Below are 102082 nucleotides of genomic sequence, written 5' to 3' on the forward strand. Positions count from 1 at the left end.
AAAAATGCAATTGTTATAAATTAACAGTTTGAATTTAACCTAATACCTGCTACCCGATACCTGATACCTATTAAAATTTAACATAGAGTGCGTAACGTCAGTTATAATAAAATAAAACACAATGTATCACTAGGATAATGAAAAGTTCACAAAAATATATCTTACTTATTAGCATTCATGGTCTAATTAGAGGACAAGATTTAGAATTAGGAAGAGATGCGGATACTGGGGGGCAAACAAAGTATGTTTTGGAGTTAGCGGAAGCATTATCCCAACGGGAGGAAGTGGAAAAAGTCGATTTGATGACGAAATTGTTAATTGATACTCAGGTTAGTGATGATTATAGTCAACAACTTGAACCTATTAACGAAAAAGCGAATATTGTTCGTATTAGTGCAGGAAATGATGAGTATATACCCAAAGAGGATTTATGGGATTATCTGGATAATTTTGCCGATAATGCCATCGAATTTTTAAAGAATCAACCAAGATTACCCGATGTTATTCATACCCATTATGCCGATGCGGGTTATGTGGGAGTCAGATTATCTCATCAGTTGGGAATACCTTTGATACATACAGGACATTCTTTAGGCAGAAGTAAGCGTAAAAGACTGTTAGCTAGTGGTGTCAAAAAAGAAAAAATTGAGCAACGCTATAACATGATTCGCCGTATCAATGGGGAGGAAGAAACTTTAAGTTCGGCTCAAAGGGTTATTACTAGCACTTCTCAGGAGATAAATGAGCAGTATGCCCAATACGATTACTATGAACCACAACAAATGCGCGTCATTCCTCCGGGTACGGATGTAGAAAAATTCTATCCTCCAGAGGGTAACGAATGGGAGAGTAATATCTTTAAGTCGATCGAGCGATTTTTAACTAATCCCCGTAAGCCTATAATATTAGCACTTTCGAGGTTAGATCAACGGAAAAATATTCAAACTCTTATCGAAGCCTTTGGGCAAAATCCCCAATTACAAGAGGAGGCAAATTTAGTTATTTTTGCAGGTACAAGAAATGATGTCAAGGATTTAGAAAGTAGTCTGCAAGATATTTTTACAGATTTATTATTGACGATCGATCGATATGATTTATATGGTAAGGTAGCCTATCCTAAAACTATCACCTTAGATGACATTCAGATCATGTACCGTTTAGCGGCGCTATCGGGGGGAGTTTTCGTCAATCCAGCTTTAACCGAACCTTTTGGCTTAACCTTAATAGAATCTGCCGCCAGTGGTTTACCTATTGTAGCCACAAAAGATGGTGGTCCTATTGATATAATAAAAAATTGTCAGAATGGATATTTGATCGATCCTCTTAATCCTCAAGACATTGGTGATAAGATTTTAAAGGTACTCCGTGAAAAAGAGCAATGGCAGATTTTTGCGAACAATGGCGTTACTAAGGTTAAAGAATACTATACTTGGTCTTCCCATGTAGAAACCTATCTCAAAGTTATACAACCCATTATCGATAAGAGTGAGCGCTTAGTACGGATGCCTACCCAACGTAGAGCGATGATGTACCATAACGGTGCGATCGTATCCAGTATAGATCAAAACTTGCTCGGCGATCGAGAATCATTAGGGCAATTAATAGAGTTAATTCAAGCAAAACGCAAAAACATTAGTTTCTGTATCGCCACAGGAAGAAGACTCGACTCCGCCTTAAAAGTATTGCGAAAATACGATATTCCTCAACCTGATGTGTTAATAACCAGTATGGGTACAGAAATCTACTACTCTCAAGACTTAATTAGAGATACCGCTTGGACAACTCATATTAACTACCAATGGAATCGTCAAAGCATTGTTACCCTCTTATCAGAATTAGAAGGGTTAACTTTACAACCTAAAACCGAACAAAGTATTTACAAGATTAGTTACTTTTATGATAGTTCGATCGCACCAAAAATAGAAGATATTAAGAGAATACTGCTTCAAAACGAGCAAACCGTGAATGTTATCTTTTCTTTTGGGCAATTTTTGGACATTATACCCGTTAGAGCCTCAAAAGGCTACGCAGTCAGATGGTTTTCCAGTCAATGGGATATACCCTTAAACCGTATTCTCACTGCCGGAGGTTCGGGTGGTGACGAAGACATGATGCTAGGTAACACATTATCTGTGGTAGTGGCGAATCGTCATCAAGAAGAACTTTCTAACCTCAGTGAAATAGAACCGATATACTTTTCCCATCGACAATTTGCCGATGGAATTATTGATGGTTTGAATCACTACAACTTTTTTAATCTTTGTGAATCAACAGATTAACCTATTACCTATTACCTCCCCTCATCACAATACGATGAGGTAACTTCTAATTAATTATCGTCTATTCCAGAAACCACCGCCGTCTCCCCAGCCTCGGTTATTCCAAAAATTGCGAGGTTGGTTAATAAAACCGCCTCCTCCACGATTATTTAAGAAGCCTCCTCCACCTCGATTATTCCAAAAATTATTGGGGCGATTAACATTGACAAAAGTACCTTGACGCCCATTTCCCCAACCTAAACTAATTAAGATTTCTTCCGTTGAGGCTTTCAAGTCAGAATCTTCGGGTAATTCTTTCTCCCTTGCTTTCAAGGCTTCAGAGATACGATTTAAACGACTATCGACATTTTCTGTTGCTTTGTTGACTTCTGGATTAACCGCAAGGGTTTTTGTTGTCACCGAAAAGCTAGATAACGTCATTAATAAGCCTAACCATGTTAAATTTGTGATTTTCATAATTTACTAACTCTTTAATTAAAATATTTATTTCTATGGATTTTTTTCCTATCTTTCTTTGTCTTTCTTTGTCTTAACGGCGATTTAAGAAGCCTCCACCATCTCCCCAACCTCGATTGTTGAGAAAGCCACTACCTCCTCCAGTGTTGATAAAACCCCCTCCTCCTCGATTATTGAGAAAACCACCGCCGTTTCTCCAACCACTACCACCATTAATAAAACTTCTTGTCAAAATTTCTTCGGATAAAGAGTTTTTAATGTCTATAGGCAAGTTTCCTTCTCTAGCTTTTAAGGCTTCACCAATACGATTTAAACGGTTTTCTACATTTGCCATAACATCTGTTGATGTGACTTCAGGATTAACCGCAAGAGTTTTCGGAGTAAGACAAACGCTAGATAAAGTTATTAAAAAACCTAACCATGTTAGATTATTGATTTTCATGTTTTGATGAATTTAATTTTAGGTTTTGAGATTGCTTCGTTTCCTCGCAATGACTATCAAAGAGATTGCTTTATGCCTCGCAATGACAGAAATACAATTGTTAATTATTAATTATTAATTATTAATTATTTACCGAAAGGAATTTGTTCATGGTTATTAATGGTATTCTCGAAGAAACTTTTAATGGCTTCTGGCGAAACGATCGAAACTACACCATTTTCGCCCATCCATTTATTAACTAAAGCCGTCATTTCAGGATCATTCACTAAGTAACCTTCCATCATTCTAGCAATAGTAAAATTAGCAACGTCAAGGAAAGTAGAGTTATTGGGGGCAACAATACAACCTACTCCAAATCTAGCATAAGGAGTTTCGGAAAGAGGAGGATATTGCTCGAAACCATCGGGGTTTATCTGTTGACGTAACCCGTCTAACATCATGGTATCTCCTGCTAAAGCGTCAATAGTACCTTCTTTTAAAGCAGTACCACCATCATCAAAAGTAGCGACATCAACAAAAGTTGCATTAGGATGGGCTAATTTTACCGCATCACTGACAAAAGTTTGAGGAGGAATCCCAATTTTCATACCTGTCATAGAAGTATCGGCGGGGATTTTGCCTTTAGGAAACAAAAGTCTAATACCTGAAACTGTATATCTTAAGGTATAGTCAACATACCTGTCTCTTTGCCATGTAAATACAGTGTTGCATACCATATCAATCTCCCCTGTGAGTAATTTTGGTACACCGTCTCTAATGGATTCCACTTGCACAAAATCGAGTTTAATGTTTCTGTCTAATTCTTCTTCGAGTTGCTGATGAATTAACTTGACAAGATCGATCGAAAAACCGTCTAATTGATCCTCAGCGTTAATATAAGAATAAGGTACAGCATTCATGGGTACTCCTACCGTCATAAAACCACTACGAGCAACCTTTTCTATTACTGTACTAGCCATACTGGGTTTGATGCCTATAGTCAACAATACACCAGTAACAAAAGTGAATAAAATTTTTTTGAACATTAGTTTGAAAATTTTTGTTTATTAAAATTGATTATAGTGAGATTTTGTCATAATGATAAAATATACTGATAAATGTGAGTATAAAAAAAATAGTTATACTAAATATCAATCAAGCAAATTCCTCAAGGGTTGAATGATTCTAAGCTATTGCCTAAATCCTAACTGTTCTGAACCACAAAATCACCCCAGTGTTAAACATTGTCAGAGTTGTGGTGCTAATTTAATTTTGCATAATCGCTATCGATCGATCAAGAAAATTGGTAAAGGCGGATTTGGTGCGACTTTTTTAGGTATTGATTTATCTTTACCTGGTAATCCTTTTTGTGTGATAAAGCAATTAAGACCTACTTCAAAGGATCAAGAAACCTTTGACATGGCATTAGAATTATTTGAAAGGGAAGCCAAGACTTTAGGAAAAATTGATCATCCTCAAATACCGAGATTGTTAGACTACTTTGAAGAAGATAAACACTTCTATTTAGTACAAAGTTTGGTGAAGGGCAAAAATTTACAACAGGAAGTAAAACAAAACGGCGTATTCAATGAATCTCAGGTAAAGGCATTTTTAAAAGAAATACTCCCCGTTTTAAAATATATTCACTCTCTCAAAATGATCCATAGAGACATCAAACCTGCTAATATTCTTCGTAGAGAACAGGATGGGAAATTAGTACTCATTGACTTTGGTGCAGTAAAAGATCAAGTTAATACTCAATTAGCCAATCAAAATTACGGTCAAACAGCCTTTACTCAATTTGCAGTGGGTACAATGGGTTTTGCACCACCTGAGCAATTAGCAATGCGTCCTATCTATTCCAGTGATATTTATGCCATCGGTGCGACTTGTTTATATTTAATGACAGCAAAATCCCCCAAAGATATAGCGGCAGACGAGTTGACAGGGGAATTATTATGGGAAAAAGAAGTCCGTCTTAGTGCAGGTTTTGTCAAAATTCTTCGCAAAATGTTAGAAGTTGATGTGCGTAATCGTTACAAATCGATCGATGAAGTTTTAGTGGACTTAGATATAGTACCTTATGAACAACAACTAGAGCAAAATTTATTCACCCACAGTAAACCAGTCACTCCTCCTCCGAATTTAGAATCAGAAAGTAACGATAATACTTATGTTTCCGCTACATCTCGTTTAGCTATGGCAATCCGTGCCAGAAAATCCCGTCAAGGCAAGAGTAAATATGTTGCCCAAGTCACCCCTCAAAGTTTATTAAATGCCTATAGTCGTGGCAGAATCGATTTTAGTCAACAGGTATTTAATAAGTTTAATTTTGCCCACGCTAATATACCTAATATTAATTTTCGTAATTCTCAACTGATTCAAGCCAAATTTGAAGAAGCGAATTTAGAAGGTGCTAATTTTTATAGTGCTAACGCATCGGGCGCTAATTTTAACAAAGCCAATTTAAGAAAAGTTCACTTTTTCAAAGCTGAGTTAGAATCAGCAGATTTTAGGGGGGCAGATTTAGAAGGTGCTAATTTAGAAGGTGCTAATTTAGACAGTGCTAATTTATGCGGTGCTAACTTAACTAATAGTAATATTACCGAAGAACAAATACAACAAGCTCAAACAAATTGGGCGACTATTTTTCCTGATGGAAAACGTCATATTTGGTAAAAATTATGCTCTCGTAAGTTAATACCTTTTTATGCGCACCTAACTCATTACAAGTAACCATAAAATGAAACTCACGCTAAGATAGAGAAACTAAGCAATAAAACTTAAAGATAGTTAATGTTTATTCATATTTATCAAAAAACTCAAATCAAGCAATACATCGAAGATAAGCTATTATTCGGCAATAAACTCACCCCAGAATTATTCGCTATTCTGACTGTCTATTTTGTACAGGGAATTTTGGGATTGGCACGACTTGCCGTTAGTTTCTTTCTCAAAGATGACTTAATGTTATCTCCTGCTCAAGTTTCCGCCTTAATGGGTATAGCCGCCATTCCTTGGGTAACAAAACCTATCATCGGTTTTTTGAGTGATGGTAAACCTCTTTTTGGTTATCGTCGTCGTAGTTATTTAATCCTTTCGGGAGTTTTAGGTTCGATCGCATGGCTAAGTTTAGGTACAGTAGTAAATAATGCTTGGAGTGCGACTATTGCCATTTTATTAACTTCCCTCTCAGTTGCCATGAGTGATGTCATTGTGGATTCTGTAGTAGTAGAAAGGGCAAAAAATGAATCCCTCGTCAAATCTGGCTCTCTACAATCCCTTACATGGGGTATGTCAGCGCTAGGAGGCTTAATTACTGCTTATTTTAGCGGTGCATTGTTACAACAATTTAGTACCAATACTGTCTTTTTAATTACCGCTTGTTTTCCCTTATTAGTAGTGGGTATAGCAGGGTTAATCATGGAAAATCCTGTGGAAAAAGATGCTATATCTAATCCCTTGAAAGGGCAAATTAAGCAATTATGGCAAACCATTACCAAAAAATCTATTTTAGCACCAGTTATCTTTATCGCTCTATGGCAGGGTACACCTAGCGCTGATTCAGCTTTTTTCTTCTTCTCTACGAATGAGTTAGGATTTACCCCCGAATTTTTAGGCAGAATTAGACTTATTACCAGTTTAGCCTCCCTTATTGGTATCTTATGCTATCAAAATTGGCTCAAACAAATACCCTTTCGAGTCATGTTAGGTTGGAGTGTGGTGTTATCTTCCCTATTAGGCATGACAAGTTTAATCTTAGTTACCCATTTTAATCGTACTTTGGGCATTGATGATCATTGGTTTAGCTTGGGAGATAGCCTTATCTTAACCGTAATGGGGCAAATTGCCTTTATGCCTGTATTAGTTTTGTCAGCACGTCTTTGTCCTAAAGGTATCGAGGCGAGTTTTTTCGCTCTTTTGATGTCGATATGGAATTTAGCAGGATTGTTGTCTCATGAATTAGGGGCATTATTAACCCATTGGTTAGGAGTAACAGAAACCAATTTTGAGCATCTTTGGCTATTATTACTAATCACCAATTTATCGAGTTTATTACCTTTACCCTTACTAAAATTATTACCCAATGAAGACCCTAAATTGTTAGATTCTCTTGATAATTTACCAGTACCTGAAATTTACGAACATCATAGCACTGGGGCTACTTTTGGTCAAGATATGATGCCTGAAGTTATTTTTACTAATATCAAAGAGTTAGGGGTTGAAAAAATAACTAATCAAAATAAGGAATAACTAAATAGGGGGTGTTGAAAAAATATTTTGATAAGGATAGTGAATAATGAATAGTGAATAGTGAATAATGAATAGTGAATAATGAATAGTGAATAGTGAATAGTGAATAGTTTTAATAAATCAATAGGGTAATTAATTGTATATTGGAGAATAGTATCTTCCATATTTCTAATATTTAAAGATTTTTAGCACGGCTTTTTTTCAGTTTCCATTTATTCCATAATCTGATAATTGCGATCGAGATTAAACTAATTAAAAGAGTCAAATTTAAGAAAACTAAAAATAAATAAAAATTAGACATAAATGCTGGAGGATCAATAATTATCCTCAACATGGTATAGTTATTAAGATCATTAAAATCTACGGTAAATAATGACATTAATACATAACTAGAAATCGAAATTAAGTAAAATATTTGATTGAGTGAACTAGAAAAATTTGAGGAATTAATAAAAAGTTGTAAAAAAATAAAATAGCATATTCGATAAATAATTTCAGGGATTAAGAAGATGATCAAAAACCATCCCATGACAGTTACTCTAAAAATAATACCGAGAATGAAAGTCAAAATATGGATTATGGTTAAGTTTTTTTTGTTATTTAAAAACATATAAAAAATATGGAATTAATAGTTAGTTAACAATTCACTTACTCATCTTTTATCGTTATTTATCACTGATTATTTAAACAATTTCTTTCATCTTTTTCTTTAGTTGTAAATAATTCCAAAATCTTGCTACGATTATAGTTATTAAGCTAACTAAAAGAATCAGGTTTAATACCAATGAAAATAAATAAATAAAACCGATAAATGAAGACGGATTAACAATGAGATGTAACATTGTATAAGCTCCACCTGTATCTGCCATATCTATAGCAAATAATGACATTAGTAAATAATGACATTAGTAAATAACTAGCGATAGAAACTCTATACATTATTAAGTTAATACTCTTATCAAAATTCGATGAAATAATAAAAAGTTGTAAAAAAATAAAATAACACAGTCGATAAACAACTTCTGGTATAAAAAATATTATTAAATACCATCCCCATACATCTATCCTAAAAATGATACCGAGTATGAAAGTCAAAATATGAATTATAGTTAGAGTTATTTTCATATTTTAAAAAGCCTTATGGGGCATAATTATAATTATTTAATATTTACTAAAAAGTTAGAAAAAAGTATTTTTTCTTCAACAATATTCATTTTTTCATTGAGAGAAATTAAAGCAATATTCGTCACTTTTTCCTCCTCTAAAGTAACTAAAGAAAATTTATGTATCTTCTCTCCATTTATCTCTTGAATACGAGGTGTTGATGCACCATTCAAATATATAGTATCATAATTGTCTTGATTGACGATCGTTCGGAGTCTTTCTTTCGTATGTCTTAAGGTATGGTGCATATGCCCAAAGGTGACAAGAGAAACTTTTTTGCCTAATATACGACTAATTTCGATCGAACTCTGAAAATCGGGATCACCAAAATCACCGCCGAGGGGTTTCCAGTCTCTACCGCAGGTATCTTCGGGGTTGCTTCCCAAGCCAAAAGGTCCATTATGACCGATGAAGATGATATGATCAAAGGAGGTTTTCTTTACTCCCTCAACTATTTTCGCCGTTGACTCCTCAAAATTATTCACTCCGTAGCGTTGCCGATAGAAGTCTGGATATTTCCATTTTGAACCACCCCATGTGAAAGGACGACTACCAACCACCGATAATTGTAAGCTAGGAAAATCGAGACTTCCATAACCGACATGGGTTATGCCTAATAAGTCTAACTGTTTTTGTACCCTATCTTCTAAAGTTCGATCGTAAGGACATTTTTTTCTTCCCCATTCTGTCGCCGTAAACCATGCGTCATGGTTGCCTAAAACAACTGCTTTTTGTAAGTTTAAACTGGCAATATCTCCCACAACTTTGAGAGATTCATTACCCAAATCTCCCACAAATAAAGCTAAATCCACCTCTAAAAATTCTAAAGCTAAAGGGTCATATTCGTTCCAATTTTCGTGAACATCTCCAATTACTGCTATTTTTATTGTCTTTTTTTTCATGGAAGAATTATCGATTAAATTAATTTAACTTTTCTATAGTATTTATGATAAATTATAAGAACTAATTAATATACACTTATCTGTTTATGTCTAATATAATCATATCAAAAAAATAATTTTTAATGACAGTAAAAGATAAATTTCATAATATAGTTAAAACGGCTTTAATTAAAGATAATGGGAATATTACCCGTGATTTATTAATATTAAAGTGTGGAAAAGATGATCATTTTATGTCAAAATATGATTATTGAGGAAGTTATTAGTCAGTGGATAAATTAAGTAAATATCATCAAATAATTTGTGACTTTTTAAACCAACAAGCTAACATAATTCCTCTAGGAAAAACCATCGAATCTGAAACTATTTTTGATGAAAAGTTCGCGCTGCGAAGCAGTTCCCGTTGGTATCGATATTTATTATTATACTTAGATTGGGAGAGACAAAAAAGAATTTATACCGTATTATTGCACTTAGAAATTAGAGACAAAAAATCTGGATTCAAGAAAATAATACTGATATTTTAATAGCAGAAATGTTATTAGAAAAAGGAGTAAAAAGAGAGGATATTATTTTAGGATTAAAACCAGCTTTTGTAAGGCAATATATAGGTTTTGGAGTAGCTTAACTATTTTTAAGGCAATATTTACAGAATTAAAGTGATCGATCGAGGTTATGGTAAAATAAGATAATAACAAAATAATTATGACAAAGTTTTACATTTATGAACGAAAATTTACCAGTAATTTATGTTTCTATTTTATTAGGCTTATTAGGTATAGTAGCCATTGTTTTACTGAGACAAATTATTAAAACTCGCAAGACAGAATCCCGTTTTTCTAAACTACAAAATAAGTTAAAAAATCAAAAAGGTACAGCTCAAGAATATTATGAATTGGCTGGTATTTATTTAGACAAAAAACTCTTTGTTCAAGCGGTACAATTATTGCAAAGAGCCTTAAAAGCTGACGATGTTGAACCTGAAAATAAGGCATTAATTTATAATGCTTTAGGGTTTGCTTATTTCTCTCAAGAACAATATGATATTGCTATTAGAAACTATAAAGAAGCAATTAAATTATATCCTGAATATACCATCGCTCTCAACAATTTAGGCAATGTTTATGAGAAAAAAATCCTCGTTTCTCAAGCCTTAGAATGTTATCAAAAAACCCTCGAATTTGATCCCAAAAACTCGATCGCACTCAAACGTGTTGAATCCTTAGAAAAACGCCTTGTCAAAAACTAATAGAGAATGAAGAATGAAGAATGAAGAATTAAGAATTGACAATTAATAACTCTTGCCTCTTGCCTTTGCCCACTTTTTACTCATTACTTATCACTCATTACTCAGTAGAGTGTGATTATAAAACACCAAAATTGGTTAAACCAAGAATAACACCAGCGCCTAAAATATGTCCGAAGCTAGTAGCGGCTAAAACAGCAGGTAAGCCAAAACCACCGAAAAAACTAGGGCTAGGTAATTGAGGATCAGCACTAGGATATTTTACGGTAAACTTAGCGAAAGCGATGGCTATAATGTTGCAAATAATCATGGTGACAGCAATACTAGGACTCCATTCAACGGTAGCAGGTACACTAGCTAAGAAGGTATTGAGATATAACATTAAATTTTTTCCTTAAATAAACGTATTTGAAAAACTCATTTTAAAAGGTTAACGAAAAAAAAGAGCAAATTTGTTGCAATACTTTGCAATTTTGTAAATTTATGTAAAGAAATACCATGCGCATAATTTTTAAAAGTTACGCACTTGTACCAAAAATCAAGGGATTGAGATTCCTTCGCTACTCTCGGAATGACAGAATATCGTTAGAGGTGCGTAAGTCCTAATTTCGATAACTTAAGGTTATATCTTTTCAAAGATAGTTTATGATTGAAAGTACAACAGCTTATTTTTGAATAACATAATCATCGTGCCAGAAAATAAATATAGTCATTTAACAGCTATAGAAAGAGACACTATTTCATTTCCAGCAAAATATTTGTTAAAAAATCAACTGTTAAAAGGGGATATATTAGATTTTGGTTGTGGTTTCGGAAAAGATGTTGAAATTCTAGCACAAAAAGGGTATAAAATTCAGGGTTATGATCCTCATTATTTTCCTATTTACCCTCAAGAAAAATTTGATACTATCTGCTGTTTTTATGTCTTAAATGTTATTTTTAAACAGTCTCAAGAAGATGTTATTATGGCAGTATCTCAACTGTTAAAACGGAAAGGAAAGGCTTATTTTGCCGTAAGACGAGACTTAAAAACGGAAGGTTTTAGAAGACATTATATTCACAAAAAAAATACCTATCAATGTTTAGTAAATCTTCCTTTTCGATCGATCTATGTAGATGAATTTTGCGAAATTTATGAATATTGCCACTATAATCAAGAAAAGCATAATCACCATAGATGTATCTTTTGCAATCCTTATGCTAAACTAACTTTACTCACAGAATCAAGTCTAGCCTATGCCATTTTAGACGGTTATCCTCTTACCAAAGGACATAGTTTAATTATTCCTAAAATTCATGAAGAAAATTACTTTAATTTATCTTTTGAAATGCAAACTCATTGTTGGCAAATGGTAAATGAAGTGAAGAATATTGTCACTAAAAAATATAATCCTGATGGCTTTAATATTGGTTTTAATATTGATAAAGCAGGAGGGCAAAAAGTTAAACATACTCATATCCATTTAATTCCTCGTTATTTAGGAGATAATCAAGGAAAAAAACACGGTATTAGATGCGTTATTCCTTCTACTTAGAGGTTACTCAACAAACCACCATATAATCTAATAAGCATCTACAAAAATGAACAATTTTTTTACGGTATTTCGGGTTTCTAGTCAGAATCTGATCGAAGTCTAATTAAGAAATAAGAATGTGTTATGATACTAATTACTTACGATCGAGGTGAGAAATACGATAATGACTGCTTATACTATTAACTTTGATGTAATTTCTAAGATTGATGATGAAAAATTTTATCAACTTTGTCGTCATAATCCTGAACTAAAATTGGAACAAAATCAAAAAGGAGAATTAATTATTGTGCCACCAACAGGAGGAGAAACAGGAAGATTCAATTCAGAATTAAATCTTGAGTTTGGAATCTGGAATCGTCAAAAAAAACTAGGATATATCTTTGATTCTTCTACCTGTTTTAAACTACCAAAAGGCAGTAATCGCTCACCTGATGTGGCATATATTCAAAAAGAAAGATGGGATAATTTAACAGAAGAAGAAAGGATAAAATTTCCCCCCATTGCCCCTGATTTTGTTTTAGAATTAATGTCAAAAACTGACTCATTAAAAGACACTCAAGACAAAATGGCAGAATATATAGATAATGGAGTTAAGTTAGGATGGTTAATTAATCCCGATAAAAAAGAAGTAGAAATATATCGTCAAGGAAAAGAAAAAGAAGTAGTAAATAATCAAAAAGTTTTGTCAGGAGAAGATATTTTACCTGATTTTATCTTAGATTTAACTGAGATTTTTTAATTTTTATCACTGTCGGTAATAACACAAAAAAGATACTAAAATACTGTATAAAAGCTCAAGAATTTTCAGAAATAGAAAAAGCATTAGGTAGTTATCCTCATTTAATTGACTTAGCTTCAGATATTCGTGATGGCAAAATACAATTTGATACTGAGTTAAAAGGCTATAAAGAGATTAGAGAAACATTAACTATACTTAATAATATATTTCGTTTATATAATATTTTTCTCGTTAAAAATCTGTTAGAACTAGAACCTTTTTATAGTCCTCTGTACGAATTAAAGAATTGTCCAAAAATAAGAACACCTTTTGAAAATCAATTGACTGTATCAAACAAAACAGAATATATGGGCAATTTGGTCATAATTGATACTCCCGGTCCTAATGAAGCAACACAAGATTTCACCCTAGCACCCATCGTCAAAAAACAATTAACAGAAAATGCCAACTTAATCTTAATTGTTTTGGATTTTACTCAACTTAATACTGAGTCTGCTGAACAAATTAGAACAGAAGTAAACGAGATAATTAAACTAATTAATAAGGAAAATCTCTATATTATTGTTAATAAAATTGACCAAAGAAGAAAAAGCGATCCTCTTAATAATGAAAAATTAAATCAGTTTATTTTCTCACAATTTAATTTAGAAAATACCGAAAAAGCCAGAATATTTCCTATATCGGGCAGACAAGCATTATGTGCTAGTGCGTTTATTAATGAGTTGTCTCAAAATCCTGATAAAGAAGTGAAAGATTTAAAAACGGTGGAATCTTTTGCTGAGGAAGTCTATGGAATTGATTGGGAAGAAGAGTTAGCTGTGTCAACACCACAAATGTTAGAGAATAAAGTACAAAAATTATGGAATAAATCAGGTTTTAGTGATTTTACTGATAATGCAATTCAAGATATTTTAAAGACTATTTTGCCTAAGTTAATTAAAACATCTGTAAACTTGGGCGATAATATATTAAAACATGAAATAAAACCAGAATTAGACCTGAGATTAAAGACTCTCAATTCTGACAAAAATAAGATAGAAGATGAAATAAAAAATCTACAAGAAAATAAAAAAATAATTATACAACAACAAGAATGGCTAAAAGAAAAATTTGCAGAGCGAATCAGCTATTTTAGGAAAGACTTAAAAGATATAAAAGATGAAATGGAGTGTAAATCTTTTTCTGATATTTTAGAATCTCAAATTAGAAAACTTTTAAGGGAACAAAAAATAACAAACCGAAAATTTACGAATAAACAAGAAGCTGATAAATTTGGTGAGGAAATATATCAAAATGTTAGAAAATTCCTAGAAAATTGGTTTTCTCCATATAGAGATAGAATTGAAGGCACAATAATAGGACATAGAGAGCGTGTTAATGTTCATGTTGTTGACCTTAAAATAAAGGATATTTTTAAGGATGTGGAAAAACAATTAAAAACTCAATTTGACTTTGATATAAGTTATCAAATTTCTGATTTTGATAATTTTAGTACCCTTATTAATTCTCAAAAATATCAAGTAGATATAAATGCTGACGTACCTTTAGCTGGAAAAATTCACAATAATTTTGCCGTCAAATTAGGTAGTCTGGTTAAGCTAGAAATTCCTCGTGTCGAACATGAATACAAAGTTTATATTAATAGATACGTCAAACAAGTATCGAAAATAATTGAAGAGAACATTCAAGAATTAGCGAAACAAATTGAATATTTTGTTGATCAAGAGTCTGCACAATTTTCAAGGTATATAACGAACATAGAAAAGTTAATTAATAATTGTGTAAAAACACTGGAAGATTCTTTGGAAGATCAAAAATTATCTCAAGAGAATTTTGAAGCTAAGAATGAAAGATTGCAAGAATTATTACAAGAAACAAATAGTTTATTAAAAGAAACCGAAATTTTAGTGAATCAAATTGAGGAAATTAAATTGAGTTAATTTGATTGAACATAATAAAAAAGTCGATCGAGCCTACCGTACAGGAGAGAGGGGAGAGTTCGATCGAACTTTTATTTACCTTGAAGGGGGATACTGATTTAATTCTATCAATAATTTTCTTTCTAAAATTCTATCTTCCGTGTTAAATTGAAATATGCGAACAGTAACTTCACCAATATCTGTTAAAGGTTCAATACGACCATCATTGATACAAAAGTGATCTGACCATTTATCTCGTCTAGGATTAAAAAATCTTACTAATTCACCTGTTTTGGGATTAATTGAACCTAAATCAGTTCCTTTATTAAGATTACAGGGTAAACAAGCATAAGCGAGATTTTCAGAACTATTTTCGCCACCATGTTTTAAGCTAATAATATGATCTATGTGACAACCACTAGGGCGATATTTCTCCGCCATCAAACAATATTCACAGCCATAGTTAGCCCTTTTAGCGACTAACTTTTTTAACTCAAGAGGGAGATAAGGACGAGACATAATTAAACCTTTTGAAAAGAGGATTGTAGATATTGACAGGCTTTAGCTTTTGCCATTACAATTAAATGCTCAATCAAGACTAATTCCTCTAATTGTTGTTTTTCTTCTTTGGTAATTTCTGCATTTTTGGCACGATAAACTAAATCTTCTATTTCTTCTTTCACTTTGTCAGAAAATTGAAAATTAGTTAATTCTTCGGGAGTTGTTCCTTTCGCTATAAAATCAAGAAATTCATCATATATTTTCCGAGTTTTTACTATTGTCGTCATAATTATTGATTGAAATTTCAACTCTAAAACTAAATTTTATCATGGGTTGTGGGATTTTGGAGTTAAGAGTCTTAAAAGCCCTAGGAGAAATCGATCGATGTTTTTAATTTCTTATTTACGATAAACGATCGAGCCTACCGTACAGAGGAGAGAAGTTCGATCGAACTTTATTAAGTCTTTTGAGGCTTTTGCTATCATTAAACTGGACTAATTTTCGTCACGGAGTTGATTTTATGCCTTTCCTCAAAATTATGGTAAAGGAGGGGGAGCAAAAAATAAATCAAAATTTTTACTGATTAAACCTCGCTTTAATTTGTTATCTCCTGTCCATAATTTTCCTTATAATTCTAAAGTCAAAGCAACATGGATAACATCATTTACATCAATATCTTTACATAAATCATAGGCTAATTTTAAATTTTCTCCAGCGATTAAATCTTCTTTATAAAGATTAATTCTTTTCAAGAGAATATGGTAAAAGCTAATAATATCTTCTTCCGATAGTTTACTCAGTTTAAGTATTTTATCTTTATATTTAAACAACTCAACTAAAACTAACTCAGCAATATAAAATTTATAATCTCCTAGCCATAAAATAGAGGCAAAGTTAGAATTTTTATTTAGTAAAGCTGAAAATATAATGTTAGTATCAACAATAATAATAGACTGTGATTTCAAAGTTGATTATTCCTCTAAAATACGTTCTTTAATAGCATTCCATACGGTTGTGTCAATGTCATCTGCTAACTGTTTAGCTTGTTCTTCATTTAGTTTGCTAGAAGCACTAATATTTTCTAACATAAGATATTCTAAAAATTTAGTTAACTTTTCTTCAGTAAATATATCTTGATTTAATCTCACAATGATTTCTTGATTTTCTTTAGTTAAATTATAAGCTGATGTCATGATTATAAAAATTATTAATATTTATTGAGCAATAATTACAATATTAGCATTCTTTTTAATTTATTATTTACGATAAACGATCGAGCCTACCGTACAGGAGAGAGGGGAGAGTTCGATCGAGCTTTTTAGTTTATTATTATTTCAAATAGCAAAATTATTTTATTTTAAGCCAAGAAAATATTTGATTAACTGTTAATTCTAAATTCAAGGAATTAATAACTGGTAAAATTTCTTCATTTCGATAAATTTTTAGGGGTTTTTGTCTTTCAAATACCATAATTATTTTTTCTTCACTATCTATTAACCACCCTAATTGTGTGCCATTTTCTAAACAAAATAAAATATTATCTATTACTTTTGTGGGTTTTTGATTGGGAGATAAAATTTCTATACACCAATCAGGGGAAGAATTAAATTGATTGGCTATTTCTCCTTCCTCGTCTAAAGGTATTCTTTCCCAATAAAAAATAGCAATATCTGGTACGATCGATCTACTAGAAAAGGTACAACGCAATTCAGGTAAAGCATAAACTATTTTTTCTGGTTGGTTAAATTGATTAATAATTTCACAAATTTTGTATTGAATCTGACTATGTTTTCCTTGAGGCATAGGTTTTCTAATGACTTGATTATTGATGTATTCATAGGCAGGAGATTCTTCGATATAATCCTGTTGTAAAAATTCTTCAAGAGTTAATGTTGTCTTTTTGATAGGGGTAATAGTCATAAATTTTAATGATTTCCCAATTAGCTTTTTAAAATTAATTGTACTTTTTTCCTATGTTTATTTTAACGTGGCATCAGTAAATCTTTTAGCTAACAAATCAATACCTGTAATCGCCGTTCCCACAACCACCGCAAAACAGCCTAAATCAAGGGCTTTTCTCACTTCTTGGGGTGTTTTGACTCCGCCTTCACAAATAATCGGTTTATCAATAGTTTTAACCAGTTTCTCGATAAATTCAAAGCTAGGGGGAATGAGATTTTGTGTTGCTTCTGTATAAGCATAAAGAGTAGTGCCGATAAAATCTGCTCCAGCTTGACTCGCTTCGATCGAACTTTCAAAGGTATCAATATCTGCCATAATAGGCTTACCCAACTCCTGCTTAATCTTAGCGATAAGTTGGGGCATAGTTTCCCCGTTAGGGCGACTTCTGAGGGTGGCATCAATAGCGATAATATCTGCACCAGCCTCACTCACCGCCACCGCATCTTCAAAACGAGGAGTAATATAAACCGAAGAATCCAACCCCATTTGTTTCCATAAACCAATGACGGGAATATCTGGTAATAGTTTTTTGACGGCTTTAATGTGGCTTGGGCTATCAATTCTTAAACCCTTTGCCCCTTGATTAACACAGGCTAGTGCGATCGTACTAATGATGTCGGGATGATGTAAGGGTGAATCACTAGGCGCTTGACAGGAAATTATAAGGCTTGATTTTAAAGTTTCGATCATAAAAATCAATATAATGAAAAATATATTCTATAATAGTAAAAATTGCAAACGGAAAAACTCAGAGATGTTATTATTTTATTCAGAAAAAAACTTTTCTAAATCTCGATAACCATTAATAACTCTTGTAATAATAATTCCATTACTTTGGGGATAATAAAAAATAACATAATCATCCACTAAAAAACCTTTTAAATTCGGTTTAAGTTTATAATAATTCTTACCTAAATTTGGAAAATTAGCTATTAATTTACTTTTATTCCGAATAGCATCAAATAAGTTACTTGCATATTGAGGGTTTATTTTAGCTACAGAGTCACAAATTTCTTTCAAATCTTTAACGGCTTCTTCTGAAAAACTATAAGTCCCCATTATTCTACCCCATATTGTTGTTTTAATGAGGCTTTAATTTCTTGAAAAACCATTTCTCCATCTACTATCTTTCCTTCTTCAATTTGTTTTGTGCCGATGTCTATTTTTTCCTTCAAATCATTTAATCTTTTTTCACTTTCTTCATCTTCATCAGGTAAAATTATCACTTCTACTTTTTGCCCGGCATTAAACGGTAAATTTGATAATATCAATTCTTTAGAAGTACTAATTGTCAGATATTGCTTATAGGCATTCATCATAATATTTTTGGTGTTGAGTTAAAAATCTTGACTTTATTTTAGCTTATTCAAGACTTACTGATTTTTACCACAACTTACTGGAGATTACTGATAATATCTCATTTTATTACATATCAACCATAATAAACAAAATAAGGGTTGAATATTATTCAACCCCTACAATCACTTAAAAAACTTATTTGATTTTATCTTTTGTCTTGTTCAAAAGACTTTTTTAACACATCCTACCTAATACCGATAATCTTAATCGTTTAATTTAAGGTCTCTTAAAGCGTTAATATCCAATTCGATCGAAGGTCCCATAGAAGAAGATACAAACACAGTACGCCAATAACGACCTTTTGCACCAGAAGGACGCTGACGATCGACCGTCTCTTGTATTGCTTTTAAGTTAGATAATAAATCATCTGCCGAGAAAGATACTTTACCAAATAAGACGTGGACAATACCAGTTCGATCGGCACGAAACTCTAATTTACCTGCTTTAAATTCATTAATCGCCCCTGCTAAATCAGTGGTAACAGTACCGCCTTTAGGAGAAGGCATTAAGCCTTTAGGACCTAAAGCACGACCTAATTTAGCGATTTTAGGCATCATATCAGGGGTAGCAATTAAGACATCGAAATCCATCATTCCCTTTTGAATTTCGTCGATTAAATCCTCTTCCCCCACGATATCCGCACCAGCAGTTTTAGCTTCTTTCACTTGTTCCCCTCTGGTAATTACCGCAACTCTCACGGTTTGTCCTGTACCTTTGGGTAAGCTAACAGTAGTTCTTAACTGTTGATCGGTGTATTTAGGATCAATCCCTAAGCGGATATGAACTTCCGCCGTTTCATCAAATTTAGCGGTGGCGGTTTCTTTTAATAATTGCAACGCCTCCAGAGGTGCGTAGGCTTTGGCTTCTACCTTAGCTAACGCCTCTTTATATCTACGACTTACTTTTCTACTCATTTACGTTATGTGTCTCCTTGGGTAAACTAACGAAGTTTTAACACCTCTCCCCAAAATAAAATTACTTTTAATTTGAACGATCGGAATTTATGTTGATTTTTTATTCAACATCTATGCCTATTAATCAGCCTTGTTGAATTTTTAGTCAACAACGGTAACGCCCATATTACGAGCAGTTCCAGCGATAATTTTCATAGCCGCTTCAATGTCATTAGCATTCAAGTCAGGCATTTTTGTTTGGGCGATTTCTTTTAATTGAGCTTTGGTAATTTTAGCTACCTTGTTACGGTTGGGTTCTTTTGAACCACTTTTGATCCCAACGGCAGTTTTAATTAACTCAGAAGCAGGAGGGGTTTTGAGAATGAAGGTAAAACTACGATCCTCAAATACAGAAATCTCTACGGGAATAATCATCCCTACTTGATTAGACGTTTTGGCGTTATATTCTTTACAGAATGCCATGATGTTCACACCGTGTTGACCTAATGCAGGACCAACGGGAGGTGCTGGGTTTGCTTTCCCGGCGGGTAAAGCTAATTTGATTAATGCAACGACTTTTTTTGCCATTGTTTAAGTTTCCTTTTATCCTTGTTTTTCTACTTGATTAAATTCCAATTCTACGGGGGTGTCACGCCCGAAAATTGATAACAATGCCTTGAGTTTGCTTCTTTCGGTACTAACCTCAATTACTGCTCCAGCAAAGTCTTTGAATGGTCCTGATAATACTACAATTTGATCTCCTACCTGCATATCAATTTTGACCACAGGTTCAGCATCATCCATTTGTTTGAAGATTCGATCGACTTCCTTTGGGGATAATGGCATGGGTTTAACATGACCTCTACCTCTACCTACAGCTCGTCTCTGTTCTGCTCCTACAAAGTTGATGACATTAGGAGTATTTTTGACCATCTGCCAAGCGTCATCATCTAAGATCATTTCCACTAACACATAGCCGGGTAGTACTTTTTCCTCGCCACTATAGCGACTACCATCCTTACGGACTTTTACTGTGGGACTTTGAGGTATTCTCACTTGCAAGACTCGATCGGCAAGATCAAAACTATGAACTCGTTGTTCGATGTCAGTTTTAACCTTTTTTTCGCAACCTGCACCTACTTGTACTACATACCAACGGGGTTTTCCTACCGCTCTTTTAGGAGTAGATTCTCCTTCATTGTCGGGAGTAAAAGTCATTAAAACACCTTCCCAGCCGCCCAGCCAAATATTTTATCGACTAAATAAATCACAGTAGCTACTAATGTTACCATTAGAATAACAGCTACAGATTCACTCAGTAATTGTTGACGGGAAGGCCACACAACTTTAGCTAATTCTTGTTTTGTTTCCTCTACAAAATTGGCTTTGTCGGGGTTGTTATTTTCTGTCGGTGCAGTGCTAACATTTTTCGCCTTGACGGTTTCTTTATTTGTCACAATAGTTTCCCTCAATAACAGACTTTTTTCTGGGTCAATTAGACACCAAATGTATGCTCTCTATTATAGAGTCTATTAACCTTCTGTTTCTTTTTGATTAGACCAACACGCCCTAGAGGATTTGAACCCCTGACATTCGGTTTTGGAGACCGACGTTCTACCACTGAACTAAGGACGTATATGTAAATACTATAACGATTTTTGTTAAATTTTGTCAAGGGGTTGAGCAATTTAACTTTTTTTGATCGTTCGTTGGAGCTAAACAAGCAAGAAATTAAGTTAATATTATCAAGAGAGTAGGTAATTTTATGGATAAATAGTTATCAACAAAATTACTTTGTTAGCTTAACAATATTGAAATCAGACTATTTTTTGGTGACGTTATCCAATGGTCGATCGAAACGTTGTTTAATACGAGTAGCTTTACCGACTCTATCTCTGAGATAGTACAGTTTAGCACGTCTTACTTTACCACGACGAATAACTTGAATGTTGGCGACAATAGGAGAATGAATCATAAAGACTCTTTCTACGCCTACACCTTGAAATATGCGTCTCACGGTAATCGTTTCGTTAATTCCGCCATTACGCATGGCGATAATTGTACCCTCGAAGGGTTGTACTCTTTCTTTGCCTCCTTCTTGAATGCGGACACCTACTTTGACAGTATCGCCGACATTAAGGGAAGGTAATGTACTTTTGTCTTTCTGATATTCAGCCTCGATCGACTGAATAATCGCAGTTGCATTTATAGACATGGAGATTTATTGCTAGAAAACTCACAATTCTCTATCATAACTTTTATCTGATTTCTTTGTCAATAAAAAATTTTCTAAGCTAGGTCATCATCAGAGTTGATAAGCTAGAAAGAACGCATCTAAGTTTACTGATAAAGACAGGTTTTTACTATTTCATCTCATAATCTAACTTTATACATTTTGACGTGCGGAATGTGGGCTTAACTTAAAGGAATTTGATTTGATTCTAAAAATGTAGGGTGGGCAATGCCCACCATCTTAGAATTTTAAGATTAGATTTCAAGTATTGATATAAATACTATTTTTAAAGGCATCGTTTATGATTGAATAAGTAAAGCTAATACAAATTTCAACCAACATGGAAACCATAAAAATTAATCAACCACAACTTGATTTGCGTAAAATAATTGCAGAAATTAATCAAAAACATCAACCTATTTTGATCGAAGAAACAACAGATAAGGCAGTTTTAATTTCTGAGCAAAAATGGAAGGAAATCCAAGAAACTCTATATCTTCAATCTATACCCAAGATGGTAGATTCTATTCATCAAGAAGCGTCCACCCCTATAGAGGAATGTATTGATATTCAGGATATTGATTGGTAATGTGGCGAGTTATTCTAACAAAACAAGCTAATAAGGATGCTAAAAAATTATTTCACTTCTAGCTTGTTGATGGTGAATTTTAATAATATCTGTAACTGCTTCTTTGGTTTCTTCTTGGGCATTTGCACCCGGTATCTCCTCCACCCAACCAATCCACCAATCTCCATCTTTTGTAATAATAGCAGTATATTCAGCATTCATAATCAATATTTTTATGGTTTAGTTATTTCTGATTTATAATTATAATTTATTTATTCCGAAATTATAAAAGTTCTCAATTCGATCGAAATTATAACCAAAAAATATGTTAGAAGTTACATTATCAAAAGAATATCAAATTGTTATCCCTCCAGAAATTAGAGAGAGTTTACAGTTAAAAGCAGGACAAAAATTTTCCCTAGTCATCAAAAATGATTTAATATCCTTAATACCTCAAAAAACAACGATGGAATCCTTGAGAGGTATTTTAAAAGATGCAAATATTGATAATATTCGAGATCGTAATGAGAGAGTATGAAAGTTCTTGTTGATACTTGTGGATGGATTGAATGGCTAACAGACGGGATTTTAGCCGATAAATTTGCACCTTATTTAATTAATATAAATGATCTTATTGTGCCAACTTCCATACAATACGAATTACATAAGTGGATTTGTCGTGAAAAAAATGAGGAATTTGCAAAAGAAATTATTGCTTTAACCCAACAAGGTAAAGTTATTCCTTTAAGCGAATCTTTAGCTATTCTTACTTCACAAGTATCTCGCCAATTTAAGCTAAGTTTCGCCGATGCAATTATTTATGCTACTGCCGTACAAGAAAAAGTGCAAATTATTACGTCTGATGATCATTTTCTGAATTTACCAAATGTGCAATATTTTTCTAAAAAATCTGATATTAACAATTAAAAATCATAATCAAAAAAGGTTGACATTGCCTACTACTCTGACTTCTCGATCGAAATTAAACTATAGTTTTAATGGGTAAAAATTAAGAATATGAATTACAAAAAAAATATTAATTAAAGACATTTACAAATCATTTTGGATAATTAAATTAAAATAGAAATTCCTTTATTTTTAACAAGATTTAACAATTTTAAAGATGAGCCTTTAGGTTTTTTTTCTCCATTTTCCCATTGTAAAATTAAACGAGAAGAGACATTCAAATATTTGGCAAATACTTCTTGACTTAAATTTTGTTCTTGACGAATAGCTTTAATTTCTTCTGGTTTAAGAGATTGAATTGGACTTAAACATATCTCGTCAAATTCTTTCATTTTAGATTCACTTAACAAATCTAAGGAGTGTAAATCAGATGCTGTTTCATGAATAGATGCTAAAATATCACTTTGATAAACATTTTTATTGTTCATAACTTTTTCATGATAATAAAAGTTTATATTGATTTTATTTCCTGTTCAATTAAGTTTATAATCTGTAAAATATTTCTTGATTCACTAGGTTTTACGATCAATTCATCTTCAATATGAACATGATGAGGAAAATTTGGCAAATCGGGAAAATGCTCAACATTATCCCAACGTTTTCTTAATTTTTGCTTAGTTTCATTCATCCATTGATAACGATAACTTAATGTTACTAATCGACTATCAATTAACGTAAAAGATTGTGCAACTTCGAGAAAATCTTGATTAATTAAGGTAATTCTTGCCCGAAAATAACCCCGTTTAAATAAAATTCTTTCATCAATAATTTTAAAGGATTTAATAACTAAACTTGTGTTTAATTTTTCTTTTATTAAATTAATATAATTTTCCAGAGTTATCATTATTATCTTATTTTAACTCTTCCTTTGCGGATAACAACATTTCATAAAAAACACTCCATTCAAATAAATCAATATCATCCCCTAATTTTCCTTGACGAAATTGAGTGTAAAAATCATAAGAGGACATTTTATATTTATTTTCATAGTTTTTTAATTGAATTTCTAAATCAATAATATTTTGTTGAATTGTATTAAGTTTTGGTGAATTATTATTATCTAAATTTGTTTGTTTATTTAATAAATTTCTTTCTTCTTCTGAAAGAGATAAAATAATTTTAGTTAGAGAATTAACTAATTGTGTATTCATACTTTTATAAAGGATTCAAAATTAATAAATAGTCAGGTATTAAAGCTAATTTTTAGATTACCTCATAATCAAAAAAGGTGGGCAATGCCCACCCTACTTTTAATTCCCCCTTCCCTGTGGGAGAGGGGGTTGGGGGTGAAGGTTAAGCAATTTTAAGACTCAATCTTTCGTCTTCGACATCGACTAAAATTGTATCTCCATCTTTAAATTCTCCCCTTAAAATCGCTTTGGCGATCGAAGTCTCTAAGTATCTTTGTATTGCTCGTTTTAAAGGTCTTGCACCATATACTGGATCATAACCGATGTCAGAGAGAAAATCGAGGGCTGGATCGGTCAATGTTAATGCCATTTTCTGCTCGTTTAAGCGGGATTCTAGGCGTTTTACTTGAATTTTGACGATATTTCTCAATTCCGATTTTTCAAGGCTATGGAAGATGATTATTTCATCGATACGATTCAAAAATTCAGGACGGAAACTCGCCCTCATGGCTTCCATCACCCGACTACGCATCTCATCGTATTTCGAGTTATCTCCCGATACATCAAGGATATACTGCGAACCGATGTTACTGGTCATAATGATGATAGTATTGGTAAAATCAACGGTACGCCCTTGAGAATCAGTCAAGCGTCCATCATCCAAGATTTGCAACATCACGTTAAACACGTCAGGATGAGCTTTTTCAATCTCATCGAATAATACCACAGAATAAGGGCGACGGCGGATGGCTTCGGTGAGTTGCCCTCCTTCTTCATAGCCAACATATCCCGGAGGCGCACCCATTAAACGAGAAACGGTGTGTTTTTCCATGTACTCTGACATATCTATCCGTACGATCGCCTCCTCCGTGTCAAAGAGAATTTGAGCTAAGGCTTTAGCTAACTCGGTTTTACCGACACCCGTAGGACCTAGAAAGATAAAACTGGCGGTAGGACGATTAGGATCGGCTAAACCTGCACGAGAGCGTTGAATAGCGTCAGAAACGGCGATAACTGCCTCATTTTGTCCGATTACTCGCTCATGGAGTTGATCTTCAAGGTGTAATAATTTCTCTTTCTCAGATTCCACTAATTTACTAATAGGAATACCAGTCCATTTTGAGATGATTTCGGCTATGTCAGATTCGGTAACTTCTTCCCTTAAAAGAGATTTTCCGCTCGTCTGTTTTTCTGCTAATAATGCCTCTTTATCTTTTATTTGTCTTTGAATATCCGTTAGTTTTCCGTATCTTAATTCGGCAGCTTTATTATAGTCATAATCACGCTCGGCTTGTTGAATTTCGAGGTTAATTTTTTCGAGAGATTCTCTTAAATTACGAATTTGATCGATCGCTTCTTTTTCTCCCTGCCACTGAGCATTAAAAGCGGATTGTTCTTCTTTTAAATTCGCTAATTCTTGCTCTAATTTTTCCCGTCTTTCAACAGATGCTTGATCTACCTCTTTTTTAAGAGATAAACGTTCCATTTCTAGCTGTAAAATTTTTCGATCGACCTCATCTAATTCCTCTGGTTTGGAGGTAATTTCCATCTTTAATTTAGCGGCAGATTCATCCACTAAATCAATAGCTTTATCAGGTAAAAATCGATCGGTAATATAACGATTAGAAAGCATAGCGGCGGCAACCAAAGCACCATCGGCAATTTTTACCCCGTGATGGACTTCGTAGCGCTCTTTCAAACCGCGCAAAATTGAGATAGTATCGATTACATTGGGTTCATCTACGAAAACCGATTGAAAACGTCTCTCTAAGGCGGCATCCTTCTCGATATACTTGCGGTATTCATCGAGGGTAGTCGCACCGATACAACGCAATTCACCTCGTGCTAACATGGGTTTTAAAAGGTTTCCTGCATCCATTGCCCCTTGAGTCGCACCAGCACCAACAACGGTATGTATCTCATCGATAAATAGAATAATATTGCCTTGAGAGTCGGTGACTTCCTTCAATACGGCTTTGAGTCTTTCTTCAAACTCCCCTCGATATTTTGCACCAGCAATCAACGCGCCCATGTCTAAGGCGATGAGGGTTCGATCGAGCAAAGATTCGGGTACATCTCGGTTTATAATACGTTGGGCTAATCCTTCCACAATAGCAGTTTTACCTACCCCCGGTTCACCAATTAAGACGGGGTTGTTTTTGGTACGGCGGGAAAGGATTTGAATAGTACGGCGAACTTCATCATCTCTACCGATAACGGGATCGAGCTTACCAAGTTTGGCTAATTCGGTTAAATCTCGACCGTATTTCGTCAAAGATTCATATTTATTTTCTGGGTTTTGATCACTCACTTTTTGACTTCCTCTTATATCTTTAATAATGGATTTTAATTTATTTTCATCTAGGTTAAATTCTTGTAATAATTTCTTGCCAAAACGGTCATCTTGTGCATAGCCTAAGATGATATGTTCGATCGAAATAAAATCATCATCAAACTGTTTTTTATAATTATCAGCTCTATCGAAAAGGGTATCTAAACTTTTGCCTAAATAGACAGAATCACCGATGTTTTTAATCTTAGCTTGACGAGCAATAAATTCATCAACTTTATCTCTTAAACGAGCAACACTAACGTTAGCTTTATTAAAGATATTAACAGCTAATCCCTCTTGTTCTAAAAGAGATTTTAAGAGGTGTTCGCTTTCGATTTGTTGATGTTGATTTTGTTTAGCAATATCGGGAGTTTTGACTATAGCCTCCCATGCCTTTTCAGTAAATTGTTGGGGGTTTGTTGGTTGCATTTTACTCTAAAATTAAACGAATAAACAATAAATATAAGTAATAAAAATAATTAGACAATATGGACTTTTACTTCATTAATTGTAATGTTTTAAAGTCTATCAATTATTATAGATTGTTTAAAAGTAAAAAAAGGGGGAGGAATACCCTACTTCTTGAGTCGTGATTTAATCACTATAGCTTTTTTGTTACTGTTCATTCTAACCTACTTGTATATCGGTTTTAAATCAAGATTATCGTACACAAAATGAGTTTCTTAAAGACTTAGCGAATGAACTTTATCAATGTATTTCCCTAAATCCTCCCTCAAATCTTTCCTTGTTGAGTATTGCCCATGTGTTAATTATTATTTATTGAAGGAAACCAATTTTCATCTAATAATTGTTCTAAAGTATATGGACATTGATTGGGAAAGGTATTTAAGCGACTTTTTCTTTTAACATATTTCAAAGCATCTTGATAAATACTAATTAGTTCTTGTTGAAGATGATTGTATAAATTAGTTGTTAAAGATTTTCTTAACTGAGTACGAAAAGCCGTAATCTCTGCCTCCCAATGAGCCGAATTAAACTCATACTCCGATTCCCAATACTCAAGCAAAAGAAGATGTTTAATAATTTGTTCTAACAAACTTTCTACCTTGTTTTTTCTCTCTCTACCCAAATCATCTAATTCCTCTATTAAATTTTCTAAGTCTAATTGATTAAACTTTTTTTCTTTTAATAATTTTACCGTTTCTTGTATCCATAAATAATCATCTATTTCATATAATTCTTTTAAATTAACTTTTCCAATTACTTTCATAATTACTTCTTTCTCTCGATCGATCAAACTCTTTACACTTAATTATATAACCTCGATCGAATCTTTCGTTTATTATATCGAACTCCCTATAACCTCGATCGAACAGCGTTCAGCGATCGCACCTCTGTTCTTTGAGAAAAGCATTTTTTTAAGACAAATGATTTAAAATCATTAAATTATATGTATAATTTTTATGGTAAGATAATATGGGTTCAACGTTCGATTGGGATAGTGAAACAAATGCAAATAACAAAATAAAACATGGTATTGACTTTGAAACCGCTCAATATGCTTTTTTCGATCCCCATCGTTTAATTATCCATGATGCTAAACACAGCGAAATTGAAGAACGTTGGTTTTGTATTGGGAAGGTTGAGAACCGTCTTTTAACGGTGCGTTTTACTTATCGTAATGGAATAATTCGTATATTTGGTGCTGCACAATGGCGTAAATGGAGGAAATTTTATGAAAAACACAACACCTGATCCCACATATCCTATTGGTGATGTTACAATCGTAACGGATTTTTTGCCTCCACCAGAGCAGTTAGTGCCGAAAAAAAATACTGTAAGAATAACAATGGAGTTTACAAAAGAAAGTATTGACTTTTTTAAACGTGAAGCTCAACAGCACAATGCTTCTTATCAGGCAATGATTCGTAATCTTGTTGATTTTTATTCCAAACAACAACAAAAATAATTCTTATCGATCGAACTCTTTTAACTCATTATATGACCTTGATCGAATCCTCGCCAAATGATCAAAACTTTCCTTCTTTAGTCTTGTTTATGTGTTAATTGTGATTCATCGGAGGAAACCAATCTTCATCTAATAATTGATCTAAACTATAAGGACACTGCTTAGGAAAAGTATTAATGCCCGATTTATCTATAACATATTTACGAGCTTTTCTATAAATTAAGACCCTATTTTCCCCTAAATAATTGTAAAAATTTTTTGTCATTCGATCGTTAATTTGATCACGAAAACTGGTAACTTCTGAACACCAATGGTGATCATTTCTGTCTCTTTCTTCTTCCCAGTATTGAATTAATAATAAATGTCTAATAATTTGTTCTAAAAGACTTTGTAATGCTAATTTATCTCGTCTCGCCAAACTTTCTTACTCCTTAATTAAATTTTTTCAATCAATTAACTTTTTTTAGTTTATAACTCAGGAAACCAGTCTTCATTTAGCAAGTGATCTAAAGTATAAGGGCATTCTACGGGGAAAATATCAAGTCCAGACCTAGCTTTTACATATTCTCTGGCATTTTCATAGATATGATCGATCTGATCGTTTAAGTAATTATAAAAATTTTCTGTAATACGTCTATTAGTTTCAATACGATAATGAGTAATTTCTGCTTTTAAATCACGATAATTTTGTCCTCTATCTTTTTTGTCATGGCAATAATTTAATAATAATAAATATCTAATAATATTTTGCAATAAATCACTGATATTGAATTTTATTTCATTAGCTGTACTTTCTAATTCGTCAATTAAATTTTCTAAATCTATTTGATCAAGCTGTTTTTTCTTTAGTAATTTTACCGTTTCTTGTATCCATAAATATTCGTCGATTTCGTATAATTCTTTTAAGTCAACTTTTTCTATTACTTTCATAATTACCTCTTTCTCTCCATTGATCGAACCTTTCGTTTATTATATCGAACTCCCTATAACCTCGATCAAGAAGATGAAATTTAGATTTCAGGAAACCAAGTTTTATCTAATAGTTGATCTAAATTATAAGGACATTCTGAAGGAAAAATATTTATTCCCGATTTATCTACTACATAATCGTAAGCATCTATATATGTATCTTCTAAATTGTTTTGTAAGTAATTATAAAAGTTCGTGGTTATTTTTTTATTAATTTGACTCCGAAAACTGGTAACTTCTGAACGCCAATGACGATAATTTTTGTCTCTTTCATTATCCCAATATTGAATTAATAATAAATGTCTAATAATTTGCTCTAATAAATTTCTTATTGCTAACTTATCCCGTCTTGCCAAACTTTCTAACTCCTCAATTAAATTTTCTAAGTCTAATTCATTAAACTTTCTTTCTTTCAATAAATCAATAGTTTCTTCTAACCACAAATGATCATCGATTTCATATAATTTTTTTAAATCAATTTTTTCTATTACTCTCATAATTACCTCTTTATGTCGATCGAACTGAACTCTTTTAATCATTATAATCGATCGAACCTCCTCAGACGATCGAACCTTCTTTGTCATTGCGAGACACGAAGCAATCTCTCATATAGATCGAACAGTGCCACTTTTGGTGATCAAACTCTAATGATTTATTAATTCCAAATTTTTCATCGGCTTTGGTAAAGGCTTATTCCTTGCTTGATAGTCTTCAATTAATAAGTCTAAAACCTCTTGACCATTTTTCAAGGCTTCTTCATAGCTATCCCCGTGAGTATGAGCATAAGGACCAAATTCGGGTAAACTAACAATATATTTTTGATCTTCATTTAACCATTGAATAAGAATACTATATTTATAGTTCATAGATTTACTCCTGTATATTTTCTAAATCTTTAAGCGCATTTTTTACATCTTTTTCTTGATAACGGTTAGCATCAGCACCATCTTTCCCAGAAAGAGTTAAGCTATTTTCTAAAAGAGGATGATTCCACACCGTATGACTTCCCTTACCTGAACGATAAGTAAACCCTGCCTTGAGTAACATAGATTTAAGTTCTCTAATTTTTTTCGGCACTTTTAAAAGTTTCTCCCTGAAATTATCGATCGAACTTTTCCTTTATTATATCGAACCTTTATAAGCACAAATTCCACTAACCTCGAACCTTTCTCATTCATTGTTATTCACTGGAGGAAACCAATCCTCATCTAGTAATTGATCTAAAGTATAAGGACACTCTAAGGGGAAAGTATCTAACCTTGATTTAGCTTTTACATATTTTCTGGCATTTTGATAAATCTTGTTAATATTTTCTCCTAAATAATTGTAAAAATTTTTAGTCATTCGATCATTAATTTGATCACGAAAACTAATAACTTCTGATTCCCAATGTGCATAATTTCTTTCTCTTTCATTATCCCAGTATTGAATTAATAATAAATGTCTAATTATTTGCTGTAAAAGACTCTTTACTGTGTATTTTTTTTCGCTACCCAAATCCTCTAACTCCTCAATTAAATTACTTAAGTCTAATTCATTAAACTGTTTTTCTTTTAATAATTTTACCGTTTCTTGTATCCATAAATAATCATCGATTTCGTATAATTGTTTTAAATCAACTTTTTCTATTACTCTCATAATTACCTCTTTCTCTCCATCGAACTTTCCTCTCATTATAATCGATCGAACCCCCTCAGACGATCGAACCTTCTTTGTCATTGCGAGGCACGAAGCAATCTCTCATATTGATCGAACTTTTCCTTTATTATATCGAACTCCCTATAACCCCGATCGAACCCTCATCACCTCGATCGCTCAGCGCCACTTTCAGTGATCGAACTCTTTTTACTCATTAAAATTGATCGAACTCTTTACACTTAATTATATATATTTCTCTCTCATTTATTGCTAATGTTAAATATTAATTATTTTTCCTGCCAATCTTCCCATAATAACCCTTCTATTCTTGCAAATTCTCTAGTATTATGAGTAACCAGAATAAGATTATTCGCCATAGCGATCGATGCAATTAATAAATCGTTTCCACCGATAGGAGTTCCTTTTTTTTCCAAAAAAGCTCTTATAATGCCATATTGTTGAGCAGACTTATCATCAAAATCAAGGGAGGTAAATTTATCTAAAAAAAGTTTTTGATTCGACAAATTTTTGGAAGGATTATTACTTTTATTTGCACCGTAAAATAATTCAGCTTTTACAATGGAACAAATAAAAATATCTTTAACTGCTATAGTTTTTAATCTTTCAATAATTAAGGGTGATTTTTGATTCAAATATCTGACAATCACATTGGTATCTAACAAATACATAACATCATTAAATTCAGTTATTTTTCCACAAATTAAAATTATATATCATCAATAATAATCGGCTCATCAGCACATATACCTGCCGTTTTATCAAAAAAATCTTCACTCCATCCTAATTCTTCAGGAGTTTTAGTGATATTTTTATTTATATAATCTTCCACAATTAATTTAATTTCTTCTCCTAGAGAAATACCTTTTATTTTTGCAATAATTTCTAGTTTATTAATTAAAACAGGTTCTATATTATTTAAAACAATATTCATATTATAATTATCCTCTTACAATGACTCTTTTAATTTATTATAATCGATCGAACCCCCTCAGACGATCGAACCTTCTTTGTCATTGCGAGGCACGAAGCAATCTCTCATATCGATCGAACTTTTCCTTTATTATATAGAACTCTTATAAACTCGATCGCGCAGCGCCGCTTTTAGCGATCGAACAGCATCACTTTCAGTGATCACACTTTTCCAAAACCTCAAGCCACAACCTGTTCAAAAGAAAAATTTAATACATCAGTTCTTTCTTGAGCGTGTTCAAGGGTAATAGCACAAATATTTCCTTCTATATCAATATCAATGAGAGTATTATCATCTAAATCCTTCGTTTCGATAATTTCCATTGCTTTTAATTCAATATAAAGAGTATCAGTATCCGCAAAATATTTTATCTTCATGGTTTAAAACTACGATCGAAAAAAGCATTATGTACAGTTTCTCCATCTGGTAAAAGAATTACACGCAAATATTTATTTTCCATTTCTGGAATAACTGCCCACAATTTTATTCTACCATCGGCTTGAATTTCTTGTTTAATAGGATTAGCTATAACATTTTCTATCCATTCTAATTTGATAATTTTTCTATCTTCTCTTTGTCTAGTTGTTAAAAAATACTGAGTAAACTTCATTTTTTGAATATTATGCAGTATTAGCATATATTACCTAAAAATGAATCTAATCGATCGAACTCTCACCACCACGATCAACCCCTTTCCCTGTCATTGCGAGGAAACGAAGCAATCTCCTATATCGATCGAACCCTTTTAATCATTATATTACCTCGATCGAACTTTTCCTTGATTATACCAACTATTTTGTCATTGCGAGGTACGAAGCAATCTCCCATATCGATCGAACTTTCCCTTTATTATATCGAACTCTTATCACCTCGATCGAACAGTGCTACTTTTAGCGATCGAAATCGCACCTTTTCTTCTTGTATTTTATTTATATATTAATTGTTGTTCACGGGAGGAAACCAATCATCATCTAGTAACTGATCCAAAGTATAAGAACATTCTAAAGGAAAAATATTGAGATTGGATTTCACTTGAACATAATCAATAGCTTCTTGATAAATTTCCTCTAAATTGTTTGCTAAATAATTTTTTAAATTAGTAGTTAATCCTTTTTTTAACTGCTTTCTAAAACTTTTTATTTCTGCTTTCCAATGACGATGATTTCTTTCATATTCAATATCCCAATATGTCAGTAATAAGATATGTCGAATAATTTGTTCCAATAAACTACCAACAGCTAATTTATCTCTTTTTCCCAAATTTTCTAATTCCTCGATTAAATTTTCTAAGTCTAATTCATTAAACTTTCTTTCTTTCAATAAATCAATAGTTTCTTCTAACCACAAATCATCATCGATTTCATATAATTGTTTTAAATCAATTTTTTCTATTACTCTCATAATTACCTCTTTATGTCGATTGATCGAACTTTCCCTTTATTATATAGAACTCTTATAAACACGATCAAACCTATTATAATTTATTTGTAGGTGTTAAACACTGTTCAACCCAAAAATCCGAATAAAACCGCCTTCTATATAAATCATTGAATAGTATTGTATTGATAAATTTGATTGAGAAACGATTGAGGATTAAAAATTAAGGTCTGATGAAAATGTTTTAAATTTAGTAAATGTTTATCTAATGACACTAAATAATCGGCTTTCCCCTCATAACAAGCTGACAAAAAAATGTTATCTTTAGGGTCTATATTATCTAAATAGTTCGTTTCATATATTCCCCTTTTTATAAGAGATTTTTCTCTAATTTTTTCTACTAAACTAATAATGTATAATTCATCTACTTTTTTTCTTTGCAAAACAAGTATTAGTTCTTCAATTAACGAAGGAGTAACAATTAAGATAAAATAGCTTTGTTGCCATAGATTCAATATTTTATTAGGAGAAGTCAGCTCGTTACTACTTAAATAAGCCGAGATAAAAACAGAAGTATCAAGCACGACTAAAGGCTTTTTACTTACCATTATAAAGTTCCGTTTTCTTCACACTGAATAATAATTTTTTGTCTTAGCTCCTCAAATTCTTTTATACTTTCCTCCTTCGTTTTAGACTTTCTCTGTGAAATATTTTTTTCCACATTGGCAAAAGCTATTTTCATTAGTTCTTTTGCTCTTTTTAATTCTTTCTCTGTCGGGGGAGGGTTTATACTATATTTAGGTAATGTGCTTACTTTCATGTTTTTGATTATACCTCGATCGAACTTTTCCTTTATTATATCGAACTCTTATCACCTCGATCGAATCCCCTCAGACGATCGAACCCTTCCCTGTCATTGCGAGGAAACGAAGCAATCTCCCTCCATCGAACTTTGTCTTTATTATATCGAACCCTCATGACCTCGATCACTCCTTTGTTCTTTGAGAAAACCATTTTTTTAAGACAAATGATTTAAAATCATTAAATTATATGTATAATTTTTATGGTAAAATAATATGAGTTCAACATTCGATTGGGATAGTGAAAGAAATGCAAATAACAAAATCAAACATGGTGTTGACTTTGAAACTGCTCAGTATGCTTTTTTCGATCCCCATCGTTTAATTATCCATGATGCTAAACACAGCGAACTTGAGGAACGTTGGTTTTGTATTGGGAAGGTTGAAAACCGTGTTTTAACGGTGCGTTTTACTTATCGTAATGGAATAATTCGTATATTTGGTGCGGCACAATGGCGTAAATGGAGGAAATTTTATGAAAAACACAACACCTGATCCTGCATATCCTATTGGTGATGTTACAATCGTCACAGATTTTCTGCCTCCACCAGAGCAGTTAGTACCGAAAAAAAACACAGTAAGAATAACAATGGAGTTTACAAAAGAAAGTATCGACTTTTTTAAACGTGAAGCTCAACATCACAACGCTTCTTATCAGGCAATGATTCGTAATCTTGTTGATTTTTATGTTAAACAACAACAAAAGTAATTCTTATTTCTCGAACTTTTCCATTATTATATCGAACCTTCATCACCATGAATTGTTTTGTCATTGCGAGGTACGAAGCAATCTCTCATATCGATCGAACCCTTTTAACTCATAATCTCGATCGAACAGCGCCACTTTCGGTGATTATTTATGTGCCAAAAACTCATCAACGGAAATACTAGCTTGACGAATTAAACTTCTCAATAAACCGGGAGCTAATTCTTTATGATTAGGTATTGATAAAGTTGCTTTAGAATTATGCCACAATATTATATGACTACCTGTCTGATGATCCACAATATAACCAAATTTACAAAAAATTTTGACCGCTTTTTTTCCTGAAATATTAGATAAAAGTCCCATTTAGACAATTACTTCCCCAATGAATGAGATTGTTTCTTCTTTTAACTCATCAATTTGATGTTTATTCTGGACATATAAATATCCTTGAATTGCATCTTTAATGTTTGCGATCGCCTCGTCCATTGTTTTTCCCTGACTAACACAACCTGGTAATCTAGGAACTTCAGCTACATAACCATTATATTCTGAGTCAAAGGTAAATATTACTTGAAACTTCATTTTTAAGTAAGTTTTTTGTGATAAAAAAATTTAATTAACATTATAATCGATCGAACCCTTTTAACTCATAAACCTCGATCAAACCCTTCCCTGTCATTGCGAGGCACGAAGCAATCTCTCATTTAAAATTAAAGTTTCGGAAACCAATCCTCATCTAATATTTGTTCTACAGTAAAAGGATTATCAAGAGGAAATTGATTTAAAGGCAATTCTGTTTCTTTACTAACATTTTTTCTTGCTTCGAGGTAACACTTCTCTATAATTTCTACAATATATTGTCGTAAACTAGGATTAAATTCTAGTAAATCTTCTAACTGACAACGTTGCTCAATAATTGTACTCAACCAACTCTCAGAGATTTTTTGTGACTGATATTGATATTTTAATAAGTGCATAATTAAAACTCTTAGCCTACTTTTTAGTTCTCTTTTCTGACTAATTCCCATAGCCACAATTTCTTCAATTAAGTTATCTAAATCTAAGTCATTAAATTTTTTTTCTTCTAATAATTTTACAGTTTCTTGTATCCATAAATAATTATCGACTTCGTATAATTCCTTGAGATTTATTAATATTGATTCTGTCATAGCTAATTTAGATAAATTTAGTCTAATGGATTTTATTATATATCTGAATCCCGTAAAACAGTTATCTTGACTGTAACTCACAAAAAAAATCGCCCCGAAGGACGATCGATTAAATTTTGTTTTGAGAAATATCGTATTATTATTGAATAGCGACTCTGGTATATCCTTGAGGTGAACCAATCTTAATAAGAGGATCAGAATCTACTTTAAACAGTTCTAAATATTCAAAATTAGCTCGACTCAAAGAAGGATTTAACGTACTATTACCGCCACCACCAGTATCATAGGTTTTAGCCCAAATAGGTCCTGTATGAGTTCCTGTACCTCCACCATTAATGCGGAATGTAGAATTAGGAGCAAAAATGAAACCAGATGAAGTTAGATTTCCATTTGTAACGGCATCTCCAGAGGCAACATAATATTGAATATGCTTCCATTGATCAGCATTTGATAGTGGAGCACTTGAGCCAAAAGACAACCCATCATTACTATAAACAACTACTCGACCAGGATTATTGTTAAGTCCAGTAACTGTAACTGTAGGAACGGCAATATCAGAATAAATTTTGACAGTTTTACCACCACTAATATCTACATTAATAGGATTGCAACCTCCCGTATATTTGTATTCACTTGAAATCGATGTAGGCGTTAAAGTACAATTCTTATCAGTATTACTTAGGGTAGATATTCCAGAGGGAATAGTAAACTTATTATTCTCATCTAGCTTTGAAGGTAAGGGAGGGAAAAGTGTGCTAAATGATAGATGATCTCCATTATGCTTAAACGCACCACTGGGAGGAGCGCTCCAAGCTACACCACCACTAACACAACCAGAGGAGTCTAGTATATCGAAGTTGACTGTTTGATTTCCACCACCACTGATACTAAAATTTTGAGCCCAAAGACCAGCCGCTTCTGGGAAATTTAGGGGAAGAGGTACTCCACCTGAAGCCTTGTTTGAATTAATATCGACAGGAAATTGAACTTCTATTCTTGCTTGTGACGAGTCTTGATAATCTCCTTCAATAATTAATGTTCCAGTACCACTAGTATTAGGATCGCCTTCAAATTTGTAACTAATTAATTGAAAACTGGCATCTGGATTTCCATTGAGACTTATAGATGTACCTGAAACAATATCCACATGATTTTGATTCCCCGTTAATCCATTTTTTATCTCAGTGACTTTTGGATCTGTAAATTTTAGGGTTACTGTACTTGGACTTTCATCTTCCGATACAAAGGGAATACAAGCATTGGAACCTGAGCTACCTGAATTACCTGAGTTTGAGTTACCCGAATTACCTGAGCTTCCTGAGTTACCTGAATTACCTGAGCTACCTGAGTTACCTGAATTACCTTTGTTACCTGAATTGCCTTTGTTAGCAATAATCATATCATTGGGGAGAAAAGCAAATAAATTACTTGATATACTCTCAATACCCCAAGTTGGAACATCGCTAACTACAGTATTATATTCCAAAAGATTATTTGCTGTAGAGTTGTTGGAAGCTAAATTATCCAAATATTGATTTAATGCATTACTGTCCACAGTTCCATTAGCTATACCTGTCCACTGGCTGTTAGAAAGAATAGCCAAATCTGGATTTTCCACTAAAAGTGCTTGAATACGAGCAACTCCAGCCTCTGCAGCCGCCATTGCTTGTTTTGCTTGTTCATCTGCTATGGCATTAGTTTTATTCTTTCCTGCATTCATTAAGGAAACTGTTGTACCCGCAATCGCTACTAATCCGAGACATACTCCCACAGTGAGAGTGTTTCCTAATTGACGTTGTTTTTGTAAAGATAGAAAATTATAGATAAACTTAAGAGCTAAATTTTTTGGTTTTTGGGTTTTGCTTCGATCGAATAACATAACGATTTCCTCTCTTTTGCAGTGGGTAAGCTATAAAATTATTAATATAATATCAAAAATATAAAAACATAGACATAATTTTTAATAGTTACATTATATCTACGAGTTCATTATGCCCAAAGTTAAGGAAAAATATCACAAGGTATTTACTGAATTTTAATATAAAGTTTGTGTAAAGTTGCTCAGTACTTAAGGGTAAATCCTTATTTTTTCCTTTCAGAGATTATTTCGTTACCTCTCTATGACCTTATCAGATTATTTTATGTTTTGCAATGACAAAGAGGGGAAGTTCGAGGGAGGGGAGATTGCTTCGTGCCTCGCAATGACAAAAGGAGTTCGATCGAGTAGAGATTGCTTCGTTTCCTCGCAATGACAAAGAAGGTTCGATCGAGATAAGTATTTTATGCAGAAAAATGTTATAACAGGAAATAATGAGACAAAAAACATACACTATTAATTCCGCTAAAATAATTAATCAGCAAGGTTTTCGCCTTCCTAATTTCTTTTGATTCGCATAATTTCTAACTCACATTGTATTAAATATTCGATCGATTCTAAATGTCGGAGGGATTCTTCCATATCTCTACCCCAAGTATAAACTCCATGCCCTCGAATTAGATAACCCCAACAGGGAATACCTTTGTCTAAATATTCCAGCACTTGTTGAGCTAAAAAGGCTATATCCTGAGTATTAGCAAATATGGGGAGTTCGATCGAACTTTCATGGGTAGAAATACCATTAAAAGCCTTTAACAACTCATAACCCTCTAATCTCCATGCAGAATTTTCCGTTAAAAGACTAAGTAAGGTACTATTGAGAGAATGAGTATGTAATACCGATCCAATATGAGAATTTTTGGCGTATAAAGTTGTATGGAGGAGAGTCTCCGCCGAAGGTTTTTTATTGTCTTGGGGCTTACCTTGCAAATCCACCACCATAATATCATCAGGGGTTAATCTTCCCTTATGTTTTCCTGACACGGTAATAGCACAATAATTATCATCTAACCTTTGAGAAAAATTACTACTGGTAGCTGGAGTCCAACCTTTACTATCCAGAAAATTAGCCGTTTCAATAATGCTGTCAATAGCGAAGTCTAAATCTAGTGCAGAATAAGTCAATTTAAGCAATCCTTAATCAAAATAGAAAGTATCAGGACTTATGCAAAGATAACGATATTTTGTCATTGCGAGGTAACGAAGCAATCTCTCAAATCTTGATTTTTAGTATAAATGCTTAAGTCCTAACTATATTATATATTAACAACGGAATAAAAGATACTGACAATAGACAAAAGGCAAAAGACAAAAGGCAAAAGACAAAGAGTTCAATTTATTGAACGTTATCTCATTAGCAGTGTAATTTATTACACTGTGGGATATGGATTCACACCTCAATTCTCAATTCTTAATTCTACATTCTCAAAAAATGCCCCTATAATGGATATTATTAACCATTGACACAGAAAGGAAACAATTGTGGTTGCAACTCCTGAAAGAATTATCGACAACAACTCTACCGAAAACTCCCTCGATCGAGTAGCAGTATTATTAATGGGATATGGTGAAGTAGAAAGTTATGACGACTTTGCCAATTATAACGAACAAGCCTTAAACCTTTTAACGGCAAAATTTGCACCAGTGCCAACATGGATATATCCCCCCATCGCCAAACTGTTGGCTGTGTTTGACTTACACGAATGGAGTCATCAACACGGTAACTTTATCTCCCCCCATAACGCTATCTTTGAAAGACAACGATCGAACATAGAGCATCACTTACAACACACATGGGGCGATCGAGTCAAAGTATTTAAAGCCTTCAACTTTTGCGCCCCCCACCTACCCGAACAAGTATTAGAACAAATTAGAGAGGAAGGATTTGATAAAGTATTAATCTACCCCTTACTCGTAGTTGATTCTATCTTTACCAGTGGTATCGCTGTAGAGCAAGTGAACCAAGCCCTAGCCAAACCTGCCAATTTACAAGAGCATTGGATTAAAGGAATGCGCTATATTCCCTCCTTTTACAACGAACCCGAATACATTGAATTATTAGCGAAAATGGTAGAAAGGGAAATCAGTCATAGCTTAAGTAGCGCGTATCTCCCCTCAGAAATTGGTATTGTCTTAATGAATCATGGATGTCCCCATGAAGCTAAAGGCTTTACCTCTGGCATCGATGAAAGTCAAAAACTCTATGATTTAGTCAGAGAAAGACTCATTAATCGTTACCCCATGATTTCTGTCGGTTGGTTAAACCATCAAACACCTTTAATTAAATGGACTCAACCCAATGCAGAGTTAGCAGGAAGAAATCTTATTGAGTTGGGTGCGAAAGCCTTAGTATTTATGCCTATCGGTTTTGCCACAGAAAACCACGAAACCCTCTTAGATGTAGAACACATCATCGAATCATTACAGAGAAAATATCCTAACGTCAACTATGTACAGATGGAATGCGTTAACGATAACGATGAATTTTGTGCTATGGCGGCGCAATGGGCAAATCCTCAGATTGAATCCTTACTCAACGATGAAGCAATGGTAATTAATCCTAGTCTTGCCACCGCAAGTCATACAAAAGGACATCATCACCATCATCATCATCACTAAATAGTTTATACTAAAAATTAGAAGTTAGAAGAATTTAAAATAATCTCAAAATTAACAATTAATCTTTATGTCTTCAGCTACCTTATATCCTCATTTAGAAAGAATAAAACAAAATGAATTAGAAATAATTTGTCTTGAAGGAACACAAATTCCTGTTTATTGGGTGATCGAAGAATATAAACGATTACATCAATCCGTAGATGCTGTTATTACTAAGTTAAATCATCTGAATCCTTCTTTAATTTTAAGTGCTTTAGCTTATTATTATGATCATAAACAAGACATTAATCAGATTATTAATAACAATCAAATAGCCATCGATACCGAAATAGCAAAAAGCCTTTATCCTGATTTACAAACCTATCATTTTATCCAAAAACAAGCTCAACTTTTTGAGGAAAAATTACCAGAACTTATGAAAAATTATCAAGGTAAATATGTTTATTTTGAAAATGGAGAGGTTTTAGCTTTTGACAATGATGAAGAAAAATTACTTGATTTTGTTGAAGAAAAATATGGTGTTAAATCAATGTTTATTGAAAAGGTAGAAATAAAAATTTAATAGAATTTAATATTTTAATGTTTAAATGTAATTATACAGAAATTAATGATCAATCACCAATTCCTTTAGTTCGTTTACAACTGAAAAATATTGATAATTGTAGTTCAGTTATTGAAAAAGATGGTATTCTTGATACGGGTGCTGATTGTACTCTTATTCCTTTTTCTACTATTGCTAAATTACAACCAAAATCGTTAATTAGAGGCAGACATAATCAGATAATTTATGGTGTAGGAAATAGTAAAATTATCACTGTTCCTTATCGAATTTTAATGAGTTTTGATCAAGAAAATTTTATCAAAATTAAAGTTTATGCTTGTCCTGATGATGATACCAATGGTTTAATTATTTTAGGACGCAACTTTTTAAATCGTTATCGAATTACTTTTGATGGTAAAGCTAAACTATTTATCATTGAGTAAGTTGGGTGAAACTCTATGATATTCAACATATTCACTATTCACGATCGAGTATTACCATCCAGTGATAGAAGGAGTATCTAACAAACTAGGACTATTTTTTTCTGTAGAAGACTGGTTATTGTCTGTTTCTCGCACTTCAATACAAAAAGTAGCAGTATTAAAACCCCCAAACCTTTGTACAGTACTGGTTCTTAATCTAATGTCATCTCCTACAAACCAAAATCTTTCATGAATAGTCATGGTTTCGTACTCTGTAGTTAGCACAAGAGCGTTTTCGTGATCTAAATAGTATTCTCCTGCAACGGGTACAATTTCAGCATAACCTCTTTCTCTAAGTAATTTTCCTTGACGGGGATTTTCGGCGGTAGGAATTAAAGCAAAAACTGTCTCACCTTTGTGATCTTCATTTTCTTTATCCCATTGCATTGATCCATCCCATGTTACATAAGAGCCTCCTACGGATAAGTCTGGATTAAAGGAGTGCATTTGACAAATTTCGACTATTTTGGGATCATCTTTAGTTAAGGTTTCTACTTTTATCTGAGAACCTCCTGTTTCTGCTCTTCGGAAAGGTAAATGATGGGTTGTTCGTTGCGATCGCCACTGCCCTGCACTATTTTGAAAGAATGTTAAACCGTCCATATTATAATTGATTATAAAACCTATTTTATAAGGATTATACCATTTAAGAATTAAGAATTAAAAATTAACCATATTTCGTCGTTGCCTTTTGCCGATGCCCCGATGCCTACCTCTATCAGTAAACTTAAATCCAAACTAGCTTATGACTCTTTCCGAATACCTCTCTAAGTCTTTAAATACTATCAAACGAGCTAATTGGTATCGTCAAGAAAAAACCATTACGGGGTTATCGGGGGCAATCATTGAATTAGAAGGGGAAAAATTAGTCAATTTTGCCAGTAATGACTATCTTGGGTTAGCTTCGGATAAGCGGTTAATGGAGGCTTCTATTGAGGCTATTTATCAATATGGTACAGGAAGCACTGGATCAAGATTACTCAGTGGACATCGTAAGTTACATGAAGATTTAGAGGGTTCGATCGCACGGTGGAAAAATACGGAAAAAGCCTTAGTATTTAGTTCAGGCTATAGTGCTAATATTGGTGTTATATCAGCATTAATGAATCAAAAAGATTTAATTTTAGCTGATGAATATAACCATTCTAGTCTCAAAAATGGAGCTAAATTAAGTCAAAGTAAAGTAATAGAATATAGCCATAATAATTGTGTGAATTTAACTCATAAATTAGCTAAAAATCGTTCTGATTATCGTCATTGTTTAATTATTACTGACAGTGTTTTTAGTATGGATGGTGACTTATGCCCTTTACCTGAATTAATCGATATTGCTAATAAATACGATTGTTGGTTATTGATAGATGAAGCCCACGCTACGGGGGTAATGGGCAAAACGGGGGCAGGATGTATGGAACATTTTGGGGTAAAAAATGACAATATTATTCAAATTGGTACGTTAAGTAAAGCTATCGGCAGTTTAGGAGGTTATGTGGCTGGTAGTGCGGTTTTAATCGATTTTTTGCGTAATCGTTGCCCAACATGGATTTATACTACGGCTTTGTCTCCTGCGGATACGGCGGCAGGATTAAAGGGTATTGAAATTATAACTACAGATACAACACTTCGATCGAACCTCTGGCAAAATATAGCCTTATTCAAACAAGAATTAACATCGCTAAATATGAGCTTTTTACCCAGTGAATCAGCAATTTTGTGTTTAAAGTCAAAAAATGCAGAATCTGCCCTCAATACTAGCTTAAAACTACGGGAGAGAGGTTTTTTTGTTCCTGCAATTCGTCCTCCCACAGTACCCACCAGTCGCCTTCGTTTTTCGCTCATGGCTTCCCATAAACCCGAACATTTTGCCACCCTCAAACAGCATTTAGGATATGATAAAAATCTGAGTGAACCATAAAATCCTTTAAAACCTTCGTTTAAAACGCTTGAATCCACTCTTTGATTTCATAATCTGTCCAAATACCATTTTGCCAGTAGGGATCAGATTCAATTAAATTTTTGACGATTTCTTCATTTTCCGCCTCATAAATACCAAACACTTTAGTATTATCTTTTGTTGGTCCTAAAGTGATTAAAATTCCTTCCTCTTTTTGTTTTCCTAAGCCTTCTAAATGCGCTTGACGATAGGGTGTTCTTTTTTCTAAGGCGTTGTCACAATAGCTTCCGAATAAAATATATTTTGCCATAAATAGTTAAGAATTAAGAATTAAGAATTAAGAATTAAGAATTAAAAACTCTCCACTATTCACTATTCACTATTCACTATGTTCATCAAACACTAATAATAATAGTTAGATGATTGAGAGGTTGTTTCGGGGGCGAATGCTAACCATAATGGAAATTTCAGTAGTGATAAACTCACTTTATCATCACTTTGATCTATGATCACTAAGGGTAAGTCTTTTTCTTCAATAATTCGATCGCCCTTTTGAATTAAGGCTTCAGGTGTTTCAAATAGCACTACTCCTCGATTTGGTCCAAAATCACTGCGAGAAATGCCTAAACAGTCTTGTAAACCTCGTCTCCATTCTCCTAATCTTTCTGGTGTGTCCGATAAAATTAGAGTTCGGGTTCGATCGCCGTATAATTGATAGAGTATAGACATGATAGCAGAAGCGATCAGAATATTTTGCAATCTTGAACTCATACTGCGTAAACTTCCCCTTCCCCCTTGATTGAAAAACCATTCTCCTACTCTTTGGGCGTGGACTGGTTCAAATGTTCTGCGTAATTGCCAAGGTGCGCCATAGTAATCTGGACGGGTACGGTATTGATCCAATAAACCACGAATTTGACGCATTTCTTCTTTAAAGTTTTTCTCCACAAAACTGGGATTAGGGTTATTGTTTTCTTGAGTTGCGGTAGTTTTAGGGTTTTCTTCCCATGATTGAGGGTTATTATTAACTAATTCTAATTGTTCGGCGGCGGCGGCTAAGTCTTGTAAGCTACCCACTAAATAATCTTTAAATCCTTGTACTCGAATGGCTAAGTCTTGAGACACTCCCGAAAATGTGGTTTTCATTTCTCGATCGATCTTCTCTTTTCTGCGTTCTAGTTTTTGAATTTCTAGCTCTAAATTTTGCTTTTTTTGCTCTAATTCTTTTAAGCCTTCTTGCACTAATAAATTAATATTTATTTTAATATTTTCTTGGAATTTTTGTAAATCATCATCAGGTTTATTTATTAACTCCATTTCAGTAGTTAAGTCTTGATTTTTAGCTTCAATTTTATCTATCTTTTCGGTTGATAAATCTTGATTTTCTAAGACAATATTTTCTATATTTTGGGGTTTATTTTCTTCTATTTTATTTTCGATAATCGGTTTTGATTCTTTATTTCCATTGTCATCTATGCCTATATCTTCTAAAGATAAAATGTTTAATTCTTCTTCCATAGAATCATTATCTTCTGCTAATTCGTCAGAGGTTATATTATTTTTTGGTAATTCTTCTTCTGATTCCATGACAAAGTTCGGAGGTTCGATCGAATCTCTTGAAGTCTCACTTTTAGTAGTTTTTTCTGATTGCATTTGCCATAAATCATCATCATCAAAATAATCTAACTCTGTATTTTTTTCTAAGGATTCTTTTTTTATATCTGACATAATATTTTATATAATTAGTATTTTTATTTATAATTTTTTATCTAATTAAGAGACACTTAATAAGATCATAATTTGAGTATTTCAAAACTCTTTTTGATTTTTCTCTTTTCCCTCTTCCCTCTTCCCTTTTCCCTAGTCATCGCCTTATATCTTGTATTTTCTGACGGAGTATCATTTAAGACTTTTGACCGTACTTTTCTAAACATTCCCTAAGAGTTACCGCATCAAAAATAATGGGAATAAAATGGATACTCTTAACTTCTTTAAAGTAGAATAAAATCGGTACTGGTTGCCAAAAAATCACCCAATTTTCCCATTCACTATAAGGAAAAGTTCTAATTTTGTTTTCACCTCGATAAACGTCTAAAGCCGTAGGGGTAAATTTTAACTTAATAATATTTGCTTGAATAAATAAAAATATTCCAAATAAGGTAACAACAATACTGACAATTATTTGTAACAAACTTAGGGCAATACCACCAATAATAATCACAAAAGGAATACGATAATTTGGGGCTAATGTTACCGTTTCTGAAGACAAAACACTACTTTTCATTAGTTATTTCACTCAAATCTTGGTTTAATATCCTTTATATTTTAAGTCGATCGAGGTAAATTTATCTGATTTCGACCAAAGAAAACTTAAGTTCCCCCTTTATTTAAGGGGGGGTGAGGGGGGATCGTATTCTAATGATAAACTTGTCCATCAGGCATAATCGCACCTTCCAAATTAACCCCTGCAATATTAGCACTACTCAAATCTGCACCAATTAAATTAGCATTAGTTAAATCCGCCGAAGTCATGTTTGTACGGGCAAAAAACACCTCCATTAAAGAAGCGTTACGCATAATCGCACCATAAAGATTAGCACGACTTAAGTCCGATCGATTCAATCTCGCAAAAGTCATATTTGCTTGAATTAAATTAGCTCTAATTAATTTACAATCTGGCATGGTGGCACTGTCTAAATTAACCATACTCATATCTGCATCAATGAATTTCACCCGCTCTAATTTGGCATTAGAAAGATTCGCCCCGATTAATTTTCCCCCCGTCAAATCCACTTCCGTTAAAAAAGCACCCTTTAAATTAGCTTGAGTTAAATCCGCCCCCGTTAAATTCGAGCCTCTCAAATTAGCTTCCCGTAGATTCGCCCCTACTAAACTAGCATTTCTTAAATCAACCCCTTGAAGATCAGCTCCTTTTAAGTCTGCTTTATCCAGATTAGCACCTTTTAAAATAGTTGGTTTAGCTCTTTTTTCTAACCGCATATTCGCACCCCTTAAACAAGCTCCTTTCAAGTTAGCACTACTTAAGTCTGCAAACCGTAAATCAACTTCAATTAAATTAGCATCCAACAAATTAGCAAGGGTGAGTTTAGTATTTCTCATGTCAGATTTTTGCAAAATTGCCCCATGAAATTCGCTTCGGTGAAGATTTGCCCCCACTAAATTGGATTGATTCAAATTAGCACCACTAAAGTTGGTTTCTTCTAAATTTGCTCTGCTTAAATCCGCTCGACTTAAATAACAAAAGGTAAAATTGGCTTTCTGTAAATTGGCATCATTGAGAATAATCCCGATTAAATCCGCTCCCACTAAATCAATACCTGCTAAATTTGCCCCCGTAAAACGATTTTCTCCTGCTGAATAACGCTCGATAAATTCATTAACTTCCATTGCTTTAACCTTTGACTAATTATGTTTTTTTGTAAAAATGTTTGACTGATTCCACGATCGCACTGACTGCTTGAGCATTATCATCGGGTTCTAATCCTTCTATACTGGAATTAGCTACTGCCATTAAATGAGCTTCAATGGTTTTAATATCTTTACCGTACTGCTGAAACATCCTAATTAGTAAATCATCTAAACTACAAGTTCGCACGATCGACCAATGTTGTTCAGTAATGTCAATTTGATATATGGCATAAAATAACATAATTTTGGCGCGTAGGGGGTTAGTATATTGCATAATCTCCTGTTTAAGATCAAAAAGATTATCCAGTTTTAACCAAGGAATTACTTGCCCTTCTGGCACTCCAGCCACCGCCATATTACCAGATATATCAATTCCTGAGTCATCTTCCGATTCCGAAGGCTCAATATTCGTCTCTACTTCCTGATTCATGGTGACAGGAGGAGATTCTGGCACATTATTTTTACTTTTGGCTTTAATTAGTTGAGTTTCTTCTTCTTGCCCACTATCGCTGTCTTGACTAACTTCCACAGTTTCGTGTTTATATAGATAAGTTAATTCTCCGACGATCGTATCTGCAATAAACGAATAAAAATTTTGTCTGTTAATGGTAGAAACAATATCCTCAAGGGCTTTTTTTAACCTTTTAGGATTGGGATAGAGTTGATGTAATTCCAATAAAAGTTCCCTTATATCATACATCTCAATCACATTAATATCATTTTCCCAATACTGTTTACAGGCGGCAAAAATTAATTTTTTGATTCTTGGTGATTCTTCATGATAGTTAATATTTTCGGCAATTCGATCGAGCAAATCCGATTCAAATTCATTGCCTTGATTTTGGGATGCTGAAACAGAATGCTCCTCATTATATAAAGGTGACATTCTTTGGAAGACATATTTGGCAATTTTTACATATACTTCCTTCCGATTTAAAGTATTAACAGCTTGATAGAGCAAGGCTTTCAAATCTTCCAGAGTGGGATTACCTTCATAAAGACTTTCGAGCAAAGCCTCAAAAGAATAACCGTTAACAATGGCAAAATCTGGTTCCCAGTATCTCTGACTCACATAAAAAATTAATTTTTTAGCTCTTTTAGCTTCTTGTGAACGACTTAAATCGTGGGCAATACTAGAGATTATATCTGACGATACGATCATAGAACTTCGTCGGGGCTAATTTATATTGAACATTCTGAAATTATAACCAATACCCCCTATCCTAGCATAATGAATCATTAATAATTCAAAATCAAGAATCCAGAATGAAGAATGAAGAATTAAGAATGAAGAATGAAGAATTAAGAATTAAGAATTAAGAATTAAGAATTAAGAATTAAGAATGGAAATATGATTCACAGCGAGGCTCTGAGTTTAAGATAATATAAATTTATTTTCATGGAACTATATAATATGAGTATTCAAGTTGGACAAAATGCCCCTGATTTTACCGCTACTGCCGTTATAGATCAAGATTTTAAAGTAGTTAAACTTTCTGATTATTTAGGTAAATATGTGGTTTTATTTTTTTATCCCCTCGATTTTACCTTTGTTTGCCCTACTGAAATTATTGCTTTTAGCGATCGACATGAGGAGTTTCAGGCTTTAGACACGGAAATTTTAGGGGTTTCTGTTGACAGCGAATTTGCTCATTTAGCGTGGATTCAAACCGAGAGAAAACAAGGAGGCATTGGTGATATTAACTATCCTTTAATTTCTGACTTAAAAAAGGAAATCAGTATTAGCTATAATGTGTTAGAACCTTCGGCAGGAGTAGCCTTGAGAGGCTTATTTATTATCGATCGAAACGGCATCATTCAACATAGTACCATTAACAACCTTTCCTTTGGTCGTAGTGTGGACGAAACTCTAAGAGTATTAAAAGCCATTCAACACGTTCAATCCCACGATAATGAAGTGTGTCCAGTGGGTTGGCAAGAAGGCGACAAAACTATGAATCCCGATCCCATAAAATCAAAGATATATTTCTCTACTGTTAATAATTAGGGGTTGCCTCATAGTCTTTTGATAACAAGGGGTTTAAACCCCTTGCCTATATACATATAATTAATTTTCCACTAGAACTTATCGAGAAAAAATATTCAAATAGTAATCCAATAGGATAGACTGAGAAAAGACTATCTTAAAAATCTATCCTAATGTTTCCGATAGAAGCATCCTCTACAATGCAATGCGTAAATCAAAATCAGCATGAAGAAGTAGAGAAAGATGAAAAGTTAGTTTTGTGTATATTGGAAATTGGTGCGGCTATTTGCCATTTAACTAACCTTGTGAAAAGGATTGCGATGGAGAATCAGATAACCGCCCTTATTTATCAAAAAATAAAATAATTTTTATCATTTTAGGAACGGGATTTGTTCCCTTCAGGAATTTCTGAGACATAGACAATATTTAACATTATTATCCACAAGGTTAATTATTTAGGAAAAATAATTATTTTTTCCCTTTCTAGGAAGTTCGTTTTTAATGATTATCATTGAGTAATTTCAATATTTAAAATTATTCTTCATCATCAAAATCGTTTCCTTCTTCTCCTACTTGTCTTAGGTGAATATGTTTATAGCCTAATTTAATTTCAAACTCATCCCCCGGTAGTAATCCCATTTTTTGAGTATAACTAGAACCGATGACAATTTGACCATTACGATGAACACTGACACGAAAAGTAGCTTCTCTTCCTCGTCCATCTTTAGTTCTTTCAGGATCGAGAGGTACACCTTTTGCGGCTAATACAGCATCATAAAATTCCGTCAAATTCACTCTTTCTTTGCCATTTTTACCTAGGCTATAATAACCACAGGCTTTTGCCCTTTGACGACGGGGAATGTCGGATAACTCTTTTACTTTTTGTAATAAGGGTTTTCCTACTAATGGAGTTGGTGTTTCTGCACTCATATTTTATTTTTTACCTTTATTCTTATTTTATTTCTTACGATAATTTATCATAACAAAAAAAGATCATTAAATCATCTTTTTCAACAAAAAAATTTGTTCATTATTATTAATATACCCTAGTAAGTTGAGTTTTTATCAACATTGCTCAAAAAAAAAATAGTGGAATATTGTTATTTTTCTAGTTTTATCGTTAAATAATAGTATCAAGATAAAATAATGAGATAAATTATCTGATTTTACAAAATTTAAGCATTTTTTCCTTGTCAGTGATAAATAAACCCATGACAATATAAATAATTTGATAAATAATTAACGAACTTATCATGAAAGTCTCCTTTAAAATTCTCCGTCAACAAGATAATTTATCCGCTCATTTTCAGTCTTTTACCTTAGATGTGAACCCTAGCAATACCATTTTAGATTGTTTGAATAAAATTAAATGGGAAATAGATGGTACTTTGACTTTTCGTAAAAATTGTCGCAATACTATCTGTGGTAGTTGTGCCATGAGAATTAATGGTCGATCGAGTTTAGCCTGTAAAGAAAATGTGGAGGGGGAATTAAAAAAAATTAATGCTAATACAGAAAAATCCATCCCTGAAATTGTTATTTCTCCTCTCAATAATTTACCCGTAATTAAAGATTTAGTGGTGGATATGAATAATTTTTGGCAAGATTTAGAATCGATCGAACCTTATATTAGCACTAATGCCAGAAATATACCCGAAAAAGAGTTTTTACAAAGTCCTCAAGAAAGAAAATTATTAGAACAAACAGGAAATTGCATCATGTGTGGTGCGTGTTATTCTGAATGCAATGCAAAAGAAATTAATGAACAATTTGTGGGTCCTCATGCTTTAGCAAAAAGTTATCGTTTGTTGACAGATTCACGGGATGACAATTCTCAAAAAAGATTAGAAGAATATAATAATATCGATCGAGGAGTATGGGGTTGTACTCGTTGTTTTATGTGCAATGAAGTTTGCCCGATGGATGTTGCCCCATTAGATCAAATTAGTAAAATTAAGGGGGAAATCTTAGCGAAAACCGATATTAATGATGATAGTCGTGCAGTGCGTCATCGTAAGGTTTTAATCGATTTAGTCAAAGATGGCGGTTGGATTGACGAACGTAAATTTGGTTTAATGGTAATGGGCAATTATTTTCGAGATATTAAGGGCTTATTAAGCATTATGCCTTTAGGATTAAAGTTATTATCTTCGGGTAAATTTCCCTTCTCTTTTGAACCCTCAGAAGGTGTTGCGGAGGTTCGATCGATCATTTCTGCCGTTCAAGATAGTGAATAATGGATAATGAATATTGATTTATCTCCTATAACTACTTCTTATTCTTAATTCTTACTTCTTACTTCTTACTTCTTACTTCTTACTTCTTACTTCTTACTTCTTACTTCTTACTTCTTACTTCTTACTTCTTACTTCTTACTTCTTACTTCTTACTTCTTACTTCTCATTCCTAATTATAAAAATGTCATCAACTATAGAAAGAATCAAATTATCGAAAAAAGGAAAAGATCAATTAGTCAAACTCAAAAGAATTACAAAAATTGAAAACTGGAATGTATTATGTCGTTGGGCATTTTGTCGATCGTTGGCAGAAGTCCATAAACCAGCCCCCTATCCTGTACCTGCTGACAGTAACTTAGAAATGAGTTGGCAAACCTTTGGCGGTGATTTAGCGGACATTCTTTTTCTTCTCTTAAAATATAGATGTGTCCAAGATGGCTTTGATACAGACCCTGAAACCCTTAACGAGCAATTTAGATTACATCTTCATCGAGGTATCGGATATTTAGTAGGCAATCCTAATTTAACAAAACTAGAAGATTTATTAGAATTAGAAATTAAGCATTAAACTTCGATCCTAATAAGGATTATCAGATGTTGTCAAGTATTTTAATAAGAGAAGATTGGACGTTGTAAGACAAAATTAAGCTACTTTGAATTTTCCGCTAAGGGAAATTTTTTCCACAAATTTAGTCAGGAAATTATTATCTTTATTTTGTTGGAAAATTAGCTGTAATTTTTCTTTGATAATTTTTAAATTGATAGCGTCATTTTCAGTTAATTCTACTACTTCATAATATGCTATTAAACTTAAACCACAAAGACGAGTTAAATAAGCCGCACTAATACCTTGAATTATTCCTCCTGCAATAAAGGTAACGGCATTAGTTTTTAAAATGGTTGTAATGGCTTGACTGGAGATTTCTACTATACCTAATTTAACCATTAATTTCGCTATTTCGATCGAGATTTCTTTGGCTTGATTGACAGATAATGACTGTTGATAAATACTGCTTAAATCAATAATCATTTGCGTATTAATTGCCGCCGTTGCTAATAAGTCTAAACTAGAAACAGGATTGGCAAAAGTTGCTGTGGCAGCGATGATTTGATATTTTTCTAATAAGGGTAAAGCCTTTTCTTTTCTGATTATATTTAATTCTTTTCTAATGGTTTTTTCTAGCTCGATCGAGTTACGATAGGCAGTAGCTAAAATGAGGTTTTCTTTTTCATTTTTCACCATTATTTTTAAGGTATCCCATAAACTTTGATAATCTCCTTGAGTCACTTCTTCCCATTCCTGATAGTTGACTTCATCAAGATATTTTTTCACCTTAACTTTTTTCGTTTGAGGAGATATTTTAATAATAAATTCTGAATTAATAATACCTTTTAGTTTGTTTTGAATATTCGTAAAAATAAGTGCTTTTTCTTCGGCTATGGGGTAATCTATATCATTAAATAAAACCAAGATTCTTTGATGATAATTAATCTTTTCGATAATTTGTTTTTCTGATTCGGTTATATCTCCCTGAATAACAAATAAAACTAAATCAGATTTTAAGGATAAATTTTTTGTATCAACTTCAAGATTATTATTTATTTCTTGATTATAATTTAACAGATTAGGCTCGATCGAACCTAAAATATTATCGCCAAAATTCTGTTTTAAATTACTAATTAAAATAGGTGCTATAATCTTATTTTGACTAATTATCGTCAAATCTAAGGGAGTTTTAATACTGTTTTTCTCTACGGTTTCAATGACGTGACTAAATTTGTCTTGAAATACACTAGCTAACTCTTGAGAAGATTCACTGATAAGATTTTTTAATAAGTTTTTGACTTTGAGAATAGTTCGATCGAAATCTTCCCTAGAAACAGAAGATAAACGAACATTAGGTTTAAGTAATGGTGTTTTTTTCCGTTGCCAAAATAACCACAAACTACCGACTAAAACGAAAACAAAAAGAGTAAAGTTGCCCACTTCATCAAGAGAATTTTTGAGATTTTCTCCTATCCATAACAAAAAAGAAAGGGTAACACCAACTACTAAAATGGGTTTTTTAATTGAGATAGTCATAATGGGGATCATCCATAGCAACAGAAAAACACTTACTTACTTATCATACTCCTAGATCGTCTTTGGTGAAAAGTGAAACTTAAATGCTTTCTAGCTAATATCAGGTTAATAACTCCAAAACTATTCCCTATTCCCTACCTTCACCAAAATATTTTTTCAGCAATGTCTAGTTATAACGATAGTTAACCGACATTATAATAACTACGATACCATTCCACAAAGCGTTGGATGCCTAGTTCGATCGAGGTATTGGGTTTAAAACCGACATCTTGAACTAAATCATTCACATCAGCGTAGGTTTGAGGTACATCTCCCGGTTGCATGGGTAAAAAGTTTTTCTCGGCTTTAATACCAAGACAATCCTCTAAAGTTTCAATGAACTTAATTAACTCAACGGGTTGATTATTGCCTATATTATAAATTTTATAGGGAGCATTGCTAGTACTCGGATCGGGATTTTGCCCCGACCAATGGGGGTTAGGTTCTGGTATCCTATCAATTACCCTTGTTACTCCTTCAATAATGTCATCAATATAGGTGAAGTCTCTTTGCATTTTGCCGAAATTAAAAACATTGATGGGACGTTTTTCTAAAATAGCTTTAGTGAACAAAAAGTATGCCATATCAGGGCGCCCCCAAGGACCATACACTGTAAAAAATCTCAATCCAGTACAGGGTAATTTATATAAATGACTGTAGGTATGCGCCATTAACTCATTGGCTTTTTTTGTCGCCGCATAAAGACTGACAGGATGATCTACATTATCGTGAGTAGAAAAGGGAATTTTTGTATTTGAGCCATAAACGGAGCTAGAGGAAGCAAACACCAGATGTTTGACTTGATTATGACGACAACACTCTAAAATGTTCGTAAATCCCACTAAATTACTATCAATATAGGCATGGGGATTTTCTAAAGAATATCTTACCCCCGCTTGGGCGGCAAGGTTTACTACTACGTCAAATTGATGCTCTTGAAATAGTTTTTCGATACCTGTTCGATCGGACAAATCTAGTTTATAAAAGGTAAAGTTATCTTCGTTTTTGAGTAAATTTAACCTCCCTTCTTTCAGGGAAACATCATAATAGCTATTAATGTTGTCTATTCCAATAATTCGATCGCCCCTCGATAAAAGCCTTTGACATAGATGAAAACCGACAAATCCTGCTGATCCTGTTACTAATATGTTCTTCATGGATGATTATAAATGAAAGTTAAAGCCATAGACAAAAGAAGGCATGAAAAAAGTTATGATTGTTTTTACTGCCTTGATTAATTGCTATAGATTTTGCCACAGATCGAAGCTAATTATCATCTTCATCGGTAATAATTTCAATGGGGCGTGGTTGAGAAGGTTGATTAGGCGTATCATTTTTTAGATTCTGATTTTGTTGTTTGAGCATTTCATCTACAAAAGTACGAGCTTCTTCTGCTGTCATTTTTCCTTTGTTTACCATGTCATCCGCCATTTTTTGCAACTGTTGCGGAAAATCAGGGGTAAAGGCAATTTTTTCAGCTTGTTGTTTTAATTCTTGAAATTTATCATTAGCTTTTTCTACGGCATAACTAGCGATACCCACACCTAAATAAAAGGCTTTTTGTAACAAATTTTCTGACTCTGCCATAAAGATACTACCTATTCAATATATTTTTTGTATGATGAATCCAAACAGGTTTTAACCCAATATTTTACTTTAAGAAGCTAAAGCAAAATAGATTGTATATTTTAAAATTAATGGAAATAACCCATAATCTTTGTTGCCTATGCCTTTTGCCTTTTGCCTTTCACAAAGTAAACATACAATTAATTTGCCTATCTACTTATCTAAAAGTCTAACAAATATCCCCCGGTTCGGCACTATCTAGCTCATCTTTCTTTCCATGAGGAAAAGGTGAGGAGTAAGAAGAATGACTCTTCTACAGTAGTTATGATATTTTAGTAGTAAATAATCGCTAAAAGTTTTGATATATAATAGGTTTAAGATTTTAAAAATGCAGATGTTATAAATTTACAGTTTTAATTTAACCTAACACCTGATACCTGATACCCTTTTCGATTAATTTATCATACTCAAAGTAAGAGAGCCAAAATTGCTATTTAGCTTAAACTCGATACTCGATCGTTTAATAAGGCTTTTGTTTCTGAGATTCCTGCTTTATTTAAGACTCTTTTAAGTTGATAATTTGAGGTAATAATAATCATAGCTTGAGTTAAGAAAACCCCCAACATACTTAAGGGATAAGTTAAATCAACACCCACTAAAGGAAATGCTGAAAATAACCAAATAATATTATATTCTGTACCTTTTGCTCCTAAAATAATTAAGGTTAAAAAAGGACTAAAAATAAGACTACTAATCGAGGCAGAAGCAATCAAATTTCTCTTTTGATTTTTAACGGTTAAAAATAGTTGAAATATGATCCCATAAATAATGATCATCATACCAGAGAATAAAAAGCCAATGGTGTATGATAATTTATCTTCTCCGTAGGAAAATATCAGCACGGAAGGAATTAAGTATAGGGTGACAATACTAACATTAACAATGATAGATAGAGGAGAAGGACTTTTTTCTCCTAATAATAAATCTGCCATTTTATTACGGGAGGAAACTGAATTTTCATGGCTATAACGTGCCCAATCCTGTAAAGTTTGACGATGGGGAGTAATGGTAGGAATTAATAATAAGAAAAAGAAAAAATTAAATACTTGTAAAGCAATTAAACTTTCGTTTTGTCTATCATAATTTATCTGCTGTAAGGTAAATCCCATATTGAAAACAATAAAACAAGCAGAGATAAGATAACTATGGTATTTGGAAATAACTGTATCGGTAGGGTTATGAAAACGGCGTTTTATTCCTTGCCATAACCAAAATGTCCAAATGGCATAATTAGTAATAATAAATAGTGAACCAAAAAAGGCATTTTTCCACCAAAAATTACCATAAAAGCTAAGGTTATTTAAACCGTTTAAGGAGAAATAGTTAATGGTTTGAGGTGAAAGAAATGTGGATTTGACTACATAGGGTAAAAATATCACGGGATTAAATAACAGTAACCAATCAAAACTCATGTTACTAAAAGTCGGTGAATTCATAATCACTCCTACGGTGGTAGAGAGGAAAAAGAATATTACCATGCTTCCTAACCATGCTTGAAAGTTGCCTAATCCTGTGGAAACTAAGCTAAATAAGATACTAGCACTATAAAAGAAGAAACAGGCTACTGCTAATAAGCCATAAAAGGCGAGAATCAATGGGAATGAAATATTGGCTTTTAATCCTGCGATCGAGTGTAAGGGTACTGCTAAAATACCAAAAAGATAAACTAAAATTGGTACACCTAAAATTTTGCCTCCGAAAATCGTCATGGCTGACTGAGGCGTGAGACGAATAAAATTTAATGTATTTTTAGCATTTTCTTTGGAGACATCGGCAATTAACATATAACAACCGACTACTAAAAGAATAAAAACCCCCATGATACTCATGGTGATAAATAAATCTAACCACCATAATTCTTTGATAATTTGTACATTTCCCCACAAGTCGAGATTACACATATCATAGGAATTATAAGAGTTTCCTTCGACAATTCCCGTACAATAACGACTATAGTTACCTTCTTTGAGGGTTAGCATTCCTTTGAAATAGACAAATAGTAAAAACTGTCCGATAATACTAGCTAAAGTTACGATCGAAATGGTTTTTGGTTTTAATCTTCCTTGAATTTCTCTAAATAGTTGAGGATTCCATTCCCCAATATTATGCAGCACCTGAAGATACTTTTGGGATAACATATAACACTTATCTCCTAACGGATTTTATCTTTAATATTCCCATAATAATAGATCGCCTCTTAAATAGAGGGTTATTTATTAAAAAGTTCTAAAAGTTTGAATAGTGTCACCTTAGTTTCTGCGGTGGTTTCTCCTAATAAACCTGCTATTTCTTGGGCAACTTTCATTTGATTATGAACAACTTTATTTACCTTAATAATCATTTCTTCCTGCATTTCTTTTAACTCTTTTTGTTTAGAAATTTCTGTTGTTATATCCGTCATAATGCACAAAATAAAGTTTTCTTCGATAATCGGAAAAATAAATTCTTTGACAATAATATTCTGCTTTAAATATTCAGTATTTCTATTTTTAATTACTTGTTTTTTTTGCCATGCTTCTTTGATATGGCTAATATCTCCTAATATATCTATTGCGAGATGTCCAATTATGGTATCATTTTCTACTTGAAACAGTTGACAAAATGATGGATTGACTAATTTTATTATAAAGTTAGAATCGATCGCAATCAGTGCATTAGGATCGTATTCCCATAACAATTTATATAAATGATTTTGGCTACTTTCTAACATAATTTTTATAAAATATTTTCTTATTTTTACGACTATAGCAATCCTAAATCATTTCTGAGAAATTTAAACTAAGTTTCCCTTTATTTAAAAGCGTTAGGGGGGATTGTATTCTCATGATTGATTCCTGATTGCTATATTATATTTTTATGGCTCTTCTACAGTAGTTATGTAAAATTAATAGAAAATAATTAATATAAACTTTATCATCTATAGCTTTGATTATTTTAAAAATGTAATTGTTATAAATTAACAGTTTGAATTTAACCTGATACCTGACACCCTTTTCGATTAATGACAATTCTTAATTCTCAATTCTTAATTGTCCATTGTGCAACTTCTTTGCTAATCTCTAAAAAGTACGCTAACTCGTTTACTTTATAAGGATTAAGTAAAAATACTCATGGCACAGCAATTAAATTTATTAAGCGAAGGTAATATTATCCCCACTGCACTACATTTGGAAATGGAACGATCGTACTTAGAATACGCCATGAGTGTTATAGTAGGACGAGCCTTGCCAGATGTGAGAGACGGCTTAAAACCAGTGCATAGGCGCATTTTGTATGCTATGTATGAATTAGGATTGAGTCCCGATCGACCCTTTAGAAAGTGTGCTAGAGTGGTAGGGGATGTGTTAGGAAAATATCACCCCCACGGAGATCAAGCGGTATATGATGCTATGGTACGCTTGGTACAGGATTTTTCTAGTCGTTATCCCCTCTTGTCAGGGCATGGAAACTTTGGTAGTGTGGACAATGATCCTGCCGCCGCCATGCGTTATACTGAAAGTAGGTTGTCTGGTATTTCCTACGAAACTATGTTAGAGGATGTTAACGACTCCACCGTTGACTTTACCAGTAATTTTGACAACTCCAATCAAGAACCCGTTGTTTTACCTGCGAAACTACCTATACTGTTGTTAAATGGATGCTCAGGTATTGCGGTAGGCATGGCAACTAATATCCCTCCTCATAACTTAAACGAAATAGTCGATGCTTTAATAGCCTTAATCGATGAGCCTGAGTTAAGTGACGAAAAACTGTTAAAATTAGTGCCGGGACCAGATTTTCCCACCGCAGGGGAGATTATTGACCAAAATGGCATAAAAGAGGCATATTTGACGGGAAAAGGGCTAATTCCTGTGCGCGGTGTCGCTACCATTGAGCAATTAAAATCATCAAAGAAACGTAGTCGAGAGAAAACCGCTATTATCATCACCGAGTTACCCTTTCAAGTCAACAAAGCCGCATGGATTGAAAAAGTTGCCGAATTAGTCAACGCAGGAAAAATTAACGATATTGCCGATATTCGAGACGAAAGCGATCGAGAAGGCATTAGGGTAGTGATAGAATTAAAGAAAGATGGTGAACCTCAACATATTCTTAATCAACTGTATAAACAAACAGCTTTACAAACTAATTTTGGGGTAATAATGCTTGGTTTAGTTAATAATAAACCCTGTCAATTATCCTTAAAAGAAATGTTAAAGGAATTTTTGAGCTTTAGAGAAATTACCTTAACTAGACAATATCGGTATGAGTTAACAGAAAAAAAAGAGAAACTGCATTTATTAGAAGGTTTATTAATCGCCTTAAAACAACTGAAAAAAGTAATAGAAATTTTAGCTAATTCGGCGGATGGTACAACGGCAAAAAATACTCTTCAAGAAAGATTAAAAATCAGTGAATCTCAAGCTAATTCGATTTTATCTATGCCTTTAAGACGCATTACGGGGTTAGAAAAACAAAAAATCGAGGAGGAAGCCACCCAATTGCAAACTCGTATCACTCAATTAGAGGAGTTGTTAGGAGATAGAAAAGAGTTACTCAAAGCGCTAAAAAAAGAATTGCGTAGCTTTAAGCGCAAATTTGGGGACGATCGACGCACTAAAATAAATACTAAGATGGTGATTCCCGTGACAGCAGAGAAAAAGAAATCCTCAAAATCTCCATCTCCTCAAGAAGAATTACCCCTGTTAACGAATCAACCTTTAGTTAATCAACCATTATCGGAAGATGCAATGGTACAAATTACCGCAAAAGGAAAGATTTACTGGCAGGAAAAAAACCAGATTGATACGACTCCTATGGTGAAAAAAACCACCGATTTAATCGTATATCAAGAATTAATCGGCAAACAAGAGCAAATTATTGCTTTTTTCGACAGTGGTAAAGCCTATCCTCTTTCTACCGCCGACATTCCTCTTTTTCCTACTAAACAAACCATTGAAAAACTGGTGTCGAATAGCGCCATGCAGAATAATCATCAACCTATTAATTATTTATGTCTGCATCCTGAGAAAAAATCGAGTTTGTTGTTATTAACCAAAGGGGGATTTTTAAAAAGGATAAGTATGGAGGAGTTAGACGGTATCGGTAACAGAGGTTTTCAACTTATCAAATTAAAACCCCAAGATAGCTTAAAATATATTCTTCCTGTCAATGATGGTGAGGAGTTGGCGGTAGCTACTAATGTGGGGCGACTGTTACGTTATACTATCACCGAAGATAATATCTCAATTATGGGAAAAGCGGCGCAAGGTAGTGTCGGTATTAAACTTAAATATGGTGAAGAAATTATCGGTTGTTTGACTGTGAATAATAATAGTAATCTTGCCTTAATTTCTCAGTTGGGTTATGGTAAAATTCTCCCGATTAATACTATTCGTAAAGTTAATTTAGGGCAACTTGGTTCTCAAGTTTTTCGTTTTAAGGATAAGCTCGATCGATTACAGTCTATCCTTTCTGTCGATTATAGTCAACATCTTATCGCTAAAACTAATCTGGATAATAAATATTTAATTGATGCTAATAAACTAAGTGTAAATGGAGAAAAATCGATCGTCAAATTATCTCCAGAAGAAAGTATAACTCTGTGTTTGAATTGGTTGGGACAGTTGACAAGTAGTGAAAATTAAGGTAAGATCGGTAAGTAATTGTTAATTGTTAATTGTCTATTGAACTCAACCTCGCGCTTCCCTCGAAGCTAGGGGTTGGGTTGCCCAAAATTCTCTACAATGGGTGAAAATATCTCAATTAAAAACAGATAATTTGTTACTTTACACCATCTCATAGGGAATTTTTTCAAAGGGATAAACACAAAGAATTATTTTATCCTGTTATCGATCGTTTTTTTAAGATAAATTTAATGGTTATTTTCTGGGAGAATGTGTAATACTATAGTTAATTTTAACATATTAGCTTGTGTAATAAAGTTTATTGATTATGACAAATTCTACCAAAACCAAAAGTTCTAGCAATATTGAGAATCAAGCCTTGCCTTGGTATAATCGTCCATTATGGGGTAGTCAATCTTTTTTTTCGTGGTTTCAATCTTTACTCTATGGAGTGGTTAGCGGTAAACAAGAAATTCCAGAAAGTACAGTAATCATATATAAGGATACTCTTAAGTCTCTAAAAAATATATCCGCATTAGTCAAAAGTGTTGATAATGAAAAGTTTACCAGTCGAGAATTTATGAATTTTTTAAACTTAAATCGTCAATTTGAATCTAATACTGGTACTTATGAAGGGTTAAAATATAGTATTGAATTATTAAGGGTTGCCTTAGAAACTAAAGAAAGTTTTTTGAAAATTGAAGCGACAGAAACTCGTTATCGTAGTTATTCACAACAGGAATTTTATGAATATGTTTATGAATATCTACAACAAGACTTGTCAGTTAGTGAGTTTCAAGAGTTGGTACAACGTCAGTTAAACGATATTATTCCGAAAATTAAAACTGACGAAGGAAAGGCGGCAATTCAATCTTACGTTAATCAATTAGACATTGTTTGTAAAGATAAACTGGGGTTAAAACTTCTTTTCCTCTTTAAACAATACGATTTGAGTAACTTTGCTTTATTGCGTACCGTTTCCGAAATTGCAGATACTTTTTATGACAAAAATTTAGAGAGTATCAAAGAGTTTATGGTAGTAGTGCAGTTAAACGCCGAAATATTTTTAAAGTTAGGACAAATTATACAAGTACCGACGACAAAAAATAAACCAGAAACTTATGCTTTAATGTTACAGTACATTGCCTTAAGAAACAGACATCAAAAATCCTACGGGCAGTTTCAGCAATTATTAGGATTGTTAAAAGAATGGGAAAGATACTATAATCCTTTAATTACCATTCGTCAAGAGTATCCATTTTCCGAATATAAACAACCGTCTATTTTCACAGAGGAGATACCCGGTTTAAATATTTACGAGAAATATCAGAATCATCTTGAAAAAAGTTCATAATTTTGCAATGAAGAATGGAGAGTTTAAAATTTAGTTTTCTACAATATTGATTGATAAAAATATGGATAATAACGATTGGCTTAAACAATTATTAATGTTAGGAGTCGGCACAACATCTTTAGCGGCGGAAAAAATTAAAGAAGCGAGTGATCAATGGGTAAAAGAGGGTAAAATAAACCCAGATCAAGCTAAAGGTATTGTAGATGATTTACTGCAAAAAATTCAGTCTGATCAAGGTAATATTCAAAGTCAAATGGAGCGTCAAATTCGCAATATTTTACAGGATTTAGGTGTGCCTCGTCAGTCTGAAGTTGATGAATTGCGTGGTAGAATCGATCGATTAGAGCGTCAAATTCGGGATTTAGAGAATAAATTATGGCGATAGTTAGTTAAATCAATCTAGTTTTTGGTTTTGACAAGGAATTGTATAATAAGGTATGGTTTTTTACTGTAGCTAATTTTTGATGGTGAAATTGAACATTTTTGTTATGATTTCATCATTAACTATGGAATGCAGTAACAACTTTCAATTCTCAATTATTTCCTGATGATTCAATCTGCCTCTTTAATGCCTGACTCTAACTCTGAATTAACTACTGAAAATAAATCACAACCTTCCATTCTGATGACACTGCCAGATTTTCCCTTACCTTCCACCAGTGGCATGATGCGATTACAGCAACATCTGGATTTATTGTTATTGGCATTGGAAGCCTTACAGTTAGGAGGCTCAGAATATATGTTAGCTACGGCATCGGAATTAGGATTAAAGAATATTATCAAAAACCGTCTTAGTTTATGGCGGTTACGTTGTAGCAATCCTTGGCGAAAATGTTACTCCAGAGAGTCTTTGACTTTAACCCAAGCTAAAACGATGGTATTTATTACCGCCGAATGTGCCAAAAAATTTACCATTCCTTTACGACAACTTCTCGTATCTGTACAGCAAATGAAAGATAAAGGAATGCCCCTAGAAAATAACTTTCGTCTTTCAGAATATTTTACCAGATTTCAAGCTCATTTTAAGAGTAGAATGAATCCCCGTAGGGCAAAAGTATCTGTTTATCTATCATCTCCAGAACAATTAAACGAATTAGCTTTATCTTTATTAGAAGAATTATTATTTTGTACGGGGGTTAGGGGTAAAGAAAGATTTTGGATTAGTCTTTTTGACGGTGAAGTTAAATAAATTTCTCACAAGATATAGATAATGGGGAATGAGGAATGAATAATGAATAATGAATAATGAGTAATGAGTAATGAGTAATGAGTAATAAATGGATAGTCGCTTTAGCAGACGGTAGCTATTAGCCATGTAATTTATTACATGGTGGGTTATTAATTAACAACTCAAACTATTCTTAATTCTTAATTCTCAATTCTTAATTCTTAATTCTCTTGCTATTATGAGTCAAACGATCGAACGACAATATATTTCCCCTAACTGTGTGCTATCATTACAGGGTTTTAGTGATGATAATAGTAATGAATTAACTCCCGTCATGTCAGTTTTAACTCAGGCAAAATGTCAAATAGTTAACGATGGTACTATTTTAAGTGGTGGTTTAACTTTTATGCAAAATTTGATGACTGCTGTTAGTGGTTATTCTCAGGAATTGTTAAGCGGTTTAACTCATAAAGTAGAATTAAAAGAGGAGACTGATTATATTTCCTTGCGTAAATTACCCGAAAAAAATCGTCATCTTTTGACTTGGCAGGAAAAAAAAGAAGATACAGCTAATCAATTAGAGATAGAATTAAGTACCATTCAACTATTCGACTTATTAGATACGATCGATCAATTATACTCTGATCAATATACTTTACCCCAACTAGAAGATACAGTAAAGCCCCTCTCTAGTCGTCATCGTCAAGGGGAAATTTCGATCGTGGAACAAAGTACGCCCATAACACTGGGGCTTACAGGTTTAGCTTTAGCCACCATCGTCTTATTTCTCATACCCAATCCTACCACAGTTAAAGACCCTAACGAAGAACCAAAACCAACTCCTAACAATATAGAAGTGATACCCCCCGTTAATAATCAAGAATAATTATTGATTCCACTAAGTATCATTGATAATTTGTTGTGCAAAAAACAAAATAAAATACTATCATTTCTGTCTTTATTAATAACTTTTTTAGTATTTTGAGCTAGATGTAAATTTTCAATTAATATGAAAGCTAACGAAACAAAAATTAATCAATTTTTAGAGCTTAATAAAATCCAATTTGTGATACCTGTTTATCAAAGAAATTATGACTGGTCAATTCCTCAATGTCAACAGTTATTAAATGATATTTTAGAAGTAGCAGAAAATGGGAATATTAACGCCCACTTTATTGGTAGTATTGTCTTTATTCATGATGACTTATACACCTCTAATACTGTTAAAGAATTAACGATAATTGATGGGCAACAACGTTTAACAACATTAACTTTAATTTATTTAGCAATTTATCAATTAGCACAAAATATTAATGATAATGATAAAGCAAATGAGATTCTGGAAACTTATCTTATAAATAAGCATCTTAAAGAAGAAAAATATAGAATTAAATTAAAATTAACAGATAATAATGCTTCGGCTTTACAATATTTGATTAGGAATGATGCACAGGAAGAATTTAATCAATACTCAAGAATAATTGATAATTTTATCTATTTTCAAAGTAGAATTAATCAAGATAATTACGAGGTAATTTTAAATGGTTTAGAGAAATTAATTTTTGTAGAAATTTCCTTAGAAAGAGGAAAAGATGATCCGCAAAGAATCTTTGAAAGTCTTAATTCTACTGGTTTAGATTTATCTCAAGCTGATTTAATTAGAAACTATATTTTAATGGATTTAAAACCAGAAGAACAACAAAAAATTTATCAAGATTATTGGGTTATTATTGAAAATTTAGCTAGAGATGAAATTACTAATGTTAGTAAAGTATCGGATTTTATTCGAGATTATTTAACTTTAACAGAGCAAAATATTCCTACTAAAAATAAAGTTTATGAAGAATTTAAGAAGAAATATCCTACTAAAAATAATTTAGAATCAATATTATCAAAAATTAAAACTTTAGCTAAATATTATCATAAACTAATTAATCCTCATCGTGAAAATGATCCAGATATAAAAAGAGAATTAGAATATATCGATCGAATTGAAATCAATGTAGCGTATCCTTTTTTAATGCAGGTTTATTGTGATTTTGATAATAACATTATCGATAAACAAACTTTTATCCAAATTCTGTTACTGATTCAATCCTTTGTTTGGCGTAGATTTATTGTCGGTTTAAGTACTCAGGGTTTAAATAAAATTTTCATGAATTTATATGAAAAAATAGACACAAATAATTACTTATTATCCTTACAAAAAATTATTATACAGAAAAAAGGTAGTCAAAAATTTCCTACTGATGAAGAAGTTTTAGAGGCTTTAAAATATAAAAATGTTTATAATATACAATCAAAAAATCGTCTTTATTTACTAGAAAGACTAGAAAATTATCAAAATTTTGAACCTGTGATTCTGGATAGTAAAATTACGATCGAGCATATTTTTCCGCAAAATCCTGATGAAAAATGGTTAAAAGATTTAGGAAAAGAAGAATATAATTTTATTAAAAATAACTATCTCCATACAATAGCTAATTTAACCTTATCAGGGGTGAATAATCAATTAAAAAATAAGCCTTTTTTAGAGAAAAGAGATTTACCAGAATTTGGCTATAAAAAAAGTAGTTTTAGCCTGAATAAATATCTCGCTGACTTAGATAAATGGGATAAAAACGAAATAGAAAAGCGTTTTCAGTGGTTAGCAAAAAGATTCTTAAAAATTTGGAGTTATCCTGTTATTAATCTTAGGGAAGATGAAGGGGAAGAAATTAATATTTTTGATGCCGATGAACCAAAAGGAAAAAAACTAGAGTATGCTATATTTTGTGATCAAAAAATAGAAGTAAAAGAAATAGCTAAACTTTATAAAGAAATTTTTACAAGACTATTTAACCTCAAACCAGAAATCTTTTTTAATACGGAATTAGGAGAAAAAATTATGTTAAAAGACGAAAAACATAAGCATTTATTGAGACAAGCAACTTCCATCAGTAATAATTTTTATATTGAAGCTAATATCGATAGTAATGGAAAATTTGATAAAATAAGATATGCTTTATCATTATTTAATTTAGAAGATGAATTAATAATCAAATATGCAGAGTAAAGTTAATTATTAATCAATAAAACACCATCAACTTTCTAAATTTTTCTTACCTTTAATTATAATTTTAACAATGATTCGTATTCGTGGCGCTAGGCAACATAACTTAAAAAATATCGATTTAGACTTACCCCGCAATAAATTAATTGTCTTTACAGGGGTTTCGGGTAGTGGTAAATCCTCCCTCGCTTTTGATACTATTTTCGCTGAAGGGCAAAGGCGTTATGTTGAATCATTGAGTGCCTACGCAAGACAATTTTTAGGACAATTAGATAAGCCTGATGTTGATAGTATAGAAGGTTTATCCCCTGCTATTTCGATCGATCAAAAGTCCACTTCCCATAATCCTCGATCGACGGTAGGTACTGTTACTGAAATTTACGATTATTTACGATTACTCTATGGTAGAGCAGGAAATCCCCATTGTCCACACTGTGATCATTCTATCACCCCTCAGACGATCGATGAGATGATCGATCGAATTTTATCTTTACCCGAAAAAACCAAGATACATTTATTAGCGCCCGTTGTCAGAGGAAAGAAAGGCAATCATCATCAATTATTATCTAGTTTACGCTCTCAAGGCTTCGTCAGAGTTAAAATTAATGAGGAAATTCGAGAATTAGCCGATAATATCGAACTTAAACCTCAACAACATCATAATATCAGTGTTTTGGTCGATCGACTCATCGTTAAACCAAATCTTCAAGAAAGGTTAGCTGATTCCCTCTCTACTTGTCTGAAAATTGCTGATGGTATCGCCATTGTAGAGATTATAGAGGAAAAAGATCCCCCTCAGTTCCCCTTAAACAAGGGGGAAGGAGTTGATACCCCCCTTACTAAGGGGGGGAGGGGGGATCTCGTATTCTCTGAGAAATTCGCTTGTCCTACTCATGGAGCGGTGATGGAAGAATTATCCCCCCGTCTTTTCTCCTTTAACTCTCCCTATGGCGCTTGTGAGTCTTGTCACGGGTTGGGTAGTTTAAGGCAGTTTTCTCCCCATTTAATCATACCCGATCCCCATGCCCCTGTTATTAGTGCCATCGCTCCTTGGGCGGAAAAAGACAACCCCTATTATCTTTCTCTCCTTGAATACGTCAGCAAGGAGTATAAATTTAAACTTACTGATTCTTGGGAGAGTCTTACCCCTCAACAACAACACATTATCTTATATGGCGATAAGGAAATTCAAAATATTCAATACGGTTATTATCGTGGTGTTATTCCCATGTTAGATAAAACCTATCAAGAGAGTAATTCTGATATTATCAAGCAAAAATTAGAGCAATATTTAGAGTATCAAGTCTGTGAAGTTTGTCACGGTAAACGTCTGAAACCCGAAGCCTTAGCCGTAAAGTTGGGGCAATATTCCATCTATGATTTAACTAGCGTCTCTATCGGTGAATGTGTTAACCGCATCCAGAATATTCAATTAACGCCTAAACAAGCCCAAATCGGCGAATTGGCTTTACGAGAAATTAACGATCGATTACAATTTTTGCTCAATGTAGGCTTAGACTATCTTACCCTCGATCGAACCGCTATGACACTATCGGGAGGAGAAGCCCAAAGGATTAGACTAGCTACTCAAATAGGTTCAGGTTTAACAGGAGTGTTGTATGTTTTAGATGAGCCTAGTATTGGTTTACATCAACGAGATAACGATCGACTTTTAGAAACCTTAAAAAAATTACGAGAACTCGACAATACTTTAATTATTGTAGAACATGATGAGGATACGATCAAGTTTGCTGATCATATTGTGGATATTGGGGTAAAAGCAGGGGTACACGGTGGCGAAATTGTTTGTCAGGGTGACTTGCAAACTCTCCTCAATAACGAAAAATCTCTTACGGGCGCTTATCTATCAGGAAGACGTAAAATCGAGATACCGCAAACCAGAAGGGAAGGCAACGGCAAATTTTTAACCCTCAAAAACTGTCACCGCAACAACTTACAAAATCTTGATGTAGAGATACCTCTCGGCAAATTTGTCTGTGTCACGGGGGTATCTGGTAGCGGTAAATCCACCCTCGTTAACGAGTTATTATATCCTTCTCTCCAACATCATCTTAGCCGTAATGTACCCTTCCCCAAAGATTTAGACGCATTGGAAGGCATAGAAGCGGTAGATAAAGTTATTGTAATCGATCAATCCCCCATCGGGCGCACTCCTCGATCGAATCCTGCCACTTATACGGGAGTTTTTGACGTGATTCGGGAGTTATTCACAGAAACCATCGAAGCCAAAGCCAGAGGCTACAAAGCAGGGAGATTCTCTTTTAACGTCAAGGGAGGAAGATGTGAAGCCTGTAGCGGTCAAGGTGTCAACGTAATTTCTATGAATTTCTTACCTGATGTCTATGTACAATGTGATATTTGTAAGGGTGCAAGGTATAACAGGGAAACTCTCCAAGTTAAGTATAAGGGATATTCGATCGCCGATGTCTTAAACATGACGGTAGAAGAAGCCTTGCAAGTGTTTGAAAATATCCCCCGTGCGGTAAATCGCCTCCAAACCCTTCTCGATGTTGGTTTAACTTATATTAAGTTGGGGCAGTCTGCGCCCACTTTATCAGGGGGAGAGGCGCAACGGGTGAAACTGGCTACGGAGTTGTCTCGCCGTGCTACGGGGAAAACCATATACTTGATTGACGAACCAACTACAGGATTATCTTTTTATGACGTGCATCACTTATTAAATGTTTTACAAAAATTGGCAGATAAAGGCAATTCGATCGTGGTTATCGAGCATAATTTAGATGTGATAAAATGTGCCGATTGGATTATCGATTTAGGTTTAGAAGGCGGAAATAAAGGAGGAGAAATTGTCGCCGTTGGCACACCTGAAAAAATAGCTAAATCTAAAAAATCTTACCTCGCAAAATACCTCAAAAAACTCTTGAATTAGTTTATTTCACCTAATGTTATTTGTGAGACGTGCCTAATATGTAAAATCCGAACAGTAGGAGATTTATCATCTTCTAAAATTGTAAATAAAATGCGATAGCAATTCTTCCCTTTTCCATAAATAAGTTGTCTAATTTCTTGAGAAAAATAATCATTTTCTCTTGCTAAAACACATCTTTTTGGCATTGTAGATAAAGAAAATATAGCTTTTAATAAACCTTCATACCAGTAACGAGCATTTTCGGGGGAAGAAACTTTTAGCATAAATAAAAATGCTTTATCTGCTTCACTTTGCGCTAAACTCGAAATGTCTATTTTATATTCCATCACTACTAAGATAAATTATATTTGCGACGTTGCTCATTAGTAAAATCTTCAAAAGAAGAAAAATTACCTTTTTCAAAATCTTCTAATCCTTGAGTAATACCTTTAATAGTTTCTTGATAGTCTTGTAATTCTAATTCTATGGCATGACTAATAATTTCACTGGCTATTTCTGAAATGTCTTTACCTTCTTTTGTTGCCTTTTGAATTAGTTGTATCTCTATTTCTGGAGACAGATTGAGTGTAATAGTCATAAGTATTTTTGGTTCTTCTACTTTGAGTATGATAAATTATGTCTAAAAAAAGGTGTCAGGTATCAGGTAGCAGGTGTTAGGTTAAATTAACAGCTTAAATTTAACCTAATATCTGATACCCCCTAATCAATTAACTCACAGGCAATTAAACGAGAAAAGAAAAATGTCACCATCTTTAAACCATAAGGGGATTTCCACCAATGGGCTGGAAAACATCCTTCGGGGGAGGATAAGCTAAAATCCCAATTGTCATAATCATTGAATTTCGTTTCTTGATTGTCGTTTAACCATCCTATAGAATCGGCAAATTTTCCTAAAATCTTAACATCTTGTGTTCTAATGGTATCAATACTTCCTCCTGCTTCGTAATAGGCTTTCAACTGCATACTAAAACCAAATTTTCCTTGACTATATCTTTGCCACAGTTGATCAATTACACGCAAAGAGTTACAAGGATATTTTGCTACATCATCAGGTGTTAAAGTATCTCTTTTTTCTCCTGCTACTTCTAACATTATTTTAGTGGTTTCTTCGTCAGCCGATCGAAAATCCCCTTTTTCCAAAAATTGTTGTAGCCGACTATATCTAACCACATCGGGTAAGAGAATAATTTGCCCTTGAAGTTGATTAACTAAATTAGTTAATGTCAATACCTGATTTTCTAATTCTGTCAGTCTAGTTTCTGTGTTATCTACTTTATCGGCATTATCTGAAGTGTTTGTTTTATTGGTATCTGTCATAAAATCTTAAGATTTTTATTCTGTAAATGTTCTTATTTTATTTTAATGATTTCGATCGAGAAAATTACTAATTATTGTTAATAAATTATCATCCCAATTTCGATCGAATTGTAGCTTATTTCCAGAGAAAGAATTAAATAATTGCTGATGATAATAATAAGATAACTCATCCTGACGAATATAATAATCCTTAATCCACTGCTCTAGCAATGGTAAATTAGAATTTTGTTCTTCTAAAGAATCATATTTGTGACTTTCCCAAAGCCTATTTTTAGCATTATTTAAACAAGTATTTACATCAGGATTAAGGAAGATTAACAGATAAATATAAGGTAAAATTTCTGTGATTAAATCTCCATAACAACCTTCAATAATGCAGTTATTATATGATTCGATAAAATTCGTAATATCTTGGATACTATTAAACAAACGGCGACGCATAGGAGTAGCTTGATTTTCCCATGCTAAAGTATCGAGATCGAGATGAGCTAAATGGAATTTTTGTGTTAACCTTAAGGCTAAACTGGACTTACCCGAACTAGAATTACCAATAATGACAATTATGCTGTTCAAAATCAAGTAGAGTGGGCAATGCCCACCATTAATAATAATTGAAGACTAGACAATGATTAATAATAGGATTTACACATCTGTAACAAAAATGGATAACTTGAGATTCCTTCGCTATCGCTCGGAATGACATGACATTTTCAGTCGTTAGTGTATAAAACCTAAATAAGTCTTATTATTTATAAAGTTCAGTAGCTAAACGAAATGCTAAAATACCGGGGATAAGAGCAATAATTAAAGCTACAAAAACTTGGGTTTCAGAAATAGACATGATTTAAAAGACTCCTCTAATAGCGATAAATTGGTAGAATTGATTTTAAATTAATATTAATGTGCCTTAAGATGGTAACTTTTGCATGATTTCGTAATAATTTGCAACAGAAACAAAATTATGAATTTTCTGCATCGATCGATTATCAAAAAAATACAAAGTAATCCCTATTATCGTTTTCAATCGGAAACAGAGATAAAAATTGCGTCGGAATTAGGCATCAAAATTGACGCTAATCGTGCCTCCGTTGACGACTGGTTAAGACTACCGGGTATATCCATTATTCAAGCCCGAAATTTAGTGGAAATTACCAATTCTGGCATACATTTTCTCTGTTTAGAAGATTTAGCCTCCGCCTTGGGGATTTCTGTGTTAAAAATTCAATGTTGGGAATCAATACTTTATTTTGCTTATTATGCCCAAGATAGCTTTCATTCTCCTGCTAAAATCAATCCCAATAATGCTAGTTTAGAACAATTAAAAACTATTCCCAATTTAGACGAAAATATAGCAAAAAAACTTCTGCTCGATCGAGCCAGTAACGGAAAATATAAACATATTGGAGACGTACAAAAAAGACTAAATTTAGACACAGATTTAGCCTATCATTTGATGTCTTATTTTCAGTTTTAAAAAGAAAAGTTGGTTCTTAGACTTTGAGTATGATAAATTATTGATGAAGGTGGGCAAAGGTAAAAGGCAAGAGACAAAAGTAGCATTATTCTTCTAGTCTTCCCCCTCTTCCCCCTCTCTCTTCTACCTGTCTCTTATTTCCATTACCCATTATTCAAAAAAACTTAATTATGAACATTGCCATTATTGTAGCTAGTAATAACAACAATTTAGCTTTAGCAAAAGAATTAAATACCATTGCCTTAGAAATGGGGCAAAAAACCCAAATTATTAACCTCGTAGAAGAAATTTTACCCCTTTATACCCCTAAAGTTCAAGCTGAAGATGGTATTCCCGAAAAAGTCCTAGAATTATCCGCTATCTTAAAAGATAGTGACGGTATGGTTTTTGTTGCTCCCGAATACAATGGTAGTATGCCCCCCACTTTAAATAATTCGATCGCATGGTTAAGCGTTAGCAGTAAAGATTGGCGAGAATGCTTTAACGGCAAACCTGCGGTTATTGCCACCCATAGTGGTAGCGGAGGACAATATGTATTGTTGGCGATTAGGACTCAGCTATCATATTTAGGAATGAATGTTGTCGGAAGGCAACTTATTACTAACTTTAATAAACCCTTGAATTTAGATTCAGCTAGGGAAGTAATGGCACAATTAATCAAACTTTGTGCTTAAAAAGTAATCGGGAATTAAGAATTAAGAAGTAAGAAGTAAGAAGTAAGAAGTAAGAAGTAAGAAGTAAGAAGTAAGAAGTAAGAAGTAAGAAGTAAGAATTAAGAATTAAGAATTAAGAAGTAAGAATTAAGAAGTAAGAAGTAAGAAGTAAGAATTAAGGTAAATATTTTGGTTCTTCTACTTTAGAATAGCCCATATTTACCATAATAAAAAATGTTGTTGATAGCGATTATCATTGAAAATTTGATAGTCAATACTAAAGTTATTTATCCTTAAATTTTGAGCGATATTTTGATGGTGATAAGCAATATTTTCAGTTATTGTTTTTGTTTGCCACAGTTGCCATAATAAAGAATTATTGTTGTGAATATACTCTAAGTTTTGATAACTTTCAAGAATTTTTTTAATGCCTTTACTAAATTGTAAATAAGGGGATTTGCGTGCATTTTCTTCTAACCACAAAATTAGATTATAAGCTAACCCTAAATCAGTACTATTTTTTTCTAAAAAGGTTTTGCGATAGTTGAAGCAATGTAATAATAATTTTTCTACTTCTTCAATATTTTGTTTCTGAAAAGCGTATTTTATTCCCCCTAAACTGCGATAAAGATACCATGCTTTTATATCTTCGATTTCAGCAAGTGGGCTTTGCGTAGTTCGATCGTCTGGATAATTTAAGAAAATCCCTAAGAGATTATCGACTAATGCACATTTGATATGAGGTAAAACTCTGTTTTTAAATTCCGTATCTCCAGCGCCTCGAAATGTCTCATCATAGAAACCAAAACGCCCATGCAAATCACGGCGATATAATCCTCCAACATAAGTTAAATAGCAGGTGTCAAGATAGACTAAATTTTGCTCAAAGTTATGACGATGATACGCCATTAAATCCTTAACCCAATTTCCCTTATCGTCAACTTCTGTTACTATACTATGTCCAATAACCCAGTCTAAGTCTGGATTTCGATCGAGCTTATCTGCTAAAATATCTAAAGCATCGATCGTGATTATTTCATCCACCCCAAGAAAAGTTATATAGGGAGATTGGGATAACAAAATGCCACGATTCCAAGCGCTTTGGATAGTTTCCCTTGCTTCGCTTCTAGCATACACAATGGGAATATTAAGGGAGGGTAAAAGTTGTTGAAAAACTTGGTATTCCTGTTGAGGTGAACCACTATCGATTAAGATAATTTCAGCTTCTTGTTTGTGGAAAATTGGTTGTTGTGTCAAAATTGACAAGAAACGCCCCAGTTTACTTTCTGCATTGTACAACGAAACGATCACCGAAACTCGATAATTTTTTTTCTGACGATAATCTTCAATAAATTCGTAGGGTTTTTCCTGATAATTAAGTAAATGTTGATAATTATTTAACAGATAATCATAAGTTAATTGAGCAGAATTGTCCGAAGGTGCATAAAGTAGATTTAATAAAGAAGCCTCTTGACTAAAATTATAATTAACTAAAGTATTTGTGATGGTTTCCAGTTGTTTAAATTTATCCTGATTTAGAAGGCGAATAATTCTGAGATGATAAGTCGCAGATAATAAATGATTACCCCTAATTGTTTCTAACCTTGCAATTTCTAACCAAATTTTGACACGATTTACAAAATAACCTGTTTTTAATTTATTAACCTTTTCAATACTAGACAATTTTAAGGGGTGACTTAAGTTTTTTAACTGCTCAATTTTATCGTCAATATCTTGACTAGAATTTTCCTCAAGATTGATAACTTTATCCCATGCTTGAGAGAACAAAACACTTTTAATTAATTGGTTAGTAACTAAGTCTTTTTTTTCTGTTAGTTTAGTTTTTATCTGGTTTAATTGATATTTGCTTTGATTATTTATAGGAGTAACTATTTTTTTAGTAATATCAATAAGTTGGGATTTTCCCCAATACTGTTTTTTCTGACAATAGTTGATTAATTCTTCATACCATTGCTGGATTTTTTCTCTAGTTTCTTCTTGATAATCACTCTTTTGATTATAAATATTTTCTATTGTCAATTCTGTATCTTTAACTTGATAGGAAAATGACTTAATTTTGTCGATTAAATTTAATCTATATTCTTGATAATTATTTAAAAGTTCAAAAATTTCAGGCAAACAACTATAAAAGTTATCTATATCTAATTTAATAAAAGGTATCTCTGGAAAGTTATCTTCTAAAAAGCGACAAACTCCTGCTTTTTCACTGATAATTGTCGGGCAACCTGCTAATAAAGACTCTAAGGCAACTAAATTTAAGGTATCAAATCGAGAGGGTAAAATTGTGATGGAATTAAGGGCAAATTTTTCTTGTAATTCCTGAGAAGTAACGGCAGGTAATAGTTCGATCGAACTTAACCTTAAAGCTAATATTTGTTGTAGATAATATTCTCCTGTTTTGCCGTCTAAAGTGTCTGGATTTCCACCAATTATCTTAGCTTGATCATAAAGATTGTCTGGTAAAATACTGACTAAATTAATAAAAATATCGACTCCTTTTCCTTTGTCTTTTCTACCTATAAAGTTTAAACTAGGTTTTGAGTTCGATCGAATATAATCAGGATTTGAAGTGAAATTTAAGAAAGATAAAGGATGTAAATAATAATTAGGAAAAATACTTTTTTTCTGCCACCATTCTAAATAGTTATAACTAATACCGTAACGAATATCTGCTATATCATATTGTAAATTTTCAACAAATTCTAAGTTATTAATATATTCCTGATTTATCACCCAATCATGGCGTAAAGTTTGCGAAACAATACCATGTAAAGAAATAACTATTTTGTTAAATTTTACTTGATGAAAAGTTAATGCAGATTGTAAAAAAATGCCGTATTGTTCATAATCAGGATAATCAATAATATCAAAACTTAAGCCCTTAACAGAATAAGCAATATTACTAGCAATTAAAAAAGATCGATCGATTTTTTCTAAGGGTAAATTAGTTGATAAACCCTTTAAATCTGACTTCAAATATTGTTGTTTATAAGGTACAACTTGAACATTTTTAGGTCGATCGATCTTAACATTTTCTTCAATAATTAAATAAGAAAAATTTATGTGTGGATTTGTTTCAATCAGACGGCGATAAAAAGTTTGTCCTCCTCCTATTTTGTGGAATAAATCAAATTCTGCAATTAAAACCGTCATAAATCTGAGTGTGGTATAAAAAATAATAAAGATGAGAAAGGCTTTTTATAGTCTTTTTTCGGTGAAGGTATTGAAGACGCAGAAAAGATAAATTTATCTTTAATCTGAATATATATTATATTTTGATTACTGTTATTAAAAAAACTTTAAATAAACCACCCAAAACAGGAGCATAATTATTTAATTATTGGCAACCTGAAGGTTTAATTAATTATCATTTTAAGATAAAAAATAAATAATAATTATCTCAAAAATTAAGCCATTATTTTATCTTTTTTTTCGTTATAACAAATTACTAAATCTATCTGTTCTCTTGTTAGAGATTCTAGGGCTAACGCTTCGCCATTTTCATTAGAAAATTCTACTAAAAATACTCCTGATTCAGAAATATCTACTACTGTTCCTGATTCTCCTTTATTTAACCCTACTTCTGGTAAATCTTGATTTAAAGCAACAATATCAATTTCGTTAATGGTATTATTCATTAGTTAATATCCTAATTTTCTAAACAATAATTAATTATAACATAAATTTTATTCATCAATATAACAAGTTACTAAATGAGGAAAATCTTCGCCATTTCTAATAATCCAAACACTTTTAATATTTTCAGTTTTATTATTTCTAGTCATCGGAAAAATAATAATATATAAATCACCATTGGCTGTTGTTTTTTGAAATTCTGCTTCACAATTAATTAAAGATTGAATAAGTGCATTTTTTAATTCATCTGAATTTGCCTCCGTCAATCCTAAAGCGGCACGAAATACACGGGCTTTATGTTTACCATCTTTATGTTCTAAATTTAAACAATATCCTGATAGTTTAGATTCAGGAATAATTGCTTTTTGAAAGTTAGGTAATTTCATTCAATTTAAGGTTACAGAGATAATTGTAATCATACTGTTTTTTTTAACATATTCTCTAAAAACTAGAGCTAATGCTTTGTTACAACTTGACAACATCAACTATTTGCACCTAGAAAATAACTAATGGTAATATCTTATAAGTCGCAATAAAATAAATGTCACTGCTAACAGCATAACTCTACTAAAGTGAGTTAATTTTTTCAAACAATATTGATATTATTTCTCATAATTAATTTTCTAATTCTTCATTCCTAATTCCTCATTCCTCATTTTTAAGAGGCTTTTTTCACAATAGTCATATCCTGCTGACGGGGTGGAGGGGTAACAACGGGTTGTCTATTTACTTGAACTTGTTGACGACCATTGGTTACAACTCGCAACATATCACTAAGGTCTTTTTCCAGTTTACACAAGACAGAATCAGCATACATATCCGCTTCATTTTGTATATCTTCAGCTTCCATAATGGCATTTTGTCTAGTTTTGATGACTTCCTGTTGGATTCTTTGTCTAATTTGCTCAACTTCGCTGATGGTTTTATGTTTTAAGTTTTCGCAGTCTTGTTGTACTTGTCGTCTAATTTGAGTGGCTTGACTTTCAGCTAATTGGACAATACGAGAATCATCTAACAATTGTGCGGCTTTTCTTTGGGCATTTTCTACCACTTTTTGAGCGTAGTTTTGCGCTTCGCTTAATATTTGTTGTCTTTGTTGTAAAATTTGAGTAGCCTGTTCTAAAGAATCGGGTATGTTGATTCTAATTAAGTCTAATTGTTTAATCAATGTATCTTCATCAATCAGGGTTTTACCCAAAAAAGGAATACGAGTACTATTGAGTATAAAATCTTCTAATCTTTCTATTTCTTCAATCATATCTACCGCCATTTCCTCAATTTGAGGCGGTTTTTCATTAACGGAAGAATTATCGTTTACTTGTAATTGGACAGGTGAATTGTTAGGCATATCAATTTTTAATCTCCTTTGTTGTTCTTAATATAATAAATCAGAAATAATTTAAACTAACATTAATCATCAAGAATTGATCATTATTCACCATTTATTATTGACCATGTTGACTGTTTTCGATCGAACCTAATCGGATTAATTTAAAATTATTGGTGAAGGTTAAGATTCTTTAGAGTTATCCATAAAAATAATGATCCATTTATCGTTCAATAATTGCTTTAGCAGATTTAAGCTATAAGCCTTGTCAATTTATGCTCCTGTTGGCGAAACATTTTGTTACAGAAAATTTGACAAAATCGACTAATTATGTATCAGAAATCTAAAATCAATTAAACCCTTATATAACAAACCTTTCATTGAATAAAAGCAAAACTAGAAGTTCTCGTAGATTCTTTCGGTATGCTCTCAAGCCATGTCACCAAGCGAGTTAAATTGATGCCACAAGCGATGGCTATATTTTGAAGTTATGTCACTTGGAAGGAAGCCAGTTTTCATCGAGAATTTGTTCAAGGGGTGCGATCGGTTTTTCGGGGAAGATACTCATAGGGAGTTGAGATTTATCACAGACAATTTCTCGACTATCTTGATAGGATTCTTCAAATATCTCATGTAAATAGCGTTTAAGACTTGGGCTTACTTTTAATTCTTTTTTTATTTGTTTGCGAAAATTACGGATTTCCCCTTCCCAATGACCTCTATTTCTTTCTTTTTCTGTTTCCCAATATCCCAGTTTTAAGAGATGTTCTATTAGTCTCATTAATAAACTTTCCAATTTTCTTTTATCACTTCGACTCAAACCTAATACCTCTTCAATTAAATTTTCCCAGTCAAGGGAATCTAAATCTCTATTTTCTAACTTTTTGACGGTTTCTAATATCCAGAGATTATAGTCAGTATCGTATAGATTGGTTTGCTTTTTAACTAATTGGGCTACCATTACCACTACCTCCAATTATTTTGTTAGCTTATTATAAATTATTTGGGTGCGGTTCGGTACGATCAGGTTTCGAGAATGAGGGGTAGCAATTAGGGAAGCCAGTTTTCATCAAGGATTTGTTCTAAGGATGCGATCGACTTTTGAGGGAAGGTATTAAGGGAAAGTTGAGAATGTTTAGATGCTAACTTACGACCTTTTTGATAACAGTCAGGAAATTTACTGTTTAAGTAGTTATTTAAACTAGGACTATCTTCTAATTCTTCTATGATTTGCAGTCTAAAATTTAATATTTCTCTTTCCCAATGACCTCGATTTCTTTCTTTTTCACATTCCCAATATTGTAGAATTAACAAGTGTTCAATCAATTTCATTAATAAACTTGTAATTTTTCTTCTTTTGCGTTCACTCAAATCTAAAACCTCCTCAATCAAATTTTCCCAATCAAGGGAATCTAAATCTCTATTTTGTAATTGTTTAACCGTTTCTAATACCCAGAGATTATAGTCAGTATCGTATAAATTTGTTTGGTTTTTGATTAATTGAGCTACCATTACGACTACTTTCGATTATTTTGTTATCTTATTATAAATTATTTTCATAGATTAGGTTCGGTGCGATCAGGTTTCGAGAATGAGAGGGTTCGATCGCACTAATGAGGTTTACTAAATCTTGATATAACATAAGCGTTCAGAGGGTTATGCAACTAAAGGGATTGACTCCTCATCTGTGTCAATCTCATATGACAAAACCGTTGAATCGTTCGGTAACTTCCTCTTGGCGAAGGTATTGATCGTTAAGACTTTAAGAGAAATTTTAGGTTAACTTCACTCGATCGAACCTTCCTATTCCCTAAAACTCGATCGCATCATCCCATTTCTAAAGTCTCATCACACTCCCCATTACACAAAACCCGATCGAATCTCTGCATTCTCAAAAACTCGATGAAAATAATTTATAATAAGGTAAAAAAATAATCGGAGATAGTAGTAATGGTAGCCCAATTAATCAAAAACCAAACAAATTTATACGATGCTGACTATAATCTTTGGATATTAGAAACCATAAAAAAACTAGAAAATCGTGATTTTAATTCCGTTGATTGGGAAAATTTAATTGAGGAAGTATTAGACTTGAGTAGAAGGGATAAAAGAAAACTCGAAAGTTTGTTAATGAGATTAATTGAACATTTGTTGATATTAAACTATTGGGATTTTGAAAGAGAGAGAAATAGAGGACATTGGGAAAGAGAAATTTTTAATTTTCGCAAACAAATTAATAGATTATTAATAGATAGTCCTAGTCTCAAAAATCATCTTCGAGATCAATTTGATTTATGCTATGAAGATGGAAGAAAAATAGCTAGTAAACATTCTCAACTTCCTCTTAATACCTTCCCCGAAAATTCGATCGCATCCCTTGAACAAATCCTCGATGAAAATTGGCTTCCCTAAATCGTTACCCACGCACTTTTAGGTAAATATAGTGTGCCTAAACCATTGATTTTAATAGTTTTCTGAGTTATTCAGCAACCCCTAATTACTTTGTAGGTTGGATTAGCGACAGCGTAATCCAACAAAATGCTCACAAAATTTATTTATAACTAATTAAGCGGACTTGATATAATTCTTAGACGGGGTAAGCCAATGACTCAAACTACATTTGTGATTGTAAATAGTTTTGCAAACCAATTTTATCAATTAAACCTAATTGTTTCTCTAACCAGTAAGCATGATCTTCTTCTGTATCAGCTAAGATAACCATTAGTATATCTCTGGTTTGGTAATCTTGTTCTTCTTCACAAACGGCTATGGCTTCTTTTAAGTCGGCTACTACTTTATACTCTAAATCCAGGTCGCTTTTTAACATTTCTGGTACAGTTGAACCAATATTTAAGGCATCTTGTTCGGATAAATCGGGGGTTGTCTCTAAAAACAACATACGCTTAATTAACATATCAGCGTGGTTAGTCTCATCCTGCATTTCATGATCAATTCGATCGAACAGTTTATTTAAACCCCAGTCTTGATACATACGAGAGTGCGTAAAATATTGATCTCTGGCGGCTAATTCTCCACGCAAAAGTTTTTGTAACTGTTTAATAACCTTTTTATTTCCTTTCATGAAAAACTCCTTAAATCATAGATTGTAAATAATTTTCTAAACCTGAATTAGACATCAACCATTGTTGAGATTCTAACCAGTCAATTTCTTCCTCTGTTTCTTCTAATAATTCCGTTAATAAATCTCGACTAACATAGTCTTGTACAGATTCACAGAAGTTAATAGAATTGCGAATAGTGTCGGCAATTTCCATGGTAATTGTTAAATCATTGGCAATAATTTCGGGAACATTTTCACCAATAAGTAACTTTCCTAAACTTTGCAAATTCGGTAAACCTTCAAGGAAAAAAACACGCTCAATTATTTTATCCGCTTGTTTCATTAACTTAATAGAGTAACGATATTCGTATTCATTAAGTTTATTTAAGCCCCAACTTTTGCTCATTCTTGCATGAAGAAAAAACTGGTTAATAGCCGTTAATTTCAACTTTAAAACGTTATTAAGTTGAAGTTTTACTTCTTGATTTCCTTCCATAACAGTCTGCTGTAATTTAATCTTTTTATTATAACTTATAAATTGACAGTTTGCATTTCATCTATTACTTATTAATTATTACTTAATATTTTTCCTAATTACTAATAGTTAATTGTGTTAATATTTCATCAAAATTCATCGCAGGTTCAAGACAAGATAATCCCTGACACACGATCGCAACTTTATCATCAGGTAAATCTTGAGTAAGTCGATATAATGCAGTGGGATAATATGTTTGATTCAGTTTTTGCTTAATCTCAGCAGTGGTTTTAACACTTTTGCCTTGAAGATACCAATTTAAACCGATGAAAATACTAGGGCAACTGGTGGGAGATTTTGTCATTATTTCACTGAATAATTGTAAGGTTTTTTCGGCTTTTTCAAAATACTCCATATTATCGGTAAATAACCCTAATCTCATTAAATTAGCGATCGAAATGCCGTTAGCACTTGGAGTGGCATTGTCGATATAACTTTTTTCTTTAATCAACAAATCTTGAGCTTGATCATCACTATTATTATAATAACCCCCGTTGTTTTTATCTTGACAATAATGATCAAATTCCTGTTGAACTTCGATCGCTTTTGTTAAATAATAGTTACCATTATCTTCACAATTTTGAGCTAAATCTAATAAGGCTTTAATGAATAAACTATAGTCTTCTGCTTGAGCAAAAATACTGACTTTTCCATCATAATTTAAGCGATAAAGTCGATTATTTTGCCATTGATGATTAAGAATAAAATTAGTCGCTTTTTCCGCTAATTCTAAATAATTTTTATCTCTAAAAACACCATAAGCCCTAGCTAATCCCGAAATCATTAAACTATTCCATGCCACAATCATTTTTGTATCCGTCACGGGAGGAATACGTCCACGCCAAGGCAAACTTTTAGCTTCTTCATTATTTTTAGCAGGAGTAAATTTAGTTAAAGTAGATGAACTTTCACCATAACGAATAACAAACAGTTTTTCTAAGATATTTTTTACATCTTCATTAATGGGCATAAATTCCTGTTTTTGTAAAACATTTTTCCCCTCAAAATTACCATTTTGACTAATAGTAAAAGTATCTTCAAAAAGACTTAATTCATCTTGGGATAAAATCTCTGTTAATTCTTGATAATGCCATACATAAAAATCCCCTTCTTCGGGTTCAAAATCGTTAATACTAGCAAAATTATCAGCGTCTTGAGAAGCATAAAAATAGCCTTCTTCGGCTGTCATTTCTCGTTTTAACCAATTTAATGTACCATCACAAGCAATTTTAATGTCTGGATTTTCGACACCGCTACTCCATAAATTTGCCAAAAATTCCATGATTAAACCATTATCATAGAGCATTTTTTCAAAGTGCGGAACTGTCCATGTAGCGTCAACTGTATAGCGATGGAAACCACCGCCGACATGATCATAAATACCCCCATTGACTAAATCCGTTGCTCTTTTTTTGACTAATTTTTGATAGTGTTCATTGTTCACCGATGCCTGTAAAATCAAGTTAGTGTATGGCATCATGGGAAAACGAGGTGAACCATAATCATTTCGATCGATCACTCTGCTATTATTAGCTATACCCTGAGTCAACAATTCTCCATTTAAAGGACTATTACCAGAAAAATTTACTTGAGAATTATCTTGTAAGTTCTTGACAATTTCCTCAGTTAATGCTGTGAGTTTGTCTTTTTGTTGATAGTAAAAATCGTTAATGGCTTGAAGTATTTGTAAAAACCCCGGTCTTCCATAACGAGGTTCAACGGGGAAGTATGTACCACCGTAAAAAGGTATTAATTCATCGGGAGTCAGGAAGATATTTAATGGCCATCCGCCTTGCCCTGTCATCATTTGCAAAGCCGTCATGTATATACTATCAATATCCGGACGCTCCTCTCGATCGACTTTGATTGCTACAAAATGTTCATTAAGGTAGTCTGCGATCGAAGTATCCGAAAAAGCCTCCCCTTCCATCACCGTACACCAATGACAACTGGAATAGCCTATGGAGAGAAAAATGGGCTTATTTTGAGACTTAGCAAGGTTTAAGGCTTCTTCACACCAATACCACCAATTAATAGGGTTATAAGCGTGTTTTTTTAGGTATAAACTTTGAGCATTGATGAGATTATTAGTCATAAAAAATAATATATTTATGTAAATTAAATGTTATTGTTATGGATAAATTTTAGATTATTTTATCTCAAAAAATGGTATAAAAGGGGAAATATTATGAATTATTTACTACTCACCCTTTAAAATCTGATGATCAAACCTAATTTATTTTTAATTTTTAGCTATATTTTCTTATTTTTTCCTTTACCTATTATTGCTCAACAATCGGTTAATGTTGAAGATAAAAAAATTTGTGTTAATAATCTCAGTCAAGAAATTGAGTTACTGATAAATGAGCCTTCTCGTCAAAAAGAAACTTGGGGTATTGTTATTGAAAACCTGAAAGATAATCAAGTTTTATATCAGTTAAATAGTGATAAATTTTTGATTCCTGCTTCTAATATTAAACTACTTACTACTGCTTCTGTTTTAAAAAAATTAGGCTCTGATTTTACGATCGATACCCCCATATCTATAGAAAGAAAATCTACTGATAATCAACTTTTATCAACCACTATAAATAGTTTAATTATTGAAGGGAAAGGAGATCCAACTTTTTCTCAAAAGCAACTAGACATGATTGCTAAAAAATTAGCAGAAGAAGGCATTAAAAAAGTTAATAATCTTATCCTGATTGATGGTTATTTATCCGAACCTAGTACTAATTATACATGGGAGTTTGAAGATATTTATTTTTATTTTGCTGTGCCTGTTAACAGTTTAATTTTAGATCAAAATACAGTAAATTTTACCCTAGTTCATGGAGATATTAATAAACCGCCTATCTTACAATGGTCAAATGAATTAGCAGGAAAACAATGGTTAATTGAAAATAGGGTTTATACCAGAGATGAAAATAGTCAATTTAATATAAGTGTTTTACCATTATTTGCTCGATCGAGTTTAGTAATGACAGGAGATTTTCCCATTAATAAAGAAACAAATACATGGAGATTATCAATCCCAAATCCCACTTTATATTTTCAAGAATCTTTGGTTAAAACTTTGAATAATTATGCCATAGAAGTAGAAAATAAAGAAATTATTGAGCAGAAACAAAAATTAGATATTCCGCAACAATTTTTATTAGAAATTTCCTCTCCAACCTTAGCAGAATTAATTACAATTACGAACCAAGATAGTAACAATTTATATGCCGAAGTTTTATTAAAATATTTAGGCGATGAGTCACAAAATGAATGGGAGTCTTTAGAGAAAATTGCCCAAGAATTAGGTATCTCCAAAGATGATTATAGAATCAGAGACGGCTCAGGTTTATCCCGTCATAATCTGATAACTCCTTCAGCGTTAGTTACTCTTTTAAAAGCCATGAATAATAGTCAATATAAAGAAATTTTTTATAATTCTCTCTCCGTAGCAGGAAAAAATGGTACATTAAAAAATCGTTTTCAAAATACCAATATTGCAGATAATTTATATGGCAAAACAGGCACATTAACAGGGGTTGCATCTTTATCGGGATACCTCAAAACCGCCCATTATGATGATATAGTTTTCTCTATCATTGTTAATCACTCTATTGCTAATTCCCCTACCCTGAGAAATTCGATCGATCAAATTGTTTTATTATTAGGTAAACTAGAAAGATGTAGTTTTTCTGAAATGTAATACATTATTTATGACGGTAGGGAAAAGAGAATCAAAATTTGCGAACTTCTTTGCGTCTTTGCGTCTTTGCCTAAAAGTAAAGAATTGTTAAGAAAACTTCCTAATTACATAAGAAAAGTGGAAATTATCTTGCAAAAACAAATTATCAATCTATCATGCAAGTATAAGTAAAAAAATTTCGATCGAACCATTGAAAAAATTATGACTGCAACTCTCACCAACGAGAAACAAGAAACAAAGAAAACAACATCTTTAAAAATAGCTATTCCTAGAGAAATTTATCCCAATGAGTGTCGAGTATCCGCCACCCCTGACACCGCAATTAAATTGCAAAAACTAGGTTTCACCGTCTTAGTGGAAACCAACGCAGGAGAAAAGGCGAGTTTCCTCGATCGAGCTTACGAGGAAGTAGGCTGTACAATAGTCCATAATAGAGAGCAATTATGGCAGGAAGCGGATATTATCTTAAAAGTGCGTCCTCCCGAACCTGAAGAAGTAAACTTATTAGATAGTAATAAAACCCTCATCAGCTTCATTTATCCTGCCCAAAACGGCGAATTATTGACTAAATTGAAAGAAAAAGGGGCAACGGTATTCGCCATGGATGCTGTGCCTCGTATCAGTAGAGCTCAAAAACTAGATGCTTTATCTAGTATGGCAAATATTGCAGGTTATCGTGCTGTCATCGAAGCCGCTAATAACTTTGGTAGATTTTTCACCGGGCAAATTACCGCCGCTGGAAAAGTGCCTCCTGCTAAAGTCTTAGTTATTGGTGCAGGGGTTGCAGGTTTAGCTGCCATCGGCACGGCTAAAAGTTTAGGTGCGATCGTACGGGCTTTTGATACTAGACTGGTAGTAAAAGAGCAAATCGAGAGTTTAGGGGGTGAATTTTTAGAATTAGAATTTGCCGAAGACGGCTCAGGAGAAGGCGGTTATGCTAAAACCATGAGTAAGGAATTTATCGAAGCGGAAATGGCACTTTTTGCCGAACAAGCCAAAGAAGTTGATATTATTATCACTACTGCCCTAATTCCGGGTAAACCTGCCCCCAAACTCATAACAGAAGAAATGGTGCGTAGTATGGCTCAAGGTTCGGTAATTGTGGACTTAGCCTCAGAACAAGGTGGAAACTGTGAGGTTACAAAACCCCATGAAGTCTATAAATATGAAGGGGTGACGATTATCGGTTTAACGGATTTACCTAGTCGCATGGCAAGTCAATCCAGTCAACTTTACGGCACAAACTTATGGCATCTTCTCAAAGACATGGGGGGTAACGACAAATTTACCGTTAATCTGGAGGATGAAGTAGTCAGAGGTGCATTAGTTACCTATCAAGGGGATATTACCTTCCCCCCTCCGAAAATTGCTCAACCTTCTCCTACTGCTACGGTGACACCAGAGGCAAAAATCGTCACGGCAGAAAGCAAAAAAGAGAAAAGTAATAGTGGTTTATTGTGGGCAGTTTTAGCAGTTTTGGCACTGATTGGTATCGGTATTGGTGCGCCTGAGTCTTTCTTGTCTCACTTTACAGTGTTTATTTTAGCTATCTTCGTGGGTTGGCAGGTGATTTGGAATGTTACCCCTGCTTTGCATACTCCTCTTATGAGTGTAACGAATGCTATCAGTGGCATTATTATCATCGGGGGAATGTTGCAAATTTCGGGAGAGTTAACTTCCCCGACTACTATCCTTGGTGCGATCGCAATTTTAGTCGGTACAATTAACATCGCAGGGGGATTTTTAGTCACTCAAAGAATGCTGAAAATGTTTAGAAGATAATTAAGATTTGAATTACGCACGAATAAGAAGTGTAGGGTGGGCATTGCCCACCAAGCACCTCATCTAAAATTTATGCTTTAATTATTATTCGATCGAACTTCCCCCATAATCATTATCCATTATTCATTAAAGCTCGATCGAACTCATTGAAAAACATTAAATTATCGGTGTATCCTGATAATATCGCCATTTAATAAATTAAACGGCTACCGATTTCCCGTTCAATAAATTAAACTCCATAGATTTATTTTATCCCAACAATGATAAATTGGATTTTTGATTATGTCTAAGTTTGTCAAAGTTTTTAAAAGCAGAAGAGCAATTGACTGTTAACGAAAAACTTATTAAACTTTATTATAGTTTACTATATAGTTAAGTGTTCTCGTTTATAGACCTCATGAGTTTGCTAAATTAATTGGAAGATCAGTTTCAACCCGTAGTCGTTTATACGGCTTAAGAAGCTACTCAAAAAAAACTTCCAGAAATCTTAACAACTGATACTTTACAATCCCATTAAATATTGCTATACTTTATTAAGTTAGTAATGTTTAATCATTATGTTTAGTCTTAAGTTAGAACTAAAATTAAATAACAAAGAGAAAACTCTTATGGCACAGCACGCTGGGTTTTCTCGTTTTGTCTATAACTATGGTTTGTCTTTAATGAGAATGATTGATCATCAAGAAATTAAAGGTAGTTCTAGCTATAAGATTGATACCATCAAAAAACTCTTTACTAACTACACAAAGAAACAACCTGAATTTGCATGGTGTAATAATCTTTCTTCTAGGGTATATCAAAATGCTTTTCGAGACTTGAAAACCGCTTTTTCAAGGTACTTTCAAGGTTTAGGAGAACAACCTGTTTTGAAAAGCAAGAAAGATAAACAATCATTTCGAGTGGAATCGAGTAATGGAAAAGTATTATTAGAGGCAGGAAAAACTATCAAAATACCGACTTTAGGTACTTTTAGATTGAAGGAGGCAATTCCTTTTTCTTGTGTTTCCCAAACTTTTACCATTAGTAAATCGGCGGATAAATGGTTTGTTAGTTTCTCTATATCAGCGGATAGATTACCCCCAAGAATCCATGAAGTAATTGAGCCAATAGGTATTGACTTAGGTTGTAAAACTTTTGCCACTCTAAGTGATGGTAATGTAATTGAAAGTCCACGTCCTTTTAAACAAGCGAAAACCAAGGTAATAATGCTAAGAAATACTACAATAAAAGATTTTTTACAGCAGACTACCATAAACAATTAGGGAATCGCAGAAAAGGTATTAAGGCTAGTAATAATGCTAAGAAATACTACAATAAAGTTAGGAAACAACATTACAAGGTGGCTTGTCAACGTCAAGATTTTTTACAGCAGACTACGACAAAGTTATGTAAGACTTATGGTCATATTAAGATTGAAAGCCTGAATGTGCAAGGAATGATGGCGAATCACAAGTTAGCGAGTTCTATTGCTGATTTGGGAATGTATGAGTTTAAACGTCAACTAACTTATAAGGCTCAGTGGTATGCTAATCGTATTGATATAATTGACCAATGGTATCCCTCATCAAAAAAATGTAGTAATTGTGGACATAAAAAAGAAACTTTGTCTTTGTCTGATCGGTTATACATTTGTGATGAGTGTGGGTTGTCCATTGATCGTGACCTCAATGCTTCCATAAATTTGGAAAAAGCCCCAGAAGAAGTAATTATAGAAAAAATAGGTTGGGTTACAGCCGAATTAACGTCTGTGGACAGTATCAAGCCGACTTGACTGGTAGAAACAGAAAGTAAACGTCATAGGTAACTATGAATAAGTTTTATATAACAGAATGGTTTATTTATTTCTAATTCAATTATATGCAAGATCAATGCGTCTTAGCTTAATAAAAAAATCAACGAACATAATCTTGGTATAGTTATAAGACAAAGTTTAAAGGTAGAGAAATATGGGGAATGTGGGTTAAAAGAATGTTTCCTGCTTCTTCAAGGGATTTTCCAAAAGCAATTATCCCCTCCTCATGCCCCGCCATCACAAGGATTTTTTGTTGTTGGACATTAGTTTCTTGAAATAAACGAAATATCTCTTTTGCCATATCGGGTGTGCCGTAAGCAACTTCTTTTTTTGTGGTAGGGATTTGATTTAATAAATTTTGCCACAACTTAAGGTTATGAACATGAATAATTGCCTCGATCGAGCTATCACACGCATAAAGTGCTATGTGTGTCATAGATTCAGAGGAAGCCTTCATCAATCCCCTACATTCGATCGTATTTTTATCGATGTCATAATCCGTAACAAGGGTAAAATGCTGTGGTTGAATCGGGTAAATATTGCCCGTTTGTGTACCTGAAATTAATATCCCTTGAGGAGTTTTCACGCTAATATTACCATAACCAATATTTATGTCTTGATAATGTCCGATGAGTTTAAGATTATACATTCGATCGCGCCATGTTAACAGTTCATCAGGTACTGGAATTGACAAAGATTGTTTAATCCATTGACAGTTAAATTTAATCGTACCCTCATCAATATTATGGTAATTATTCATTAAAGTTTCTGATTTTATTCTAAGTTTCTATCAAGCAAGAATCCATTATTTATTTTTCCTCTAATGTTTTTCTAAACTCTAAAACAGCTTCTAAAGGTTCACTTTTATTAACTAAATTAGCGAACAAATCTAAGTCTATGTCAGGAAGTAAACTGCTTTTTTTTACTTCTTTATATTCCTGTGTTTCTAATCCATAAACTTTTAATTTGTTTTTCTCCCAAAACCAAACTTCTTTTACTCTTAAATCTTTATAAATCTGTAAACTATTAATCCCCCCACTGGTGATAATAATTTCTATAGCCAAGTCAGGAAATTCTTTAGGACTATTAAAACAATAACTTTTATCGGGTTCAATTCCCTTTAATTTATTTGAAGAACGAAAAGTTGTTGAACCTAAAGAATAAAATTTTATCTGTTTTATGAAACAATAGGTTTCGATTAACATACCCATATTTTCTTTTAAAATTTCATGATTGCGACTGGGTGACATAATAACTAAAGTTTCTTCCTGATACTTAAATAAAACACCACTATTATCATCGATAAATTCCAATAAATTTTGATATTCTTGCCAGTTAATATTATTGACAATAAAAACTTGTTCTGAATCACTATTTTTTGATTTTGCTAACTCAATTATTGCTCGAATATGGGGTAATTGATTTACTAAAGTTACAGTCATTTTAGTTCTTTTGAGTAGAATAAATTATTAATGATTTAGGATTACTATAAAGCGTATCACAATTTTTGATTTTAATATTTAATAGCCTTTAGATTTATTGAGCAAATATTATTATTGGTCATATCATAACTGATTGATTAAAAGTATAACTACCTCAAATTTTGTTGAGATGATGTACGGCGATTCTTTTTGACATTACTACTATTGGATGTCGATTTTTGATTAAATTTCGGGATAGTAAAATAAAATTGACTTCCTTGATTTTTGCCTTGAGATTCTGCCCAAATTTCTCCCCCCCAATTCTTGACAATCTGCCGACAAATAGCTAACCCTAATCCTGTACCTCCTGCCGATCGTCTTAATGCGCCTTCTTCCTGATAAAATCGATCGAACACTTGTTTTAGTCTTTCTGGTTCGATACCTCTACCATTGTCTGAGATAATCACTACTAATTGCAGGGCGTTTTTTTCTTCCACTTCGATGGTAATTTGCCCTTTATTATCGGTAAATTTACAAGCGTTATCGAGCAATTTACTTAACACTTCCACTAACCATTCTCCATCGGCTTCCACGAAAGGCACTTCATCTGGTACTAAATTATTAATAGTAGGAATAGCACTTTGATCCTGTCTCGATCGAATATGGGATAATGATAAATCAACGCATTCTTGAAGGGATAAAGGCTCAGGATTCCATTCTACAGTACCGCTTTCCAATTGGGATAAGGTGAGAAAATCTTGCACTAATTTACGCATTCTCTCCGCATCTTCTAGCGCTGTACTTAACATCACCTGTCTTAACTCTGGTGACATATCAGGTTCATTTGCCAGACTTTCTAAACATACCTGAATAGTTGAAAGGGGAGTGCGCAATTCATGCCCCGTAATGGCAACTAAATTCGATCGAGTTCGATCGAGAGCCTCCAATTGTTCGTTAAGGTCTTCTAAATTAGCATAAGATTCCGCTTGAATCAAGGCAACCCCCACTTGAGTGGCAATGGCATCCACTAAAGCAATATCTTCCGCTTTCCACGTCACAGGCACAGAGTCGCAATGATGCAATTCCATCATGCCTAAAAGTTTCCCCTGATACAGTATTGGCACAATTAACCATGAAATGATCGAACAACTATTGACTAAGTGCAATAATAATGATTTATTATCTTGAATACGAGGATCGATCGAAACATCATCAATACTAAGAGATTCCCGTAAAGTAAGCACTTCCTCAAACAAAGGATTTGCTTTAACGGGCCAAGTTTTGCCCTTAATAGACTTAATCTCACCATTCAAAAACTCGTGTTGAATTTCGGCGTTTAAGTCGGTTTCCTGACAACGATAAATCAAACAACGACAGACATTTAAACCCTCTCCTAATCTATCCACCGCTATCTGCAAAATTTCATCAGCATTGAGCGATCGACGTATCGCCTCCGTAATAGAATTGAGTAATCTTTCCTTTTTTTCCTTAACACTCAAGAAACGGTTAGCCTTAATCAGTTTATATTGTCCAGCCTGTAAATATGTTACCAATCTTTCCACAAAAGGATCAGGATTGATACAAGGGGAAAACTCAACTCCCGTAATACTTATATTGTCTGTATTCCCACAATAAATGTCTAAAGCCTCATAGATTTTAGTCTTTAACTCAGGGCGATATTGGGCAATGCGTTTAAGTAATATCTCAGCCGACTTTATACTTACGGTTCGATCGAAAGTCCAAATGCCCTCAAAACGGCGACTATTATCCATAGCCATTTCTGAGGCTTGAGTTTTTGGGGAGTGAGTTTTTTCCCGACAAATGAGACAATTAGCATAATTATTAGCAATTACCACTAAATGCCATTCTTGAGTCAACTCATCATCGGGGGTAAAGGCAATTTTTTCATAAACATCAGAAACATTACTAAAATCCGTTTCAGGAGCAGCTAAAACGTAAACATGACGAGAAAGTCGCCCAATTTTTTGGTAACGATGCGCCTCTTGACGATAAAACCTTTCTTTTTGAAAACTAGCGATAATTAAAGGTTGCTCACTTCCTGCCAAAACTTGATCTTCCATAGCATGGGATAACGCCGTCAAGGAGGATTTAAAATACATTTGAGGGCGATATTGAGGGAAGGCTGTTAATAAATCGGTAACGACAGAATTAGGATTACTCATCAAGTCTGCTTAATGTTGATTTCAGCTTCAATGCTGGAAAAAGATTATTGACACTTTTGCCATATCACAAATAATTGCTAGAATCTATCCTACATTAGTTAGTGATCCCTCGTCATCAATCAAATTTTAATTTATGTTAAGAAAATGAGGAGGAAATAGTATTTAAAGACGTTGCTCTTGAAATAAGGTGAATATTCAAAATATCCTTTTCGTTACGAGATAGTCAACTTCGGGTAAAACCGTTATAGGTACATAAATTTTATATTGCTGAAAAATTTTTACAACTGAAAAGTGATTTTGATCATCTATATCTAAAAAAGCGATAATACCACTGGTATCTCTTACTTATCTTCATATATTTACGATCGAGATAACTTTATAATGGTAAAAAGAGGAGTAATATCTTCTCCTATTATTATGTCAAAATTCCACATTTTTTATGGCAATCTATCTTGATTCTAGTGCAACCACTGCTCCTCGTCCAGAAGTTATCGAATTAGTGACAACCATTTTAAAAGATGGTTGGGGAAACCCCTCTAGTTTACACTCTTGGGGAGAGTCTTCGGCGATGATTTTAGAAAAGGCAAGATGGCAAGTGGCAGATTTACTTAATGCTTCTTGTGCTGACTCCATTATTTTTACTTCAGGTGGTACGGAATCTGATAATTTGGCAATTTTTGGCATTACTTCCCAATATGATTCTCCACAACACATCATTACCTCTGTGGTAGAACATAGTGCGATCGAGCGCCCCGTGCAATTTTTAGAAAAACAGGGATGGCAAGTAACAAGATTACCAGTGAATCGAGAAGGAAGGGTTAATCCTGAAGACTTAAAAGATAGTTTGCAAGACAATACTGTTTTAATTTCTATTATCTATGGACAAAGTGAAGTTGGTACAATTCAACCTATAAAAAAATTAGTGGAAATTAGCAAAAATTATAGCAATGCCTTGTTTCATACGGACGCTGTGCAAATGGTGGGGCGCTTCCCTGTGGATGTGGAAGACTTAGGAGTTGACTTGTTGTCTTTATCAGGTCATAAATTTTACAGCATTAAAGGCTCAGGAGCATTATACATTAAAAGGGGAGTAAAATTAAATCCTTTGTTGTATGGAGGAGGACAGGAAAATAATTTACGCAGTGGCACTCAAGCAATACCTGCCATTGCTTCTTTAGGATTAGCTTCTGTTTTGGCACAAAAAGATTTAGAGTCAGAAAACGTCAGATTAAGGGAGTTAAGGGATTATTTTATCGATTTAATGCTCTTCCATTGTCCTTATTTAAGTTTAACAGGCGATCGATTTCATCGTTTACCCCATCATGTCAGTTTTTTAATCAATCATCCTACCTTAGAAATCACAGGACGACAAGTTGTAAGAAAATTAAGTTTAAAGGGTATTGGTATTAGTGCAGGGTCAGCCTGTAGTACTGGCAAAACTTTACCGTCACCAATTTTATTGGCTATGGGATATTCTGAAAAGGAAGCCCTCCGAGGCATACGTTTTAGTTTCGATCGAAATACCACAAAACAAGATTTAGATTTTACCTGTGAAATCTTGAAATCTCAATTTTTGATAGGGGGTGCTGAAAAAGTCTAATTCGGGTTTGCTGAATAAATCAAAAGGTTATTAAAACCAATGGTTTAGGCACACTATATTCATAAAAAAGTGCGAATTTTTGGCAATTTTTACTCAAAAACAGGGCATTTTAAATCTGATTATTCACAATACACCTGTGTATTTGTTGAAGAGATAACGCTTCAACACCTTGATTTTTCATTCTTTAACCTGACACCTGATACCTGATACCTGATACCTAATTCATGTTAATACAAGCCATGAAAGTTTGTTCTACAGATTCCGCTAACGCTTCTAAGTCGTATCCCCCTTCTAATCCAAAGACAATTTTGCGAGTAATTTTTAAACAATATTGTGTTAAAGTATAGTAATCTTGAGGAAATAAAGAAACTGACGCAAGAGGATCATCATGGTTAGCGTCATATCCAGCACTGACAATCAACAAATCAGGTTTAAATTCGCTGATAAAGGGAATCACTTTGTCTTCAAAAAATTGTTGGTATTCCTTAATTGCGCTTCCAGCTTTCACTGGAATATTTAACACATTATCATGATAACCTCGATCGAACTCCCCTCCTGTACCCGGATAACAAGGATATTGATGTAAAGAACAGTAAATTATATTCGGATTATGGGCAATAATTTCTTCTGTACCGTTGCCGTGATGTACGTCCCAGTCTAAAATTGCTACTTTTTTGACACCCTGAGATAAGGCATAATGGGCGGCAATACCTGCATTAGAAAAGAGACAAAAACCCATACCAATTTTACTCGTGGCATGATGACCCGGAGGACGTGCTAAAATAAAACAGGGTTCGTTATCCTTTAAAACGTGATCAACACCGTCAAGCCAAGCACTTACGGCTAATAGTGCCACATCATAACTTTGAGCCGAAACAGGAGTATCTTCGTCTAGTTTTCCACCCCCTCGACTAGCAATAGTCTTTACTATATCAATGTATTTTCGATCGTGAATTTTGTTTACCCAATTCAGAGCCTGACTTTGTTCAACAGCCGTCGGCTCTAACCATTGTAATTTATTTTTACAAAACCCTTTTACTAATCGTTCTTGAATTGCCGTCAATCGTTGAGGCGACTCAGGATGAAATCTTCCCGTTTTATGATCCAAAAATCGAGACGAAAAAACAATCTTTAAGTTATGGTACATTTAAAACCCCCATTGATAAAGTCGAAGGTCGAAGATCAAATTTATAAGCAATTCAAAATCGAGTTTTAAGAGATTGCTTCGTTACCTCGCAATGACATTAATTTTTTCTACCTGTCCACCTGTCCACCTGTCCACCTGTCTTTTTTGTTGATGCTTGATTTTCTTATTTTTTGGGAATAATAAGATCATGTGTCGTAATCTAACGAATCATTAAGTTCGGTCATCACCCCTATAGGGGGATAACAATTATATCGAAGATTCGTCATTATAGAGATAACAACTTAAAAAAACTTAAAAAATTCTCAGCTAACTATTGACTACAATTAAGATATTAGCATTAAGATAAAACTAATATCACAAAAATAAAAAATTCGATCGTGAACTTTTATTAAAAAATTAACGTCTAAATAGATACTGAAATATAAATCATTAAAAAACAAGGTCATTATGACTTTGTGAAAAATAAAAAGGTTGCTTGTCGAAACAATCTTCTAAAACCATATCGAGCTTGAAGTTAGGAGAATATAAGCCTTATGTCCACAGCTAAAATTACCGCCAAAATAAACGAAATTGATAAAAGAAAAGCAACTACCGTAGATATGGTGCGTACCTATCTGCAAGAAATCGGTAAAGTTCCTCTTTTGAGTCATGAGCAGGAGATTGTTTTTGGAAAACAAGTACAACAAATGATGTTCTTATATAACGCAAAAGAAGAATTAGCGAAAACCTTAGATAGAGAGCCAAGTACTGAAGAATGGGCAACCGCCGTTGACAAAACTCCCGATGAAATGAAAAAAATCATTCATCAAGGCAAACGGGCTAAACAAAAAATGATTGAGGCAAATTTACGGCTAGTGGTAGCCATTGCCAAAAAATATCAAAAAAGAAACATGGAGTTTTTAGATTTGATTCAAGAAGGCAGTCTCGGTTTAGAAAGAGGCGTAGAAAAATTTGATCCTACTAAGGGGTTTAAATTCTCTACCTATGCTTACTGGTGGATTCGTCAGGCTATCACCCGTGCCATCGCACAACAAGCGAGAACTATCAGATTGCCTATTCATATTACTGAAAAACTCAATAAAATCAAGAAAACTCAAAGAGAATTATCGCAAAAATTAGGTAGAAGTCCCTCCCCTTCGGAAATTGCAGAAGCCTTAGAATTAGAGCCTTCTCAAATTCGGGAATATTTCAGCATTGCTCGTCAACCTATTTCTTTAGATGTAAAAGTGGGGGATAATCAAGATACCGAATTATCAGAATTATTGGAAGATAACGGCATCTCCCCCGATAACTACATCACTCAAGAATTGATGCGTCAAGATTTACACAAATTGCTAGGGGAGTTAACACCTCAACAGCAACAGGTGGTAAAATTCAGATTTGGCTTAGAAGACGGTAAAGAGTTATCTTTAGCCAAAATTGGACAAAGAATGAACATCAGTCGAGAAAGAGTGAGACAATTAGAGCAACAAGCCTTAGCTCACTTAAGGAAAAAGCGCGGTAGCGTTAAAGAGTATATTGTAGCAATGTAATAGTAGGGTGGGCAATGCCCACCTTTTTTTTAGTCTTCGTGATCTTCAAAAGGATCACTTAATTCCGCCGAAGGTGGTCCAAAAGCGAGATAAATAGAGTATCCTGTAAAAGCAATTACTATTGCTGCAATAGTAAATCCCACGATCGTAGCAGTTTCCATAATAGCTATTTGTTTGTTAAATAAGAGTCTTCTTATTCTATAATATTACGACAGATAAGAAAAATAATTGTAATATCTAAGGTTAAATATGTCACAACGTACTCGTTTAGGCGATATTCTCAAGCCTCTTAATTCAGAATACGGAAAAGTTGCCCCCGGCTGGGGTACAACCCCTTTAATGGGTGTTTTCATGATCTTATTTTTAGTCTTTTTATTGATCATTTTACAAATTTACAACTCCTCTCTCTTACTCGAAGGGGTTGACGTTGACTGGAGAAGTCTTGGTCAATAACAGTTACGATAGTTGATAGTTGACGGTTGATAGTGATAATGAATAGACTGTTTTTACAATTTTTGTACCCTTTAACAAAGAATTATAATGAATGTTTTTGGTATCGGACTCCCCGAAATGATCTTAATTTTCGTGGTAGCTTTGCTCATTTTTGGACCGAAAAAATTACCTGAGATTGGTAGAAGTTTAGGCAAAACCATCAAAGGTTTTCAAGAGGCTTCTAAAGAATTTCAAGAGGAATTTAAAAAAGAAGTTGAACAAGTGGAAGAAACGGTATCTATGAATGCTAAATTAGAACCCAGTCAGGAAAAGCAAAAAGAAGCAACTCCTGCAAAGGTAATTGAGAATTAAATGTTGCTGAACATAAACAAATTTGGCTCTCTTACTTTGAGTATGATAAATTATGTCGAAAAAAAGGTGTCAGGTTTCAGGTGGCGCGTGTTAGGTTAAATTAAAACTGTAAATTTATAACATTTGTATTTTTAAAATCCTAAACCTATTATATATCAACACTTTTAACGATTATTTATTACTAAAATATAATAACTACTGTAAAAGAGCCACAAATTTTTTATTGAAGATAGCAAAAATGAGGAAAATTAAATTATTAATTCTTCATTATTAATTCTTCATTCTCAATTATTAATTCTTCATTATTAATTCTCAATTCAATATGTTAATATCTCGCGCTCCTGTCAGAATTAGTTTTTTCGGGGGAGGTACAGATTACCCTGAATATTTTTTGCGTCACGGAGGGGCGGTATTAGCTACCGCTATCGATAAATTTTGCTATTTGACGGCGAGTCCGTTTCCGAGTCATTTATTTGACTATACCATGCGTTTATCCTATCGTCAGGTGGAATTGGTCAAAAATGTGACGGAAATTCAACATAATGTTTATCGTGAATGTCTGCGATTTTGTGGTTTAGAGCGAGATATTGAGTTACATAATGTGGCGGATTTACCTGCTTTTACGGGTTTAGGTTCGTCTTCAACTTTTACTGTAGCTTTACTACACGCTCTCCATAGTTTTAAAGGAGAGTTTGTACGCCCTTTGGATTTGGCGTATGAAGCTATTTATGTTGAAAGAAAGTTACTGCTCGATCGAGTCGGCTGTCAAGATCAACTTATGGCGGCAGTGGGGGGCTTTAATCTGGTAGAATTTCGTACAGAGACGGATATAGTAGTTCATAAAGTACCTATTTCACCTCAACGATTGGCGGAATTTGAACAACATTTATTTGTAGTATTCACAGGTATTAAAAGACGAGCTTCGGAAGTGGTTGCACAACAGTTAGACAAAGTTACTGACAACACCGACACCCTCAAGGATATGCGTAAAATGGTGGATGATGGTTGGAATATTTTAACGAGCAATCAATCTTTATCGGCTTTTGGTGAATTATTACATCAAGCATGGATGGCAAAACGTAGCCTTTCTCAAGTTATTTCTAACCCTGACATCGATCGATTATATCAGCAGGGCATCACTGCTGGGGCATGGGGCGGTAAATTACTAGGGGCTGGTGCGGGGGGTTTTATTCTCTTTTTTGCCCCCCCTGAAGCCCATTCTCAGCTTCGATCGACCTTTGGTAATCAACAAGTATTGCAAGTGAAAGTTAATGCTCCGGGTTCAGAAATTATCTTCTCTTAGTAAAGTAGTATTGTCATTGCGAGACACGAAGCAATCTCTTCGAGAAAGTATCTTAAGTATTTATTAACATTATTCTCCATGGGCTAAAATTGTGCAGTTGCAAGGTATTTTTTTGTTAACATATAATGAAAAGATAAAATTAGTTAACGTAAAATAATCTATGACAACCACCGTTGATGATGTTCTCAACATTTTAGCAGAATTAGCTCAAGCTCAAAAAGAGACAGAACGTATCATAAAAGAACAATCTATAGCTACAGAACGTAGCCGTCAAGAACATGAGCTACGATTACAACGTCTGAAAGAAGAAACAGAGCGTACTCGTCAAGAAACAGATTTGTGTTTTCAACAATTGACTCAAAAAATCGATCGAAGTCGCATAGAAAATGATCGTCTCTTTCGGGAAAGCGATCGAAAATTTCAACAGCTAACTCAAGAAGTGAATCAACAAATTAGTCAAGTAAACCAAGAAATTAGTGCCGTTAATAAACAAATTAATGCGGTAAATAAGCAAATTAGCTCTTTAGGAGGTAAATGGGGGCGTTTTGTGGAAAATATGGTAGCGCCTTCCTGTGAAACTATCTTTTTGAGTCGGGGTATAGATGTTCACCAAGTCAGTCAAAGAGTCAGAAAACGTCTTAATGGTGATACTTTAGAGATTGATGTATTAGTGACGAATCAAGATTCTGTGTTAGTAGTGGAAGTAAAAAGTAGTTTAGGTGTAGAAGACGTAAAAGACTTAATTCAAGACCTAAAGCGATTTCGTCAATTTTTCCCTGAATACGAGCAAAAGAAGTTATATGGAGCAGTAGCGGGAATTGAAATCGAAGAAGGTGCTGATCAATATGCCTATAAACAAGGTTTATTTGTACTAGCACAACAGGGAGAAGCGGTAGGGATTCTGAATGTCGCTGAATTTGAGCCGAAAGTATGGTAAAAATAGTCAACAGCATTTGACACTTTCAATGCTTAAAATCGATGTTCAAATTCTACCACTCCACGACTATCTCGATCGAAATCACTAGAACCCCGTAAAATAGTTTTATCATTTAAACGATAGATAACATTATATTGGGGAGCTTGTTCATTTGTGAGAATTTTAGTAATAGAAAAAGAAAAATCATCGGTAATATCTAAACCTAATTCAGCCCCAAAAGCAAGACTAGAAGTACGCTTTTCATCATCAAAAATTTGCGTAGGAAATAGCCTTAATTGATTAAAGCCAAAATTTTGTTGTAATTGTCCTTGTACACTACCTAAAAGGGCAGCACTAGCTAAATTAGCTAATCCTAAATTCCCATCACTTTCGCTAAAATTATCAAAAAATCCTCCTCCTAAAAGAGCAATAATTTCCGTTTGACTTCTTTGAGGGCTACTACCTAAAACTATATTATTTTCTAAGTTATTACTCCAACCTTTCACATTCGCTTTTATTCTCACAGTTTGCGCTGTATTAACAGAATAATTAGTAAAATCTTGAATTTCATTAGGATTAGAATTATTAGTTAATTTATAACGATTTGTTTCTGTTACTCTACTCTCTAAATTTATGTCCAGATAGGGATTAAAGCCATTTTCTGATATAAATTTAGCGGTATTATTTCCCCGTGCCAAATTAAGTTGACTCGTAAAAAGATTAAGATTTCCTCCCGTAAAATTAATAATTCCATCAGGTTTTAAACTACTTAAATCTCCATTTAATTTTAAACTACCTTCAGCTTTTAAATTTAATAAAGGAGGTTGAATAATATTAACATTATTTCCTAATTGTAATTCTAAATCATCAATTTTTATCTGTGAAATTATCCCACGATTATTAATAATCTTTTCTTCTCCATTAATTTTATTACTAATCTCAATTTCTCCATTATATAGCTTAATTTTACCCCCAATTATCGGTTTGATCGAACTCCCTGTTATAGATACCATAGCTTGAGCATTACCTTCATAGAAATTATCAATATCCAAAGCCAAATCATCGACACTGATAGTTAAAAAATCATTAGAAAAACGACTATCCACAATAGGTAAACTACCACTAATACTAATATTTCCACCGCTAAAATTGCCCGTCAAATTAGGAATAGTTAATTGAGAAAAATCAAATAAAACCTCTCCATTAATATCAGTAATAGACTTATTAGCAAGAATTTTACCATCAATAATTCCATTTTCAAAAGTAGCAATTCCCTGAGTTTCTATATTAGTTAATTGATTAGTTAATTGATAATATTTACCACTAATATCTAAATTTATATTGCCATTTCCACTAACCCAATTTAACTCATTATTAGTAACAATACTCAACAAATTGAACCCATCTTTAGCAAGATTTAAACTTAATTGAAAATTATTATTTTCAGGAATTATAGAATTAGGAAATAACTGAAAAGGAAAACTACCAATTATTGTTAAAGGTTGATTGTTTTCTGTTAAATTACTACTAGCTAAAAAATCTAGCCTAGAGTTTCTAAAGCCAAAACTAGCACTGTTTTCCTGAATTTGAGTACCGTTTATCTTGGATTCAATAATCTCAATATTGCCTTTTGCTAAAGGTTTTTCCTCACTTCCACTAATAGCAATATTGGCATTAATCGTGCCTTCAATATTAAAATTGCTAGGAAAACTTAATATTTGTTTTAATTGAGAAATTGAGAAATTTGATAAGCGAATATCTCCAGCAATGCGCTCTTTAGAATAAGTACCTGTTAAAGATAAAATGCTATTATTTTGTTTAATTTGTATAGGTAATAAAGTTAATAAACCGTCAGCAAAACTTCCTTTTACCTCAATAAAATTTAGGTGATGTTTTCCCCATTGCCAATCGTCACCTCGGAAATCAAACTCTCCTTGAAAACCATTATTAAAAGAGAAAGCAAAATTCAAATTTCCTCGAAATCTTCCCTCTAAATCTTCTAAACTTGGGATACTTCCATTAAGACGATTCAATTCTTGCTGTTTTAATTCCGTATTAACTTGACGAAATAACTCCAAAGTCTGAAGGAGAGAATCCTCATCGCTTTCAATCGAAGCTAAGGGTTTTAATTCGTTATCCGAAGTCGAGGAGGAAGCCACCGAAGTTGTTAACTTTTCTTTCTTGTTATCCGAAGTCGAGGAGGAAACCACTGATGATGTTGCTTTTCCTTCTAAGTTATCAGAAGTCGAGGAGGAAACCACCGATGATGTTAACTTTTCTTTCTCGTTACCAGAAGGTGAGGAGGAAACCACCGATGATATTTCTTTTTCTCCTAAGTTATCCGAAGTCGAGGAGAAAACCACCGATAATATTTCTTTTTCTCCTAAGTTACCCGAAGTCGAGGAGGAAACCACCGATGATGTTAACTTTTCTTTCTCGTTACCAGAAGGTGAGGAGGAAACCACCGATGAT

The 102082-nt window shown here is 33.2% G+C and carries 121 protein-coding genes, 1 tRNA gene and 2 pseudogenes; 47 read left to right on the forward strand and 77 right to left on the reverse strand.

Annotated features, from left to right (window positions below; translation table 11 throughout):
- The first annotated feature begins 137 nt into the window (after positions 1-137).
- Entirely contained in the window at positions 138-2279 is a 2142-nt protein-coding gene (locus tag ACN4EE_RS02100; protein ID WP_431704744.1) for an HAD-IIB family hydrolase, read from the forward strand.
- A 54-nt stretch (positions 2280-2333) separates the two neighbouring features.
- On the opposite strand, the gene grrA (ACN4EE_RS02105) is transcribed toward ACN4EE_RS02100, so the two are convergent.
- The 3 genes from grrA (ACN4EE_RS02105) to grrP form a co-directional block, all read right to left on the reverse strand.
- Positions 2334-2735 (reverse strand): GrrA/OscA1 family cyclophane-containing rSAM-modified RiPP, encoded by a 402-nt coding sequence (gene grrA / locus ACN4EE_RS02105; protein WP_431704745.1) that lies wholly within the window; start codon positions 2733-2735, stop codon positions 2334-2336.
- 73 nt (positions 2736-2808) lie between these two features.
- Positions 2809-3177 (reverse strand): GrrA/OscA1 family cyclophane-containing rSAM-modified RiPP, encoded by a 369-nt coding sequence (gene grrA, locus ACN4EE_RS02110; RefSeq protein WP_431704746.1) that lies wholly within the window; start codon positions 3175-3177, stop codon positions 2809-2811.
- Between the two features lie 125 nt (positions 3178-3302).
- On the reverse strand, positions 3303-4202 hold the full coding sequence (grrP, locus tag ACN4EE_RS02115; RefSeq protein ID WP_431704747.1) for an extracellular substrate binding-like orphan protein GrrP: 900 nt from the start codon (positions 4200-4202) through the stop codon (positions 3303-3305).
- Between the two features lie 133 nt (positions 4203-4335).
- Here grrP and ACN4EE_RS02120 point away from each other — a divergent pair, with 133 nt between their 5' ends.
- Both ACN4EE_RS02120 and ACN4EE_RS02125 read left to right on the forward strand, forming a co-directional pair.
- Positions 4336-5835 (forward strand): serine/threonine-protein kinase, encoded by a 1500-nt coding sequence (locus ACN4EE_RS02120; RefSeq protein WP_431704748.1) that lies wholly within the window; start codon positions 4336-4338, stop codon positions 5833-5835.
- A 117-nt stretch (positions 5836-5952) separates the two neighbouring features.
- On the forward strand, positions 5953-7410 hold the full coding sequence (locus ACN4EE_RS02125) for a folate/biopterin family MFS transporter (protein WP_431704749.1): 1458 nt from the start codon (positions 5953-5955) through the stop codon (positions 7408-7410).
- Positions 7411-7585: 175 nt separating this feature from the next.
- Here the strand turns inward: ACN4EE_RS02125 and ACN4EE_RS02130 are convergent, their stop codons facing one another.
- Together ACN4EE_RS02130 and ACN4EE_RS02135 are read right to left on the reverse strand one after the other, a co-directional pair.
- On the reverse strand, positions 7586-8020 hold the full coding sequence (locus ACN4EE_RS02130; protein ID WP_431704750.1) for a hypothetical protein: 435 nt from the start codon (positions 8018-8020) through the stop codon (positions 7586-7588).
- A 547-nt stretch (positions 8021-8567) separates the two neighbouring features.
- Positions 8568-9476, reverse strand: a complete 909-nt coding sequence (locus tag ACN4EE_RS02135) for a TIGR04168 family protein (protein ID WP_431704751.1) — start codon at positions 9474-9476, stop codon at positions 8568-8570.
- 122 nt (positions 9477-9598) lie between these two features.
- Between ACN4EE_RS02135 and ACN4EE_RS02140 the strand changes: the two genes are divergently transcribed.
- From ACN4EE_RS02140 to ACN4EE_RS02150, 3 genes and pseudogenes are all read left to right on the forward strand, one after another.
- Positions 9599-9730, forward strand: coding sequence for an element excision factor XisH family protein (locus ACN4EE_RS02140; RefSeq protein ID WP_431704752.1), 132 nt, complete (start codon positions 9599-9601; stop codon positions 9728-9730).
- A 15-nt stretch (positions 9731-9745) separates the two neighbouring features.
- Positions 9746-10104, forward strand: a pseudogene (locus ACN4EE_RS02145) (element excision factor XisI family protein).
- A 96-nt stretch (positions 10105-10200) separates the two neighbouring features.
- Positions 10201-10725, forward strand: coding sequence for a tetratricopeptide repeat protein (locus ACN4EE_RS02150; protein WP_431704753.1), 525 nt, complete (start codon positions 10201-10203; stop codon positions 10723-10725).
- Between the two features lie 115 nt (positions 10726-10840).
- Here the strand turns inward: ACN4EE_RS02150 and psaK are convergent, their stop codons facing one another.
- A complete protein-coding gene (gene psaK / locus ACN4EE_RS02155; RefSeq protein WP_431704754.1) occupies positions 10841-11104 on the reverse strand; it encodes a photosystem I reaction center subunit PsaK in 264 nt (87 codons plus the stop codon).
- A gap of 289 nt (positions 11105-11393) precedes the next feature.
- Here psaK and ACN4EE_RS02160 point away from each other — a divergent pair, with 289 nt between their 5' ends.
- From ACN4EE_RS02160 to ACN4EE_RS02170, 3 genes are all read left to right on the forward strand, one after another.
- Complete coding sequence (locus ACN4EE_RS02160) at positions 11394-12257, forward strand: HIT family protein (protein ID WP_431704755.1); 864 nt, start codon at positions 11394-11396, stop codon at positions 12255-12257.
- 163 nt (positions 12258-12420) lie between these two features.
- A complete protein-coding gene (locus ACN4EE_RS02165) occupies positions 12421-12996 on the forward strand; it encodes a Uma2 family endonuclease (RefSeq protein WP_431704756.1) in 576 nt (191 codons plus the stop codon).
- A gap of 347 nt (positions 12997-13343) precedes the next feature.
- Positions 13344-14936, forward strand: coding sequence for a hypothetical protein (locus ACN4EE_RS02170; protein ID WP_431704757.1), 1593 nt, complete (start codon positions 13344-13346; stop codon positions 14934-14936).
- Positions 14937-15011: 75 nt separating this feature from the next.
- Here ACN4EE_RS02170 and ACN4EE_RS02175 read toward each other — a convergent pair whose 3' ends face one another.
- From ACN4EE_RS02175 to rplS, 14 genes are all read right to left on the reverse strand, one after another.
- A complete protein-coding gene (locus tag ACN4EE_RS02175; RefSeq protein WP_431704758.1) occupies positions 15012-15434 on the reverse strand; it encodes an HNH endonuclease in 423 nt (140 codons plus the stop codon).
- Positions 15435-15436: 2 nt separating this feature from the next.
- Positions 15437-15703: a hypothetical protein gene (locus ACN4EE_RS02180; protein ID WP_431704759.1), complete on the reverse strand. Its 267-nt coding sequence runs from the start codon at positions 15701-15703 to the stop codon at positions 15437-15439.
- A gap of 339 nt (positions 15704-16042) precedes the next feature.
- The gene (locus tag ACN4EE_RS02185) at positions 16043-16381 is read right to left on the reverse strand and encodes a PIN domain-containing protein (RefSeq protein WP_431704760.1); all 339 of its coding nucleotides are present in this window, start codon (positions 16379-16381) and stop codon (positions 16043-16045) included.
- A gap of 6 nt (positions 16382-16387) precedes the next feature.
- Complete coding sequence (locus tag ACN4EE_RS02190) at positions 16388-16609, reverse strand: hypothetical protein (RefSeq protein ID WP_431704761.1); 222 nt, start codon at positions 16607-16609, stop codon at positions 16388-16390.
- Between the two features lie 154 nt (positions 16610-16763).
- Entirely contained in the window at positions 16764-17336 is a 573-nt protein-coding gene (locus ACN4EE_RS02195) for a Uma2 family endonuclease (protein ID WP_431704762.1), read from the reverse strand.
- A 57-nt stretch (positions 17337-17393) separates the two neighbouring features.
- Complete coding sequence (locus tag ACN4EE_RS02200; protein WP_431704763.1) at positions 17394-18068, reverse strand: N-acetylmannosamine-6-phosphate 2-epimerase; 675 nt, start codon at positions 18066-18068, stop codon at positions 17394-17396.
- Between the two features lie 75 nt (positions 18069-18143).
- Positions 18144-18437, reverse strand: a complete 294-nt coding sequence (locus ACN4EE_RS02205; RefSeq protein ID WP_431704764.1) for a type II toxin-antitoxin system RelE/ParE family toxin — start codon at positions 18435-18437, stop codon at positions 18144-18146.
- The gene (locus ACN4EE_RS02210; protein WP_431704765.1) at positions 18437-18697 is read right to left on the reverse strand and encodes a hypothetical protein; all 261 of its coding nucleotides are present in this window, start codon (positions 18695-18697) and stop codon (positions 18437-18439) included. Before ACN4EE_RS02210 ends, ACN4EE_RS02205 begins: the two co-directional genes overlap by 1 nt.
- Before the next feature lie 243 nt (positions 18698-18940).
- Positions 18941-19651 carry a 50S ribosomal protein L1 gene (gene rplA / locus ACN4EE_RS02215; protein WP_431704766.1) on the reverse strand — a complete coding sequence of 237 codons (711 nt, stop codon included), beginning with the start codon at positions 19649-19651 and terminating at the stop codon, positions 18941-18943.
- 141 nt (positions 19652-19792) lie between these two features.
- Entirely contained in the window at positions 19793-20218 is a 426-nt protein-coding gene (gene rplK / locus ACN4EE_RS02220; RefSeq protein WP_431704767.1) for a 50S ribosomal protein L11, read from the reverse strand.
- Between the two features lie 15 nt (positions 20219-20233).
- Entirely contained in the window at positions 20234-20848 is a 615-nt protein-coding gene (nusG, locus tag ACN4EE_RS02225; protein ID WP_431704768.1) for a transcription termination/antitermination protein NusG, read from the reverse strand.
- Entirely contained in the window at positions 20848-21087 is a 240-nt protein-coding gene (secE, locus tag ACN4EE_RS02230; RefSeq protein WP_431704769.1) for a preprotein translocase subunit SecE, read from the reverse strand. Before secE ends, nusG begins: the two co-directional genes overlap by 1 nt.
- Positions 21088-21193: 106 nt before the next feature.
- Positions 21194-21265, reverse strand: a tRNA-Trp gene (locus ACN4EE_RS02235).
- A 187-nt stretch (positions 21266-21452) separates the two neighbouring features.
- A complete protein-coding gene (gene rplS, locus ACN4EE_RS02240; RefSeq protein WP_431704860.1) occupies positions 21453-21839 on the reverse strand; it encodes a 50S ribosomal protein L19 in 387 nt (128 codons plus the stop codon).
- 364 nt (positions 21840-22203) lie between these two features.
- Between rplS and ACN4EE_RS02245 the strand changes: the two genes are divergently transcribed.
- Positions 22204-22452, forward strand: coding sequence for a type II toxin-antitoxin system Phd/YefM family antitoxin (locus ACN4EE_RS02245; protein WP_431704770.1), 249 nt, complete (start codon positions 22204-22206; stop codon positions 22450-22452).
- A gap of 39 nt (positions 22453-22491) precedes the next feature.
- On the opposite strand, the gene ACN4EE_RS02250 is transcribed toward ACN4EE_RS02245, so the two are convergent.
- Positions 22492-22653 carry a hypothetical protein gene (locus tag ACN4EE_RS02250; RefSeq protein WP_431704771.1) on the reverse strand — a complete coding sequence of 54 codons (162 nt, stop codon included), beginning with the start codon at positions 22651-22653 and terminating at the stop codon, positions 22492-22494.
- Between the two features lie 103 nt (positions 22654-22756).
- On the opposite strand from ACN4EE_RS02250, the gene ACN4EE_RS02255 reads away from it, so the two are divergent.
- Complete coding sequence (locus tag ACN4EE_RS02255) at positions 22757-22969, forward strand: AbrB/MazE/SpoVT family DNA-binding domain-containing protein (protein WP_431704772.1); 213 nt, start codon at positions 22757-22759, stop codon at positions 22967-22969.
- Complete coding sequence (locus ACN4EE_RS02260) at positions 22966-23358, forward strand: type II toxin-antitoxin system VapC family toxin (RefSeq protein WP_431704773.1); 393 nt, start codon at positions 22966-22968, stop codon at positions 23356-23358. Before ACN4EE_RS02255 ends, ACN4EE_RS02260 begins: the two co-directional genes overlap by 4 nt.
- Before the next feature lie 143 nt (positions 23359-23501).
- Here ACN4EE_RS02260 and ACN4EE_RS02265 read toward each other — a convergent pair whose 3' ends face one another.
- The 5 genes from ACN4EE_RS02265 to ACN4EE_RS02285 all read right to left on the reverse strand — a co-directional run bounded on the left by ACN4EE_RS02265 (position 23502) and on the right by ACN4EE_RS02285 (position 28090).
- On the reverse strand, positions 23502-23825 hold the full coding sequence (locus ACN4EE_RS02265; RefSeq protein WP_431704774.1) for a helix-turn-helix domain-containing protein: 324 nt from the start codon (positions 23823-23825) through the stop codon (positions 23502-23504).
- A 23-nt stretch (positions 23826-23848) separates the two neighbouring features.
- Positions 23849-24241: a toxin-antitoxin system TumE family protein gene (locus tag ACN4EE_RS02270; RefSeq protein WP_431704775.1), complete on the reverse strand. Its 393-nt coding sequence runs from the start codon at positions 24239-24241 to the stop codon at positions 23849-23851.
- A 7-nt stretch (positions 24242-24248) separates the two neighbouring features.
- Positions 24249-24548 carry a hypothetical protein gene (locus tag ACN4EE_RS02275; protein ID WP_431704776.1) on the reverse strand — a complete coding sequence of 100 codons (300 nt, stop codon included), beginning with the start codon at positions 24546-24548 and terminating at the stop codon, positions 24249-24251.
- 142 nt (positions 24549-24690) lie between these two features.
- Positions 24691-27288: an ATP-dependent chaperone ClpB gene (gene clpB, locus ACN4EE_RS02280; RefSeq protein WP_431704777.1), complete on the reverse strand. Its 2598-nt coding sequence runs from the start codon at positions 27286-27288 to the stop codon at positions 24691-24693.
- Positions 27289-27625: 337 nt separating this feature from the next.
- Positions 27626-28090, reverse strand: coding sequence for a DUF29 domain-containing protein (locus ACN4EE_RS02285; RefSeq protein WP_431704778.1), 465 nt, complete (start codon positions 28088-28090; stop codon positions 27626-27628).
- Between the two features lie 206 nt (positions 28091-28296).
- Between ACN4EE_RS02285 and ACN4EE_RS02290 the strand changes: the two genes are divergently transcribed.
- Both ACN4EE_RS02290 and ACN4EE_RS02295 read left to right on the forward strand, forming a co-directional pair.
- A complete protein-coding gene (locus ACN4EE_RS02290) occupies positions 28297-28575 on the forward strand; it encodes a BrnT family toxin (RefSeq protein ID WP_431704779.1) in 279 nt (92 codons plus the stop codon).
- The gene (locus ACN4EE_RS02295) at positions 28556-28789 is read left to right on the forward strand and encodes a hypothetical protein (RefSeq protein ID WP_431704780.1); all 234 of its coding nucleotides are present in this window, start codon (positions 28556-28558) and stop codon (positions 28787-28789) included. The genes ACN4EE_RS02290 and ACN4EE_RS02295 overlap by 20 nt, the downstream gene beginning before the upstream one ends.
- Positions 28790-28883: 94 nt before the next feature.
- Here ACN4EE_RS02295 and ACN4EE_RS02300 read toward each other — a convergent pair whose 3' ends face one another.
- The 10 genes from ACN4EE_RS02300 to ACN4EE_RS02345 form a co-directional block, all read right to left on the reverse strand.
- Positions 28884-29207, reverse strand: a complete 324-nt coding sequence (locus tag ACN4EE_RS02300; RefSeq protein WP_431704781.1) for a DUF29 domain-containing protein — start codon at positions 29205-29207, stop codon at positions 28884-28886.
- A 50-nt stretch (positions 29208-29257) separates the two neighbouring features.
- Positions 29258-29719: a DUF29 domain-containing protein gene (locus ACN4EE_RS02305; RefSeq protein ID WP_431704782.1), complete on the reverse strand. Its 462-nt coding sequence runs from the start codon at positions 29717-29719 to the stop codon at positions 29258-29260.
- Between the two features lie 80 nt (positions 29720-29799).
- Entirely contained in the window at positions 29800-30255 is a 456-nt protein-coding gene (locus ACN4EE_RS02310; RefSeq protein ID WP_431704861.1) for a DUF29 domain-containing protein, read from the reverse strand.
- Between the two features lie 147 nt (positions 30256-30402).
- Entirely contained in the window at positions 30403-30624 is a 222-nt protein-coding gene (locus ACN4EE_RS02315; RefSeq protein WP_431704783.1) for a type II toxin-antitoxin system HicB family antitoxin, read from the reverse strand.
- A gap of 4 nt (positions 30625-30628) precedes the next feature.
- A complete protein-coding gene (locus ACN4EE_RS02320) occupies positions 30629-30835 on the reverse strand; it encodes a type II toxin-antitoxin system HicA family toxin (protein WP_431704784.1) in 207 nt (68 codons plus the stop codon).
- A gap of 93 nt (positions 30836-30928) precedes the next feature.
- On the reverse strand, positions 30929-31396 hold the full coding sequence (locus ACN4EE_RS02325) for a DUF29 domain-containing protein (RefSeq protein ID WP_431704862.1): 468 nt from the start codon (positions 31394-31396) through the stop codon (positions 30929-30931).
- Between the two features lie 287 nt (positions 31397-31683).
- Positions 31684-32085: a type II toxin-antitoxin system tRNA(fMet)-specific endonuclease VapC gene (gene vapC, locus ACN4EE_RS02330; protein ID WP_431704785.1), complete on the reverse strand. Its 402-nt coding sequence runs from the start codon at positions 32083-32085 to the stop codon at positions 31684-31686.
- 38 nt (positions 32086-32123) lie between these two features.
- The gene (locus ACN4EE_RS02335; RefSeq protein WP_431704786.1) at positions 32124-32348 is read right to left on the reverse strand and encodes a hypothetical protein; all 225 of its coding nucleotides are present in this window, start codon (positions 32346-32348) and stop codon (positions 32124-32126) included.
- A gap of 218 nt (positions 32349-32566) precedes the next feature.
- A complete protein-coding gene (locus ACN4EE_RS02340; RefSeq protein ID WP_431704787.1) occupies positions 32567-32764 on the reverse strand; it encodes a DUF2283 domain-containing protein in 198 nt (65 codons plus the stop codon).
- Positions 32761-32997 carry a hypothetical protein gene (locus tag ACN4EE_RS02345; protein WP_431704788.1) on the reverse strand — a complete coding sequence of 79 codons (237 nt, stop codon included), beginning with the start codon at positions 32995-32997 and terminating at the stop codon, positions 32761-32763. Before ACN4EE_RS02345 ends, ACN4EE_RS02340 begins: the two co-directional genes overlap by 4 nt.
- A gap of 93 nt (positions 32998-33090) precedes the next feature.
- Between ACN4EE_RS02345 and ACN4EE_RS02350 the strand changes: the two genes are divergently transcribed.
- Entirely contained in the window at positions 33091-33327 is a 237-nt protein-coding gene (locus ACN4EE_RS02350; protein ID WP_431704789.1) for a hypothetical protein, read from the forward strand.
- Here the strand turns inward: ACN4EE_RS02350 and ACN4EE_RS02355 are convergent.
- The 3 genes from ACN4EE_RS02355 to ACN4EE_RS02365 all read right to left on the reverse strand — a co-directional run bounded on the left by ACN4EE_RS02355 (position 33324) and on the right by ACN4EE_RS02365 (position 34584).
- Positions 33324-33788: a DUF29 domain-containing protein gene (locus ACN4EE_RS02355; RefSeq protein WP_431704790.1), complete on the reverse strand. Its 465-nt coding sequence runs from the start codon at positions 33786-33788 to the stop codon at positions 33324-33326. The genes ACN4EE_RS02350 and ACN4EE_RS02355 overlap by 4 nt on opposite strands.
- A 143-nt stretch (positions 33789-33931) precedes the next feature.
- Positions 33932-34372, reverse strand: coding sequence for a putative toxin-antitoxin system toxin component, PIN family (locus ACN4EE_RS02360; RefSeq protein ID WP_431704791.1), 441 nt, complete (start codon positions 34370-34372; stop codon positions 33932-33934).
- Positions 34372-34584 carry a hypothetical protein gene (locus ACN4EE_RS02365; RefSeq protein ID WP_431704792.1) on the reverse strand — a complete coding sequence of 71 codons (213 nt, stop codon included), beginning with the start codon at positions 34582-34584 and terminating at the stop codon, positions 34372-34374. Before ACN4EE_RS02365 ends, ACN4EE_RS02360 begins: the two co-directional genes overlap by 1 nt.
- Here ACN4EE_RS02365 and ACN4EE_RS02370 point away from each other — a divergent pair.
- The 3 genes from ACN4EE_RS02370 to ACN4EE_RS02380 all read left to right on the forward strand — a co-directional run bounded on the left by ACN4EE_RS02370 (position 34583) and on the right by ACN4EE_RS02380 (position 35333).
- Positions 34583-34744: a hypothetical protein gene (locus tag ACN4EE_RS02370; RefSeq protein ID WP_431704793.1), complete on the forward strand. Its 162-nt coding sequence runs from the start codon at positions 34583-34585 to the stop codon at positions 34742-34744. The genes ACN4EE_RS02365 and ACN4EE_RS02370 overlap by 2 nt on opposite strands.
- Before the next feature lie 96 nt (positions 34745-34840).
- Complete coding sequence (locus tag ACN4EE_RS02375) at positions 34841-35119, forward strand: BrnT family toxin (protein ID WP_431704794.1); 279 nt, start codon at positions 34841-34843, stop codon at positions 35117-35119.
- Complete coding sequence (locus ACN4EE_RS02380) at positions 35100-35333, forward strand: hypothetical protein (protein WP_431704795.1); 234 nt, start codon at positions 35100-35102, stop codon at positions 35331-35333. The genes ACN4EE_RS02375 and ACN4EE_RS02380 overlap by 20 nt, the downstream gene beginning before the upstream one ends.
- Before the next feature lie 144 nt (positions 35334-35477).
- Here ACN4EE_RS02380 and ACN4EE_RS02385 read toward each other — a convergent pair whose 3' ends face one another.
- From ACN4EE_RS02385 to ACN4EE_RS02410, 6 genes are all read right to left on the reverse strand, one after another.
- Positions 35478-35696 carry a type II toxin-antitoxin system HicA family toxin gene (locus tag ACN4EE_RS02385; protein WP_431704796.1) on the reverse strand — a complete coding sequence of 73 codons (219 nt, stop codon included), beginning with the start codon at positions 35694-35696 and terminating at the stop codon, positions 35478-35480.
- The gene (locus ACN4EE_RS02390; RefSeq protein WP_431704797.1) at positions 35697-35915 is read right to left on the reverse strand and encodes a type II toxin-antitoxin system HicB family antitoxin; all 219 of its coding nucleotides are present in this window, start codon (positions 35913-35915) and stop codon (positions 35697-35699) included.
- 128 nt (positions 35916-36043) lie between these two features.
- Positions 36044-36502: a DUF29 domain-containing protein gene (locus ACN4EE_RS02395; protein ID WP_431704798.1), complete on the reverse strand. Its 459-nt coding sequence runs from the start codon at positions 36500-36502 to the stop codon at positions 36044-36046.
- A 139-nt stretch (positions 36503-36641) separates the two neighbouring features.
- Positions 36642-38381 carry a DUF7305 domain-containing protein gene (locus ACN4EE_RS02400; RefSeq protein ID WP_431704799.1) on the reverse strand — a complete coding sequence of 580 codons (1740 nt, stop codon included), beginning with the start codon at positions 38379-38381 and terminating at the stop codon, positions 36642-36644.
- A 255-nt stretch (positions 38382-38636) separates the two neighbouring features.
- Positions 38637-38828 carry a hypothetical protein gene (locus ACN4EE_RS02405; protein ID WP_431704800.1) on the reverse strand — a complete coding sequence of 64 codons (192 nt, stop codon included), beginning with the start codon at positions 38826-38828 and terminating at the stop codon, positions 38637-38639.
- A 48-nt stretch (positions 38829-38876) separates the two neighbouring features.
- Positions 38877-39503, reverse strand: a complete 627-nt coding sequence (locus tag ACN4EE_RS02410) for a methylthioribulose 1-phosphate dehydratase (protein ID WP_431704801.1) — start codon at positions 39501-39503, stop codon at positions 38877-38879.
- Positions 39504-39860: 357 nt separating this feature from the next.
- On the opposite strand from ACN4EE_RS02410, the gene ACN4EE_RS02415 reads away from it, so the two are divergent.
- From ACN4EE_RS02415 to ACN4EE_RS02425, 3 genes are all read left to right on the forward strand, one after another.
- Positions 39861-40997: a ferrochelatase gene (locus ACN4EE_RS02415; protein ID WP_431704802.1), complete on the forward strand. Its 1137-nt coding sequence runs from the start codon at positions 39861-39863 to the stop codon at positions 40995-40997.
- A 67-nt stretch (positions 40998-41064) separates the two neighbouring features.
- Positions 41065-41559, forward strand: a complete 495-nt coding sequence (locus tag ACN4EE_RS02420; protein WP_431704803.1) for a DUF5678 domain-containing protein — start codon at positions 41065-41067, stop codon at positions 41557-41559.
- Positions 41560-41576: 17 nt separating this feature from the next.
- Entirely contained in the window at positions 41577-41981 is a 405-nt protein-coding gene (locus ACN4EE_RS02425) for a retropepsin-like aspartic protease (protein ID WP_431704804.1), read from the forward strand.
- 51 nt (positions 41982-42032) lie between these two features.
- On the opposite strand, the gene ACN4EE_RS02430 is transcribed toward ACN4EE_RS02425, so the two are convergent.
- Positions 42033-42623: a phycobiliprotein lyase gene (locus ACN4EE_RS02430; protein WP_431704805.1), complete on the reverse strand. Its 591-nt coding sequence runs from the start codon at positions 42621-42623 to the stop codon at positions 42033-42035.
- A gap of 142 nt (positions 42624-42765) precedes the next feature.
- Here ACN4EE_RS02430 and bioF point away from each other — a divergent pair, with 142 nt between their 5' ends.
- A complete protein-coding gene (bioF, locus tag ACN4EE_RS02435) occupies positions 42766-43935 on the forward strand; it encodes an 8-amino-7-oxononanoate synthase (protein WP_431704806.1) in 1170 nt (389 codons plus the stop codon).
- Positions 43936-43954: 19 nt separating this feature from the next.
- Here the strand turns inward: bioF and ACN4EE_RS02440 are convergent, their stop codons facing one another.
- From ACN4EE_RS02440 to ACN4EE_RS02460, 5 genes are all read right to left on the reverse strand, one after another.
- The gene (locus ACN4EE_RS02440) at positions 43955-44224 is read right to left on the reverse strand and encodes a YciI family protein (protein WP_431704807.1); all 270 of its coding nucleotides are present in this window, start codon (positions 44222-44224) and stop codon (positions 43955-43957) included.
- A 92-nt stretch (positions 44225-44316) separates the two neighbouring features.
- Positions 44317-45642, reverse strand: coding sequence for a DUF3086 domain-containing protein (locus ACN4EE_RS02445; RefSeq protein WP_431704808.1), 1326 nt, complete (start codon positions 45640-45642; stop codon positions 44317-44319).
- A 175-nt stretch (positions 45643-45817) separates the two neighbouring features.
- A complete protein-coding gene (locus tag ACN4EE_RS02450) occupies positions 45818-46198 on the reverse strand; it encodes a DUF3119 family protein (RefSeq protein ID WP_431704809.1) in 381 nt (126 codons plus the stop codon).
- A 131-nt stretch (positions 46199-46329) separates the two neighbouring features.
- Positions 46330-47322 carry a pentapeptide repeat-containing protein gene (locus ACN4EE_RS02455; protein ID WP_431704810.1) on the reverse strand — a complete coding sequence of 331 codons (993 nt, stop codon included), beginning with the start codon at positions 47320-47322 and terminating at the stop codon, positions 46330-46332.
- 19 nt (positions 47323-47341) lie between these two features.
- Positions 47342-48505 (reverse strand): hypothetical protein, encoded by a 1164-nt coding sequence (locus ACN4EE_RS02460; protein WP_431704811.1) that lies wholly within the window; start codon positions 48503-48505, stop codon positions 47342-47344.
- 252 nt (positions 48506-48757) lie between these two features.
- Here ACN4EE_RS02460 and ACN4EE_RS02465 point away from each other — a divergent pair, with 252 nt between their 5' ends.
- Positions 48758-49351, forward strand: coding sequence for a peroxiredoxin (locus tag ACN4EE_RS02465; RefSeq protein ID WP_431704812.1), 594 nt, complete (start codon positions 48758-48760; stop codon positions 49349-49351).
- A gap of 152 nt (positions 49352-49503) precedes the next feature.
- Entirely contained in the window at positions 49504-49695 is a 192-nt protein-coding gene (locus tag ACN4EE_RS02470) for a hypothetical protein (RefSeq protein WP_431704813.1), read from the forward strand.
- Positions 49696-49864: 169 nt separating this feature from the next.
- Here ACN4EE_RS02470 and ACN4EE_RS02475 read toward each other — a convergent pair whose 3' ends face one another.
- Positions 49865-50260, reverse strand: a complete 396-nt coding sequence (locus tag ACN4EE_RS02475) for an AbrB family transcriptional regulator (RefSeq protein ID WP_431704814.1) — start codon at positions 50258-50260, stop codon at positions 49865-49867.
- Positions 50261-50583: 323 nt separating this feature from the next.
- Here ACN4EE_RS02475 and ACN4EE_RS02480 point away from each other — a divergent pair, with 323 nt between their 5' ends.
- The gene (locus ACN4EE_RS02480) at positions 50584-51567 is read left to right on the forward strand and encodes a succinate dehydrogenase/fumarate reductase iron-sulfur subunit (RefSeq protein WP_431704815.1); all 984 of its coding nucleotides are present in this window, start codon (positions 50584-50586) and stop codon (positions 51565-51567) included.
- A 181-nt stretch (positions 51568-51748) separates the two neighbouring features.
- Entirely contained in the window at positions 51749-52135 is a 387-nt protein-coding gene (dndE, locus tag ACN4EE_RS02485) for a DNA sulfur modification protein DndE (protein ID WP_431704816.1), read from the forward strand.
- A gap of 75 nt (positions 52136-52210) precedes the next feature.
- Here the strand turns inward: dndE and ACN4EE_RS02490 are convergent, their stop codons facing one another.
- The 5 genes from ACN4EE_RS02490 to ACN4EE_RS02510 all read right to left on the reverse strand — a co-directional run bounded on the left by ACN4EE_RS02490 (position 52211) and on the right by ACN4EE_RS02510 (position 58025).
- Positions 52211-53650, reverse strand: coding sequence for a DUF697 domain-containing protein (locus ACN4EE_RS02490; RefSeq protein WP_431704817.1), 1440 nt, complete (start codon positions 53648-53650; stop codon positions 52211-52213).
- Between the two features lie 182 nt (positions 53651-53832).
- On the reverse strand, positions 53833-54846 hold the full coding sequence (locus ACN4EE_RS02495) for an NAD-dependent epimerase (protein ID WP_431704818.1): 1014 nt from the start codon (positions 54844-54846) through the stop codon (positions 53833-53835).
- A gap of 109 nt (positions 54847-54955) precedes the next feature.
- Positions 54956-55276: a phasin family protein gene (locus ACN4EE_RS02500; protein WP_431704819.1), complete on the reverse strand. Its 321-nt coding sequence runs from the start codon at positions 55274-55276 to the stop codon at positions 54956-54958.
- A gap of 473 nt (positions 55277-55749) precedes the next feature.
- The gene (locus ACN4EE_RS02505; protein WP_431704820.1) at positions 55750-57429 is read right to left on the reverse strand and encodes an ABC transporter permease; all 1680 of its coding nucleotides are present in this window, start codon (positions 57427-57429) and stop codon (positions 55750-55752) included.
- A gap of 95 nt (positions 57430-57524) precedes the next feature.
- Positions 57525-58025 (reverse strand): PAS domain S-box protein, encoded by a 501-nt coding sequence (locus ACN4EE_RS02510; RefSeq protein ID WP_431704821.1) that lies wholly within the window; start codon positions 58023-58025, stop codon positions 57525-57527.
- Positions 58026-58425: 400 nt separating this feature from the next.
- Here ACN4EE_RS02510 and ACN4EE_RS02515 point away from each other — a divergent pair, with 400 nt between their 5' ends.
- From ACN4EE_RS02515 to uvrA, 7 genes are all read left to right on the forward strand, one after another.
- A complete protein-coding gene (locus ACN4EE_RS02515) occupies positions 58426-60942 on the forward strand; it encodes a DNA gyrase/topoisomerase IV subunit A (RefSeq protein WP_431704822.1) in 2517 nt (838 codons plus the stop codon).
- A 307-nt stretch (positions 60943-61249) separates the two neighbouring features.
- Positions 61250-62275 (forward strand): hypothetical protein, encoded by a 1026-nt coding sequence (locus ACN4EE_RS02520; protein ID WP_431704823.1) that lies wholly within the window; start codon positions 61250-61252, stop codon positions 62273-62275.
- A gap of 61 nt (positions 62276-62336) precedes the next feature.
- Positions 62337-62660 carry a phasin family protein gene (locus ACN4EE_RS02525; protein ID WP_431704824.1) on the forward strand — a complete coding sequence of 108 codons (324 nt, stop codon included), beginning with the start codon at positions 62337-62339 and terminating at the stop codon, positions 62658-62660.
- Between the two features lie 162 nt (positions 62661-62822).
- Positions 62823-63464, forward strand: coding sequence for a DUF3038 domain-containing protein (locus tag ACN4EE_RS02530; protein ID WP_431704825.1), 642 nt, complete (start codon positions 62823-62825; stop codon positions 63462-63464).
- 217 nt (positions 63465-63681) lie between these two features.
- Positions 63682-64329 carry a DUF4335 domain-containing protein gene (locus ACN4EE_RS02535; protein ID WP_431704826.1) on the forward strand — a complete coding sequence of 216 codons (648 nt, stop codon included), beginning with the start codon at positions 63682-63684 and terminating at the stop codon, positions 64327-64329.
- Between the two features lie 123 nt (positions 64330-64452).
- The gene (locus ACN4EE_RS02540; protein WP_431704827.1) at positions 64453-66498 is read left to right on the forward strand and encodes a DUF262 domain-containing protein; all 2046 of its coding nucleotides are present in this window, start codon (positions 64453-64455) and stop codon (positions 66496-66498) included.
- A 70-nt stretch (positions 66499-66568) separates the two neighbouring features.
- Positions 66569-69406 (forward strand): excinuclease ABC subunit UvrA, encoded by a 2838-nt coding sequence (gene uvrA, locus ACN4EE_RS02545; protein WP_431704828.1) that lies wholly within the window; start codon positions 66569-66571, stop codon positions 69404-69406.
- Here the strand turns inward: uvrA and ACN4EE_RS02550 are convergent.
- The 5 genes from ACN4EE_RS02550 to psaM all read right to left on the reverse strand — a co-directional run bounded on the left by ACN4EE_RS02550 (position 69403) and on the right by psaM (position 71564).
- Positions 69403-69732, reverse strand: a complete 330-nt coding sequence (locus ACN4EE_RS02550; RefSeq protein WP_431704829.1) for a type II toxin-antitoxin system RelE/ParE family toxin — start codon at positions 69730-69732, stop codon at positions 69403-69405. The two genes, uvrA and ACN4EE_RS02550, sit on opposite strands and share 4 nt — an antisense overlap.
- Positions 69733-69737: 5 nt before the next feature.
- On the reverse strand, positions 69738-69983 hold the full coding sequence (locus ACN4EE_RS02555) for a hypothetical protein (RefSeq protein ID WP_431704830.1): 246 nt from the start codon (positions 69981-69983) through the stop codon (positions 69738-69740).
- A 122-nt stretch (positions 69984-70105) separates the two neighbouring features.
- On the reverse strand, positions 70106-70723 hold the full coding sequence (locus ACN4EE_RS02560) for a GUN4 domain-containing protein (protein WP_431704831.1): 618 nt from the start codon (positions 70721-70723) through the stop codon (positions 70106-70108).
- Between the two features lie 42 nt (positions 70724-70765).
- Positions 70766-71296, reverse strand: coding sequence for a P-loop NTPase family protein (locus ACN4EE_RS02565; RefSeq protein ID WP_431704832.1), 531 nt, complete (start codon positions 71294-71296; stop codon positions 70766-70768).
- 172 nt (positions 71297-71468) lie between these two features.
- Positions 71469-71564, reverse strand: coding sequence for a photosystem I reaction center subunit XII (psaM, locus tag ACN4EE_RS02570; RefSeq protein ID WP_066346475.1), 96 nt, complete (start codon positions 71562-71564; stop codon positions 71469-71471).
- A 120-nt stretch (positions 71565-71684) separates the two neighbouring features.
- Here psaM and ACN4EE_RS02575 point away from each other — a divergent pair, with 120 nt between their 5' ends.
- Together ACN4EE_RS02575 and ACN4EE_RS02580 are read left to right on the forward strand one after the other, a co-directional pair.
- Positions 71685-72197, forward strand: a complete 513-nt coding sequence (locus ACN4EE_RS02575; RefSeq protein WP_431704833.1) for a helix-hairpin-helix domain-containing protein — start codon at positions 71685-71687, stop codon at positions 72195-72197.
- Between the two features lie 170 nt (positions 72198-72367).
- Positions 72368-72871: an NADPH-dependent FMN reductase gene (locus tag ACN4EE_RS02580; protein WP_431704834.1), complete on the forward strand. Its 504-nt coding sequence runs from the start codon at positions 72368-72370 to the stop codon at positions 72869-72871.
- 198 nt (positions 72872-73069) lie between these two features.
- Here the strand turns inward: ACN4EE_RS02580 and ACN4EE_RS02585 are convergent, their stop codons facing one another.
- From ACN4EE_RS02585 to ACN4EE_RS02610, 6 genes are all read right to left on the reverse strand, one after another.
- Complete coding sequence (locus ACN4EE_RS02585) at positions 73070-76024, reverse strand: glycosyltransferase (protein ID WP_431704835.1); 2955 nt, start codon at positions 76022-76024, stop codon at positions 73070-73072.
- Positions 76025-76278: 254 nt separating this feature from the next.
- Entirely contained in the window at positions 76279-76509 is a 231-nt protein-coding gene (locus tag ACN4EE_RS02590) for a DUF4926 domain-containing protein (protein ID WP_431704836.1), read from the reverse strand.
- Positions 76510-76557: 48 nt separating this feature from the next.
- On the reverse strand, positions 76558-76893 hold the full coding sequence (locus tag ACN4EE_RS02595; RefSeq protein WP_431704837.1) for a DUF6883 domain-containing protein: 336 nt from the start codon (positions 76891-76893) through the stop codon (positions 76558-76560).
- A gap of 272 nt (positions 76894-77165) precedes the next feature.
- Positions 77166-77855, reverse strand: coding sequence for a DivIVA domain-containing protein (locus ACN4EE_RS02600; RefSeq protein WP_431704838.1), 690 nt, complete (start codon positions 77853-77855; stop codon positions 77166-77168).
- Positions 77856-78327: 472 nt separating this feature from the next.
- Positions 78328-78795 (reverse strand): DUF29 domain-containing protein, encoded by a 468-nt coding sequence (locus ACN4EE_RS02605; protein WP_431704839.1) that lies wholly within the window; start codon positions 78793-78795, stop codon positions 78328-78330.
- A gap of 89 nt (positions 78796-78884) precedes the next feature.
- Complete coding sequence (locus ACN4EE_RS02610) at positions 78885-79346, reverse strand: DUF29 domain-containing protein (RefSeq protein WP_431704840.1); 462 nt, start codon at positions 79344-79346, stop codon at positions 78885-78887.
- 438 nt (positions 79347-79784) lie between these two features.
- Here ACN4EE_RS02610 and ACN4EE_RS02615 point away from each other — a divergent pair, with 438 nt between their 5' ends.
- A complete protein-coding gene (locus tag ACN4EE_RS02615) occupies positions 79785-80246 on the forward strand; it encodes a DUF29 domain-containing protein (protein WP_431704841.1) in 462 nt (153 codons plus the stop codon).
- Positions 80247-80448: 202 nt separating this feature from the next.
- Here ACN4EE_RS02615 and bfr (ACN4EE_RS02620) read toward each other — a convergent pair whose 3' ends face one another.
- The 3 genes from bfr (ACN4EE_RS02620) to ACN4EE_RS02630 all read right to left on the reverse strand — a co-directional run bounded on the left by bfr (ACN4EE_RS02620) (position 80449) and on the right by ACN4EE_RS02630 (position 83525).
- Positions 80449-80916 carry a bacterioferritin gene (gene bfr / locus ACN4EE_RS02620; protein ID WP_431704842.1) on the reverse strand — a complete coding sequence of 156 codons (468 nt, stop codon included), beginning with the start codon at positions 80914-80916 and terminating at the stop codon, positions 80449-80451.
- A gap of 10 nt (positions 80917-80926) precedes the next feature.
- On the reverse strand, positions 80927-81391 hold the full coding sequence (bfr, locus tag ACN4EE_RS02625) for a bacterioferritin (RefSeq protein ID WP_431704843.1): 465 nt from the start codon (positions 81389-81391) through the stop codon (positions 80927-80929).
- Between the two features lie 94 nt (positions 81392-81485).
- Positions 81486-83525, reverse strand: a complete 2040-nt coding sequence (locus ACN4EE_RS02630) for a thioredoxin domain-containing protein (RefSeq protein WP_431704844.1) — start codon at positions 83523-83525, stop codon at positions 81486-81488.
- Between the two features lie 126 nt (positions 83526-83651).
- Here ACN4EE_RS02630 and dacB point away from each other — a divergent pair, with 126 nt between their 5' ends.
- The 4 genes and pseudogenes from dacB to ACN4EE_RS02650 all read left to right on the forward strand — a co-directional run.
- On the forward strand, positions 83652-85130 hold the full coding sequence (gene dacB / locus ACN4EE_RS02635) for a D-alanyl-D-alanine carboxypeptidase/D-alanyl-D-alanine endopeptidase (protein WP_431704845.1): 1479 nt from the start codon (positions 83652-83654) through the stop codon (positions 85128-85130).
- Between the two features lie 201 nt (positions 85131-85331).
- Positions 85332-86912 (forward strand): Re/Si-specific NAD(P)(+) transhydrogenase subunit alpha, encoded by a 1581-nt coding sequence (gene pntA / locus ACN4EE_RS02640; protein WP_431704846.1) that lies wholly within the window; start codon positions 85332-85334, stop codon positions 86910-86912.
- 608 nt (positions 86913-87520) lie between these two features.
- A complete protein-coding gene (locus ACN4EE_RS02645) occupies positions 87521-88174 on the forward strand; it encodes an RNA-guided endonuclease InsQ/TnpB family protein (RefSeq protein WP_431704847.1) in 654 nt (217 codons plus the stop codon).
- A gap of 8 nt (positions 88175-88182) precedes the next feature.
- Positions 88183-88683: pseudogene (locus ACN4EE_RS02650) on the forward strand (RNA-guided endonuclease InsQ/TnpB family protein); the annotation flags it as partial.
- A 145-nt stretch (positions 88684-88828) separates the two neighbouring features.
- Here the strand turns inward: ACN4EE_RS02650 and ACN4EE_RS02655 are convergent.
- From ACN4EE_RS02655 to ACN4EE_RS02665, 3 genes are all read right to left on the reverse strand, one after another.
- Positions 88829-89464 (reverse strand): class II aldolase/adducin family protein, encoded by a 636-nt coding sequence (locus ACN4EE_RS02655; RefSeq protein WP_431704848.1) that lies wholly within the window; start codon positions 89462-89464, stop codon positions 88829-88831.
- A 49-nt stretch (positions 89465-89513) separates the two neighbouring features.
- Entirely contained in the window at positions 89514-90146 is a 633-nt protein-coding gene (locus ACN4EE_RS02660; RefSeq protein WP_431704849.1) for a Uma2 family endonuclease, read from the reverse strand.
- 149 nt (positions 90147-90295) lie between these two features.
- Positions 90296-92308, reverse strand: a complete 2013-nt coding sequence (locus ACN4EE_RS02665) for a DICT sensory domain-containing protein (protein ID WP_431704850.1) — start codon at positions 92306-92308, stop codon at positions 90296-90298.
- Positions 92309-92747: 439 nt separating this feature from the next.
- Between ACN4EE_RS02665 and ACN4EE_RS02670 the strand changes: the two genes are divergently transcribed.
- Positions 92748-93908 (forward strand): cysteine desulfurase family protein, encoded by a 1161-nt coding sequence (locus ACN4EE_RS02670; protein WP_431704851.1) that lies wholly within the window; start codon positions 92748-92750, stop codon positions 93906-93908.
- 217 nt (positions 93909-94125) lie between these two features.
- On the opposite strand, the gene ACN4EE_RS02675 is transcribed toward ACN4EE_RS02670, so the two are convergent.
- Positions 94126-95055, reverse strand: a complete 930-nt coding sequence (locus tag ACN4EE_RS02675; RefSeq protein ID WP_431704852.1) for a histone deacetylase family protein — start codon at positions 95053-95055, stop codon at positions 94126-94128.
- 533 nt (positions 95056-95588) lie between these two features.
- Between ACN4EE_RS02675 and ACN4EE_RS02680 the strand changes: the two genes are divergently transcribed.
- The gene (locus ACN4EE_RS02680) at positions 95589-96587 is read left to right on the forward strand and encodes an RNA polymerase sigma factor, RpoD/SigA family (RefSeq protein WP_431704853.1); all 999 of its coding nucleotides are present in this window, start codon (positions 95589-95591) and stop codon (positions 96585-96587) included.
- A 29-nt stretch (positions 96588-96616) separates the two neighbouring features.
- Here ACN4EE_RS02680 and psbN read toward each other — a convergent pair whose 3' ends face one another.
- Positions 96617-96748, reverse strand: a complete 132-nt coding sequence (gene psbN / locus ACN4EE_RS02685) for a photosystem II reaction center protein PsbN (protein WP_017296347.1) — start codon at positions 96746-96748, stop codon at positions 96617-96619.
- A gap of 88 nt (positions 96749-96836) precedes the next feature.
- On the opposite strand from psbN, the gene psbH reads away from it, so the two are divergent.
- From psbH to ACN4EE_RS02705, 4 genes are all read left to right on the forward strand, one after another.
- Positions 96837-97040, forward strand: a complete 204-nt coding sequence (psbH, locus tag ACN4EE_RS02690; protein WP_431704854.1) for a photosystem II reaction center phosphoprotein PsbH — start codon at positions 96837-96839, stop codon at positions 97038-97040.
- An 87-nt stretch (positions 97041-97127) separates the two neighbouring features.
- The gene (locus tag ACN4EE_RS02695) at positions 97128-97391 is read left to right on the forward strand and encodes a TatA/E family twin arginine-targeting protein translocase (protein WP_431704855.1); all 264 of its coding nucleotides are present in this window, start codon (positions 97128-97130) and stop codon (positions 97389-97391) included.
- Positions 97392-97713: 322 nt separating this feature from the next.
- Positions 97714-98694: a GHMP family kinase ATP-binding protein gene (locus tag ACN4EE_RS02700; RefSeq protein ID WP_431704856.1), complete on the forward strand. Its 981-nt coding sequence runs from the start codon at positions 97714-97716 to the stop codon at positions 98692-98694.
- 160 nt (positions 98695-98854) lie between these two features.
- Positions 98855-99631 (forward strand): DUF3782 domain-containing protein, encoded by a 777-nt coding sequence (locus ACN4EE_RS02705; protein WP_431704857.1) that lies wholly within the window; start codon positions 98855-98857, stop codon positions 99629-99631.
- A 32-nt stretch (positions 99632-99663) separates the two neighbouring features.
- Here ACN4EE_RS02705 and ACN4EE_RS02710 read toward each other — a convergent pair whose 3' ends face one another.
- Entirely contained in the window at positions 99664-101820 is a 2157-nt protein-coding gene (locus ACN4EE_RS02710) for a translocation/assembly module TamB domain-containing protein (RefSeq protein WP_431704858.1), read from the reverse strand.
- On the opposite strand from ACN4EE_RS02710, the gene ACN4EE_RS02715 reads away from it, so the two are divergent.
- Positions 101792-102082, forward strand: a 291-nt coding sequence (locus ACN4EE_RS02715) for a hypothetical protein (RefSeq protein ID WP_431704859.1), incomplete at its 3' end; no start/stop codon positions are given. The genes ACN4EE_RS02710 and ACN4EE_RS02715 overlap by 29 nt on opposite strands.

The sequence above is a fragment of the Geminocystis sp. CENA526 genome (genome assembly GCF_050753365.1).
Taxonomy (GTDB): Bacteria; Cyanobacteriota; Cyanobacteriia; order Cyanobacteriales; family Cyanobacteriaceae; genus Geminocystis.

What these genes read in the sequence shown, in the direction of transcription:
- ACN4EE_RS02100 (WP_431704744.1), top strand. Translation starts at nt 138, where the DNA reads ATGAAAAGTTCACAAAAATATATCTTACTTATTAGCATTCATGGTCTA.
- grrA (WP_431704745.1), bottom strand. Translation starts at nt 2,735, where the DNA reads ATGAAAATCACAAATTTAACATGGTTAGGCTTATTAATGACGTTATCT.
- grrA (WP_431704746.1), bottom strand. Translation starts at nt 3,177, where the DNA reads ATGAAAATCAATAATCTAACATGGTTAGGTTTTTTAATAACTTTATCT.
- grrP (WP_431704747.1), bottom strand. Translation starts at nt 4,202, where the DNA reads ATGTTCAAAAAAATTTTATTCACTTTTGTTACTGGTGTATTGTTGACT.
- ACN4EE_RS02120 (WP_431704748.1), top strand. Translation starts at nt 4,336, where the DNA reads ATGATTCTAAGCTATTGCCTAAATCCTAACTGTTCTGAACCACAAAAT.
- ACN4EE_RS02125 (WP_431704749.1), top strand. Translation starts at nt 5,953, where the DNA reads ATGTTTATTCATATTTATCAAAAAACTCAAATCAAGCAATACATCGAA.
- ACN4EE_RS02130 (WP_431704750.1), bottom strand. Translation starts at nt 8,020, where the DNA reads ATGTTTTTAAATAACAAAAAAAACTTAACCATAATCCATATTTTGACT.
- ACN4EE_RS02135 (WP_431704751.1), bottom strand. Translation starts at nt 9,476, where the DNA reads ATGAAAAAAAAGACAATAAAAATAGCAGTAATTGGAGATGTTCACGAA.
- ACN4EE_RS02140 (WP_431704752.1), top strand. Translation starts at nt 9,599, where the DNA reads ATGACAGTAAAAGATAAATTTCATAATATAGTTAAAACGGCTTTAATT.
- ACN4EE_RS02150 (WP_431704753.1), top strand. Translation starts at nt 10,201, where the DNA reads ATGAACGAAAATTTACCAGTAATTTATGTTTCTATTTTATTAGGCTTA.
- psaK (WP_431704754.1), bottom strand. Translation starts at nt 11,104, where the DNA reads ATGTTATATCTCAATACCTTCTTAGCTAGTGTACCTGCTACCGTTGAA.
- ACN4EE_RS02165 (WP_431704756.1), top strand. Translation starts at nt 12,421, where the DNA reads ATGACTGCTTATACTATTAACTTTGATGTAATTTCTAAGATTGATGAT.
- ACN4EE_RS02170 (WP_431704757.1), top strand. Translation starts at nt 13,344, where the DNA reads ATGGGCAATTTGGTCATAATTGATACTCCCGGTCCTAATGAAGCAACA.
- ACN4EE_RS02175 (WP_431704758.1), bottom strand. Translation starts at nt 15,434, where the DNA reads ATGTCTCGTCCTTATCTCCCTCTTGAGTTAAAAAAGTTAGTCGCTAAA.
- ACN4EE_RS02180 (WP_431704759.1), bottom strand. Translation starts at nt 15,703, where the DNA reads ATGACGACAATAGTAAAAACTCGGAAAATATATGATGAATTTCTTGAT.
- ACN4EE_RS02190 (WP_431704761.1), bottom strand. Translation starts at nt 16,609, where the DNA reads ATGACATCAGCTTATAATTTAACTAAAGAAAATCAAGAAATCATTGTG.
- ACN4EE_RS02195 (WP_431704762.1), bottom strand. Translation starts at nt 17,336, where the DNA reads ATGACTATTACCCCTATCAAAAAGACAACATTAACTCTTGAAGAATTT.
- ACN4EE_RS02200 (WP_431704763.1), bottom strand. Translation starts at nt 18,068, where the DNA reads ATGATCGAAACTTTAAAATCAAGCCTTATAATTTCCTGTCAAGCGCCT.
- ACN4EE_RS02205 (WP_431704764.1), bottom strand. Translation starts at nt 18,437, where the DNA reads ATGGGGACTTATAGTTTTTCAGAAGAAGCCGTTAAAGATTTGAAAGAA.
- ACN4EE_RS02210 (WP_431704765.1), bottom strand. Translation starts at nt 18,697, where the DNA reads ATGATGAATGCCTATAAGCAATATCTGACAATTAGTACTTCTAAAGAA.
- rplA (WP_431704766.1), bottom strand. Translation starts at nt 19,651, where the DNA reads ATGAGTAGAAAAGTAAGTCGTAGATATAAAGAGGCGTTAGCTAAGGTA.
- rplK (WP_431704767.1), bottom strand. Translation starts at nt 20,218, where the DNA reads ATGGCAAAAAAAGTCGTTGCATTAATCAAATTAGCTTTACCCGCCGGG.
- nusG (WP_431704768.1), bottom strand. Translation starts at nt 20,848, where the DNA reads ATGACTTTTACTCCCGACAATGAAGGAGAATCTACTCCTAAAAGAGCG.
- ACN4EE_RS02245 (WP_431704770.1), top strand. Translation starts at nt 22,204, where the DNA reads ATGGAAACCATAAAAATTAATCAACCACAACTTGATTTGCGTAAAATA.
- ACN4EE_RS02250 (WP_431704771.1), bottom strand. Translation starts at nt 22,653, where the DNA reads ATGAATGCTGAATATACTGCTATTATTACAAAAGATGGAGATTGGTGG.
- ACN4EE_RS02255 (WP_431704772.1), top strand. Translation starts at nt 22,757, where the DNA reads ATGTTAGAAGTTACATTATCAAAAGAATATCAAATTGTTATCCCTCCA.
- ACN4EE_RS02260 (WP_431704773.1), top strand. Translation starts at nt 22,966, where the DNA reads ATGAAAGTTCTTGTTGATACTTGTGGATGGATTGAATGGCTAACAGAC.
- ACN4EE_RS02265 (WP_431704774.1), bottom strand. Translation starts at nt 23,825, where the DNA reads ATGAACAATAAAAATGTTTATCAAAGTGATATTTTAGCATCTATTCAT.
- ACN4EE_RS02270 (WP_431704775.1), bottom strand. Translation starts at nt 24,241, where the DNA reads ATGATAACTCTGGAAAATTATATTAATTTAATAAAAGAAAAATTAAAC.
- ACN4EE_RS02275 (WP_431704776.1), bottom strand. Translation starts at nt 24,548, where the DNA reads ATGAATACACAATTAGTTAATTCTCTAACTAAAATTATTTTATCTCTT.
- clpB (WP_431704777.1), bottom strand. Translation starts at nt 27,288, where the DNA reads ATGCAACCAACAAACCCCCAACAATTTACTGAAAAGGCATGGGAGGCT.
- ACN4EE_RS02285 (WP_431704778.1), bottom strand. Translation starts at nt 28,090, where the DNA reads ATGAAAGTAATTGGAAAAGTTAATTTAAAAGAATTATATGAAATAGAT.
- ACN4EE_RS02290 (WP_431704779.1), top strand. Translation starts at nt 28,297, where the DNA reads ATGGGTTCAACGTTCGATTGGGATAGTGAAACAAATGCAAATAACAAA.
- ACN4EE_RS02295 (WP_431704780.1), top strand. Translation starts at nt 28,556, where the DNA reads ATGAAAAACACAACACCTGATCCCACATATCCTATTGGTGATGTTACA.
- ACN4EE_RS02305 (WP_431704782.1), bottom strand. Translation starts at nt 29,719, where the DNA reads ATGAAAGTAATAGAAAAAGTTGACTTAAAAGAATTATACGAAATCGAC.
- ACN4EE_RS02310 (WP_431704861.1), bottom strand. Translation starts at nt 30,255, where the DNA reads ATGAGAGTAATAGAAAAAATTGATTTAAAAAAATTATATGAAATCGAT.
- ACN4EE_RS02315 (WP_431704783.1), bottom strand. Translation starts at nt 30,624, where the DNA reads ATGAACTATAAATATAGTATTCTTATTCAATGGTTAAATGAAGATCAA.
- ACN4EE_RS02325 (WP_431704862.1), bottom strand. Translation starts at nt 31,396, where the DNA reads ATGAGAGTAATAGAAAAAGTTGATTTAAAACAATTATACGAAATCGAT.
- vapC (WP_431704785.1), bottom strand. Translation starts at nt 32,085, where the DNA reads ATGTATTTGTTAGATACCAATGTGATTGTCAGATATTTGAATCAAAAA.
- ACN4EE_RS02335 (WP_431704786.1), bottom strand. Translation starts at nt 32,348, where the DNA reads ATGAATATTGTTTTAAATAATATAGAACCTGTTTTAATTAATAAACTA.
- ACN4EE_RS02340 (WP_431704787.1), bottom strand. Translation starts at nt 32,764, where the DNA reads ATGAAGATAAAATATTTTGCGGATACTGATACTCTTTATATTGAATTA.
- ACN4EE_RS02345 (WP_431704788.1), bottom strand. Translation starts at nt 32,997, where the DNA reads ATGAAGTTTACTCAGTATTTTTTAACAACTAGACAAAGAGAAGATAGA.
- ACN4EE_RS02355 (WP_431704790.1), bottom strand. Translation starts at nt 33,788, where the DNA reads ATGAGAGTAATAGAAAAAATTGATTTAAAACAATTATATGAAATCGAT.
- ACN4EE_RS02360 (WP_431704791.1), bottom strand. Translation starts at nt 34,372, where the DNA reads ATGGTAAGTAAAAAGCCTTTAGTCGTGCTTGATACTTCTGTTTTTATC.
- ACN4EE_RS02370 (WP_431704793.1), top strand. Translation starts at nt 34,583, where the DNA reads ATGTTTTTGATTATACCTCGATCGAACTTTTCCTTTATTATATCGAAC.
- ACN4EE_RS02365 (WP_431704792.1), bottom strand. Translation starts at nt 34,584, where the DNA reads ATGAAAGTAAGCACATTACCTAAATATAGTATAAACCCTCCCCCGACA.
- ACN4EE_RS02375 (WP_431704794.1), top strand. Translation starts at nt 34,841, where the DNA reads ATGAGTTCAACATTCGATTGGGATAGTGAAAGAAATGCAAATAACAAA.
- ACN4EE_RS02380 (WP_431704795.1), top strand. Translation starts at nt 35,100, where the DNA reads ATGAAAAACACAACACCTGATCCTGCATATCCTATTGGTGATGTTACA.
- ACN4EE_RS02385 (WP_431704796.1), bottom strand. Translation starts at nt 35,696, where the DNA reads ATGGGACTTTTATCTAATATTTCAGGAAAAAAAGCGGTCAAAATTTTT.
- ACN4EE_RS02390 (WP_431704797.1), bottom strand. Translation starts at nt 35,915, where the DNA reads ATGAAGTTTCAAGTAATATTTACCTTTGACTCAGAATATAATGGTTAT.
- ACN4EE_RS02395 (WP_431704798.1), bottom strand. Translation starts at nt 36,502, where the DNA reads ATGACAGAATCAATATTAATAAATCTCAAGGAATTATACGAAGTCGAT.
- ACN4EE_RS02400 (WP_431704799.1), bottom strand. Translation starts at nt 38,381, where the DNA reads ATGTTATTCGATCGAAGCAAAACCCAAAAACCAAAAAATTTAGCTCTT.
- ACN4EE_RS02405 (WP_431704800.1), bottom strand. Translation starts at nt 38,828, where the DNA reads ATGTTTTTTGTCTCATTATTTCCTGTTATAACATTTTTCTGCATAAAA.
- ACN4EE_RS02420 (WP_431704803.1), top strand. Translation starts at nt 41,065, where the DNA reads ATGTCTTCAGCTACCTTATATCCTCATTTAGAAAGAATAAAACAAAAT.
- ACN4EE_RS02425 (WP_431704804.1), top strand. Translation starts at nt 41,577, where the DNA reads ATGTTTAAATGTAATTATACAGAAATTAATGATCAATCACCAATTCCT.
- ACN4EE_RS02430 (WP_431704805.1), bottom strand. Translation starts at nt 42,623, where the DNA reads ATGGACGGTTTAACATTCTTTCAAAATAGTGCAGGGCAGTGGCGATCG.
- bioF (WP_431704806.1), top strand. Translation starts at nt 42,766, where the DNA reads ATGACTCTTTCCGAATACCTCTCTAAGTCTTTAAATACTATCAAACGA.
- ACN4EE_RS02440 (WP_431704807.1), bottom strand. Translation starts at nt 44,224, where the DNA reads ATGGCAAAATATATTTTATTCGGAAGCTATTGTGACAACGCCTTAGAA.
- ACN4EE_RS02445 (WP_431704808.1), bottom strand. Translation starts at nt 45,642, where the DNA reads ATGTCAGATATAAAAAAAGAATCCTTAGAAAAAAATACAGAGTTAGAT.
- ACN4EE_RS02450 (WP_431704809.1), bottom strand. Translation starts at nt 46,198, where the DNA reads ATGAAAAGTAGTGTTTTGTCTTCAGAAACGGTAACATTAGCCCCAAAT.
- ACN4EE_RS02455 (WP_431704810.1), bottom strand. Translation starts at nt 47,322, where the DNA reads ATGGAAGTTAATGAATTTATCGAGCGTTATTCAGCAGGAGAAAATCGT.
- ACN4EE_RS02460 (WP_431704811.1), bottom strand. Translation starts at nt 48,505, where the DNA reads ATGATCGTATCGTCAGATATAATCTCTAGTATTGCCCACGATTTAAGT.
- ACN4EE_RS02465 (WP_431704812.1), top strand. Translation starts at nt 48,758, where the DNA reads ATGAGTATTCAAGTTGGACAAAATGCCCCTGATTTTACCGCTACTGCC.
- ACN4EE_RS02470 (WP_431704813.1), top strand. Translation starts at nt 49,504, where the DNA reads ATGTTTCCGATAGAAGCATCCTCTACAATGCAATGCGTAAATCAAAAT.
- ACN4EE_RS02475 (WP_431704814.1), bottom strand. Translation starts at nt 50,260, where the DNA reads ATGAGTGCAGAAACACCAACTCCATTAGTAGGAAAACCCTTATTACAA.
- ACN4EE_RS02480 (WP_431704815.1), top strand. Translation starts at nt 50,584, where the DNA reads ATGAAAGTCTCCTTTAAAATTCTCCGTCAACAAGATAATTTATCCGCT.
- dndE (WP_431704816.1), top strand. Translation starts at nt 51,749, where the DNA reads ATGTCATCAACTATAGAAAGAATCAAATTATCGAAAAAAGGAAAAGAT.
- ACN4EE_RS02490 (WP_431704817.1), bottom strand. Translation starts at nt 53,650, where the DNA reads ATGACTATCTCAATTAAAAAACCCATTTTAGTAGTTGGTGTTACCCTT.
- ACN4EE_RS02495 (WP_431704818.1), bottom strand. Translation starts at nt 54,846, where the DNA reads ATGAAGAACATATTAGTAACAGGATCAGCAGGATTTGTCGGTTTTCAT.
- ACN4EE_RS02500 (WP_431704819.1), bottom strand. Translation starts at nt 55,276, where the DNA reads ATGGCAGAGTCAGAAAATTTGTTACAAAAAGCCTTTTATTTAGGTGTG.
- ACN4EE_RS02510 (WP_431704821.1), bottom strand. Translation starts at nt 58,025, where the DNA reads ATGTTAGAAAGTAGCCAAAATCATTTATATAAATTGTTATGGGAATAC.
- ACN4EE_RS02515 (WP_431704822.1), top strand. Translation starts at nt 58,426, where the DNA reads ATGGCACAGCAATTAAATTTATTAAGCGAAGGTAATATTATCCCCACT.
- ACN4EE_RS02520 (WP_431704823.1), top strand. Translation starts at nt 61,250, where the DNA reads ATGACAAATTCTACCAAAACCAAAAGTTCTAGCAATATTGAGAATCAA.
- ACN4EE_RS02525 (WP_431704824.1), top strand. Translation starts at nt 62,337, where the DNA reads ATGGATAATAACGATTGGCTTAAACAATTATTAATGTTAGGAGTCGGC.
- ACN4EE_RS02530 (WP_431704825.1), top strand. Translation starts at nt 62,823, where the DNA reads ATGATTCAATCTGCCTCTTTAATGCCTGACTCTAACTCTGAATTAACT.
- ACN4EE_RS02535 (WP_431704826.1), top strand. Translation starts at nt 63,682, where the DNA reads ATGAGTCAAACGATCGAACGACAATATATTTCCCCTAACTGTGTGCTA.
- ACN4EE_RS02540 (WP_431704827.1), top strand. Translation starts at nt 64,453, where the DNA reads ATGAAAGCTAACGAAACAAAAATTAATCAATTTTTAGAGCTTAATAAA.
- uvrA (WP_431704828.1), top strand. Translation starts at nt 66,569, where the DNA reads ATGATTCGTATTCGTGGCGCTAGGCAACATAACTTAAAAAATATCGAT.
- ACN4EE_RS02550 (WP_431704829.1), bottom strand. Translation starts at nt 69,732, where the DNA reads ATGGAATATAAAATAGACATTTCGAGTTTAGCGCAAAGTGAAGCAGAT.
- ACN4EE_RS02555 (WP_431704830.1), bottom strand. Translation starts at nt 69,983, where the DNA reads ATGACTATTACACTCAATCTGTCTCCAGAAATAGAGATACAACTAATT.
- ACN4EE_RS02560 (WP_431704831.1), bottom strand. Translation starts at nt 70,723, where the DNA reads ATGACAGATACCAATAAAACAAACACTTCAGATAATGCCGATAAAGTA.
- psaM (WP_066346475.1), bottom strand. Translation starts at nt 71,564, where the DNA reads ATGTCTATTTCTGAAACCCAAGTTTTTGTAGCTTTAATTATTGCTCTT.
- ACN4EE_RS02575 (WP_431704833.1), top strand. Translation starts at nt 71,685, where the DNA reads ATGAATTTTCTGCATCGATCGATTATCAAAAAAATACAAAGTAATCCC.
- ACN4EE_RS02580 (WP_431704834.1), top strand. Translation starts at nt 72,368, where the DNA reads ATGAACATTGCCATTATTGTAGCTAGTAATAACAACAATTTAGCTTTA.
- ACN4EE_RS02585 (WP_431704835.1), bottom strand. Translation starts at nt 76,024, where the DNA reads ATGACGGTTTTAATTGCAGAATTTGATTTATTCCACAAAATAGGAGGA.
- ACN4EE_RS02590 (WP_431704836.1), bottom strand. Translation starts at nt 76,509, where the DNA reads ATGAATAATACCATTAACGAAATTGATATTGTTGCTTTAAATCAAGAT.
- ACN4EE_RS02595 (WP_431704837.1), bottom strand. Translation starts at nt 76,893, where the DNA reads ATGAAATTACCTAACTTTCAAAAAGCAATTATTCCTGAATCTAAACTA.
- ACN4EE_RS02600 (WP_431704838.1), bottom strand. Translation starts at nt 77,855, where the DNA reads ATGCCTAACAATTCACCTGTCCAATTACAAGTAAACGATAATTCTTCC.
- ACN4EE_RS02605 (WP_431704839.1), bottom strand. Translation starts at nt 78,795, where the DNA reads ATGGTAGCCCAATTAGTTAAAAAGCAAACCAATCTATACGATACTGAC.
- ACN4EE_RS02610 (WP_431704840.1), bottom strand. Translation starts at nt 79,346, where the DNA reads ATGGTAGCTCAATTAATCAAAAACCAAACAAATTTATACGATACTGAC.
- ACN4EE_RS02615 (WP_431704841.1), top strand. Translation starts at nt 79,785, where the DNA reads ATGGTAGCCCAATTAATCAAAAACCAAACAAATTTATACGATGCTGAC.
- bfr (WP_431704842.1), bottom strand. Translation starts at nt 80,916, where the DNA reads ATGAAAGGAAATAAAAAGGTTATTAAACAGTTACAAAAACTTTTGCGT.
- bfr (WP_431704843.1), bottom strand. Translation starts at nt 81,391, where the DNA reads ATGGAAGGAAATCAAGAAGTAAAACTTCAACTTAATAACGTTTTAAAG.
- ACN4EE_RS02630 (WP_431704844.1), bottom strand. Translation starts at nt 83,525, where the DNA reads ATGACTAATAATCTCATCAATGCTCAAAGTTTATACCTAAAAAAACAC.
- dacB (WP_431704845.1), top strand. Translation starts at nt 83,652, where the DNA reads ATGATCAAACCTAATTTATTTTTAATTTTTAGCTATATTTTCTTATTT.
- pntA (WP_431704846.1), top strand. Translation starts at nt 85,332, where the DNA reads ATGACTGCAACTCTCACCAACGAGAAACAAGAAACAAAGAAAACAACA.
- ACN4EE_RS02645 (WP_431704847.1), top strand. Translation starts at nt 87,521, where the DNA reads ATGGCACAGCACGCTGGGTTTTCTCGTTTTGTCTATAACTATGGTTTG.
- ACN4EE_RS02655 (WP_431704848.1), bottom strand. Translation starts at nt 89,464, where the DNA reads ATGAATAATTACCATAATATTGATGAGGGTACGATTAAATTTAACTGT.
- ACN4EE_RS02660 (WP_431704849.1), bottom strand. Translation starts at nt 90,146, where the DNA reads ATGACTGTAACTTTAGTAAATCAATTACCCCATATTCGAGCAATAATT.
- ACN4EE_RS02665 (WP_431704850.1), bottom strand. Translation starts at nt 92,308, where the DNA reads ATGAGTAATCCTAATTCTGTCGTTACCGATTTATTAACAGCCTTCCCT.
- ACN4EE_RS02670 (WP_431704851.1), top strand. Translation starts at nt 92,748, where the DNA reads ATGGCAATCTATCTTGATTCTAGTGCAACCACTGCTCCTCGTCCAGAA.
- ACN4EE_RS02675 (WP_431704852.1), bottom strand. Translation starts at nt 95,055, where the DNA reads ATGTACCATAACTTAAAGATTGTTTTTTCGTCTCGATTTTTGGATCAT.
- ACN4EE_RS02680 (WP_431704853.1), top strand. Translation starts at nt 95,589, where the DNA reads ATGTCCACAGCTAAAATTACCGCCAAAATAAACGAAATTGATAAAAGA.
- psbN (WP_017296347.1), bottom strand. Translation starts at nt 96,748, where the DNA reads ATGGAAACTGCTACGATCGTGGGATTTACTATTGCAGCAATAGTAATT.
- psbH (WP_431704854.1), top strand. Translation starts at nt 96,837, where the DNA reads ATGTCACAACGTACTCGTTTAGGCGATATTCTCAAGCCTCTTAATTCA.
- ACN4EE_RS02695 (WP_431704855.1), top strand. Translation starts at nt 97,128, where the DNA reads ATGAATGTTTTTGGTATCGGACTCCCCGAAATGATCTTAATTTTCGTG.
- ACN4EE_RS02700 (WP_431704856.1), top strand. Translation starts at nt 97,714, where the DNA reads ATGTTAATATCTCGCGCTCCTGTCAGAATTAGTTTTTTCGGGGGAGGT.
- ACN4EE_RS02705 (WP_431704857.1), top strand. Translation starts at nt 98,855, where the DNA reads ATGACAACCACCGTTGATGATGTTCTCAACATTTTAGCAGAATTAGCT.